Genomic DNA, 112646 nt, shown 5'->3' with positions numbered 1-112646 from the left:
CGCGCTCCTACTCCTGCCCGCCGAGCTCGGTGTAGACGTCGGCGGCGTTGTCCTGCGTGACGAGCTGGGTCTCGAGGATCTGCTCGGTCTCGACCTCCTCGCAGTTGATGAGGATCTGCTCGGCCGTCTCGACGGCCTCGACGCCGCCGGTCGGGTAGACGAACGTGGCCGAGAGACGGCCCTCCTCGACGGCCCGGATACCACCGGACGGGATCGGGAGCCCGTCGATGCCGATGAACTCGATGTCGCCCTCGCGGCCTGCGGCCTGCGCGGCCAGGTAGGCGCCCTCGGCCATCGGGTCGTTGTGGGCGTAGAAGACGTCGATGTCCTCGTTGGCCTGGAGGATGCCCTCGGCCTGGCTCTGGCCGAGCTCGCGCAGCCAGTCGCCGGTGCCCTCGGCGATGATCTCGATGCCGTCCGTGCCCGCGATGCCCTCGCGGAAGCCCTCGGCCCGCTCCTGCGCGGGCGTCGAGCCGGGCAGGCCGGCGAGCTCGGCGACGGTGCCGCCGTCGGGCAGCAGCTCGGACGCCACGTACTCGCCCGCGGCGCGGCCGATCTCGAAGTTGTCGGCGCCGATGTACTGGGTGAAGGCCTCGCCCTCGACCCGGCGGTCGAGCACGATGACCGGGATGCCCTCGTCGTAGGCCCGCTGGACCACGTCGGTCAGCGGCGCGGCCTCGTTGGGGCTGATCATCAGCAGGTCGATGCCCTGGGTGAGGAAGTTCTCGACGTCGGAGACCTGCTGCGCGTTGTCCTGCGCGGCGTCGGCGAAGACGACCTCGAACTGGTCGATCTCCTCGGCGGCCGCGCGGATGTCGTCGTCCATCTGCTGGCGGTAGGGCTCGGCCACGTTGGCCTGGCTCATGCCGATGAGGTACTCGCCGTCGGCGCCGGCGCACTCGCCGCCGCCACCGCCGCCACCTGACCCGGCCTCGCCGCCGTCGTCCACGCCGGGTGCGTCGGACTCGGTGCCGCACGCGGCGGTCAGCATGATCGCGCCGCCCGCGAGGACCGCCGACCAGCGCCGTCGGGCAAGAGTGTTGCGTGTTGTCATGACGTACCTCCTGTTAGGTGCGCGCACGGAAGGTCTGGATGCCCGCCGCGACGATGATGATGAATCCGGTGATGAGGAGCTGGATGTTGGAGTCGATGTTGTTGAGGGCGAGGACGTTCTTGAGGATCCCGATGAGCAGGGCGCCGGCGACCGTGCCCGCGACCGTGCCGACTCCGCCCATGAGGCTCGTGCCGCCGATGACGACCGCCGCGATGGCGTCGAGCTCGTAGCTGATGCCGGCGTTGGGACTGCCCTGGTTGAGCTGGCCGGCCTGGATGATCCCGGCGAGGCCGGCGAGCATGCCGGCGATGGCGAAGACCGCGATCTTCACCCGGCGGACCGGCACGCCCGACAGGCGGGCGGCGCGCTCGTTGCCGCCGATGGCGTAGACGTGCCGGCCGAACACGGTGTTGCGGGCCACGAGGATCGCGATCACCGCGACCGCGAGGAAGATGAGCGCCGGGATCGGCACGGTGCCGTTGAACGTGCGCGAGTTGAGCAGGGCGAACGAGTCCGGGGCCGTGCCGGAGCCCTCGCCGTACGCGATGGGGATGCCCTGGCCGCCCGACCAGATGCGCGCGATGCCGCGGGCGATCTGCAGGCCGGCGAGCGTGACGATGAAGGCCTGTATCCCGAACGTCGCGGTGATCGTCCCCTGCAGCGCGCCGAACGTGGTGGCCAGCGCGAGGATGATGAGGACGGCCGGGACCACGCCCATCTGGTTGACCATGAGCAGGCTCGCCACGCCGGTCGCGGACATGCCGAGCACCGAGCCCACGGACAGGTCGATGCCGCCGATGAGGATGACGAAGGTCATCCCGATCGCGATGATCCCGATCTCGGACGTGGCACGGACAATGTTGAGCAGGTTGTCGCTGCCGAGGAAGACGATCTCCCCGCCGCGCCTGGGCGAGAACGCGATCGCGGCGACGAACACGAGCAGGAGGGCGACGTAGCTCTGGAGGGCGAAGAACTTCTCCGGGATCCGGATCCGCCGGCGCTTCGGGGCCGCCGAGGACCCGGACGTGCCCGACGACGACGGACCCGTCGTCGTCGGCGTCCCGCCGTCCCCGGCCCCGGCCCCCGCCGACGATCCCGTCGCCGTGGCACCCGCGGCGCTCGCCCCCGCGGTCGCCGGACCTGCACCTGTCCTGTCGTTCATCGGTTCTCCCCCGTCTCCTCGACGCTGGTGGTGGCCGCGGCGGCCACGGGCCGGCGGTGCTCCATGCCCGCGGCGGCGAGCAACGACTCCTCGGTGGCCTCGTCGGCGTCGACCACCGAGACCACGCGCCCCTCGCGCAGCACGGCGATGCGGTCGCACGCCCCGATGAGCTCGGGGAGCTCCGAGGAGGCCATGACGACGGCCACGCCGTCGGCCGAGAGCTCCGCGAGGAGGCGGTAGATCTCGGACTTGGCGCCGACGTCGACGCCGCGCGTGGGTTCGTCGAGCAGCAGCACGCGTGGCTCGCGCAGCATGTTGCGGCCGAAGACGACCTTCTGCTGGTTGCCGCCGGACAGCGTGCGCACGATCGTGTCCTGCGAGCGGGTCTTGATCCGCAGCGACTCGACGGCGCGGGTGACGGCCGCGCGCTCCTTCGTCCGCGAGCGCCAGCCGAGGGTGGCGAGGCGCTCGAGGACGCTGATGGCGATGTTGGCGCCGACGGTGGCGTGCATGTTCAGCCCGGCCGCGCGCCGGTCCTCGGGGACGAACCCGATGCCGTGCGCCATGGCGTCGCGCGGGGAGCGGATCGTCACCTTCTCGCCGTCGAGCTCGACGTCCCCGCGCAGCCGTGAGCCGCCGAGGCCGAAGACCGCCTCGAGGAGCTCGCTGCGCCCGGCACCGAGCAGTCCCGCCAGGCCGAGGACCTCGCCGCGGCGGACCTCGAGGCCGATGCCGTTGGGCTCGCTGCGGGAGATGTCGACCCCGCCGTCGAGCCGAAGGTCGCGCAGTCGCAGCCGCACGTCCGGCTCGGGCTGGACGCGGTCGGGGTAGACCTGGTCGAGGGGTTTGCCGATCATCAGGCGGATGACGTCCGAGGGGCTCGTCGTCGCGACGTCGAAGGTGCCGACGTTTTCGCCGTCCCGCATGACCGCGCCGCGGTCCGCGATCTGGGCGATCTCGTCCATGCGGTGGGAGATGAAGATGACGGCGACGCCGCGGCGCCGGAGCCCCGGGACGATCTCGAAGAGGCGGGCCACCTCGGTCTCGGAGAGCGCGGAGGTGGGCTCGTCCATGACGAGGATGCGGGCGTCCTGGCGCAGCGCCTTGGCGATCGCGACCATCTGCTGCTCGCCGACGCGCATCGTGCCGACGTGCCGGGACGGCGAGATGCGGATCCCCACCTCGTCGAGGAGCTCCTTCGTCTCGCGCTCCATGCCGCGGCGGTCGAGCAGGCCGAGGCGGCGCTTCTCCGCTCCGAGGAAGAGGTTGTCGGTGACGCTCGCGCCGGGCACGAGGTCGAGCTCCTGGTGGATCATCGCGACGCCCGCGTCCTGGGCGTCCGACGGCGAGGCGAAGCGGCGCTCGGTCTCCCCGACCACGATCCGGCCGGCGTCCGGCGCGACGACGCCCGCGAGGACGTTCATCAGGGTCGACTTGCCGGCGCCGTTCTCCCCGAGCAGCGCGAGCACCTCGCCGGCGTGGACCTCGAGGTCCACGCCCTTGAGGGCATGGATGCCCCCGAAGCTCTTGGCGATGCCGGTCATCTGGAGGACCGGTGTCCCGTGACCCGGCTGGTCGGTCGACCGCACGCTACCCCCGTTGGTAGTTCGGTATCTGTAATCGATTACTTTCTGGCACGTTACGCGCCCGCCCGGTGCGGCGCAAGCACGTTCCGCCGGAGCGTCGCCTGGCGCCGCCCGGTCATGTCCCCAGGTCGAGGACGTGCCGCTCGGGCTCGCCCGCGGTGCCGCGGATCCGGTCGACGAGTCGCTGCGCGGCGGCCACGCCCATCTCCCTGGGGTTGAGCGGGACCTGGGCCACGTCCGCCACGTCGGAGGTCGCGAAGGGGAGATCGCCGATGATGCCGACCTCGATGCGCCGGCCCGACCAGCCGGCGAGGATCTGGAGCACACCCACGCCGACGAGGTTGTTGGTCGCGAGCACCGCGTCCGGGGGCCGGTCGCCCGCGAGCAGCTCGGTCATCGCCGAGCGTCCGCCGTCGACCCGGAAGTTCGCGTGGACGAGCCGGTCGGCCGGCCGCCCCGTGTCCTCGAGCGCGGCCCGCCAGCCGGCGGCGCGCTCGACCGCCGTCGTGGTCGAGCGCGGCCCGGTGATGCAGGCGATGTCGCGGTGCCCACGCGCGACGAGCTGCTCGGTGGCCTGCCGTCCGAGCGCGACGTTGTCGAACAGCACGTGGTCGACCGCGCACCCCACCTCGCGGTCGATGACGACCACCGCCCGGGAGCGCCGCACGAGTCGCGAGAGGTCGGGGGCCTCGCCCGCGGGCGCGAGGATGATGCCCGCCATGTTCTCGGACTCCGCCACGGCGAGGTAGCGGCGCTCCTTCTCGTCGTCGTCGTCGGTGTTGCACAGGACGAGCGAGAGGCCGGCCGCCTGGGCCACGTCCTCGACGCCGCGGGCGACGGACGTGAAGAACGGGTTCTCGACGTCGGGGATGATGAGCGCGACGACGTCGCTCGACTGCCGACGCAGGGAACGAGCCGTCCGGTTGGCGCTGTAGCCGAGCTCGTCGACCGCCCGGCGAACGGCCTCCGCGAGTTCGTCCCGCACCTTCGCGCCGTTGAGGACGCGGGAGACGGTTGCGGTCGACACACCGGCGCGCTCGGCGACGTCGACGATGCGGGTCATGCCTGGCCGCCCTGGACGTGGTCGACCTGGGCGGGGCCGCCCTGGACGTGGTCGACCTGGGCGGGGCCGCCCTGGACGGGGTCGACCTGGACGGGGTCGACCGCCGCGAGCCGTGCGGTCTCGGCGGCGGTGGGCGCGGACGGCGCGCCGCCGGGACGCGTGACGGACAGTGCGCCGGCGGCGTTGGCGAGGCCGATGGCGGTGTCGAGGTCGTCGCCGAGCGCGAGGCGGGCGGCGAGGTTGCCGCAGAACGCGTCCCCCGCGCCGATCGTGTCGACGACCTCGACGCGGTGGGCGTCGAGCCGGCGGGGGGCGGCGTCGGTGTCGACGACGAGGACACCCGCGCTCCCGCACGTCACGACGACGACGCACCCCGAGGAGCGCCGCAGCGCGAGGGCGGCGTCCGCGAGGTCCGGCTCCCCAGGGACGAGCTGACCGAGCTCGACCTCGTTGGGGACGAGCACGTCGACGAGGTCGAGGACCTCGCGCGGGACGTCGACGAACGGCGCGGGGTTGAGGACGACCCGGGTGCCGGCGCCGCGGGCGATCTCGGCCGCGAGGCGCACCGCGGGGAGCGGGATCTCGAGCTGGAGGAGCAGGACGTCGGCGCCCTCGATGGTCGCCCGGGCCCCCTCGACGTCCTCGGTGGTCACGGCCTCGTTGGCCCTGGGCACGATGATGATCGAGTTCTGGCCACCCTCGACGACCACGGGCAGGCCGACGCCGGTGCCGTTCTCCGCGTCGCTCGCCACCCCGACGGCGTCGATGCCCTCGGCGGACATGAAGTCCCGGAACTCGGTGGCGAAGTGGTCCTCGCCGACCCGGCCGACGGCCGCCGTGCGCGCCCCGGCCCGGGCCGCGGCGACCGCCTGGTTGAATCCCTTGCCGCCGACGAACGTGGCGAAGCCCGTGCCGACGAGGGTCTCGCCCGGCGCGGGGCGGCGCGGCGCGGTCGCCACCATGTCGTACATGAAGGAGGCCACCACGCATACCTGGGCCCGTTCGGTGTGCGTCATCGTCACGTCCGTCGGTCGCTCGGAAATCGATTACTCGCGAACGTTAAGCCGGTGCGCCGCCGCCGGTCAACCCTGGTCGCGCCCCGGCGCGCCGCCTTCTTTCACGCGTGAGGGGATTTCCCACGACGAATGAGGGGACACGCTCCCTGCACTCGTGCACGGGTCCCCGCACTCGTGGTCGGCCGAGCGCGCTCCCTGTCGGTCAGCCGCGCACGCCCCCGAGCGCGCCCTCGTGGGCGAGCAGGGCGTGCTTGACGTCGAGCCCGAAGTAGTAGTTGCCCAGCGTGTGGTCGGCCTTGAGGATCCGGTGGCAGGGCACGACGACCGGCAGCACGTTGCCCGCGCACGCGTTGCCGGCCGCCTGGTAGGCGGTCGGGCTCCCCGCCGCCGCCGCCATCTCGCCGTAGGTCGCCACCCCGCGCACCTCGCGCATGGCCGTCCACACGCGCTGGGTGAACGCGCCGCCGGGCTGGCGCACCTCGAGCGCGTCGAGCGCCTCGATCTCGCCGGCGGCGTACCGGCCGAAGGCCGCGACCACCCGGCCGGTCGCCGCCGTGGTGGGCGTGCCGGACGGGGCGACGTCGTCGGGCCCCAGCCCGAGCCGCCCGAGGATGTCGTCCGCGCCCCAGAAGGACGTGCCCCGCAGGACGCCGGTGGCCGCCTCGACGACGACGGTCAGGTCGCCGGCCGGGCTCGGCACGGTGAGGACGTGCAGCTCTTCGCTCATGATCTCTCCAGGTCGTCGGTCCACAGGTGGGTGGTGGCGTAGGCCCGCCAGGGACGCCAGGCCTCGGCCCGGGCGGTGACGGCGGGCGGGTCCAGGCGCGCGGCAGGCGAGGTCTCCTCGGGCCGCATGTCGGACAGCGCATCGGAGCGTGCATCGAGCGTCGCGTGGAGCCTGCGGGCGAGGGACCGGCGCAGCACGAGGTCGCCGGGCGGCAGCGCGTCGGGGTCCCCGAGGCCGCGCAGCGCGAGGAGGTCGACCGTCCACGGCCCGATCCCCGGGACCTCGAGCAGGCGCGCCCGCGCCTCGTCCCGGTCGGCGCCGGGGCCGAGGTCGAGGCCGCCGGCGACGAGCTCGGCCGCGGCGTGCACGGTGCGGGCGCGCGCGGCGGGGATCCGGACGGCCGTGCGGATCGCCTCGGGACCGGCGGCGGCGAGCGCCTCGGCGGCGGGAAACAGGCGCGGGGGCGCGTCGTCGTCGGCCGGCTCGTCCATGTCCTCCGCACCCGGGACCCGCTCCCCCAGCGCGTCCCCGAGCCGGCTCGAGAACGTCCGGGTCGCGGCGAGGGAGACCTGCTGGCCGAGGATCGCCACGACCAGCGTGCGGAACGGGTCGAGGCTGCCGAGCACGCGCAGCCCCGGCCGCGCGGCGACCAGCGGGGCGAGCATCGGGTCCGTCCGGAGGTGCTCGTCGACGGCGAGGGGTTCGGCGTCGAGGTCGAGCCACCGCCGCACGCGCGCGACGACGAACGGCAGGTCCGCGAGGTCGACCAGCCCGACCCGCAGGGCGACGTGCGCGCGGTCCCCGCCCCACGGCGTCCCGTCCGCGGACGCGGCGAGCGCGGGCAGCGCGACGCGGACACGGGCGGGACCGCCGGGCGCGCGTAGTACCGCCCACGCCGAGGCTCCCGCCCCCTCGACGCCGGCGATCGCGTGCTGCGCGATCGTGCCGGCGAGGCGCGGGCCGTCGAACGGGGGCCGCACGCGCAGGCGGAGGGTGAGGGTCGCGCCGCCGTGCGGCAGGCGGTCGGCTGCGGCTCCGTCGTCAACGCCGCGCGACGACCCCGACATCCGCGGTGCCCGCGCCCGCACATCGGTCGGCGACCCGCCGAGCTCCGCGCGCACGACGTCGTTGAACTGCCGCACGGACGCGAACCCGGCGGCGAACGCCACGTCGGTGACCGCGAGGTCCGTCTGCTCGAGCAGCGTCCGTGCCGTCTGCGCGCGGCGCGTCCGGGCGAGACCGAGCGCGCTCGCCCCGAGCTCGCCGGTCAGCAGCCGGTGGAGCCGGCGCTCCGTCAGCCCGAGCCGCGCGGCGAGGCCGGGGACGCCCGCCTCGTCGACGACCCCCGCGCCGATCATCTCGAGCGCCCGGCCGACGAGCACCGACGTCTCCCCCGGCGCGCGCCGACCGGGGAGCGTGTCCGGCCGGCAGCGGCGGCACGCGCGGAACCCGGCGGTCGCGGCGGAGGACGCGGTGCGGAAGAACCGGCAGTTCTCCGGCCGGGGCATCCGGGCCGGGCACGAGGGCCGGCAGTACACGCCCGTCGACGTCACGCCGAGGTACACGCGGCCGTCCCACCGCGTGTCACGCGAGCGGCACGCCGCGTACGCGGCGGTGTCGTCGATGGGGTCCATGCGGAAAGCATGCCCGACGCCGACACCCTCCACCGGCGGTTTTCGGACAGGGCGGTGGGTGGGCGCCGGTTTGGCGGGCGGGTGGCCCGCCACCCCGCGGGCCGCCACCGGTCAGCGGGCCCGGCGCACGCTCAGTGCGTGTTGTCGTACAGGTGCACGAGCGCGTCGAGGAGCCGCTGCCACGCCTTCTCGACCTCGCTCGGGTCGCTCAGGTGCGTCGTGTGGTGCACCGTGACGGCGGTGCCGAAGCCGTCCGGCTCGAGGGAGATGGTCACCTGGTCGAACTCCGGGTCGGCCGGCGGCGCCTCACCCTCGGGCAGCCACGTGACGACCTGGCGCGCGGGCGGGTCGCTCTCGAGCAGCCATCCGCTGACGGCGATGCCCCAGGAGCGGGACGCGATGCGGTACCGACCGTCCACCCGTTCGGGCAGGTCGAAGGTGACGTCGCCGGCGTCCGCCCACCACCACGGGCGCATCCCGACGTCGACCGTGAACGCGCGCCACACCTCGGGTCGCGGTGCGTCGACGGTGACAGTGACCTCGATGTCGTGCGACATGCCGACCTCGCTTCCGTGCGGGGAGGAATGGCCACCACCGTAGCGCCCGGGCGGTCGGCTCGCCCGTGTTCCGTGAGGAGCGCCGGCGGTCCGGGGCGAGCGCCCGAGCTCCGGGCGAGGTCGACCTGGTCCCGGACGAACCGGGGTCAGGACTCCTCGTCGCCTCGGGCGCCGGGGAGCGCCTCGACCTGGGCCCGCAGCGCCCGCAGCTCGGCCAGGACGTCGGCGAGCTGCGCCCGCTCCTCGTCGTCGGCGTCGTCGGGCTGCTCGTCGTCGTGATCCTCGTCCCGCACCCCGTGCCCGATCGACTGCATCGTGTCGACGATGACGGCGATGAAGAGGTTGAGCATCGTGAACGCCGAGACGAGGATGAAGACGACGAAGAAGACCCACGCCCAGGGCTGGGTCTCCATGATCGGCCGCACGATCACCCCCGCCCAGCTGTCGAGCGTCATGATCTGGAAGAGCGTGAGCAGCGAGTCGCCGAGCTCGCCGAAGTACTCGGGCTGGATCCCACCGAACAGCGAGGTCGCCATCACCGCCGAGACGTAGAAGATGATCCCGAGCAGCAACGCGATCGCCCCGATGCCGGGCAGCGAGTGCATGAGCGCCTCGACGATGAACCGCAGCCTGGGCAGCGCGGAGACGAGCCGCAGGACGCGCAGCACCCGCAGCGAGCGGAGCACCGAGAGCGGGCCGGCCGACGGCACGAGCGCGATCCCGACGACGAGGAGGTCGAAGACGTTCCAGCCGTCCTTGAAGAACCGCGGGCCGAGGGCGACGAGCTTGGCCCCGATCTCGACGACGAAGACCGCGAGACAGAACGTGTCGACCGCGCGGACGACGCCGCCCGCCGCGTCCATCACGATCGAGGAGGTCTCGAGCCCGAGCGTGACCGCGTTGACGATGATGAGCGTGATGACGACGCGCTGCACCGGCCCGGACGTCACCCAGGCGCCGAGACGCTCCCGCCACCCGGATCCACCCTCGGTCGCACCGCCTGCCGTCGTCCTACCGGGAAGAACCCTGCCCGACGCCGGAGCCTCGCCCGAGGGGTCGGCGTCACCCGCGCGGGAGGACAGCTCGGGGACGTCCGTCGTCGTCATGTCGGGGCTCCACGGGGATGGGGGCGCCGGGGCGCCCGGGAGGTGGCGCCGCACGACCACCGCCGCACGGTCAGCAGCATCGTGCCAGCGCACCCGCGCGCGATGCTGTGGTGCACCGGGGAGATCGGACGTGACACGCCCCACTCGATGAAAAGGAATGCAACAACGGGAGGTGTCGTTGTCCGGGGCGAACGACGCACACCGTCACCGCAGATCAGGAGAGAACGCATGAAGATCGGCATCATCATCGGTTCCGTCCGCGAGGGTCGTTCGGCCCAGTCCGTCGCCGAGTGGGTGGACTCCGTGGCGCAGAAGCGTGACGACGCCACCTTCGAGCTCGTCGACCTCAAGGACTTCAACCTGCCGATCCTCACCGACCCGGTCGTGCCCGGGGCGGCCAACCGTCGGTACGGCACCGCCGAGGCCCGCGCCTGGGGCGCCGCCATCGACTCCTACGACGGCTTCATCTTCGTCACGCCCGAGTACAACCACGGCGTGCCCGGCGCGTTCAAGAACGCCGTCGACACCATCGGCCCGGAGTGGGGCCACAAGGCCGTCGGCCTCGTCTCCTACGGCGCCGAGGGCGGCGTGCGCGCCGTCGAGCAGTGGCGCCAGGTCCTCGCCAACCTCCACGTGGTCGCGGTCCGCGGCCAGGTCTCGCTCGGCCTGTTCACCGAGTTCGGCGAGAACGGCGTGCAGCCGAACGAGCGCCGCGAGGACGAGCTGGGCGCCCTCATCGGCTCTGTCGTCGAGATGAGCGCGGCCCTGGCCCCGCTGCGCGGCGCGACCGTCGGCGCCTGACGCTCCCGCACCACCGCTGACCGGCCCGACGCCGTCTCCCTGCGAGGGGGACGGCGCCGGGCCGTTCGCGTGCGTCCGGGGCACCGGTGTGCCGCTCGACCACCGGTGGCCGCACGACATCCACCGTGCGGACACCGCCGGTCCACCGTCCGCGGATATCCATGCCGGTGTGAGCACCCTCGTCTTCGGCCGGTCGGGGACCGCGCCCCGCGGCGGCGGAACGACCCATCCGCACCCGGGCGCCGTCGTCGCGCTCGTGGCGCTCGTCGTCGTGCTCGGTGAGGCGGTGGCCGACGTCCTGCCCGACGACCCGGTCGTCTGGCTCCTCACCCCGCTGCGACTGGTGGTCGGCATCGGCCTGGTCGGCGCGGCCACCGCCGTGCGGCCGGCCCGCTGGCGCACGCCCGCCGACCCGGGGATCGCGCTGCTCGTCGTCGGCGCCACGATCGCGAGCGCGCAAGCCGGCACCTGGTCGGCGTGGCGCTGGCTGCTCACCTACGTGGCCGTCCACTACCTCGTGGTGGCCGTCCGGCGCGCGGGCGCCCTGCCGTGGCGGCTCCTGTCCCCGCTCGCGCTGCTGGCCGTCGTCGCCCCCACCGTGGTCGCGCTGTCGCAGCGGGCCAACGACGTCCCCACCGGCTTCTGCCGCGACGACCTCGGCGCCGGGTCGTTCGACTGCGCGGACCCCGGCACGCTGGTCCGGGTGGTCGGCACGCTGCCCAACCCCAACCTGCTCGCCGCGCTGCTCGTGGTCCTGCTCCCGCTCGCCCTGTGCGCCGCCGCGCGGCCGCCCGGCGCGGGCCCGGTGAGCCGGGAGACCGTGCGCGCCGCGGGGCGGATCGTGCCCGACCGCGGATGGGCCGCCCTCGTCGTCGCGGTCGTCGCCGGCGGCTACCTCGCCGTGTGGCAGACGATGTCCCGCGGCGGTCTCGCGGCCGCCGCCGCGTCGCTCCTCGTGCTCGCGCTGCTGGGCTGGCGGCCCACGCGCCGTCCGCGGGCGCTGCTGGGCTGGCGGCCCACGCGCCGTCCGCGGGCGCTGCTGGTCGTCGCGGCCGCGGGCGCAGCCGCCGCCGGTGCGCTCGCCGTGGCCGGGCTCGGGCTCGGCGTGCGGGCCGACGTGTGGCGCGCCGCCGCCTCGCTCGCCGCGGGCGACCCGATGGGGGTGGGCCTCGGGCGGGGCGGCCCGCTCGTCACGGCGGAGGTGGCCACGGGCGAGCAGCTCGCCCACGCGCACAGCACCGCGCTGCACTGGCTGCTCGAGGGCGGCGTGCTCGCGCTGCTCGGCCTGCTGGCCCTCTGCGCGGCGGTGGTCCTCGTGCTCGTGCGGGCCGACCGCCGCGGGTCGCTCTCGGCCGCACCCCTCGGTGCCGCCGTCGCCGCGCTGGCGATCGTGTCCAGCGTGGACCACCCCACCGCGTCGGCGCGGGTCGCGCTCGCCGCCGCCGCGCTCCTCGCGTGCGCGCTCACCGCCGACGTCGACACCGAGCTCGACGCCGCCGCACCGCCCGCCCACGTGGCCCGTGGCCAGGCGTCCCGGGGCGCCTACCGGCCCCGCCGCCTCCGCCGGCCGGGCGCATCAGGGACGGGCGGCCCGGGCACGGGCGGTCAGCCGGCGACGTCGCCCCGCGCCCGCGCCATCTCCCGGTAGTAGTCGGCGAGCTCGAGCCGCGCGGCGGCCTCCTCGTCCACGACGACCGTCACCGCCGGGTGCAGCTGCAGCACCGATCCGGGCCAACGCGCGCCGACGGGCCCCTCGACCACGGCCGCCACCGCCGCCGCCTTGGCCGCGCCGGTGGCCACGAGGACGACGTTCCGGGCGTCGAGGATCGTGCCCAGGCCCTGGGTGACCGCGCGCCGGGGCACCGCGTCGACCGAGTCGAAGAACCGCGCGTTGGCCTGCCGCGTCTCGTCCGTGAGGATCTCGACCCGGGTCCGTGAGGCGAGCGAGGTCGCCGGCTCGTTGAAGCCGATGTGCGCGTTGACACCGACGCCAACGATCTGGACGTCGACGCCGCCGGCCTCCACGATCGCGCGCTCGTAGTCCCTGCACTCGGCGTCGAGGTCGGAGGCGTTGCCGTCCGGGACCCGGACGCGGGCAGGGTCCATGCCGAGCGGCTCGGTGACCGTGCGGCGCACGACCTCGCGGTAGGACTCCGGGTGCGCGTCCGGCAGCCCGACGTACTCGTCGAGGGCGAACGCCCGGGCGCGGGCCAGGTCGAGCTGCCCGGACCGCACGCGCGCGGCCAGCCCCTGGTACAGGCCCAGCGGGCTCGAACCGGTCGCCACCCCGAGGACGGGCTCCGGGAAGGAGGCGGCGACGAGGCGCGCCGTCACCGCGGCCGCGTGCTCGCCGACCTCGGCGGGTGTGGGGACGATGACGACATCCACTGCGGGGGCCTCCAGGTCCGGGCGTACCCGGTCGCCCCGGGTTCGGGCCGGGTTCCCGCCGCGGGCGGCTCCCGCGGGAGGGCCAGTCTTCCCGACGACGACGCCCGGACGGCGGATCTCACGCCGTGCGTCTCGCGCGCACCCCGGATCCCCCGCACCACGCCGGAACCGCGCACCCGCTCCGCCGCCCGCGCACCGCGCGTCCGCCGCCACCCGCACACCCGTTCCCTGCCTCGTGGAACAACGCGGGCAGGACAGGTGTTGCCCGATATAGATCACTTCGCATCGAAGCGGGCCGTCGCCCGCGCCAGGAGCTCCGCGTGACTCACGACAGCACGACCACCCCGGGCGCCTCGGGCGCTCTGTCCGCCGCCGGTGGGCCCACCGCGCGTCCGACCGTCGGCATCGTCGGCGCCGGTCGCGTCGGCACCGCCCTCGCCCGCGCACTGGTGGCCGTCGGCCACGAGGTCCGCGTCGCCACGCACCGACCGGCCGTGGAGAACTCCCTCCTCGTCGACGTCAGCGCCCCAGGAGCGAGCGCCGTCGACATCCCCGACGCCGCGGCGTGCGACCTCGTCGTCCTCGCCCTGCCGCTCCACCGCGCCGCCACGCTCGACCCGGCGACGTTCGCCGGTCGAACCGTGGTCGACGTGATGAACTACTGGCCGCCCGTCGACGGCACGATCGCCCGGCTCGAGGAGGACCCCCGCTCCTCCAGCGAGGTCCTCGCGGAGCACCTGCCCGGCGCCACCGTCGTGCGCGCCCTCAACCACATCGGCTACCACGAGCTCGAGGAGGACGCCCGCCCCGCGGGCGACCCGGAGCGTCGGGCGCTCGCCGTCGCCTCCGACGACCCGGCCGCGACCGCCCGCGTGGCCGCCCTCGTCGAGGCGCTCGGGTTCGACGCCGTCGACGCCGGTCCGCTCGCCGCCGCCGCCCACCTCCAGCAGGGCACGGAGATCTTCGACGGGAGGCGCCACGACGCCGCGGAGATCCGCGCGATCCTCGCCGAGGCCGGGTACGCCGTGGCGAGCTGACCGCCGACCGACCCACCCGACCCGCGGCGCCGGCACCACGCCTCGCAGCGCCACCACCCCTCAGCAACCCACCGGACGAAGGACCTCCCGTGCCCGCACCCACGATCCAGCTCGGCGCCTACAGCTTCGGCGACGCCCTGCGGAACGACGACCTGTCCCCGCACCCCTCGCACGAGGCGATGACCAAGCTGCTGGGGACGATCCAGCACGCCGACCGCGCGGGCCTGGAGTTCTTCGCCGTCGGGGAGCACCACACGGCGGAGACGCCGGCGTCGTCGCCCGGGACGATCCTCGCCGCCGCGGCGGCGACCACGAGGGACATCGTCCTGTCGTCCGGCGCGAGCATTATCGGGACCGACGACCCGGTGCGCGTGTTCCAGCAGTTCGCCACCGCGGACGCCTTCGCGGGCGGCGGCCGGGTGGAGATCATCGCCGGGCGCGGCTCGTCGGTCGAGACGTTTCCGCTGTTCGGCCACGACCTCCAGGACTACGACGAGCTGTTCGCGGACCGGCTCTCGCTCCTGCTCTCCCTCAACGAGGCGGACGGGCCCCGCGTCACCTGGTCCGGTCGGACGCGCCCCGCGATCGACGACCTCGAGGTCGTGCCCCGACCCGTGCACGGCTCGCTGCCGATCTGGGTGGCCACGGGCGGCAACCCGTCCTCCGCCCTGCGCACGGGGCAGATGGGTCTCCCGCTGTCGTTCGGGATCATCGGCGGCACCTTCGCGCGGTTCGCCCGGCAGGTCGAGCTCTACCGCCGCGCGGCCGCCCAGGCCGGGCACGCCCCGGAGCGGGCGCGCGTCTCCGTGGGATCGTTCGGCCTCGTCGCGCCGACGACGACGGAGGCCCTCGAGCGGTACTACCCCGGCTGGTACGCGATCAACCTCGACATGGGCCGGCTGCGCGGGTGGGCCGAGCCCGACCAGCGGGCCTACCTCGCGCAGGCGCAGGGCGAGGGGGCGTACGTCGTCGGCGACCCGGACTCCGTCGCCGAGCGCATCGTCGACGCCTGGCGCCACCTCGGCCACGAGCGGCACTTCCTGCAGATGGACCTCGGCGGCGTGCCGACCGAGCACGTCCACGAGTCGATCACGCTCATGGCCACCGAGGTGAGGCCGCGCGTCGAGCGGCTGCTCGCGAAGGAGCGCTGACCGGGAGCGAGAGCGGACCGCCGGTCCGCGCCCGCCGGACCCGGGAGCGCTGACCGGGGACCTCTGACCGGGCAGCGCTCCCCCGCCCACGCCCGGCGGCGACCGCCGTGGCCAGGCACGATGCAGCCATGGCCACCCCGCTGCCCGCGCGCCCCCAGGACTCGGACGCCCCCGCCACCGGAATTGCCTCCGCCCCCGACGCCGCCCCCACCCAGAAGTGGCACCAGCGGATCCCCGCCCCCACCTGGGTGACCGCCATCTTCGCCATCCTGCCGTTCGTGCTCAACTTCCACATCGAGAACATGAGCACGGTCAACGGGCAGGTGGTCGAGTACTTCCGTCTCGACGTCTTCCAGGTCGTCGCCGCGGGCTTCCTCCTCGGAGCGTTCATCGCCCTCCTCCTCCGCTTCCGCAGCAGCGAGGACCCCACCCGTCGCCCGCCGATGTGGGCGGTCGCCGTGGGCGTCCTCGGCGTCGTGCTCGGGATCTGGTTCGCCCTCACCGCACACACCGGTCTGGACGACGTCACGGCGGTCCTCGCGGGCAGGTGAGCCTGTCCTGCGTGTCAGGTCAGACATCTCTCCAGGGGCGGAATGATGCGGTTCCGGTGGCCGCCTCAGCACGGCCCCGACTAGCATGGAACCTGTTCGTCCCGCACCGCCGGACGCCGCACGACGCGCCCCGAGCGGGACTCAGAGACAAGCGGCGTCACCCGCCGCGGAAGGGTTGATCATGGCTGACTCCACGAACTCCGGCTACACCGTCCCGGGCCTCTCCCTGACCGAGGGGCGCTCCGTCGCGGACGAGCTGCAGCACCGCCTCCACGCCCTCAACGACCTCCACCTCACGCTCAAGCACGCGCACTGGAACGTGGTGGGCCCGAACTTCATCGCGGTGCACGAGATGCTCGACCCGCAGATCGAGCTCGTGCGCGGCTACGCGGACGAGGTCGCCGAGCGCATCGCCACCCTCGGCGCCGAGCCGATCGGCACCCCCGGCGCGCTCGTCAAGGACCGCACGTGGGAGGACTACGCCGTGGGCCGCGCGAGCACGCAGGAGCACCTCGCCGCGATCGACCACGTCTACACCGGCGTCATCGAGGACCACCGCAAGGCCATCACGGCCACCGGCGAGGTCGACCCGATGACCGAGGACCTCCTCATCGGCCAGACCGCCGAGCTCGAGAAGTTCCAGTGGTTCGTCCGCGCGCACCTCGACAACGGCGCGGGCCAGGTCACCGAGGCCTGACCTCACGAGGCACGTTCGACGGGGCTCGGGCAGCGCTGCTGCCCGGGCCCCGTCGTCGTCGGCCCACGATCACCTGCGGAGCGGGGTCGTCGCGCGACGCCGGCCCACGTCGACCCGCAGCTCGTCGTCGTCCGGCGTCGTCTCTCGTCGCCGTTCGCCGTCGTGCGTGGTCCTACCGCCCGGTCTCCTCGTAGGTGTCGATGCCGCCGGGATGACCCGCCATGAACGCGTCGACCTCGTCCTTCGTGGCCTCGAGCCTCGGGTCGTGACGGAGGTAGTGCCGCGTCTCGCGGGCCACGAGGCCGGACAGGATGACGAGCCCGATGAGGTTGGGCAGGGCCATGAGCCCGTTGGCGGCGTCGGAGAAGTTCCAGACCGCGGCGAGGGGGACGGTGCAGCCCACGTAGACCACGAGCGAGAACACGATCCGGTAGGGCATGACGAGCCGGCGGCCGAAGAGGCGCTCCATGCAGCGCTCGCCGTAGTAGGCCCAGCCCAGCACGGTGGAGAACGCGAACATCGCCAGCGCGATCGTCACGATGTAGTGGCCCCAGTCGCCCGGCAGCCCGTGGCTGAACGCGGCGCCGGTCATCGTGTCGGCGCCGTCCTCGCCCACGTCCCACACGCCGGTGGTGACGATGACCAGACCCGTGCAGGTGACGACGATCATCGTGTCGATGAACGTCTGCGTCATCGAGACGAGCCCCTGGCGCACGGGGTGCGTCGTCCGCGCGGCGGCCGCGGCGATCGCGGCGGACCCCATGCCGGACTCGTTGGAGAAGATGCCGCGAGCCACGCCGAACTGGACGGCGAGCATGATCGTGGACCCGACGAAGCCGCCGGTCGCCGCGGTGCCGGTGAAGGCGTCGGTGAACACCAGGCCGAGCGCAGCCGGCAGGTCGCCCGCGTTGACCGCGAGGATGAACACCGCGCCGAGCACGTAGAAGACGATCATCACCGGGACGAACGCGGCGGTCACGCGGCCGATCGACCTGATCCCGCCGACGAGGACGATCAGCGCGAAGACCGTGAGCACGATGCCGGTGATCCACCGGTCCACGCCGAACGAGCCCTCGATGTTGCCGGCGATCGAGTTGCCCTGCGTCATGTTGCCGATGCCGAACGCGGCGATCGCGGCCGCGATCGTGAAGAACAGGCCGAGGAACTTCCCCAGCGGCCCGCGGATCCCGCGCTCGAGGTAGTACTGCGGGCCGCCGGACTTCTCGCCGGCGGCGTCGGTCGTGCGGAAGCGGACGCCGAGGAACGCCTCGGTGTACTTCGAGGCCATGCCGAACAGGCCGGTGACCCACATCCAGAACAGGGCGCCGGGCCCGCCGATGCCGATCGCGGTGGCGACGCCCACGATGTTGCCGGTCCCGACCGTGGCGGCGAGGGCCGTGGTCAGGGCCTGGAACTGGGACAGGTCACCGTCCTTGGCCCCCTCGTCCCTGCGGCGACCGATGCCGAGCCGGAGCGCCGCGCCGAGGGTCCGGAACTGGATGCCCCGCAGGCGGATCGTGAGCAGGACGCCCGTGAGCCCCAGGAGGGGGATGAGGACCCACGGCCCCCAGATGAATGCGCTGATCTCGCCGAGGACGGTCTCGATCCGTTCCATGCCGTGCTCCCCCACCACGAGCAGCACCCTCGCGGCGCCGCGGTGGGCAGATCCTGCCACGCGCGGCGCCGGAGGTCAGTAGGTCGCGGCCCCGACGTCAGTAGGTCTCGGCGGTCACGGCCCCGAAGCTCGTGTGCAGACGCACCGGGACCGGGTCGCCGTCCCCGTTCTTCTCGAGCCGGTCGCTGGCCTCGCCCAGGTCGGACGTGTGCGAGACGGAGTAGTTCGCGGGCGGCAGGGCCACGGTGACGTCCCCGAAGGAGGACTCGACGTCGACCGCCGCGGGCACCTCGGGCGATCGGAGCTCGACGTCGCCGAAGTCGGCGTAGATCTCGATCGTCCCGGTGACGGCGAGGTCGGTCGCGGTGGCGTCGCCGTAGTCCAGCTCGAGGTCGAGGTTCTCCGCCGACCCCGAGACACGGACGCTTCCGAACGAGGCGGACACCCCGAGGTCGCCGAGCGCCACGTCCTCCGCCTCGAGCTGTCCGAAGTCGTTCGCGACGTCGATGTCGGTGCCTTCAGGCACGGCCAGCGTGACGCGCGCCGTGGGGGTGACCGCGCTGCCCATCCAGCTGACGTCGAACGACGGGCCGACGTCGAGCCAGCTCTCGCGGGCGTCGTCGACCTCGAGCCGGGCGGTGTCGCCGTCCTCGGTCAGCTCGACCCGCGTGGTGGCGCGGCCGCCGGTCACCGACCAGTCGATCTCGTCGCCGTCGGTGCGCACGATGGTGACGTCGGCGCGGTCGGCGTCGATCGCGAAGCTGGTCGCCGCGGTCGTGCCGCTCTCGTCGATCGGCTGCCCGTCGTCGCGGCCCTGGACGTAGCCGAAGGCCGGTCCGACGGCGGACGCGCCGACGAGGAGCGCCGAGATGCCGACGAGGATCGTGCGGCCGGGTCGGCCGGCGCGGGTGGGCTCGCCGGGGCGACCGGGTCGGCCGGGGTCGTCGGTGCGGGTGGTGGGGAGCTCGCGGGTGGTGTCGTCGGTGCTCATCAGGACTCCAGGTAGCGCAGGACCGCCAGGACACGGCGGTTCTCGTCTCGGGTGTTGGGGATGTCGAGCTTGAGGAGGATCGCGGAGACGTGCTTCTCCACGGATCCGGGCGAGACCTTGAGGGCGGCCGCGATCGCGCCGTTCGACCGGCCCTCGGCCATGAGCGCGAGCACCTGCTTCTCGCGCGGGGTGAGGTCGGACAACGGCTGGCTCCTTCGGGTCCGGACGAGGATCTGGGAGACGACCTCCGGGTCGAGGACGGTGCCCCCGGCGGCGATGCGGTCGACGTCCTCGAGGAAGTCGCCGACGTCGGCCACGCGGTCCTTGAGCAGGTAGCCGAGCCCTTGCGGGTGCTGGGCCACGAGGTCCGCCGCGTAGGCGTGCTCGACGTACTGGCTGAGCAGGAGGACCGCGATGCTCGGGTCGCGGCGGCGCAGCTCGACCGCGGCCCGCACGCCCTCGTCCGTGAACGTCGGCGGCATGCGCACGTCGAGGAGCGCGAGGTCGACCCCGGGGCGGACCGCCTCGAGCAGGTCGGTGGTGTCCGGCAGCGAGGCGACGACCTCGTGGCCGGCGGAGGAGAGCAGCCGCTCGAGCCCGGCGCGCAGGAGGACGGAGTCCTCGCAGATCACGATCCGCACGGGAGCTCACCCATGATCGTCGTCGGGCCGCCGTGGGGGCTGGTCACGGTGAGCGAGCCGCCGACCGCGGCGAGCCGGTCGCGGATGCCGCGCAGCCCGGTGTGGGTCTCGTCGGCCTCGAGGGTGGCGCCGCCACCGCCGTCGTCGGAGACGACGACCTGGAGGTGCTCGCCCTCGGGACCGATCGGCCGGACCGTCACGCGTGCGGAGGACGCGTAGGCGTGCTTGGTGACGTTGTTGAGAGCCTCGGCGACGACGAAGTACACGGTGGCCTCCGCCTCGGGACCGGGCCGCCCGTCGAGCTCGACGGCCAGGTCGACCGGCACCGTCGAGCGGGCGGCGAGCGCCGAGAGCGCGGCGTCGAGCCCGCGGTCGGTGAGGACGGCCGGGTGGATGCCCCGCACCGTCTGGCGCAGCGAGGTGATGGCCTCCTTCGACGAGGAGTGCGCCTCGTCGAGCAGCGCCTGCGCCTCGGCCGGGTTCGTGGCGAACGCGCGGCGCGCCATGTCGAGGGTCATCGCCACGTTGACGAGCTGCGGCTGGACGCCGTCGTGCAGGTCGCGCTCGATGCGCTGGCGCTGGTCCTCGGCGGCCGAGACCGCGCCGTGGCGCGCCCCCTCGAGCCGGTCGATGCGCTCGCTGTACTGGGCGCGGGTGACGGCGCCGAGCAGCTCGGCGTCCATCGCACGGGACATGTGGGCGAACAGCAGGCAGGCGAGGACGGCGAGCACGACGACGAGGAGCGTCACCAGCGCGAGCGCCCAGGTCTCGAGCACCCACGGGCCGAACGGGACGCCCGTGTAGCCGCGGGCGAGGGCGGCCACGAGGATGCCGACGCGCTGGGCGGCCCAGACGACGAACGCGAGGACGACGAGACCGAGGATCGCGCCGGCCACCATGCGGCCGAGGCCGCGCCACAGCTCACCGTCCTTGAGGTGGTCCCACTGGCGGGCGAGGTAGCCGCCGAACCCGGGGGCGCGGGCGTGGGGCGGCGGCCGGCGCCAGCCCATCGCGGTCGGGACGCCGTAGAGCGACCGGGCCTTCCAGCGGTGCAGCTCGACGCTCCACCGCAGGAGGTAGAGGGTGCCGAGCAGCAGCGCGAGGCCGACGAGGAGGACGGCGAGCCCGACGCCGGTGGCCCCGAGGGTGACGACGAGGATCGTGAGCGAGAGGCTGACGACGCCGGAGAAGACGAGGTCGGCGAACCCGGAGACCGTGAGGTCCGCGGTGCGGGCGAGGACGCCGCGGCGTCGCTCGGCGGCCGGCGTGCGGTCGGCGGGGCCCACGGCGGCGGCCGGGACCGCGGCCGGGACGGCGCCACCTGCGGCGGGAGAGGTCGTGTTCATGACGGTCACGCTATTGCGCCGCGGGCGCCGCCCGGCAGGGTGCTGCCGGACGTGGTTCCTGGGGGATATCCCCCACGGGGTGGACCCCCGCCGTCGTCGGTGGGAGACCAGCCCCTTCCGGGTGCGACCCAGCCCCGTACGCGGGGCGCGGAGGTCAGCCGAACGGCGGACGACGGCGTCGGGCCCGTTTGCGAGGATGGGGCCATGGCCAGGCGCTCACTTGCTCGCGGCGCGCTGCGCCGCACCCGCCCGATCCTTCGCGCGCTCGACAACGCCGGGTCGTCCGGGGCGCAGATCGCGACCTGGGTGGCCCTGGGCCCCTCCCTCCTGCCGCGGCAGTGGTGGATGACGGCGGTCAACGTCGGGCTCTCGCAGGCCTACGGCTACCTCGTGGGCGAGGGCGTGGTCGGGGTGGCGCGCGGGGCCGGCCGGCTCGCGCGGGTCAGCTCGGACCTGTCGCCGCGCGCGGAGCGCCGGGTCAAGGCCGCGTGGCAGGGGGCGCTCGGCGTGGGCACGGGAGCGGCGTTCCTGCTCTCGCTGCGCCGTCAGCGGGAGATCGCCGCGCTCGCGGACACCGCGCCGGTCTCCGCGGTGGGGCAGGCCGCCGGTCTCGCGGCCGGCACGGCGGGGTTCGGCGCCGTCCTCCTCGCCGCCCGCGCCACGACCGCCGGCGCCCACGCCATCTCGCCGGCCGTGCGACGGGTCGCGCCGAAGGTCCTCGTCCCCGCGCTGTCCACCGGGATCGCGGCGGCCGGCGTCCTCTACGCCTCCGACCGCTTCCTCGTCCGCCGGGTGCTGCGCCGGCTCGCCGTCCAGGCCAAGGACCAGAACGCACGCCGGGCGCCCGGCCGGTCGGAGCCGCTGGAGCCGGAGCGCTCCGGATCGGCGGCGTCGGCGGAGTCCTTCGACACGCTCGGCCGGCACGGGCAGGTGTTCGTCAGCGACGGGCCGCGACGCGCGGACATCGAGCGGGTGACGGGGCGACCTGCGCGCGAGCCGATCCGCGCCTACGCCGGGTTCCTCGAGGACCGGGAGATCGAGGAGACGGCCGAGGCGGCGTGCCGCGAGCTGATCCGGGCCGGCGGGCTCGAGCGGTCGGCGGTGTTCGTGCTGACCGGGACCGGGTCCGGCTGGGTCCAGGAGTGGAACGGCTCGTCGATCGAGTACCTCACGGGCGGGGACTGCGCGATCGTCTCGATGCAGTACTCCTACCTGCCGAGCGGGCTCGCGTTCGTCTACGACCGACAGACCGCCCGGCGCGCCGGGGTCGCGCTCTTCGAGGCCGTCGAGCGTGCGGTGCGGGCGCTCCCGGAGGACAGGCAGCCCAAGCTGTTCGTCGGCGGGGAGTCCCTCGGCACGGACGGGGGGCTCGCCGCGTTCTCGTCGGCCGCCGACATGCTCGCCCGCACCGACGGCGGGGTCTGGATCGGCACGCCCCGGTTCACGCGGATGTGGCGCGAGCTCGTCGCGTCGTCCCGCCGCGGGTCCCCGGAGGTGCTGCCGATCGTCGACCACGGGCGGCACGTGCGGTTCGTGTCACGGCCCAGCGAGCTGACGCACGGGGCGTTCGGCGAGCCGTACGTCGAGTGGGAGTCGCCGAGGTTCGTGTTCCATCAGCACAGCAACGACCCCGTGGTCATGTGGTCGCCGGACCTGCTGTGGCGCGCCCCCCGGTGGATCCGGGAGAAGGCCGGCCGCCAGGTCTCGACGGCCGTCAACTGGTACCCGTGGGTGACGTTCTGGCAGATCGCCGTCGACATGCCGCGGTCCGTCACCCTGCACGGCGGCACCGCGCACAGCTACCACTCCGAGCTGCTGCCCAGCTGGGCCGCCGTCCTCGGCGGCGAGCTCGACGTCGACCACAGCGACCTGCAGGCGGTCGTCCGCGCCGGCCTCGTCCCGGGCCGGTAGCCCCGCTCCCGTCGAGATTGCGGTTGGTGCCCGTCGAGATTGCGGTTGGTGCGCGAGTCCGGTCGAGAGTGCGGCTCAGCACCGCACTCGTCATCGACATTGCGGTTGGTGCACGTCGAGACTGCGGCTCGGAGCCACCGCGCACTTGTCGAGCGTGCGGCTGAGCGCCCCCGGCCGCACGCTCGACGACACTTCCTGAGCCGCACTCTCGACACGGGTGGACACGACGGACCGCCTTGCCCCGCACCACTGGGGGAAAGCGACCGATTCGGAGCACCGAACGCGCCGCTTTCCCCCCAACGGTGGACATCTAGGGGCCAGTGAGGGCCGATCAGAAGTACTGCATGCCCTGGTCGACCGAGAGGTGCTCCGAGGTGATGTTGGCGGCCGCGGGCGAGACGAGGAAGGCGACCGCGTCGGCGATGGCCTCGGGCTCCATCCAGCCCGGTCCGATGAACGGCTGACCCATCTGGTTGACCTTGGGGTTCTCCTTGGTCGACTCCGCGATCGCGTCGGTGACGTCGGGGCTGCCCATCGGCGTGGCGACGCCGCCCGGGTGGACGGAGTTCACGCGGATGTTGTGAAGGCCGAGCTCGACGGCGAAGCCACGGGTCATGCCGACCACCGCGTGCTTCGAGGTCGTGTAGTGGATCATCATCGGCTGCACCTTCTTGCCGGCGTAGCTCGACGTGATGACGATGGCGCCGCCGTTGCCGGCCTCGATCATGTGCGGGGCGGCCGCCGTGATGGTGTTCCAGACACCGGTGACGTTGATGTCGAGGGTGTCCTGCCAGGACTGCGTCGTGATGTCCTCCCACTTCGCAGGCTCGCAGATGCCGGCGTTCGCCACGACGATGTCGAGGCTGCCGAGCTCGGCCACCGCCCGAGCAGCCGCGTCCACGAGGGCCGCCGCGTCACGGACGTCCGCCTTGACCGTGAGGATGCGCCGGTCGAGCTCCTCGACGAGGCGCTGGGTCTCGGCGAGGTCCTCCTCGGTCGGCTACGGATACCTGAGGAACGCCGGCAGCTGGTCGGCGATATCGATCGCGACGATGTCGGCGCCCATCGACGCCAGCTTGACGGCGTGCGCGCGGCCCTGACCGCGCGCCGCTCCGGTGATGAGGGCGACCTTGCCCTGCAGCTCCTTCGACATCTGTGACTCCTTCGTCGTGGTGAACGGATGGTGCTGATGGATCGTGATGGATCTGCCGAGAGTGTGCGGTTGGGCCCCCAGCCGCACACTCTCGACGACCGTGCCGGCGCCGGCTCGGCAGACGTCTCACCATTGGGGGGAAAGCGACGCATCGGGGGCACCGAATGCGCCGCTTTCCCCCCAACGGTGGGTCGGGGCCGTCGAACGGGTCACAGTGCCCCGGCCCGCGGCCCGGTCAGATGGTCGGGCGCTCCCCGCGGCTCTTGGAGTCGATCGCGGACTGCGGCCGCAGCTCCGGCGAGCCCCACACGTTGCCCTCGTCGCCGCCCGCGGTGATCGCGAAGTTCGGCGGGATGACGAGGTCGTCGATCGAGATGTCGGCCAGGGTCTTGTCACCGTTGCCCATCATCGCGGCCTTGAGACCGTCCCGCAGGATGTCGAGGACGTTCTCGACGCCGGCCTGCCCGTTGGCGCTCATGCCCCACAGGTAGGCGCGGCCGATGAGGACGGCCTTCGCGCCGAGGGCGAGCGCCTTGTAGACGTCGGAGCCACGGCGGACGCCGCCGTCCATGAGGACGTCGATCTCGTTCCCCACGGCCCGGGCGATCGCCGGGAGGAGGCGGATGGTGGCGGGTGTCGTGTCGAGGTTGTTGCCGCCGTGGTTCGACACGGAGATGGCGCTCACGCCGGCGTCCCGCGCAGCGCGCGCGTCGTCGACCCGGGTGATGCCCTTGACCATGAAGGGCCCGTCCCACTGCTCGCGGAGCCAGGCGATGTCCTCCCAGCTCGGGATCTCGGTCTGGCGCCAGACACCCATCGCCTCGAAGAAGCCGGGGGCCCGCTCGCCCTTGAGCACCGCGTTGGGCACGGACAGCTCCGGCGGGCGCAGGGTCTTCGCCCAGTCGAGCGCGTAGTCGAACTTGCCGCCAAGGACGATCTCGGGGATGTACCCGAGGATGGTCTTGATGTTCATCTGCTCGGGGATCTTGGGGCTGCCCCAGTCGCGACCGTAGCCGGACGTCCAGTCGAGCGTGACGATGAGGCCCGCGGCGCCGGCGTCCTTCGCGCGCTGCGCGAGCGCGGCCATCTGGTCGCGCCCTCCTGACCAGTACAGCTGGAAGAACGTGCGCCCCGGGTTGGCGTCCATCACGTCCTCCATCGGCTTCGACGAGTACGCCCCCAGGCCCATCGCCGCGGCACGGTTGGCCGCGGCGCGCGCGACGGCCAGCTCTCCGTCCGGGTGGACGGCCTGGACACCGGTCGGCGAGATCATCACGGGAAGGTCGACGGGCGCCCCCATGATCGTCGTCGACGTGTCCGGGTTCATCGCGTTGTTCGTGATCCTCGGGGCGAAGCCGAGCTCGGAGAACGAGTCGATGTTGCTGCGTACGGTCGTACCGCGCTCCGAGCCCGCAACGAGTGCCATGTAGACGGACTTCGGGAGGCGCCTGCGCGCCCGGCGCTGCGCCTCGATGACGCTTTCGAACCACGGGTTGGCCATGGGCTTGCTGTCCTTACTTCTCGGGGCGCGATGCTCGCGCCGGTGTGCCCGACGGCGTGGCGCCGCGGGCCTGGTCTGGGTGGTGCCGGTCGGTCACGGGTCGTCCCACGTCTCTCTCACGAAGCGAGGATCCGGGACAGCGCGGCCGGCAGGTCCCGGTGGGACCGCACGGTCTCCAGTGTCCCGCGCCCGAGCCGGGCGAGGTCCCTGCCGAGGTCGACGTCCTTCTCCCCGGTCGTGTCGAGGAGGACGTCGAGGCGCGGCAGGGTCGAGGCGACACCGCGCGGGTCCGGCCCGGCGTTGTGGACGCAGTCGGAGAGCAGCAGGACCCGTCCCTCCGCGCCCGGGACGGTCGCGAGCTCCTCGCGGGCGAGCCGCAGGGGCAGCTCGACGTTGGTGAGCCCGCGCGCGGGGATCCGCACGAGGAGCTCGAGGATCTCCGACGACGAGACCCCTCTGCCCATCGGGGCGAGGATCGCGGCGTCGGACCAGAAGGCGACCACGGAGAGGTCGTCGCGCCCCAGCTCGCCGACGAGCGCGCCGACCGCTGCGGCCGCCGCCCGCACGCGTTCCCCGCGCATGGAACCGGAGACGTCGACGACGAGCACGACGGCGCGGCGCTGCCGGATCCGTTCACGGACCACGACGTCCCGGGCGTCGGGGACGGGGTTGGCGACGAGGTTGTCGACGGTCGCCTCGAGGTCGATCTCGTCGGCCCCGCCGACGAACGGCAGCGACTCGAGGTCGCCGAGCCCGCGGCGGGCGTTCTCGCGACGGGGTGGCTGGGGGATGGCGAGGGCCGCGGCGATCTCGCGGGCGCGGCGCAGCGCCTCGGCGTCGGCGTCCTCCTCGAGGTCCTCCAGCGCGACGACGACGCCGTCCTCGCCGGTCTCGCCGGGCGCGGCGGAACCGCGCATCTGGGCGCCGGGCCCGGTGCCCTCGCCGCGGGCGACGAGGACCTGTCCGCCGCCCTCACCCGTGGCCGGCTCGAAGACGGTGGGGTCCTCGTCGAGGACCTTCGGCCGACGACGACGCCCCGCGGACTTCTCGCTCCGGCGACGGATCGGGGAGTCGGCCTCGATCTCTCTTCAACCACCGGCGGCCGCCGCGGGGTGCAGGAGGTAGTGGTCCTCCCAGATCTCCTGGACGACGCGCTCCGGGGTGGTCGCGCTCGCGGCGTCGACGTGGAGGCGGCCGGACAGGGCGACCATCGCGGCGTCCCGCATCGACTCGGCGTACCGGCGGCGCGGGGTGTCCTCGTCGGTCAGGCGCCCCTCGCCGGGAGTCTCGATCCCCCGCATCGCGAGCAGCTGGGCGCCGACGAGGGCGAGGTCGATCGCCCCGCGCACCGAGCTGCCCTGGCGGGTGTCCTCGTGGTCACGGGTGGCGCGCGTGAGTGCCACGGAGTCGGCCACGATCTCGGCTGCGAGATCCGCGGGGAGCTGGTCGTCGTCGTCGCGGGTGGTGATCGTGCCGGCCGGTTCCGACGGGCCGAGGCCGGTGCGCAGGGCGACGATCGCCCGTTCGTCGTCGGCCCCCTGGTAGTCGACCACGAGCCGGTTGAACCGGTCGTGGACCGACGAGGACAGGCGCGTCGTGCCGACGTTGTCGTAGGGGTTCATCGAGGCGATGATCCGGAAGGTCGGCTGCGCGGTGACCGAGCCGACGCGCGGCACCGTGACCTCGCGCTCCGCCATCGCGGTGAGCAGGGTGTTGAGGGTGTCGTCGGGGGCGCGGTTGAACTCCTCGATGTAGAGGAACCCGCCCTCGCGCATGGCGCGCACGAGCGGCCCGTCGACGAAGTTCTCGTCCTTGTAGCCCTCGCGCAGCACGCGGGACGGGTCGTGCCCGCCGATGAGCTTGCTCGGCGTGAGGTCCGCGTTGCCCTCGACGAGGACGAACGGGATGCCCCACTCCTCCGCGATCGCCCGCAGAAGGGTCGACTTCGACGTGCCCGGCGGGCCCTCGAGCAGGATGTCCCTGCCCGCGGCGACCGCGGCGAGCACGAGGTCGAGCTCGTGCTCGCGCCCGACGACGCGTTGCCCGACGTGGTCCCGCATGCGGGTGACGTAGCCGGTGTCTCGGGTCCCGGTGGACTGTGTGGTCATGTCTCGCCTTCGGTGGAAGTTCTGTTCGTCGAGATTGCGGTTCGTGCTCGTCGAGATTGCGGTTGGTGGTCGCTGATCTGTCGAGAGTGCGGCTGAGGGCCGGACCTCGCTTCGGTGGTGCCGCCCGATCCGGGCGACACCACCGAGGCAGGTGGATCAGGTCTGCGACATGCCGCCGTCGACGTGCATCGCAAGCCCGGTGGTCCACGTGGACTCGTCGGAGAGGAGGTACAGCACCGCGTTCGAAATCTCACGCGGGGACATGAGCGGGATGCCGTCCTCGCCCCGCGGGAACCCGTTGAGCATCGACAGCAGCCCGGGGTTCTCGCTCTCGAGCTGCATGATCCTGTCGACGCCCTCGGCCATGTGCGTGTCGACCGGCCCCGGGTGGATGGTGTTCACCCGGACCTTGTCCTTGGACATCTCCTGGGCGAACGACTTGCCCAGCGCGGTCACGCCGAACTTGGCCGCGTTGTACGGGGCGTTGAACGGTCCCGGCTTGATGCCGTTCGCGGAGGAGATCAGCACGATCGAACCCCCGTTCCCGGCATCGATCATCACCGGCGCGGCAGCCTGCACGGTGTTCCAGACGCCGGTGAGGTTGATGTCGATCGTGGTCTGCCAGTCCTCCTGGGAGAACCCGTTCCAGTGGTTGAAGATGTCAATCCCGGCGTTCGCGACGATGCCGTCGAGGCGGCCACCAAGCTCGGCCACCCCCTTGTCGACGATCTCCTTGAGGCGGGCGGGGTCCCGCACGTCGCCCTGCTCGGCGATGATGCGGCGGTCGAGCGCCTCGACCTGCTTGACCGTCTCGCCCAGGTCCTCGGGCTTCGCGCCGGCGTACTCGGTGACTCCTAGGATCGGCTCGCCGATGTCGACGGCGATGATGTCGGCCCCCTCCTCCGCCAGGCGCAGCGCGTGGCTGCGCCCCTGGCCGCGAGCGGCGCCGGTGATGAAGACGACCTTGCCTTCCATACGTCCTGCCATGATTCGTGACTCCTTCGTCGTGAGTGTGGTGGTCGAGGTCGATTACTTGATGAGGGTGCCCGCGTCGACAGGCAGCGGGACGCCGGTGATGTACCGCGCCTCGTCGGACGCGAGGAACAGCACCGCGTTGGAGATGTCGACCGCCTCGACCCACGGGATCGGGAGTGCCTGCATCGCCTGCGAGATCTCGGCGAACTGCTCGCGGGTCGGCGACTCACTACCCGGCATGAAGAGCTTGAAGATCGCGTCGTTCATGATCATCGGCGTGTCCACCTGGGTCGGGTGGATCGAGTTGACCCGGATGCGGTCGGGGCCGAACTCGAGGGCCATCGCCTTCATGAGACCGACGAGTCCGTGCTTCGCCGAGACGTAGTGCGCCTGGTTCTCGTACGGCTGCAGACCGGCGGCCGAGCTCGTGATGATGATCGACCCACCCTCGCCACCTGCCTTGATGTGCGGAACGGCAGCCTTTGCGGTGTACCACACACCGGTGAGGTTGACGTCGATCATCGTGTTCCAGCCGTCGGACGAGATCACGTCGGCCTTGCCGAGCTCACCCGCCATCCCGGCGTTCGCCGCGACGATGTCGAGCCTTCCCAGCTCGGCCACGCCCTCGTCGGCGAGCGCCTTCACGGCATCGAAGTCACGCACGTCGACCTGTCGGGCCACGATGCGCCTGTCCAACGCCTCGACCGCGCGCACCGTCTCCTCGAGGTCCTCCGGCGTTGCGCCGGGGATCGAGCTGGTCTCGACATCCCGGCAGATGTCGAACGCGATGATGTCCGCACCCTCCTCCGCGAGTCGAACCGCGTGCGAGCGTCCCTGCCCGCGCGCCGCCCCGGAGATGAACGCAACCTTGCCCTCTACTCGTCCTGCCATGATTCCTGACTCCTTCGTCGTGATCAGTGGTGAACCGTTCGCGACCTGTCAACTAGGGGCGGCGCCCCGGCGCGGCCGCGTGCGCCGGGGCACCGATGGGTCAGAGCGTGAAGCCGGCGTCGATCTTCAGCTGCGTACCCGTGACGTAGCGACCCTCGTCCGAGGAGAGGAAGAGGATGGCGTTCGAGAGATCCACGGGGTCGATCGCCGAGATCGGCAGGGCGTGCAGCGCCTGCAGCCGCTCGCGGAAGACCTCCTCGGTCGGGTTCTCCAGGTCCGGGGCGAACAGCTCGTAGAGCGCCTGGTTGAGCACCATCGGGGTGTTGACCGAGGTCGGGTGGATCGTGTTGACGCGGATCCGGTGCGGGCCGAGCTCCTTGGCGAGCGTCTTCATCAGCCCGACGACGCCGTGCTTGGCCGCCGTGTAGGAGCCGACGTTCGGCGTGCCGAGGATCCCCGCGGTCGACGACGTGAGCACGACCGACCCACCGTTGCCGGCCTCGATCATGTGCTTGGCGGCGGCCTTGACCGTGTGCCAGACACCCTTGAGGTTGATGTCGAGCATCGTGTCCCAGTCCTCCTCGGACTCCTCGATCGCCGGGGAGCCGAAGGTGAAGATGCCGGCGTTGGCCGACACGATGTCGAGGCGCCCGCCGAGCTCAGCGACGCCCTCGTCGACGACGGCGGACACAGCCGCGAAGTCGCGCGCGTCGGCGACCCGGGCGACGATCCGGCGGTCCAGGGCCTCGACCTGGCGCACCGTCTCCGCGAGGTCCTCCTCGGTCGGCGCCGGGTACTTGACGCCCTCGACCGGCGCGGCGATGTCGAACGTGATGATGTCCGCGCCCTCCTCGGCGAGACGCACCGCGTGCGAGCGCCCCTGCCCGCGTGCACCTCCCGAGATCAGCGCAACCTTGCCCTCGAGACGGCCAGCCATATCGATCAACTCCTTCGTGTCGTGATGCTCAAACGGATCTCTCGGTCATGACGGACGTGGGGCGGGCGGTCCGCGCCGGTCGCCGGGCGCCACCTGCGGCTCGCCGCCTGTCCTCGTCGTCACCGGCTCCAACTCATGCATCCGGATGGATATTCCGGGCTGAGTCCGTCCGCTACAGCTTCCCGGCCACACGTCACCCGATGTGGTTCCCGGCGTCGACCGGGAACTCGATGCCCGTGACGTACCGCGCCTCGTCCGACGCGAGGAACAGCAGCGCGTTGGACAGGTCGATCGACTCGATGAGGTCGACCGGGTACGGGTTGAGCGTGTGCGTCACCTCGAGGAAGTCCTCCTTGGTCGGGTTCTCGAGGTCGGGCCGGAACAGGTCGTACATCGGCTGCATGAACGTCATGTCCGTCGCCACCGTCGTCGGGTGGATGGTGTTGACGCGGATCTTGTCCTTCGCGAGCTCGAGCGCGAGCACCCGCATGACCCCGATGACACCCATCTTCGCGGCGACGTAGTGCACGACGTTCTGGGCCGGCTTGAGCGCGACGACAGAGCTCGTGATGGTTATCGACCCGCCGCCGGAGGCACGCAGGTGCGGGATCGCCGCGTTGCACGTCTTCCACACACCGGTGAGGTTGATGTCGATCATGTCCTGCCAGGTCTGCTCGTCAATCTCCTCCGACGGCCGGAAGCCCGAGACGATCCCGGCACCGGCGGAGACGATGTCGAGCCGCCCGAGCTCGGCCACACCCTCGTCGAGCACCTCGGTCAGGCGGGCGGAGTCCCGGACGTCGGCCTGCCGCGCGACGATGCGCCGGTCGAGCGCCTCGACGGCCCGGACCGTCTCGTCCATCTCCTCCTGGGTCCCCATCGCGTAGGGCGCCGTGGCGATGTCCTCGAGGATGTCGACGGCGATGATGTCGGCCCCCTCCTGCGCGAGCCGAATCGCGTGACTCCTGCCCTGGCTCTTGGCCGCGCCGGTGATGAAGGCGACCTTGCCCTCGAGTCGTCCTGCCATGGTTGTGCTCCTCACGTCGGTGTGGTGGTGCGCGCGACCGAGGAGGGCACCCGCCTCTCGGTCGTTCGCCGGGTCCCGCGCGCACGAGGCCGCGGGCGGCGGATCAGGCCGAGGACGGTGCCGTGGTGGACTGGGTCATGCGTTCCTCCTCGAACGGTCGCCAGGGCCTCGTCCTGATGTGTGGGCCAGCCCACACGATCCTCATGGGAGCGTATATGACACTGGGTGCCACTGCAATGGATTCCTGAAGGGGACGGAGCGATGCAGGACGACGTCAGCGACGACGGGGCGGGCGGCGGCCCGCGCGCCCCGGCACGGCCCACCGGAGACGACGACACGACGACGAGCGGTCCCGACGACCGGGCCGCGACCGGTTCCGACCGACCCCCCGGCCGCCCTCGCGCGACGACGCACCACGAGCTCGCCACGATCGGCGTCGAGCTCTTCACCGAGCACGGGTACGCCAACGTCTCGGTCGAGCAGATCGCCGCCGCGGCCGGCGTCTCCCGGCGCACCTTCTTCCGCTACTTCGAGACAAAGGCGGACGTGGTGTGGGGCGACTTCGAGGCGGAGGTCGAGCGTCTGCGTGCCGCCCTCGCCGAGGTCGACGACGACGTCCCGATGATGGCGGCGCTGCGGACCGCCGTGGTCGACTTCAACCGCGTCCCGCCGGAGGGCATGGCGCAGCACCGCGCACGCCTCCGCCTCATCCTCACCGAGCCCGACCTCATCGCCCGATCCCTGCTCAAGTTCCAGGGCTGGCGACGCGCGATCGCCGAGTTCGCGGCCCGCCGCCTCCAGGCCGAGGCCTCCGCCTTCGGCCCCCAGCTCGTCGGCGAGGTCGCACTGTCCGTCGCCGTCGCCGCCTACCGCCAGTGGATCCCGAGGCGTTCAGCCGACCTCGCCACCTGCATCGACGCCGCATTCGACGCGGTCACGGACCTTGAGCTGCTCGACGCCGACGTCTCCGCCGCCCTCACCGCGCGCCTCGACCCACCCCGTTAGCACGTCGCCCCCAGGACCATCACCGACGACGACGAACCCCGCGTCACCCCTCCGCCGGAAACAACGACCCTGGCCGGAGGGCCGGCCACAGCAGTTCCGTCGCCCACCGCGCCGTCAACGGTGCGCCTCGCGGCCAGCCACACCGTCCTCGCCGATCCACCCGCCGGCCAGGTGCCCGAGAGCCATCGCCACCGACTGCGTCCCGCCCGAGGTGTGCGAGGGCAAGGCGGACAGGTCGGCGACCCGCAGCCCGCCGACACCCCGCACGCGCAGCCGCTCGTCGAGCACCGCGCCCGTCCCGCCGGCCGCCGCCGTGCCCACCGAGTGGAAGATCGCGCCGCCGGTGTCCCGCACGTACCGCGCCGCAGCCGCGACGTCGCCGGACGGCACGAGACGTCCCGGCACCAGCTCCTCGGCATCGATCGCGGCAACCGCGTCCGACCCGACGACGGCGCGCGCGGCCTCGAGCGCCCGGGCGGCCATCTCCCGGTCCGCGGGGTCGCCGAGCAGCGGGCCGCGAACCTCGGGTGGCGCGTCGACGTCCGCCCCGGTCACATGGACGGACCCGGTGGCGCGCGGGACCAGCGGGAACGCCTGCACCATGAGACCGGCGTGCCCGCTGGGGGTCAGCCCGTCGTCGTCGGTGGAGACCTCGGTGAGGAGAAGCTGCAGGTCAGGGTGTTGACCGCCGCGAGAATCGACGGACGCCACGAGGTCGTAGGGCCCGCGCGCGAGGCGTCCGGAGCCGGTGAGGAGGTACTCGAGGACCGAGCGGCGCAGGCCCCGCCCCCGCAGAGCGGCGTTCATCCCGAGGCCGTCACGGACGCGCACCTTGACCGTCGCGCCCCGTTGCTCCCTGAGCCCCTCTCCCACCTGCGGTGACGCGACCTGCAGCTCGATGCCGAGCGACGCGAGCCGGTCGGGGTCCCCGACTCCCGACCGCTCGAGCAGCTGCGGGGTCTCCAGGGCACCGGCCGTGAGCACGACCTCCCGGCCGCGGTGCAGCAGGCGCCGACCCTTCGCGTCGACAACCTCGACCCCGACCGCCCGGCCGCGCTCGAGGACCACCCGCACCGCGCGCTCCCGCTGCACCAGCCGCACCCGCCCCGTCGCGAGGTGCCGAGCTACGAGGCGCCACGCGGCGGCGCGACGGCCTCGCACGATCGACGCGGGCGTCCGTCCGGCACGGGGCCCGACGGCGGCACGCACGTCGGGTACGAACGGCACCCCCGTCGAGGCGAGCCCGCCGGCGAGTGCCCGAAGCACCTCCGAGTCCCCCGGGTCGCTCGCGGGCGGCGGCACGGGGAGGCGGCGCTCGATCGCCTCGAACGCCGGCTCGAACTCGCGCCATGACCAGTGCGCGCCCAGGTCGGCCGCGAGCGCGTCGTAGAGATGCGGCTCGCCGCGGAGGTACATCGTGCCGTTGACGAGGGTGGAGCCGCCGGGGCCGCGGCCGCGCAGCCACGTCTCGGAGGAGCCGTGGGCGTTCCCGCCGGTGTCGTCACCAGCCGGGTCAGGTTCCTCACCAGCCGGCTCGGGACAGACACCACCCGGCTCCGGCGCGACCCCCTCCTGCGCCGGACGCACCTCGTACTGCGACGACAGGCCCGGCCGCGTCATCGTGCGCACGAACCCCATAGGGACCGTGACCACGGGGTCGAAGGTGAACGCGCCCGCCTCGACGAGAATCACGCGACGGCCGAGGTCCGCGAGCCGGGCCGCGAGCGCGCACCCGGCGGCCCCGGCCCCGACCACCACGACGTCCGCCGCCCGCCCCGTCTCGCTCACGTCGCTCGCACCCATGGGGCGACCGTAGGCACGTCCGCCACCCGACGGCACACGGTGCCCGTCAGGCCTCCCGTGACTCCCGCCCCAGCGTCTCCGGCGCGGTCCGCCACGGCATCGCGCCGACGAGCAGCATCACCCCGGCGAGGCCGAACGCCCACGCGTACCCGAGCTCGTCGACGAGCAGGCCCGAGACGATCGGGCCGAGGATCGTGCCGGCGTCCATCGCCATCTGGCTCCGCGCCACGACGGACCCCCCGCTGCGCTCGCGCCCCACGACGTCGGCGAGCACGGCCTGCTGCGCGGGCTGGATCGCCGCGGCGGACAGCCCACCGAGGACGGACATCCCGAGCACCATGACCACGTGCGGCGAGAGGCCCATGAGCACGGACGTCACCGCGGACACGACGAGCCCGCCGAGCAGCAGCGGCCGCCGCCCCACCCGGTCGATCGCGCTCCCCGTCCAGCGCAGCGCCACGAGCGTGCCGATCGTGTAGCTCGCGAGCGCCACGCCGGGCGACCACTGCCCGGAGCCCGCCACGGTCAGTGCGAACAGCGGGACGATCGCCATCCGCACGCCGAGGTTGGCCCAGCCGTGCACGAACCCCGAGACGAGCGAGGCCCGGTAGGCGGGATCGCGCATGGCCTCGGCCACCCGCATGGGCGGCTGCGCGGGCTCGGCGACCACGCGGGCCTTCGCGGCCTCGCGCTCGGCCCGCGACGGCCGCACGAAGACGGCCACCACCGCGGCCGCGACGAGCAGCCCCACACCGTAGATGACGAACGGCGCCCGCAGCCCGAGCCCGGAGAGGGCTGCGCCGAGCACCGGCCCGAAGACGTTGCCGAGAAGGAAGCCCGACCCGAACAGCGCCGACGCCCGTCCACGTTTCGCCACCGGGGCGAGCGCGATGACCAGCGACGCGGCGGAGATGGTGAACATCGTCGACCCGATGCCGCCGAGCCCGCGGAACACGAGCAGCTGCCAGTAGTCGCCGGCGAACGCGCTCGCGCCGGTCGAGAGCGCGACGATGACGAGGCCCGCCACGTAGACGATCCGGGGACCGAGCCGGCCCACCAGTCCTCCGCCGACCGGCGCGAACACGAGCCGCATGAGGGCGAACGCCGAGACGACGACGGTCGCCGCCGTCACCCCGACCCCGAACGACCGCGCGTACGTCGGCAGCACGGGCGCGACGAGGCCGTACCCCATGGCCACGATGAACGAGGCGACGACGAGGACCCAGATCTCCCGCGGCATCGGCTCGTCCCCCGGTGCGGGCGCGGCCCCTGGTGGTGTCGTCATGTCCTCGCCATTGTCGCCCACCCGTCGCACCGCCGACGGCGGCACCCACGCACCCCCGTCCACACCCACCACCTGCCGTTCCGGCCAGTTCTCCCCCGTCCACACCGTTGCCCGCCGTACCCGGCCCGCGGCTAGTGTCGGGACGTGGACGACGTCAACGGCTGGACCGCGATGCTCGCGGAGAATCCCGGCCACTCCCGCTGGTACATCGAGCGGTTCCGACGCATGGCGGACAACGAGGCGGACCTGGCGGGCGAGGCGCGGCTCGTCGACGCGCTGGTCCCCCGCGGCGCACGGATCCTCGACGCCGGTGCCGGCACGGGCCGGGTCGGCGGGCACCTCGCGGCCGCCGGCCACGTGGTGGTCGGCGTCGACCTGGACCCCGAGCTCGTCGAGGAGGCCCGCGCGCTCCACCCGGGCCCGCAGTGGCTGGTCGGGGACATCGCGGACCTGGACTCCGCGCTCGCCGACCGCGCCGGCGCCGCCGAGCCGTTCGACGCGATCGTCTGCGCCGGCAACGTCATGACGTTCCTCGCCCGCTCCGAGCGCCGTCCCGCCCTCGAGGGCTTCGCACGGCACCTGGCCGCCGACGGCCGCGCGGCGATCGGCTTCGGGCCCGACCGCGGGTACCCGGTCGACGACTTCCTCTCCGACGCCGGAGCCGCCGGGCTCGCCCCCGACCTCCTCCTCGGCACCTGGGATCTGCGCGCCCTGCGCCCGTCGTCGGACTTCCTCGTCGCCGTCCTCACGCACGCCTGAGCCGCCCCGTGGATCTCGTCGGCTGGTCGCTCGCCGTCGTCGACGCCCTCGGGGGCGCCGGCATCGCGCTCGTCCTCGCCCTCGAGAACCTCGTCGCGATGATCCCCGGCGAGATCCTCCTGCCGTTCGTCGGGATGCTCGCCGAGCAGAACGGGTACGGGATCTGGTGGGCGCTCGGCTGGACGACGCTCGGCTCGGTGGTCGGCGCCTACGTCATCTACGCGGGCGGCCGCCTCCTCGGCCCGGACCGCGCACGGCGGCTCCTGCTCAAGGTCCCGCTGACCGAGTCGGCGGACATCGACCGGGCGACCGCGTTCTTCGACCGGTACGGGGCGTGGGCGGTGATCTTCGTGCGCTGGATCCCCATGCTCCGCGCGTTCATCTCGCTGCCCGCCGGCACGCAACGCATGAACCCGCTGACCTTCGGGCTGGCCACGGCGGTCGGCTCCGGCACGTGGAACGCCGTGTTCGTCGTCGCGGGCTACTACCTCGGCCAGCGCGGCTCGGAGCTCATCAACGAGGTCGTCACCACGTACTCGCTCGTGCTGGGGATCATCGGCGCGATCGTCGTCGTCGTGCTCGTCGTGCGACGCCTCCGCCGCCGACGCCGCACCCGTGCCGTCGGCCTCGCGGTCCGGCACGTGGCCGAGCGGCCCGCCGTGCCCGAGGACACCCGCCCCGCCGACGACGCACACCCCTCCACCGACGACGACGAACCCCCGGCGCCCCGCCCGACCAGCCCGGACGGCCCCGAGAGCGACCTCGTGGCAACCCCTCGACGACACCCGGGCGGCGGCTCGGTGAACAGTTCATGATCGTGAGCCGCGCCACGGCCGATCCGGCCGGCACCGTCCCAGGATGGAGCCGTGGCCATCCTCGTGGACCCCGGTACGTCGTTCGAGGCTTCCTCGTCCGCTGACCTCGCCGCACCCTCGGCCCCCGCGCGCACGCTCCCACCGGCGCGCACCGCCGCCCCGCCGGCGCACCCTCTCCCGCCGGCCCCCGCAGTCGCCGGGGCCCGCACCGCACCGGCCCCGGCCCCCCGCGCGGTCTCCCCCACGCACACGGTCGACCTCCCGCCGTGGCACCCCTCGGCCCCGTCGCCGGCATGGGCCCCGGTCGACGTCGAGCCGCTCCCGGCGCCGCAGGCCCCCCGCTCGCTCCCCTACGGCGCGCACCGCGGCCCGTGGGCGATCGCCCACCGCGGCGGGCTCGCGAACGCGCCGGAGAACACCGCCGAGGCCTTCGCCCGCGCGTCGGCCGCCGGCCTGACCTACCTCGAGACGGACGTCCGCGTCACCGCCGACGGGGTGGCCGTGGCCTTCCACGACGCCACGCTCGACCGCGTCACCGACCTCACCGGCCCGGTCTGCGGCCGCACCTGGGCCGAGCTCGCGGCCACCCCCGTGCTCGGCGGCGGCCCGGTCGCCCGCATCGAGGACCTGCTGGCCTGGTTCCCCGACGCCCGGTTCATCATCGACATCAAGGAGGCGGCCGCGATCGGCCCGCTCGTGGCCGCCGTCCGCCGCACGCGCGCGGCCGACCGGGTGTGCGTCGCCGGCGGCTTCGACGGCTGGCTCGCCGAGCTCCGCGACCGCGCGGGCGTGACCTCCGCGCTCGGCTGGCAGTCCCTGTTCCGCCTCTACGTCGCCGCGATGACCGGCACCCGCCCGCCCCGCCGGCTCGCCGGGGCCGGCGCGTTCGCCCACGCAGCGTGGCGCCTCAACCAGCTCGTCATCATGGGCAACCCGCGGGTCGCCGACCGCCTCGTCGGCATGGCCCACGACCTCGGCCTGCGCGTCGTCGCCTGGACCGTCGACACCCCCGCCGACGTGCGTCGCCTGCTCGACCAGGGCGTGGACGGCATCATCGCCGACGACGCCGCGCAGCTCGTACGGACCTTCCGCTCCGGCGGCCTCGCGCCCACCGGGGCCTGACGACCCGCACCGTCGTCCGCGGCCCGCGAGCCGCCGCGGACCGCTGTGAGATCCTGGCCCTCCCGACGGGCGGAGGACCCCCATGGACACCTGGGACCGGAACCGGCTCTGGCAGGCGATCCGGACCGAGCGCATGCGCCTCGCCGACGACCTCGCCGACCTCACCGCCGAGCAGTGGCAGACCCGCTCCCTGAGCAGCGACTGGACGGTGGAGGAGACGCTCGCGCACCTCACGGCCGCCGGCAGCACGGGCACGCTGGCCTGGCTGCGGAGCATGGTCGGCGCCCGCTTCCGCACGAACGTCCACAACCAGCGCCTCCTCGACCGGCACAAGGGGGCCACCCCGGCCGAGACGCTGCTCCTGTTCCGCACGACGATCCCCAGCCAGGTCGAGCCCACCCCCACCACGTGGGCGTGGCTCGGCGAGGTGGTCGTGCACGGCATGGACATCCGTCACCCGCTCGGCATCGCCTCCGAGCCGGACCACGACGCCGTCGAGCAGGTGGCCCTCAGCTACGTCGCCAAGGACTGGGCGGTCAACTCGAGCTCCGCCGTCGAGGGGCTCGAGCTCGTCGCCACCGACGGGGTCTTCCGGTACGGCGAGGGGCCCGAGGTCACCGGCCGCACGCTCGAGCTCGTCATGGCGATGGCCGGGCGCTCCGCGTACGTCGAGCGCCTCGAGGGACCCGGCGTGGAGACGCTGAAGCAGCGCTTCACCCGCGCGGCCTGAGGCCCTGGGGACACCCCCGCACGACGACGCACCCCCGGCGGTCGCACCCGTTCTCCGTCACCGTCCCCACGGCCCGCACCCGCACGCCGTCTCCGATGCCCCGAGCAGGACCACTCCCTCCCTCAGCACGGCGACCTCCCGGACGTCGGCCGGCTCGGGAACGGACCCCTGCCCGACGACGAGCGCCCGCGCGCGCACGCCTCCCTCGATGACGACGTCGACCCACGTGCGCCCGCGCAGCTGCCGCACGGCGGTGGCGCGGGCGGGGAGGACGGCCGCGATCTCGGCGTCCGTCGGGCCCACGACGAGCGCCCCCGGGGTCAGTGCCACCTCGCCTGCACCGGCGCCCGGACCGGCCGCACCCGATATCCCGAGCGCCGCCGCCGGCAGGACCGGGCCGTGGCCGAGGAGCTCGGCGACCTCGCGGTCGGCCGGTGCCTCCCACAGCCGTCCCGGCGTCGCGACCTGCCGCAGGCGCCCGTCGCTGAGGACGGCGACGCGGTCGGCGACGGTGGCCGCCTCGTCGAGGTCGTGCGTGACGTACAGGGCGGTGGCGCCGGCGGTGCGCAGGATCGCCGATAGGTCGACGGCGAGCCGCTCCCGCAGGCCGCGGTCGAGGGCCGAGAGCGGCTCGTCGAGCAGGAGGACCCGCGGCCGCGGCGCGAGGGCGCGCGCGAGGGCCACCCGCTGGGCCTGGCCGCCGGAGAGCGTGGTGACCGGCCGGTCGGCCAGCTCCGCGAGCCCGACGAGCTCGAGCAGCTCGGCCACCCGGGCGTCGCGCCGCGCGCGGGTCGCCCGCCGGGCCCGCGGCACCGAGCGCAGCCCATAGGCCACGTTGCCCGCCACGTCGAGGTGGTCGAACAGCTGCCCGTCCTGGAAGACGAGGCCGACGCCGCGGCGGTGCACCGGGACACCGGCGAGGTCGGCGCCGTCGAGGCGCACCGTCCCGGACGCGAGCGGCTCGAGCCCGGCGACCGCGCGCAGGAGCGAGGACTTGCCCGACCCGGACGCGCCGACCACGGCGAGCACCTCGCCGGGGGTCACGCTCACCGACACGTCGTCGACCGCCCGGTGCCCGTCCGGGTAGACGACCGAGACCCCCTCGACGACGAGGCCGCCCCCGTCAACGGTCGCCCGGGCAGCGCCCGTCCCGTCCGCGGGTGTCCGGTCCGCCCCCGTGCGCGCCGTGCCCGTCAGGTCCGCGCCGTCGTCGCTCGTCACCATCCCGCATCTCCTTCCGCCCGCGCGCGCTCCGCGAGCGCCATCACCGTCGCCGTGAGCGCCGCGAGCAGCACCGCCGCGGCCATCGCCGTCCCGTGGGTCTCCGCCCCCGGTCGACCGAGGAGCCGGACGATCGCGACCGGCAGCGTCGGGTCGGTCGAGCGGGCGAGGAAGCTCGTCGCCCCGAACTCTCCCATCGACACCGCGAACGCGAACCCGGTGGCCACGCCGCCGGCCCGCAGGAGCGCCGGCCCGTCGATCGTGCGGAGCACCCGGGCGGGCGAGGCCCCGAGGGTCGCCGCGACCTCCCGCTGCCGCGCCTGGACCGCCCGCAGCACCGGGACCACCGTGCGCACCACCAGCGGCACCGCGACGACGGCCTGGACGATCGGGACGGCGAGCGGCGAGGAGCGCAGGTCGACCGGCAGCCAGGTCGACAGCAGGACCAGGCCGAACCCGACGGTCACCGCCGAGACCCCGATCGGGAGCATGACGAGCGTGTCGAGCAGGGACCGGCCGCGTCCGCGCACCCGCGAGCTCCCCGCGCTGCGCCCCGCCGTGACGAGCGACCCCGCGCCGGGCCGCCCCGCGATGACGACCGCGGCGAGGAGCCCGACCACCAGCGAGAGGACCGTGGCGTCGACGGCGGCCCGCAGGGACAGCTCGGCCGCATCGAGCACGGTTCGCGGCAGGGCACCGTCGCCGTCGCCCGCGAGGGAACGGAAGTGGTCGAGGGTCCACGACCCGTCCTGCGCGCGCAGCGCCCGCTCGAGGAGCCCGAGCATCGGGAGCAGGAGCAGGCCGCCCACGGCGAGAGCGGTCGTCGCGGCGGCCACGAGCTGGCCGGGCACGCGCAGGTCGAGCGGCGGGGTCGGCACCGGCCGCGTCCGCCCGGGCACGCCCCGTGAGCGCGCCACGAGCACGGTCGCGGCCACGACGACGACGATCTGCACGAGCGAGAGCACCGCCGCCCCGCGCAGGTCGAGGTTGCGTGTGCCGAGCCGCCAGATCTCCGTCTCGAGGGTGGACCACCCCAGCGGTGCCATCGTGCGGACGATCCCGAACGAGGTGGCGCAGAAGAGGGCGACGAGCGCACCGGCCGAGACGATCGCGGGGGTCAGCGCGGGCAGCGTGACCGTTCGCATCGCCCGCCACGGGGAGGCGCCGAGCGTGCGGGCGGCCTGCGCTGGGCGCGGGTCGAGCGCCGCCCACGCGGGTCCGACCACCCGGACCACCACCGAGTAGTTGACGAACACGAGGGCAGCGAGCAGCGCCCACGGCGTCCGGTCGAGCCCGAGGCCGCCGAGGATGCCGGACGGCGCGAGCACCGCCCGGAAGGCGACGCCCACCACGACGGTCGGCAGCACGAACGGGACGGCCACGACGACGCGGAGCAGCCTCCGGCCGGGGAAGCTCGTCCGGTAGAGGACGTAGGCGCCGGGCACCCCGAGCAGCACGGCGCACGCCGTGGCCGCGAGGGCCTGCGCGAGGGTGCGCACGAGCGCCCGCCCGGTGCCGGGCCGCGCGAGGATCTCCAGGACCGGGTCGCCCGCGGGGATCCCCGGGATCCGCTCGCCGGGCAGCAGACCGTGGACGACGAGGGCCACGACCGGGGCCACGAAGAACGCCGCGAGGAAGGCGATCGGGACCCCGGCCGCGACCACTCGCGCGGCGCGGCGGGCGGTCAACCGCCGACCACCTCGTCCCACGTGGCGAGCCAGTCCTCGCGGTGCTCGTCGACCTCGGCCGCCGGCATCTCGATCGGGTCCTCCGCGGGCGGGGCGAACTCGGCCCACGCCTCGGGCAGCGCCACGGAGTCGTCGACCGGGTACATGTACATCGCGTCCGGCAGTGCCGACTGGACGTCGTCCGACAGCAGCCAGTCGATGACCGCGCGCGCCCCCTCGGGGTTGTCCGCCCCCTCGACGACGCCCGCGTACTCGACCTGCCGGACGCAGGTCTCGGGCAGCGCCGCCGTCGTCGAGGCCGAGCCGTCCTCGGTGAGCGTCGCCGCCGGCGAGGAGGAGTAGGACAGGACGACCGGTCGGTCCCCGCCCGAGAACGTGAAGTCGACGTAGTAGGCGTCGGACCAGGAGTCGACGACGCGGACCCCGTTGTCGAGGAGCCGCTGCCAGTAGTCGGCGAACCCGTCCTCGCCGCTCTCGGCGACCGTCCCGACGAGCATCGCGAGGCCGGGCGAGGAGACGTTGGGGTCGGTGACGACCGCGAGGTCGGCGAACTCCGGGTCGGCGAGGTCCTCGAAGGTCACGGGCGGGGTGCGGCCCTCGGCCTCGAACCAGGCGGTGTCGACGTTGAGGCAGACATCGCCGAAGTCGATCGGGGTGAGCTCGTCCCCGCCGTCGACGAGGAGCTCCTCGGCGGAGGCGGGCAGCTCGGGGGACGTGTACGGCTCGAGCACGCCGCCGGTGATCGCGCGGCCCGCGTAGGCGTTGTCGATGCCGTACACGACGTCGGCCGACGGGCTGCCCGCGGAGAGCAGCAGGTCGTTGACGACGCTGCCGGCGTCGCCCGGCGAGGTGACGACGAGGGTGTAGCCGGTCTCGGCCTCGAACGCCTCGATCAGCTCGTCCGGGAGCGTGAACGAGTCGTGCGCGACGAGCGCGACCTCACCGCCCGCGCCGGGCCCGGACCCGCCCGACGACGGGCCCTCGGACGCCGAGCCCTCCGTCGTCGTCCCGTCCGACCCGGCCGGCGCGCCGTCGTCGGGCCTCTCGTCGTCCCCGCCGCCGAGCGAGCAGCCGGCGAGGGTGAGGGTGATCGCCGAGGCGAGGCCGAGGACGGCCCCGCCGCGACGGGTGGTCGTGCTGTGCATGTCGAACCTCCTGCGTGGGTGCGCAGGGTTCGTCGCCGCGGCGGGTGCCGCGACGACGGAGAGATGTCCCGACTACCTCCGCCGGTGCTAACCGGATCAGGTTCGAGGGTCTGCGGCTTCCCGCACTCTCAGCGCCGGCTCGGCGCTCCCCTGTCGTTCACCGGCATGCTACCCCGGCGCTCAGGGGTCCGACGTTCGTGTCCCGGCGCGGGTCAGTCGTCGAAGACGTCGTCCGCGACCTTCTGGAGCTCGGCCGGCTTGTACCACTTCGCCGCCTGACGCATGGCGAGCTGGCGCACGAGGCCGACGACGGCGCCCGAGACGGCCGTGAAGATGACGATCTCGACGAGCGAGACCGAGTCGTCGCCGTCGACGACCTCCGGCGGCTCGTGCCCGGTGGCGGCGACCCACCCCTTGGCGAGGATCTTGTTCGCCGCGATGCCGGCGACCACGCCGGCGCCCGTGCTGACGATCTTCCAACCGATGTCCATCTGTGCCCTCCGTGGTCAGGGCCTCTCGCCCTGGTCGTCGTGTGGTGGTCCGCCCGGTCGTCCCGCGCGTCCCCCGGGGACGATCATGCCCCAGTGTGCTGGTGGTTCGTGTCGCCGCCCGCGGCCTCGATGTCCTCGGCCAGCTCGTCGACGACGAGCCGGGACCGGTCCACCCGCCCCGTGCGGTAGCCGGCGCGCCCGGCCATGTGGGCGCTGACGGGCGCCGTGAGGAGCTGGAACGCGACGACGAGGACCAGGGTCCACCCGATCCGCGGGTCGCGCACCTCGAGGGCCACGCCGGCCATGAGGAGCGCGAGGCCGAGGACCTGCGGCTTGGCCGCCGCGTGCATGCGGCTGAACAGGTCGGGGAAGCGGACGAGCGCGAGCGCCGCGACGAGGACGAGCAGCGACCCGGCCACCAGGAGGATCGCCGCGAGCACGGAGACGACGTCGGACCAGCTCATGAGCGCGCCTCCCCCTGCTCGGTGCCCGTCGCCGCGCCGTGGGGCGCACCGTCGGCACGGCCGTCGGCCGCACTCCCGGCCGAACTCCCGGCGGGGGCGTCGGTGCCGGCCGGGACCTCGCCGGCCGGTCCCTCCTCGCCGGCGCCCGCGCCGGTGACGCGCGGGGAGTCGGGGCCGTGCACGGGGGCGTCGTCGTCGTCGAGCTCGCGCTCCCGGGCGATGACCTGCGCGAGCTCCTCCTTGGTGAGGATCCGCGCCTCGTCGGACTTCTCGACGGCGGTGAACCGCGCGACGGTGACCGTCGTGAGGAAGCCGACGAGCGTGAGGACGACGAGCATCGGCAGGTACGCCGCGTCCCCGGTCCAGGCGATGAGCAGGGCGACCAGCGCGACGACGGAGGCGGTGACGACGTCCGTCGAGACCGCGCGGTCGAGCGTCGACGGCCCGCGCTCCATGCGCACGAGCGCGACGAAGACGGCGAGCACGACGATGCCGAGGCAGCCGTAGACCACGACCTCCATCATGAGGCGCCCCCGTCCGTCGTCCGGTCCTCGCTACGGACCCCGTCGGCGGGCCCCTCCTCCGACGGCGCGTCGGCGGCGGCACCCTCGACCGACGGCGCCGGCAGCCGGCCGGCGCGCCGCGACCACCCGGGTCGGAAGCCGGCGTCGACGAGCTGGTCGTCGGTGGCGAAGGCCCGAAGGAGCCGTTCCTCCTGGGCGAGGACGTCGATGTGCGCCTGCTCGAGCCCGCCCGAGATGTCGACGTCGAGGATGTGCATGTAGAGCATGCCGGACAGGCGCATCGCCTCGACGACGAGCGAGCCGGGCACGAGGGAGCACATCCCGCCGGTCGCGGTGAGGATGAGGTCCGAGTGGGAGCGGAGCTGCACGCGGATGACCGCACCGCGCGGGGCGCGACCGCGGACGGTGAGGACGACGATCTGCCAGGAGGCACGCAGTACCTCCTTGACGAAGACGGCGACGAGCACCACCACCGCGAGCGGTCGCACGGTGGTCCGACCCGTGGCGCGCGGCATGGGCATGAGGATCGTGACGAACATGCCCAGGGCGAAGCCGGCCACGACGTTGCCGACCGACAGGTCGCCCCACAGGAGCACCCAGACGACCGTGAGCCAGACGACGAGCTTCCACGACGTGGGCACGAGGCGCGGGGGCGCGCCGCGCGCGCTTCGGCGACGTCCCCAGCGGGCGCGGGCGCCCGGCCGGCCCCGGCGGCTGCCACGGACGGTGGTGCGCGGGTCCGAGGGCGTGGCGGCCCCCGCACGGAAGTGTCCGAGGTCCTCGGTCACGGCACTCCCTCCTCTCCGACGGGCTGGTCCTCGCTCGGCGTCTCCACGGGGACCTCCTCCGAGCGCTCGCCCTCCTCGGCGACCTCGTCGGAGATGCCGTCGCCGCGCTCCCCGCCGGGCAGCACGGCAGCGATGTACGGCGTGCGCAGCATGAGGTCGCGGGCGGCCGTGTCCGCGTAGTCGACGATCGGGCCCGCGGCCACGGTCATGCCGAGCGACATCGCGATGACGGCACCGGCCGACAGCGTCATCGTGGCGGGCGTGGACTGCCCCTGCAGCTCCTCGGGCGCCTCCTGCCAGAACGCCATGTTCCACGCCTTGACCACCGCGTAGAGCGTGAGCAGCGAGGTGACGAGGCCGGCCGCGACGAGTGTCCAGGACATCCAGGAGCCCTCGGTCGCGGCGGCCTGCATGAGCCCGACCTTCCCGAGGAACCCGCTGAACGGCGGGATTCCGGCGAGGTTGAGCGCGGGGACCAGATAGAGGATCGCCAGGAGCGGCGCGAGCCGGGCGAGGGACCCCAACCGGACGAGGGAGGTCGTGCCGCCGCGGCGCTCGATGAGGCCGGCGACGAGGAACAAGGCGGTCTGGACGGTGATGTGGTGGGCCACGTAGAAGATCGCGGCCGAGAGCCCGTCGGTGGTCGCCGTACCGATGCCCCAGATCATGTAGCCGACGTGGCTGATGAGCGTGAAGGACAGCAGTCGCTTGAGGTCCGCCTGCGCGACCGCCCCGAGGATGCCGACGAGCATCGCCGCCGCCGCGACGACCATGAGCACCGTGCTCATCCGGCCGTCGCCGAACAGCGTGACCTGCGACCGGATGATCGCGTAGACGCCGACCTTGGTGAGCAGGCCGGCGAAGACCGCGGTCACCGGCGCGGGCGCGGTCGGGTAGGAGTCGGGTAGCCAGGCGGACAGCGGGAACAGCGCCGCCTTGATGCCGAACGCGATGAGCAGGACCGCCTCGAGGACGATCGTCACGCCGGGGTCGATCTCCGGGAGCCGCTGCGCGAGCTGGGCCATGTTGACCGTCCCCGCGGCGGCGTACACGTAGGCCAGCCCCATGAGGAAGATGAACGAGGAGATGAAGGAGACGATGATGTAGACCGTCCCCGAGCGGATCCGGTCGCGCGTGCCGCCGAGCGTGATGAGCACGAAGCTCGCCACGAGGAGCATCTCGAAGCCGACGTAGAGGTTGAACAGGTCGCCCGCGAGGAACGCGTTCGAGACCCCCGCCGACAGGACGAGGAACGTCGGGTGGTAGATCGTCACCGGTGCGCCCTCGTCGCCGTCGGCCACGTTCTGGGCGAACGAGTAGACGAGGACCGCGAGCGTGACCGCCACGGAGACCACGAGCAGCAGCGCCGAGAGCCGGTCCCCCACGAGGACGATGCCGACGGGCGCCGACCACCCCCCGATGTTGAGGACGAGTGGCCCGGAGTCCACGGCCACGAGCAGCACGATCGCCACCGCGAGGACCGCGGCGAGCACGACCACCGAGATGATGCCCTGCGCCTTGCGGAACCGCGCGAGCACGAGCGAGAGGCCCGCGCCCAGCAGCGGGGCCATGACCGGGACGGCCAGGAGCCAGTCCATGCTCATGCGCGCCCCCCGGAGTCGTCCGTGTCGGTCTCGTCGAAGGTCGTCTCGGCCTCCTGCTCGAGGCTGGCTCCCGAGTCGTCGGTCGAGCGGGCGTCGAGCTCGTCGCGGGCGGCGCGGCGCGCGATGCGGCGGTCCTCGAGGTCGTCCTGCACCTCGTCGTGCCCGTTGAGCTGCCACGAGCGGTAGGCGAGCGCCATGAGGAACGCGGTGATGCCGAGGCTGATGACGATGGCGGTGAGGATCATCGCCTGCGGCAGCGGGTCGGACATGTCCTCCGTGGCGGACCGGCCGATGATCGGCGGCTCTCCGGCCCGACCACCCGCCACGAGGATGAGCAGGTTGATGCCGTGCGTGATGAGGCCCGCGCCGATGACGATGCGCGACAGGGACCGCTCGAGCACGAGGTAGACACCGGACCCGACGAGGACGGCGATCACGACGACGAGGGCGAGGGAGGGGCTGACGTCGATCATGTGCGCCCCCGTCCGGCGGAGCCGTCGAGACCGGGACGCGCGGTCGGTGCGTCGGCGCCCTGGAGCTCGTCCGGCACGTCGTCGCGGTGGTCGACGCCGACCACTCGGTCGTCGGCGGCGCGCGCCGGGTCGTCGTGGGAGAGGTCGGGCGCCTGCTCGCCCTCGAGCTCGCCGTGGCGGTCGACCTCCGCGCCCAGCGAGCGCAGGATGTCGAGCACCAGGCCCACCACGACGAGGAAGACACCCATGTCGAAGAAGAGCGTGGTGACGAGGTGCACGTCCCCGAACGGCCACAGCGTGAAGTCGAAGACCGCGCTCTGCAGGACCGTGCCGCCGAACAGCATGGGGATCGTCGCCGCGGCGACCATGGCGACGAGCCCGCTGCCCAGGAGCTGGCCGGGGTGCAGCGGCATCGCCTCGGCGAGCTCGAACCGGCCGCCCGCGAGGTAGCGGACGATGAGCGCGATGCCCGCCGCGATGCCGCCGGCGAACCCGCCGCCCGGCGCGTTGTGGCCGGAGAACAGCAGGAAGAGCGCGTAGATGATGAGCGTGTGGAAGATCAGCCGGGCGCCGATCTCGAACATCACCGAGCGCCGCACCGGGGCGAGCGTCGCGCTCGCCGCGAGCCAGCGCTGACCCCGCTGCGGGTCTCGCAGCCGCGGGCTCGGGCCGGGGCGGTGGCGCTCCTTGCGGACGACGGCGGCCGGGTCCGGGAACTCCGCCCACACGCCGGGCGACCCCTTCCGCGGCTCGACGCGGCGCTCGACGCGCCCGAACCGGCCGCGGACGAAGACGAGCGAGGCGATGCCGGTGGCTGCGGCCACGATGACCGAGACCTCGCCGAGCGTGTCCCACGCACGCGTGTCGACCAGGGTGACGTTGACGATGTTGCGCCCGTACCCGTACTCGTAGACCTCGGTGGGGAAGTCGACCGTGACCGGCTCGTGGATCCGACCGCCGTTCATGTACAGCGCGAGCACCGCGACGGTGGTGCCCACCGCCGCGGCGATGGCCAACCGCGTCCAGCGCGAGGCGGCGAGCGGCCGGTTGGAGAAGTACGCGGGCAGGCGGCGCAGGACGAGGATGAGCACGACGAGCGTGACGGTCTCGACCACGGCCTGGGTGAGCGCGAGGTCCGGAGCGCCGTGGAGGACGAACAGCAGCGCGACGCCGTAGCCGGCGACGCCGAGCAGGATGACGGCCTTGAGCCGGCGGCGCGCGCGGGCGGCGAGCACGGCGGTGACGCACACGAGGAGCGCGACCGCCGCCTGCAGGGCGGAGTCCGCCAGCCGCAGGTCGGCCGGCACCGCGCCCGGGACGAGCACGAGCGCGCCCAGTGCGGCGAGGACGAACGTGACGAAGATGGTCGAGAGGTAGGCGGGCAGCGAGCCGCGCTGGGTCATCGCGGTGACGTCGGCGGCGAAGTGGTCGAGCGCCACGAGCGAGCGGCGGTACACGCCCTCAGCGCCGGCGTGGTCCGGCAGGAGGTCCTGGGCGCGCTCGACCTGCCTCCGGAACGCGAACAGGACGGCGCCGAGGACGATCACGAGGAGCGTGAGGAGGAACGCCGGCGTGATCCCGGCCCACAGGACGAGGTGCCCGGGCTCGCCGGGGTGCAGATCGGCGTGCGGGGCGAGGATCCGCTCGACCTGGCCGGGCACGAGACCCGCGGCGAGCGAGAGGGCGGCGAGCACGATCGGGGGCGCCATGATGAGCATCGAGCGGCGCGGGACCGGCGTCGGCTCGCCCCCCTTCTTCGTGCCGAACGCGCCCCACCACAGGCGCAGCCCGTAGGCGAGCGTGAGGACCGAGCCGGCGACGACGCCGATGAGCGTGACGGTGTCGACCCAGCCGGTGCCGTGGACGAGCGCCTCGAGGGCCGCCTCCTTGCCGAGGTAGCCGAGCGTGGGTGGCAGTCCGGCCATCGAGGCGGTGGCGATGCCCATGACGACGGCGAGGACCGGCATCTGCTTGCCGAGCCCCGAGAGCTTGCGCAGGTCCCGGGTGCCGACCGCCCAGTCGATGATGCCGACGGAGAGGAAGAGACAGGACTTGAACAGTGCGTGGGCGAGCAGGAGCGTGAGGCCCGCGAGCGCGACGGCCCGCTGCCCGTGGCCGACCAGGGCGATGAGGAAGCCGAGCTGGGACACGGTGCCGAACGCGAGGACGAGCTTGAGGTCGTGCTGCCGCAGCGCCCGGTACCCCCCGATGAGGAGGGTGCCGAGACCGAACCCGAGGACCATGACCTGCCACGCCGTCTGGTCGGCGAGGCCCGGTGCGAGCCGCGCGACCAGGTAGACGCCCGCCTTGACCATCGCCGCGGCGTGCAGGTACGCGGAGACCGGGGTCGGGGCGGCCATCGCGGCCGGCAGCCAGAAGTGGAACGGCACGAGCGCCGACTTGCTCAGCGCGCCCAGGAGCACGAGCACGATCGCCCATGTGAGCAGCGGCCCCTCGGCCAGGCGCCCGTTCGCCCCGGCCTCGACCAGGCCGGAGAGGCGGTACGAGCCACCCTCCATCTCGCCGAGCGCGATGACGCCGGCGAGCATGGCGAGGCCGCCGAGGGTCGTGACGAGGATGGCCTGCACGGCGGCACGACGGGCGGACTGGCGCTCGAACGAGTGCCCGATGAGCAGGAAGGAGAAGACGGTCGTCAGCTCCCAGAACACATACAGCAGCAGCGTGCTGTCCGTGGTGACGAGGCCGAGCATGGCGCCCGCGAAGGCGACGAAGACGCCCGCGAAGCGGGGCAGCCCCTTCGCGGTCCGGGAGAAGTAGGCGGCGCAGAACGCGAGGACGAGCGCGCCGACTCCGCCGACCACGATCGTCATCAGCCACGCGAGCGTGTCGAGGCGGAAGTCCAGGTGCAGGTCGTACCCGGGCACCCACGTGACGAGCTGCGTGGGTCCGTCCCCGGCGAGGACCTCGCTCGTGTGCGCCAGCGCCCAGGCGGCGGCCGAGGCCGGCGCGAGCGCGAGGAGCAGGAAGATCCGGCGTCCGAAGCGGGAGACGAGTGGCGGAGCTGCGACGGCCACGAGCGCGTGGAGGGTCAGCAGCTCGATCACGGGCTGACTCCCATCCGGTCGCGGTCCGTCGTGTCCCCGGTCCGTTGGACGCCGGTCCGTCCCAGGGCACGGGCGACGGCTCGGGCCGGAGCGACCGGCCGACGGGGGTTGACCACAGTGTAAAGGCCGGACCACGTGCGGACCGCGCCCATCCGGGTGGCGATGCTCTCGTCGCCGGACCGGCGGCTAGGTTGTCCCGGTGCCACGCCCCGACGACCGAGCGACGACGTCACCCGCGCTGCCGTCCGAGCTGGAGGTCCGGGGCACCCGACACCGGACGCTCGCCACGCTCTCGCTCGGCCAGGTGCTCGGGAACCTCGGGGCCGGCGCCGCCCCGAGCATCGGCGTGCTGCTCGCGAGCGCCGTCGTCGAGTCGGAGGCGTGGGCGGGCGTCGCCCGGTCCGCGACGACGATCGGCGCCGCGATCGCCGCCGTCCCCCTCGGCACCCTCGCGCTGCGGTGGGGCCGGCGCGGCGCGCTCGCCTCCGCCTACGCCGCGGCCGCCGTCGGGGCCGGCCTGCTCGTCCTCGCCGCGGTGGTCTCGAGCACGGCGCTCCTCGTCGTCGGGATGATGCTCGTCGGCTGCGGCACGGCGGCCAACTTCCAGATGCGGTTCGCGGCCGCGGACCTCGCCGAGCCCGACCGTCGCGGGCGGTCGATCGCCCTGGTGGTGTGGGTCGGGACCATCGGGTCCGTGCTCGGGCCCAACCTCGGCCTGCCCGGGGAGGCGCTCGAGGCGCGCTGGGGCCTGCCGGAGTACACCGGGGCGTTCGTCATCGGGGGCGGGCTCGTCGCCCTCGCTGCACTCGCACTGCTCGTGCTGCTGCGCCCCGACCCCCTCCTCCTCTCGATCCGGCTGCGCGACGCGCGCACGGCGACCACCCGGTCGGCGGCCGGCGCACCCTCGACCGACCCGCGCCAGATCGACACACGCCCGGTCGACGAGCACGACGACGACGCCCCGCACGGCGACGCGCCCGCCGAGCTCCCCGCCGACGAGCCGGCGCCGGCCCCGCCCGCGGACCCCGCCCGCCGGACGACCGTGCGCGCGGCGCTGCGCCTCGTCCGAGACGTCCCTCGCGCCCGCTTCGCGCTCACGGCCCAGGTGCTCGCGCACCTCGTTATGGTCTCGATCATGACGATGACGCCGATCCACCTCGACCACCACGGCGCGGACATCGGGGTGGTCGGGCTCGTCATCTCGATCCACGTGCTGGGGATGTTCGGGCTCGCCCCGCTCGTCGGCCGCGCGTCCGACCGCCTCGGCCCGGTGCCGGTGATCCTCGGCGGCCTGGCCGTCCTCGGGGTCGGCGCGGTCGTCGGGGCCGTCGCCGGGCCCTCGCGCGAGGTCGTCGGCGTCGCGCTGTTCCTCGTGGGGCTCGGCTGGTCGGTCGTCACCGTGCCCGCCGCCGCGATGCTCACCGGCGCCGTCTCGGCCGCGCAGCGGCCCGTCGTCCAGGGGGCGGGCGACATGGCGATGAACGCCGTCGCCGCGGCGGGCGCGATCCTGTCCGGCCCGGTCGTGGCGATCTGGGGGTTCGGCGCGCTGTGCCTGGTCACCCTTCCGGCGCTCGTGGTCGTCGTCGTCGCGGCCGCGCGGCTGCGGCGCGCCGGCGGGTGACCGGTCCGGGCCCGGTGCAGGCGACCCGGTCTACTCCTCGTACAGGTGGCCCGGCCTACGCCCCGTAGTACAGGTGGCCCGGCCTACGCCCCGTAGTACAGGTGGCCCGGCCTACGCCCCGTAGTAGTCGTTGCCGCGTGAGAACTCGACGAACGTCACGGCGGTGTCGCCGACGGTCCACGCGTCGTGCCCGGGCGGGAGGAGCATGACGTCGCCCGCCGCGTAGTCGACCTCCGTTCCGTCGGCGGCGACGATCCTGAGCACGCCGGCCGTCACGTAGGCGACGTGCGGGAGCTCGCACAGCTCCGTGCCGGCGTCGGGCTTGAGGTCCTCGGACCACTTCGCACCGACGTCGAACGTCACCTCGGTGACGGACACGCCGTCGAGCTCGGCCGTGCGCTTCGAGATCCGACCATGGACGTCGGGCGCGACGTCGGCGAGCGTGGCCTTCTGCAGCTCGGGGCTGTAGGTCGACATGGTGGTCCTCTCCAGGTGCCGGAAGTGTCGGAACGGACGCTAGGCAGGTCGGGCACTCCGCGGGTCGGGGATCCGCCCCGTCTCAGTCGTCGGACGCCGGGCCGGTGCTGCGGTGGAACCCGTCGTCGTCGATGACGTGCCCGCCGATGAGCCGGACGAGGTCGGCTGACACGCCGTCGACCACGCGCCGGCCCTCCCGCCGCGAGCGCCGCCCCGCGCGGGTGGGGTGCGTCCCGAGGACGTCCATCGGGCGGCCGGGCCGGAACCGCACCTCGTAGGTGAGCACCGGGCGGGACCCGGGGACCGCGTCCGGGGTCGCCCCCTCGTCCCCGCGCTCGGCGAGCGAGGACCGGCCGGAGCCGGGTCGTCCGAGCACCGGCGCCTCGAGGAGCGGCACCAGCAGGGAGCCGTCGTCGGTCGGGCGCGGCGGACGGATCGCCGGCAGCTCGGTCACCGGCGCGACCGTCGTCACCTCGATCGAGACCATGTCGCGTGCCCACTCCGGGCCGTCGCCGACCATGCGTCCGCCGACGGACGACGAGCCTCCGCCCCAGATGTCGTCGGACAGGACGACGACGTCGTCGAGGAAGCGGTCGAGGAGCACGGCCAGCTCGGTGGCGCCGAGCTCGACCTCGCTGCGCACGAGCCGATCGATGACCGAGGCGGGGTCCGGGACGACGACCGCGCCGGTGCCGGTCACCCGGATCGCGCCGCCCAGGCGCCGGGCGAGGGCGTGGACGTTCTCGAGGGCCGCGAGCTCGTCCCCCTGCGGGGAGCCGTCCGGGAAGGCGTCGTCGAGCGGGGAGAGGCCGCGCAGCTCCGGGGGCGTCGGGTCCCCGCGGTCGGGGCGCACGCGCAGGACGAACGCGCAGGCCCCGGGCAGGTCGAGCTCGGCGGCCAGCTCGGGCGTGACCTCCCACGGGCCGGTGAGCACGGCGCCCGGCGCGAGGATGATCTCGTCGTCCCGGCGGGTGCGCAGGTCCGGGAGCCGCTCGACGAGGACGCCCGCGAGGGCGGCGGCCGTCGTCGGGCGCTCGAGCACGAGCAGGTGGTGGTTCGCGGCGACGGAGCGGTCGAGGCGTCGCGTCCGCGCACCGGCCGCCCGGGCGGGTGCAGCCGTGTCCGTGTCCGGGGCGGGGGCCGGCTCGTCCGTGCCGTGCGGGCGAAGATCCCGCCGTCGCGTCTGCGTGGCCGCAGCCTGCGCGCGCTCTCGCTCGCGTTCCGCCTCGCGGCGGGCCCGGCGCGTGGTCATGGGACGTCGACGCGGTTGAAGCGCAGGTGGGAGCGGGACGCCGTCGGCCCGCGCTGGCCCTGGTACCGCGAGCCGTCCGCGCCCTGCCCGTAGGGGTGCTCGGCGGCGGAGCTGAGCCGGAAGAAGCACAGCTGGCCGATCTTCATCCCCGGCCACAGCCGGATCGGCATGGTCGCCGTGTTGGACAGCTCGAGCGTCACGTGCCCCGTGAAGCCGGGGTCGATGAAGCCCGCCGTCGAGTGGGTGAGCAGCCCGAGGCGCCCGAGCGAGGACTTGCCCTCGAGGCGGGCGGCGACGTCGTCGGGCAGGGTGACCTGCTCGAAGGTCGCGCCGAGGACGAACTCTCCGGGGTGGAGCACGAGCGGCTCGTCGGGGCCGACCTCGACGAGCCGGGTGAGCTCGGGCTGGTCGGCGGACGGGTCGATGACGTCGTACCGGTGGTTGTCGAACAGCCGGAAGCGGCGGTCGAGGCGGACGTCGATGCTGGCCGGCTGCACGGCGGACGGGTCGAAAGGCTCCAGGCCCACGCGTCCGGCGTCGATCTGCGCGCGGATGTCGCGGTCGGAGAGCAGCACGGACCGATTGTGCCATCGAGGGCAGGAGGCCGGGGACGCCCCTCGGCGGGCAGCCGTCGAGGCGCCGCGCGCCACCCTCGGTGCCTACTCCGCGGCGGGCCGGTGACGCGCCACCACGCGACGCCACTGCTGCTGCGGCGGCCGTCCGCCCCGGTCACGGACCATGACGCCGCGGCGCGCGAGCTGGCGGCGCAGGAGCTCGGCGTCGCCGGGCTGGCCGTCCTGGACCGCGGCCGCGCGGGCCGCGAGCAGCCGGGTGGTCGCGTCGTCGAGGCCGTCGTCCTCGCCCCACGGGCGGAAGTCGTCCTCGTGCGGGTCGTCGGCCCGCGGCTCGGGGTAGTCGTGCTCGGCGAGGGCGGCCCGCAGGGGCTCCTCCGCGAGGCGCATGGGGACCCGGGCGAGCTCGACGCCGCCGCGGCCGAGCACCACGAGGTCGTCGGCGAGCACGATCTGCCCGACCAGGGCGCGCGGGACGCAGACGCGTGCGTCGTCCCAGACCACGAGGAGCGACCGCTCGGAGATCTCGGCGCGCATCGTCTCGCGCAGCGCGGCACCGGCGACGATCGCGCCGAGCACGAGCCCGAGGCCCGTGCCGATCATCAGGCCCACCGGCTCGCCGAGCGAGTCCGCGTATCCGAGCACGCCGTCGAAGACGGTCAGGTGGGCGACGATCTCGACGACGAGGGCGACGGCCAGCCCGACGACGACGCCCGCGCCCGGGAGCCCGAGCATGAGGGCGAGGCGGTGGCGGGTGCGGGCCCGGACGCGGGTCGTGGCCGGAGCGCGGCGCGGCTGCTCGTCCGCGGGCTCCGGGACGACGGGGAGGGAGGCCGAGCCGGCGGCAGGCTCTGCGGCGGGCGGCCGGGGGTTGCCGTCCTGCGGTGCGGTGGTCTTCGCCGCGGGGTGCTCCCCCGCGGGGTCGGTGCGCTTCACGTCGGCTCGCTCGGGCTCGGTCGGCTCCTGGGCGACCTTCGCCGGACGCAGCTGCGGGAGTCGAGGCGCTCGGTGCCTGCTCCGGGTCCGCTCGTCGACGGTCATGACGCGCCCCCTCCGGTCGACGACGCACACGTCCGCCGCAGCGCGGCGGACGGCGTCGAGGTCATGGCACGAGCATGGCCCTGTCGGGCGCGCCGGGGCATCAGTCCTGCGGGTAGAAGTGCCCGCCTGCGCTACGACCGGAGGATGACCGCGGTCAACCGTTCGTCGCAGGCGCGGCCGCCCGCAGGAGCCTCAGCGCCTTCGGCCCCACCCCGTGCAGGTCGAGCAGCTCGGCGTCGCTGCGCGCGGCCACCTCGGCGAGCGAGGTGATGCCCGCCCCGGCGAGCGCGCGCGTGGCCGGGCGCCCGATCTCGCGCGGGAGGTCGCCGACCTCGCCCGGCTCGGCCGACGACGCACCCTCGGCCTCCCGCACGAGCCCGGCCGGTGCACGCGACGCCCAGGCGCGGCGCACCCAGTGGTTGAGCGCCATACCACCGATGTCGGCGAGCGGGACACGCACGACGACGCCGCCCGCCTCCTCGGCCCGCGCCGCCGACGGGTGGTCGCGCAGCACCTCGTCGGCGTCGGCGGTTGGGAGGTGCAGCACGGCCTGGCCGTCCTCGACCGCGGCGAAGCGGGTGCCCGCGACCAGGAACTCGGCGGCGGCCCGGGTGCCGCTCTCCTCGGTCTCCGGCTGCGCGAGGGCGGCCTTCCTCAGCTGGGCGCGCGTCGTCATGGCGCCAGCCTGGCACGCGCATGCGCATGCGCATGCGCCACGGTCCGGACGGGACGTGCGGCGGCCCCGCCCCGCCTCTAGGGTGCCGTGTCCCGCCGTCCCGCCCGAGAGGCCTCCCACCATGTCCGAGCCCACCGACGAGCCCCGACGCACGGAGGTCCGCACCGTCGCCGTGCTGGGCAGCAGCGGAGGCAACCTGCGCAGCCACGGCGGGGACGACCCCGCGCGGATGCTGCGTGACGTGGCCCGGCAGATCGGGGCGGCCGGGCTCCAGGTCGGGCCGGTGCAGCTCGTGGCGGCGTCGTCGTCGATGGACGGGATCGCACCGGACGCGCCCGCCGAGCTGTGGGGGTTCGTCGAGGGCGAGCCGTCGCTCCTCGCGACCGGCACGCTCGAGGAGGTCAATACCGCGGCGCGCGAGCAGGACGAGCGCACGGCCGCGCTCGTGCGCGAGGGGCGGGTCGACGCGCTCGTCCTCATGAGCGCCGACCCCGGTGACACGAACCGCCGCACCGTCGAGGCCGCGGTGGAACGCGGCCTGCCTGCGGCGGGCACCGGCGGCACCTCGATCGCCACGGCGCAGCGGATGGGTCTCGACCTCGTCTCCGCCTCGGGAACCACCGGCACCACGAGCTCGACCCGCGCCGTGGCGTACGTGTCCGGGCTCGCCCGCCACTGGCGAATCCCGTACCGCCCCTCCCTCGGCGGCTCTGCGGCCACGGGAGTCGCGGACGGGACGTCCGAGCCGGCGTGGCGGCGGATCAGCCTGCGCGGCATCATGGTCGGCTCGATCCCGGCGTTCATCGCCCTCGCGCTCGTGCTCGCCGTCAGCCGGATCCCGGGCGCCGACGGCCTCACCCCGGTGTTCGACCTGCTCGTCGCCGCGCTGCCGATCATCGTGGCCACCGTCGCCGCCCGGCGCATCAGTGCCCTCGACGAGGTCGGCCTGGTCGCCGGTGCGATCGCCGGGACCCTCTCGGCGCCCGGCGGCATCCTCGGCGGGCTGGTCGGCGGGATCCTCGCCGGTCTCGCGGCGTCGTTCCTCCTGCGCTGGACGCTCGCCCACCGGTTCCCCGCGACCACCGCCAACATCGTCACCGGCGCGTTCGCCGGCCTGCTGCCGGGCCTGCTCGTGCACTTCGCGCTCGCCCCGCTGACCAGCTATCTCGGCGAGTGGGTGCAGACCTCGATCGAGTGGGCGGTCGACGTCAACCCGTTGCTCGCCGGTGCCCTCGCCGGGCTGGCGATGTGGCCGGCCATCGTCGCCGGGGTCTACCACTCGGTGATCCTGCCGCTCGTGCTGCTGGAGATGGGGCAGAAGGGGCACAGCTTCTTCGGCGCCGTCGACATGGTCGCGCTCGTCATGGTCTCGTTCGGCATCACCCTGGCGAACGTCGTGCGGCCCCGGACGTCGGGCGAACGGGCGCTCGCGGGTTCCGGGTCGGCGGTCAACTTCTTCTTCGGGACCTTCGTCGAGGCCTCCTACCCGTTCATGTTCGGCGATCGGCGCATCCTCGGCGTCGCCCTCCTCTCCGCGACCGTCGGCGGCGCGCTCGTCGGCGTGTTCGGTGCCGAGGCGACCGCCTACCTGCCCGCGTTCGTCGTGCCGACCGTCGCCACCGACGCGGTCGGCATGGTCGTGGCGATGCTCGCGTCAGCCGGGCTCGCCTTCACGCTCACCCTGCTCGTCAACCTGTCCGCGATCCGCGGTGCGCGAGTCCCGGCAAAGGCCGTGGCCGCCGACTGAGGTCCGGCCCGCTCGGACGGTCAGCGACCGCGCCGGTGCACGGCGAGCTCCTTCTCCAGCTTGCGCGCCCGGCGCGCGGACCTCACGAGCAGCACCGATCCGAACAACGCCATGACGAGCAGGCCGGCGATCGTCGCGAACAGCATCGCGATGCCGAGCGGCAGCTCGAAGCTCCAGCCGAGGAAGCTGAAGTCCGCCGGGACGTTGTTCTGCAGGATGAAGACCAGCACGAGAACGAGGATCACGGCGCCGAGGATGAGCGCGACCCAGGTGCTGACGGCGATGCCAGGGCCCTGGCGCGGGGGCGCCTGGACCGGGGAGGAACCCGTCGCAGGTCGCGGACCGGTCGAGGAGGTCGCGGGCGGCTGCGCGGACGTCCCGCCCGGGTGGTCACGGTCGCCGGGCACGTACTCGCCCAGGCTCTCCGGGGCTCGAGCGTCGTCGGCTGCCCGCCCGGGGACGGTGGGATCGCCGGCGGAGGGGTCGGGTGCGCGATTCATGACGGACGCCTTCCGTGGTCACGAGGGTGCTCGGAACCTCAGCGTAGGCGGGCGGGGCCTCGGCTGCCGGACGTCGCGGCGCGCCCCGCGCCCGTCCGGTACGTCCCTGGAACGACCGAGCCGCGGCACCTGATGATCGGTGCCGCGGCTCGGTCCGTGCGGAGCGGGTGACGGGAATCGAACCCGCGCTGTCAGCTTGGGAAGCTGAAGTTCTACCATTGAACTACACCCGCGTCGCGCCGAAGCGCCCGACCACTGTACCCGGACCGGGGCCGTTCGCGCGCCACGGCAGCCGGACTGTGAGCAGACCCTCCGACCGGGCGGGTAGCCTCGTGGCGAGCCTGGTCCGGGCGGGAGTCGAGCGACAGGAGGACCGTGAGCCACCTCGTCGACGACTACCGCGCCCGGGCGACCGCGCACGACGAGATGCTCGGCTCGCACCCCGACCACCGGCGCGCGTGGACGCGCATCCTCACCCGCCCGTTCGGATCGGACCCCGCAGCGCTCGACGCCGTGGCCGAGGAGGTCGTCGACCTTCTTCAGGACCAGTCGGTCACGTACGGGGAGCCGGACTCCACGGAGACGTGGAACCTCGACCCGGTCCCGGTCCTCGTCGACGACGACGGCTGGCAGCCGCTCGAGTCCGGCCTCGCCCAGCGCGCCCAGCTGCTCGACCTCGTGCTCGACGACCTCTACGGCGAGCGCCGCCTGCTGACCTCCGGGACGATCCCGCCGGAGGTCGTCCTCGCCCACCCCGGCTACTCGCGGCACGCGCACTCCCTCCCGCAGCACGGGGAGCACCGGCTCTTCCACCTGGCGGTCGACGTCGCGCGCAACGCGGACCGCACGTGGACCGTGCTCATGGACCGCACCGGCACGCCGGTCGGCGCGGGGTACGCGATGGCCGACCGCCGGGTCGTCTCCGAGGTCCTGTCCGGCGTCTATCGCCGCTCCCGGGTGCGCCGCGTGGGCCCGTACTTCCAGGCGCTGCTCCGCTCGCTCCAGGAGGCCGCCCCGCCGGGCGCCGGCGACGAGCCGCACATCGCCGTCCTCACCCCCGGCCCCGAGCACCCCACGTACTTCGACCAGGCCTACCTCGCGGGGATGCTCGGCCTCCAGCTCGTGCACGGCTCCGACCTGCGGGTCGAGGACGGCCGGCTCACCATGCGCTCGCTCGGCCGCGAGGAGCCGGTCGACGTCCTCCTGCGGCACGTCCCGGCCGGCGACGTCGACCCGCTCGAGATCCGCTCGACCGCCGGCACGGGCACCCCTGGGCTCCTGCACGCCCTGCGCTCCGGCTCGGTCGCGGTGGTCAACCCCATCGGCTCCGGCGTCCTCGAGTCCCCCGCCCTGCGCGCCCACCTCCCGCGCGCCGCCCGCTACCTCGGGCTCGGCGACCTCGAGCTCCCCTCCGCGGTCACGTACTGGTGCGGCGACCGGTCGATGTGCAACCACGTCATCGCCAACCTCCACCGCCTCGTCGTCCGCCCCGTCGCCGGCCCCGAGGGCGCCGTGCGGGGCTGGGAGCTGACCGTCACCCAGCGCGCTGCCCTCGCGGCGCGCATCTCCGAGCGCCCGGGCTGGTGGGTCGGCGAGGAGCCGGTCGACGCCTCGACCACCCCCACCGTGGACTCCGGGACGCTGCACCCGCGCCCCACCTCCCTGCGCCTGTTCGCCGCGGTCGACGGCCCCGACTACCAGGTGATGTCCGGAGCGGTCGGGATCTCCTCCGACGACGACGCGGCCACCCCGCTCGGGGGGACCCTCGCGGGCCGTGCCAAGGACGTCTGGGTCATCACGCACCGCTCGCAGCCGGTGACGGCGTCGGGCGCGACGGGGCGCGACGTCCTGCCGGGTCGCTTCCCCGACACCGCCGTGTCGCCCCGCGCCGCCGAGGACCTGTTCTGGCTCGGGCGCTACACCGAGCGGGCCGAGGGCATGGTCCGCATGCTGTCCGTGGCCACCGACCGCTGGGACGACTTCCGCTCGCGCCCCGACGACGAGACCGACGAGACGGAGAGCTCCGACGACGGCGTCGAGGGGGACGGCAGCGAGGGTCCGGCCGCTGCGGACGGCACCGCCACCGGGTCCGACACCACGACCGGGTCCGACACCACGACCGGGTCCGACTCCGCCGACGAACCGGCCGACGACTCCACGGTCGGCGGCTCCGGCCGCCAGGCCCTCGACGTCCTCGTCCGCGCCCTCGGCCTCGCGCCGGACGACCCGGCGTTCGGGGCGCTCGTCACCGACCGGTCCCTCGCGGGCTCGGTCGCGTGGTGCGTGGCCCGGATGCAGCGCGACGCGCGCGGGGTCCGGGACAACCTCCCGCCGGAGGTCCTGACGGTGATGGCGAGCCTCGACCGCGTGATCGGTCGCGAGCGCCGCCGCCGCGCCACCGACGAGCTCACCGGTGTGCAGAGCACCCTGAGCCGGCTGCTCGAGTCGCTCATGGCGCTGCACGGCGTCTTCACCGAGTCCCTCGTGCGGGACATCGGCTGGCGGCTGCTCGACGTGGGGCGCCGCCTCGAGCGCGCCCAGGGGGTGGTCGGCGCCCTCGAGCCGCTCAGCACCCGCCGCGACGCCGGCACGGAGGAGCTCGTCCTCGAGTCGGTCCTCACTGCGCACGACTCCGTCATCACGTTCCGTCGCCGCTACCCGACCGGCGGCCTCGGGGCCGCGCTCGAGCTGCTCCTGCTCGACGAGTCCAACCCCCGCTCGCTCGCGTTCCAGGTCGCCACCCTCACCCAGCACCTCGAGCACCTGCCCGCCCTGGCGCGGACCACGGGCCACCGCGACGAGCTCCTCGGGCAGGTCCGCGAGCTCCTCGACGAGCTGCGCACCGAGCGTGCCGACGAGGTCCGCGACGACGGCACCCGCACCCACCTCGCGGAGATCCTCACCTCGATCTCGTGGCGGCTGCGCGAGCTGACCGGCGAGATCACCGCGGTCCACTTCCGCCGCACCCCGGCCGCCCGGTGGACCGAGGGCAGGTGGGAGATGTGACCCCCTCGGCCACGTCCGGCACCTCGTACTACCGCCTCGAGCACCGCACCACCTACACGTACGACACCACGGTGACGAGCTCCTACGGCCGCGCGCTCATCCTGCCCAGGCAGGTCGGCGGGCAGCACGTGCACGCCACGTCCCTCGACGTCTCCCCCACCCCCGGCGAGCTCGCCGAGCACCTCGACGTGCACGGCAACCGGGTCACCTACTTCCACGTCACCGAGGACCACACCGAGCTCGAGGTCGTCGCCCGGTCGCTGCTCACCATCGACCGCCGGACCGACCCCGCCCGGCTGCCGACCGTGTCCTGGGAGGACACCGCCGGCCAGGTCGCGGTCATGCGCTCGACCGGGCACGCCGAGCACGGTGAGGGCGCGAGCGCGGTGATGTCGATCGTCGACCACGCCCTGCCCTCGGAGCACGCGAGCCCCGGCGAGAACGTCCTCTCCTACGCGGCGGAGTCGTTCGCGCCCGACCGGCCGGTCGTCGCCGCGGCCTGGGACCTGTGCCACCGGATCTACACCGACCTCGACTACGCGCCGGGCACCACCACGGTGCGGACCACGCTCGACGAGATCCTCGACCATCGCCGGGGCGTGTGCCAGGACTACGCCCACCTCATGGTGGCCGGCCTGCGGTCGATCGGCCTGTCCGCCCGCTACGTCTCGGGGTACATCGAGACGCGGCCGCCGCCCGGGCGGGAGAAGCTCCGGGGGGTCGACGCCACGCACGCGTGGGTGGCGGTGTGGGTTCCCGGCGGCGGCTGGGTCCACCTCGACCCCACGAACGACCAGTTCGTCGACTCCCGCTACGTGATCCTCGGGTGGGGCCGCGACTTCCGGGACGTCTCGCCGCTGTCCGGCATCGTCTACCGGGACGAGGGTGCCTCGACCCTCGACGTCGGGGTCGACCTGTGGCCCGTCGAGGAGCCCGAGCTCACCGACCTCGTGGCCCGCGCCGAGGCGGGCGAGGACTGGTGAGCCCTCGCCTCGTCGTCGCCGCGGCGATCCTCGACGACGACGCCGAGCCCCGCGTGCTGTGCGCCCGCCGCTCGGCGCCCGCGCACCTCGCGGGCCGCTGGGAGCTGCCGGGCGGCAAGGTCGAGCCCGGCGAGGACCCCGCCGACGCCCTCCACCGCGAGCTCGCGGAGGAGCTGGGGGTGAGCGTCGCGCTCGGCGACCTCCTGCCCGGCCCGTCCGGTGGGTACTGGCCGATCGTCGAGGGCATGGTCATGCGCGTGTGGTGGTCGCGGCTCACTGCCGGCGCCCCCGAGCCGCTGCAGGACCACGACGAGCTGCGCTGGGTCGGCCCGGGCGACCTCACCGGCCTCGACTGGCTCGACGGCGACGTCCCGATCGCCCGCCTCATGCGGGCGAGCCTCCTGGCCGGCAGCCGGTCTACCGCTGCCGTTCGTCCTGGCGGTTCTCCATGAGGTCGACGCACGCCCGCGTGGCCCCGGGGAACCGGTCCCCGCACGAGCTGCCGAACCGCTCGTAGTCCGACTGCATCGGGGACTCGACGAACAGCTCGTCGCAGGCCGCCCCGTCCCCGGCCGCGCAGTCGTCCCAGAGGCGATCCAGCGGCAGCCAGTCGCCGTACTCCGCCGGGCTCCGCGGGCCCACGAGCAGGGCCGCGCCGACCGTCATGACGAGCACGAGCAGGAGGCAGACCCCCGCGACGACCGCGGTCGTGCGGCGCCGACGCCGGCGGTCCTCGTCGGGGGCATCGCCGTCGTCCGGCCCGGAGCCGCCGGCGGGTCCGCCGTGCCGACCACGCCGCTCCTCGTCGTCGTCGAGGGTCGCGCCGGGCGCCGCAGCAGTCGCGGGCATGCCCGACGTGCCGGGTCGTGCGTCGTCGTGCATGGCGGTCCCCTCTCCGCGGATCAACCTACCGGCCCCGGCGGGCGCGGCGCCCGGCGCGCCACCCGCGTCCTGCCTCGGGCGCCACGGGTCCGGCCGGGCATCGCCGCCGACCACGGATCAGACGGATTCCCCGGATGCGTCAGAACATGGCATCATCGCTCCATGCCACGGATCATCGGCGGCTCCCTCGCGGAGCACCGCGAGCTCACGCGCCGCGCCCTGTTCGCCTCCCTCGACCGCCTCATGCGCGAGCGCGGCTTCGACGCGGTGTCGCTCGCGGAGATCGCCCAGGACGCCGGCGTCGGCCGCACGTCGGTGTACAACCACTTCGCCGACAAGGAGTCCCTGCTGCTCGGGTTCATCGAGCAGGAGACGGCCGACTTCACCGAGTCGCTCACGGCCCGGCTCGAGGCGATCGACGACCCGGTCGAGCAGCTGCGGACCTACGTGCGCGAACAGCTCCAGCTCGACCGCTCATATCACTCGGCGCCCGGCCCGGCGCTCAAGGAGATCATCTCGCGCGACGCGGCGGAGAGACTGCGCGCGCACGTCGGCCGGGTCGAGCTGCTCCTGCGGCAGATCCTCGCCGACGCCCACGCCCAGGGCCTGGTCGGCGAGAGCGACTTCGACGTCACGGTCCAGCTCGTCCACGCGTGCCTGTCCGGCCGCCGCCTGCCCACCGGCGAGGTCGAGCGCGAGGACTTCATCGGCGCGACCCAGGAGTTCGTCCTGCGCGCCGTCGGCGTGCGGGTGCCGGCGCCGGTCGGCTGACCGCCGCCGCGGCTACCAGTTCTGGCCGCCGCCGTACCCGCCGCCCTCGCGCTGCTCCTGCTGGCGCTGGTCCTCCTGGGCCTCGCGGTTGCGGTCCTGGAGCTCCTGCTCCTGCGGGGACAGGGAGGACGACTCCTCCTCGCCCTCGCCGCCCTCGCCGCTCGAGGACTCCTCCTCGTCGCCGGAGGATCCCTCCTCCTCCTGGCGCTGGGCCTCGCGGTTCTCCTCGCGGCTCTCGTCCTGGCGGCGCTGGATCTCGTCGTTCGGGTTGCCCTGCTCGCCCGGCTCCTGGGACTCCTCCCCCTCGTCGCCGGGATCCTGGGACTCCTCCTCGCCCTCGGACGGCTCGTCGGACTCCTCCCCGCCGTCGGACGGGTCGTCCGACTCGCTCTCGGACGGGCTCTCCGACGGGTCGTCCGACCCGCTCTCCGACGGACTCTCGGAGGGGTCGTCCGACCCGCTCTCCGACGGACTCTCGGACTGCTCGTCCTCGGGCGGGTCGGTCGTGCACGGCCCGAGCGCCTCGAGCGCGTCGGTGAGGTGCTCCTCGACCATCGGCCGGTCCTCGTCGGCGAGCGCCTCGCTCGCGAGCAGCTCGTAGGACAGCGACAGGTTGCGCCGCACGAGGCACTCCGGCAGCTCGGGGTCGACCTCGCCGTCGTCCCCCTCGGTCCCCTCCGGGACGAGCTCGAGGGCCTCGGTCAGCTCGGTCACCGCGGTCGCGGCCTGGTCGGCCATGAGCGCGGATGTGCCGGTGTTGTAGACGGCGATCCAGGGCCGCGGGCCGAACCGGGTGTCGTCGGCCAGTGCGGCGTACCCGTCGATCGCGCCCGCGGGGTCCTCCTCGGCGGTGGACCGGTGGCCGTCGTCGGCCAGCGACACCCCGATGAGGAACGGCCCGGCGGTCAGGGCGATCCCCAGCAGCGGCGCCGACCACGCGAGCATCCGGCGCCGCCGGCGCAGCCGGTCCGGCAGGCCCGCCGCGGGCTTCCCGTCCTTCGGCCCACCCGTGGCGACGTCGTCGTTCGTCGTCGTGCTCATGCCCTACCTCCCGAGGCTCCCGTGCCGCCGGACCCGCGCCCCGGCCCCGCACCCGACCCCGCACGCGCGGCGAGGGCCGCCCGGCGGACCGAGCCGGAGTCGAACGTGCCGCGCATCCGCCGGGCGATCTCGAACGCCTCCCAGGCCAGCAGCAGGACGAGGACGTACATCGCGGGCCACCACACGTCGCGGTAGACGTCGACGTTCTGGCGGCCGTCGGCGCGCGCGATGGCCTCGACGTCGATGCCCTCGACGACGGCGTCCAGCCCGCCCGGCTCCGTGCGGTGCAGGTACTCCACGCCGAGCTCCTCGGCCACGGCCCGCAGGTTCGTCTCGTCGATGGTGGAGATCGCGGGCTCGCCGGTGGAGTCGTCGGTGATGTACGGCGAGGTGGTGCCCGGGCCGGTGCGCTCGGTCCCGTCGTAGCTGCGCATCTGGCCGCCGTCGGTGGTGCCGTAGCCGAGGACCGCTCCGCCGTCGACGTAGCCGGCCGAGTCGGACCACGCGCCCGGGAGCTGCTGCTGCGAGGTGTCGCCGGCGGTGTTCTCGCCGTCGGACAGGACGAAGACGAGCCGCACGTTGCCGGGGTTGTTCTCCGCCGCGCGGGCGAGCGCCTCGGACAGGTTCTGGCGGGGACGGTCCATCGAGGAACCGCCCGAGTAGTAGGTGACCTCCTGGCGCAGCGTGTCCACCCACGTGCCCACGGCGCGCGCGTCGCTGGTCAGCGGCAGCTCGCGCGTGGCCTGCGAGTCGAACGCGACGATCGAGAACCGCGCACCCGGCATCGAGGAGACGATCTCCGCCATGTCCGCGCGCACGCCCGCGAGGCGCGGCTCCTCGCCGTCGTAGTCCTCCGCCGCCATCGACCCCGTCCGGTCGACGACGAAGAACACGTCCGCGTTCGTGCCCACCTCCGTCTCCTCGGCGGGGACGGCGGGAGCGAGGGCGACGACGACGAGGCACAGCACCATGGCCGCGCGGCGCACCCACGACCACTGCGTGTTCTCCTGGCTGCCGCGCGCCCGCAGCAGCCCGTGCACGCAGATCGCGAGCAGGGGCAGCGCGACGAGCGCGACCACCCACCAGTCCCAGGCCCAGCGCAGGATCATGTGCGCACCCGCCAGACGAGGACGAGGAAGCCGGCGAGCCCGGCCGTGAGCCAGGGAAGCCAGCGGTCGGGGCGGTCGGTGACGACGACCGTGGGGTCGGCGTCGAGCTCGGCCTCCTGCTGGGCCTGCACCTGCTCGACGATCGCGGGGACGGCGCCGGGGTCGCCGAGCTCGTAGAACTGGCCGCCGTGCTCGGTGATCGTGGCCTCGTACTCGTCGCGGGTCGGGCCGGCGTCGGGACCGAGCGTGGAGGCGTACAGGCCGTGCACGGTCACGCCACGCTCCTGGGCCAGCGCCGCCGCCTCCTCGAGCTCGTAGACCGGGTCGCCGGCCACCTCGTTGTCGGTGGCGAGGATGACCGAGCGGGAGCGCTCGTCGTCCTCGAGGTCGAAGCTGTTGACGCAGTTCGCGAGGCCGTCGCCGATGAGGGAGGAGGACATCGAGGAGGTCGACGTGGTGCCCCGCATGTACTCGTCGATCGACTCCCAGTCGGTGTTGCTCCAGTCGAGGTACGAGCCCAGGACCTCGGCGCCGTGCTCGAGCTCCTCGTTGACGAGCGCGTAGTCGTCGGTGAGCGGGAAGACGACCCTCGTCGTCGAGTTCCAGATGTTGAGGGCGATCCGCTCGCCGTCGAAGGACTCGACCAGCTGCTGGAACTCGGCCATGATCTCGGCGTCGAACTCGATCATCGAGCCGGAGACGTCGAGGCACAGGACGATGTCGCGGTTGGTCAGCTCCTCGTGGCGGACGTCCCGGTCGATCGGCCGCGCGGCGAGGGCGGACCCCGCGACGGACGTGAGCACGAGCAGGACGCCGGCGCCGCCGAGCAGGAGGCGCATGAGCCGCATCCGCTGCTGGTAGCGCGGCAGGGAGCGGATGAAGGTCGAGTTCGCCACCCACGTGACGTCGTCGGGGCGGCGCGCGCCGCGGGTCGCCGTCAGCCAGCCGGCGAGCGCGGCGGCCGCGATGATCACGAGCGCGACCGGCCAGAGCCAGGGGGTCACCATCGCCGGATCACCTCCACGGCGCCGTCCCGGGCGGCGCGCGCCTCGGCGTCGGAGCGGTGGGCGAAGCTCGGCTCCTCCCACACGCTGAGCAGGCCGCCGGCCCGCGCGGTCGGGTCGTGGCTCGAGATGTCCCTGACCGTCCACGAGCGCACGTCGCGCCCGACCCGCTCGGAGACGAACGCCCGCATCGTGCGCGCGAGCTTGAGGTGGAGGGCCCGCAGGTCGAGCGCCCCGGCCTCGTAGGCGGCGTAGTGCTCCTCGACCTCGGCGATGAACCGCTCCCGCTCGGCGTCGGCCATGCGCAGCGGCACGTCGGCCCGTGACCGCTCGCGCCGGGCGGACGTGAGCACGAGGACGAGGACGATCCACGCGACCGCGGCGAGCACGAGGACCACGCCGAGGACGAGGACCCACCAGGGGTAGTCCTGCAGCGCGGCGAGGTCGGTGCCGATCTCATCGACGGACACGGCGCGACCTCCCCAGCAGGTCGAGCAGCGCGCCGACGACCTCGTCCTCGGAGGAGGCGACGACGTGGTGGACGCCGCGGCGGTCGAGGAGGCGCGTGGCGGCGGTGGCGCGGGAGGCCGCGGCGTGGTCGACCTGCGCGGCGAGGATCCTGTCCTCGCGCACGAACGCGGGCAGGCGCTCCCAGCCGTCGACGTCGGCCGTGGGGCCGATCCCCGCGGCCGTGGGCAGTGCGTCCCCGACGCGCACGACGAGCACCTCGTGCCGCGTGCGCAGCCGGCGCAGGGAGTCCTCGTGCTCCGGCCCGGGCCGGGCCTCGTCCGTGATGAGGACGACCAGCGAGCGCTGCGGGAACCCGGTGAGGACACGATCCATCACCCGCCCGACGTCGGACGGCGGGGCCTCGAGGGTGAGCGCCTCCTCGACCAGGGAGAGGACCGACTCGAGGTGGGCGGTCCCGTGGCGGGCGGGGCGCTGGACCATGCGCTCGGAGTCCCCGGCGACGAGCGCGACGAGGTCGCCGCGGGCGCGCGCGACGTAGGCGATGATGTCCGCCGCGAACATCGCGACGTTCTTCTTCGACAGTCCCGAGGCGCTCGTGGCGGCCATCGAGACGCCGGTGTCGAACGCGAGGACCGTGGACAGGTTCGACTCGCGCACGAACCGGCGGATGATCGGGTGGCCAGCCCGCGCCGAGGACTTCCAGTCGATGTCCTTGACGTCGTCCCCGGGGTGGTACTCGACCTGGTCGTCGAAGTCCTGGCCGTGCCCCGAGAAGATCGAGCGGTGCCGGCCGTCGAGGAGGCCGCTCGCGCGGCGCACCGTCGGCAGCTCGAGCCGCGCCCGGATCTGCTCCAGCCTGGAGCTCGACCGATCCACCGCGCCCCCTACGGCGTCGGGACCGCGGCGAAGACCGCGTCGACGAGCGCCTCGGGCGCGACGTTCTTCGCCAGCGCGTCGTACGTCCGCACGAGGCGGTGGCGCAGGACCGCGTGCCGCAGCAGCTTGACGTCGTCCGGCACCACGTACGTGCGGCCCTCCTGGAGGGCGACGGCCTGGGCCACGCGCAGGAGCGCGATGCCGCCTCGGGGCGAGGCGCCGACCCGGACGTGGTCGGAGAAGCCGGGCAGCGGGCGCGGTCCGCCGCCGCGCGTGGTGTTGATGAGCGCCACGATGTACTGCTTGATCGACATGTCGACGTAGACGCGCGACGTGAGGTCCTGGAGGAGCGTGACGTCCTCGAGCGAGATCGGCTGCGTGTCGATCGGGGTGTTGAGGGAGCCCGACGCGATCCCGGAGAGGATCTCGACCTCCTGGGTCGGGGTCGGGTAGGTGAGGACCTCCTTGAGGAGGAACCGGTCCATCTGCGCCTCGGGGAGGACGTACGTTCCCTCCTCCTCGATGGGGTTCTGCGTGGCGAGGACCATGAACGGGCTCGGCAGCGGGTAGACCTCGCCGCCGATCGAGGTCTGGCGCTCCTGCATCGCCTCGAGCATCGCCGACTGGGTCTTCGCGGACGAGCGGTTGATCTCGTCGAGGAGGACGAGGTTCGCGTGCACCGGGCCGAGCTGGGTGGTGAACTCGCCGGTCGCGTAGTTGTAGATCTGCGTGCCGACGATGTCGTTCGGCATGAGGTCCGGCGTGCACTGGATGCGGTGGAACGAGCCCGAAACCGCGGAGGCGAGCGTCTGCGCCGCGGTCGTCTTGGCGAGGCCCGGCACGGACTCCAGCAGGATGTGCCCGCCCGCCATGAGCGTGGAGAGCAGTGCGCGCCGCAGGTCGTCCTGGCCGACGACCCGCGTGTTGAACACCTCGGTGACCTGCCGCACGAGGTCGGTGGCGCGCCAGACCTCGTCGTCCTTGATCCGCTTGACGCGGGCCCTCGCCTGCTGCTCGGGCTGGGCGGTCCACTCAGGCACGGGTGCTCCCTCACGATGCTCGACGCCGCCCCGGCGGGGTGGCCCGTGCAGACTACCGACGCGCGGGCCGGTCCACGGGCCGGAGCACAGGGCAGTGCTTCCCACCTGGTGCGGGGGCCGGGACGTGGGCGGGACGGGACGAACGTCCGACGACGACGAACGACGGCGACGTCGAACCGCCCGCTCCCCTCGCGCGCCGCGTGAGACCGCGCACGCACCCCGGGCCGCGTGACGCCGCCGACGTACCCTGACGAGGTGCCGCAGCCCCCGTCCTCCGATGCCCGCCGGTCGGCGACGGCCGGCGCCAGCTCGTTGACGACCGAGCAGGCCGGGACGCAGCGGGGCGCGACGGGACGACAGGTGCCGAGCGGGACCGGCCCGGCAGAGCAGCCGTCGACCGGGCGGACGCCGTCGACCGGGCGGACGCCGACCGTGCAGGCGTCGACCGAGCAGGCGTCGGCCATGCGGACGCCGTCGACGGGTCGCGCGGTCGCGGTATGGGTCGGCGCGCTCGGCGCCGCCCTCGTGGCGCTCGTCCTCGGCCTGCTCTCCACCGGCGCCGCGGACGCCCCCCTGCTCGCCGACCCCGGCGTGCTCGTCCGCTGGGGCCTGCCGCTGGTGACGGTCGGGAGCCACCTCGCCGCGACGCTGGCCGTCGGCTGCTTCGCCGTGGCCGCGATCGTGCTCGTGGGGCCGGCCAAGGCCCACACCGTGCGCGTCTCCGCGCGCGAGCGCGCCGCCCGCGCGGCCGCCGGCGGACGGTCGACGGACGCGCCGGCGACGACGACGCCCGTCCTCGGCCCCGACGGCGGTTCCGACGCCGAGCCCTCGCCGGCATCCGCCGACCCCGCCGCCCTCCCGGCACCAACCAGCCGTCCGGCGACCGACACGGCGGGCGAGGAGGCGGCACGTTCGTCGTCGTCGGCAGCCGAGAGGCGGCGTGCGGCGAGGCCGCCGACGCGGGCCTGGACCCGCGTGGTGCGCGCGGGGATGATCGCGGCCGCACTGTGGGGCCCGCTGCAGGTGGCGCACCTGCTGCTCACGCACGCGTCCGTGGTCGGGGAGCCGCTGACGGGCGAGCTGTACTCCGCGTCGCTGTGGCAGTTCGTCACCGAGCTCGACCTCGGCGTCACGCTCGTGTGGGCCTCGGCGCTCGCGCTGCTGACGGGGCTGCTCGCCGTCTCGACGTCGGGCACGGCCGGGGCGGCGTGGACCGCCGTCGTGGGCGTGGTGGCGCTCGCGCCGATCGGGTTCACGGGGCACGCCAACGGCGCCGCCAACCACGAGATCGCGATGACCGGCATGTGGCTGCACCTCGCCGGCGTCGTGCTGTGGATGGGCGGGCTCGCCGGGCTGCTCGTCGCCGCGCAGCACCTGAGGTCGCGCGAGCTGGCGCCGGCGGCCCAGCGGTACTCGTCGACGGCGGCGTGGTCGGCGATCCTCGTCGTCCTGTCGGGTGCGGCGAGTGCGATGCTGCGGATCAACGACCTCGGCGAGCTCGTCACCACGGGCTGGGGGCGGCTGCTGCTGGTGAAGGTCGTCGCGAGCGCCGCCCTGCTCGCGGCGGGCGCGTGGCACCGGCGCTCGACCCTGCCGGCGCTCGGGCAGGGGCGGCGCGGGGCGTTCCTCCGCCTCGCGATCGGCGAGGTCGCGCTCATGGCCGCGGTCATCGGCGTGGCCGTGGCGCTCGGGTCGTCCGAGACGCCGGTGCCGATCGCGCCGCCGCCGGACCCGACGCCTACCTACGCGATCACCAGCTCACCCGTCCCACCGTTCCCTGACCTGGTCGCCTACCTCACCGTGTGGCGGCTCGACCCGCTGTTCGTGCTCATGGTCGTCGCGGGCGCGCTGGTCTACGGGCGCTGGGCGCTGCGGCTGCGGCGGCGCGGCATCGCCTGGCCGGTGGGCCGGACGGTCTGCTGGTACGTCGGGCTCGCGGCGTTCGCCTACCTCACCCTCGGCGCGCCGGCGGTGTACGGCGACATCCTGTTCAGCGTGCACATGGCGATGCACATGGCGCTGACGATGCTCGTGCCGCTGTTCGTGGTCCTCGCCGCGCCGGTCACGCTCGCGCTGCGGGCCCTGCCCGTGCGGCAGGACGGCTCGCGCGGGCCCCGGGAGTGGCTGCTCGCCCTGCTCGGGTCGCGGTGGGCGCAGGCGTGGGCGCACCCGATCGTCGCGGGGATCAACTTCGCCGGGTCGCTCATCGTCTTCTACTTCACGCCGCTGTTCGACCTGGCGCTCGGGAGCCACGTGGGCCACATCCTCATGGTCGTCCACTTCACCCTCGCCGGGTACATGTTCGCCAACGCGCTCATCGGCATCGACCCCGGCCCGACCCGCCCCCCGTACCCGCTGCGACTCGTCCTGCTCATCGCGACGATGGGGTTCCACGCCTTCTTCGGCGTGGCCGTCATGCAGTCGACGGCGCTGCTCGGGGCCGACCACTTCGGCTGGCTCGGGCTGCCGTGGGGCGTCGACGCGATGGCCGACCAGGGGGTGGGCGGCGCGATCACCTGGGGCGTCGGCGAGTTCCCGACCCTCGCGCTCGCGGTCGGCGTGGCCGTCCAGTGGGCCCGGTCGGAGCGGAAGGAGGCCCGGCGGATCGACCGACGGGCCGACGCCGACGGCGACGCCGAGCTCGCCGCCTACAACGAGATGCTCGCGGCCCGGGCGAGGGCGTCGCAGGAGCGGTAGGGGTGTGTGTCGACGCCGCACCGCGTCCCCCACGCCGAAAGTCGGTAGCCGCGCCGAAGAGTCGGTGGCCGCGCCGAAGAGTCGGTAGCCGCGCCGAAGAGTCGGTCAACGCGCCGAGGAGTCGGTAGCCGCGCCGAAGAGTCGGTCAACGCGTCGAAGGTACAGACGGCGGCCCTCCTCTCGACACGTCAACCTGAGTCTCGACACGGACACCCCCGTCTCGACGCCGCACCGCGTCCCCCACGCCGAAAGTCGGTAGCCGCGCCGAAGAGTCGGTGGCCGCGCCGAAGAGTCGGTGGCCGCGCCGAGCAGTCAGCAGTCAGCAGTCAGCAGTCAGCGCTGACCGATGAGCAGTGATCGACGATCGGCGATCGGTCAGAACCGGACGTCGTCCCCCTCGACCACGACTGCGATGCCGTCGCCGACCACGGTCGTGTCGGTGAGGATCAGTCCCTCGGGGAGGCCCTCGAGCTCGACGTAGTGGTCGAGCGGCAGGCGGCTGCCCACGAGCGGGATCTCCGACAGGCGCGTGCTCACACCGGCGAGCGTGCCCTGGTCGAGGTGAAGGTGGATGCCGCGGCCGTCCTCGGTGGGTGCGACCTCGGCGGTCACGTGGATGTCGCCGCCGAGCACGCTGGTGGTGAGGACCAGGTCGTTGCCGTCGATGTCGGCCTCGAAGCTGCGCTCACCGAGGACGGGGACGTCGAAGGTCGCCTCCGCCACCTGCTCCTGCACCAGCTCGAGCGGAACGGTGCCGCTGGCCTCGAGGTGCGCCACCTCGACCGGCTGCCGGTAACCGACGCCCGTCATGAATCCCTCGACGTCGAGCAGCTCGACGTCCGGGAGGACCATCCGGTCGGCCTCGAAGTCGATCCGGTCGATGCGGCCGGAGACCACCTGCGGGAGGAAGGGGAAGCCGTCGAGGCGGACGTCGGGGTTCTCGAGCTCCTCGGTGAACGACTCGAACGCGTCCTCCGCCTCGGCGCGCGCCCGCATGAGCGCCCACCGGTCGGCCACGAGCAGCCCGACGACGATGACCAGCGATGCGATGACCAGCGAGAGCACCCACCGCTGGACCACGCCGGAGCCGGCCCGCCGCCACCACCGGCGCACTGACATCGCTGCGCCCTGGACCGCGGCGAGAGCCGCCGGGGTCTCGTCGTCCGTGTCCGGCCGGCGCTCGCGCGACCGGTCCGTCCCGTCAGCGCCCACCGCCGCGGAGCCGTCCGCCCCGCCGTCGCCGTCCGGGGCGGCGCCCGCGCCACCCTCGTCGACGTACGTCGGGGCCGAGCCTGCCGGCACGGAGGCGGGTTCGTCGGGGAGGGCCGAGCCGGCGGAGGCCCGGTCGGCGGCACCGGCGGCGGTCGCCTGATCGAGCGGTACCGCGGCCGTGCGTCCTGCGGCGTCGAGCTCGGCGGTGTCTGCCTCGCCGGCGTCGGGAGCGGGTCGCGAGTCGAGGCCATCTGCCTCGCCGGCGTCGGGAGCGGGTCGCGAGTCGGGGGCGGATCGCGAGTCGGGGCCGTCTGCCTGGTGGCCACCTGCCCCCGCGCCTCGGACGACCACCTGGTCGCCGGGCACCGGGCCGCCCGAGGTCGTGTCGTTCACCGGCAGCGCGACCGGCGGGAGGTCCGGGACCTCCGACGGCGGTTCGCTCACGCGCGGGGCCGTGCTCGCGGTCGGCGGCTCGGGGTGTCCGGCGTCGTCGTCGGTGGGCGTCACGTCAGGTCGCTCAGCCGCACTCTCGACCACGTTCGGCCCGGCATCCGACCCCTCACCCGCACTCTCGACCACATGTGGGCCAGCGCCCGACCCCTCACCCGAACTCTCGACCACATGCGGACCGGCGCCCGACCCCTCACCCGAACTCTCGACCACGTGCGGGCCGGCGTCCGGCTCCGCATCAGGTCCGGCAGCAGCCGCTCCGTCGGGGGTCTCCGGGTCGACGTCGGACGAGCGGTCCACGTCGTCGTCGTTGGAGGTCCCCGGCTGCACGCGACAACCCTAGGGTGCTCGGCGGCCCCTCGAGGTGGTCAGACGTGCCCGTTCAGGACGTCCCCGCCAGCGGTCGGCGACCGTGGGCGACACCACCGCCACCGCCGGCACGACCCTCTGCGCCGCGCGCCACACCTGGGAGGCGGCGGGCACGGCTGCCCGTACACTCCCGGGCAGACGCGCGATGGAGGACACGGCCGTGACCGGCACTGACGACACGAACGACCTGGCGAACGAGGCCGCCGACCCGGCGACCCCGCTCACCCGGCTGCAGGAACTGGCCGAGCACCACCCCGAGCTGCGCCCGGCGATCGCCGGCAACCCCTCGACCTACCCCGGTCTGCTCGAGTGGCTCGGGAACCTCGGAGACGACGACGTCGACGACGCGATCGCCCAGCGCCGCGCGCGCACCGCGGGCATCGACCCGGACGAGCCCGCCACGGCGCCCGTGCGCCGCCCCACCGCCGAGCGCTTCGGCGCTGCGGGGGCCGCCGGCGCAGCCGCGACCGGGTCCGCCAAGCGGCCGACCACCGAGTCCCCCGCGGTCGAGGGCGAGCAGCTCGCGCGCCCCACGACCCCGCCGGACGGCTCACCGGTCACCACCCGCACGCCCGACGCACCGCCGCGACAGATCGAGGAGCCGCGCCGCGCCGTGCCGTGGGCCGGGATCCTCGCCGTCGCCGCCGCGCTCGCCGTCATCGTCCTCGGCGCCCTGTGGATCTTCAACCTGCCCGGGAACGACGACCAGCAGACCACCTCGGCGGGCGAGCCCGACCCCGACTTCCCGCCGGCCACCGACGAGGCGCCGAGCGAGGGCGAGGAGGAGAGCCCCGCGACCGACGAGATCGCGGACGCGCTCGCCGCCCTCGAGGCGCTCCCGTCGAGCTCCGGCTGCTCCGACCCGGGTCCTGATGCCGAGGTGGTCCAGGCCTTCGCGGCCTCCGCGGCGCCCGACGGCACGTGGGGCGACCCCGCGCACGGCGACCGGGTCGTCGACTCCCTCGAGGCGCTGATGGACGAGTGCGGGCGCGAGCACACCCAGGAGGTCGTCGACATGATCCTCGGCGACTCCGACACCAACCCCGCGCTGCGCACGGCCATCGAGGCCGACATGAGCTGGCTCGAGGTCCCCGAGATCCCGGCCGACGCCCAGCAGATGCCCGGGTTCTGGGTCCAGGGCGCGAACATGGCGTGCAACCTCAGCGGCAGCGACGTCGTCTGCACGATCGTCGACCACTCGCTCGACACCCCCGAGGGGTGCCTGCCCGGCGGCATCAGCGTGGAGATCAGCTCCGAGGGTGAGGCCGGCGTCAACTGCAACCGGTCCGCGAACGCCGACCCGCTGCTCTCCGACGGCCAGTCCGCCTACAACGGCGACCTCGCGTGCACGGTGACAGGGGTCGACGTCGAGTGCTGGTCGACCGAGTCCGGCAGCGGCTTCCGCCTCGGCCCGTCGGTGCTCGAGACCTACTGACCCGGCGGGGCCGCCGCGGCTGTCCGCGCGTCGCGAACACCTCCGAATCAGGCGGACACGGGCGGCGTGCCCGTGGTCGGATACGAGGGTGACCGATGACGACACGCCCCGCACCCCATTCCACGACCTCGACACCTACGTCGCGCTCGGGCGCGTCTCCGGGCTCGCGCTGAGCCCGGACGGCGGGCGGCTCGTCACGTCGGTCGCCACGCTCGACGACAAGGCGACGGCCTACCGGAGCGCGGTCTGGGAGATCGACCCCGACGCCGAGCGCCCGGCGCGCCGCCTCACCCGCGGCGGCACCGGCGAGTCCGCCCCGGCCTTCACCGCGTCCGGCGACCTCGTCTTCACCGCCGCGCGGCCCGACCCGGCGGACGAGGAGGGCTCGCGCGCCCGCGCCTGGGTCCTGCCCGCGGGCGGCGGCGAGGCGCGCGTGCTCGCCGACCACCCCGGCGGCGTCGAGGGCGTCCTCACGGCGCGCGCCGCGGACACGGTGGTCGTCGTCGGCTCCCCGCTCCCGGGCTCGACCGACCTCAAGGACGACACCGAGCGACGCAAGGCGCGCACGGACAAGAAGGTGGCGGCGATCCTCCACTCGGGCTACCCGGTCCGCTACTGGGACCACGACCTCGGTCCCGGTCACCCGCACCTCTACCGGGTCGACCCGCCGTCGGCCGGTTCGGCGACGGACGGCGCGAACGCCGCCACGACCGGGCACGACGACGAACGGCCCGACGCCGATGCCCCCGGCACGCTCGTCGACCTCACCCCGGACGCCGGGACCGCCCTGTTCGAGGGCACCCACGTCCTGTCCGACGACGGCACGACGATCCTCGCGGCCTGGTCCGTCCCCGCGGCGCGCGGGGAGCTACGCACCGGCGTCGTGACGATCGACGTCGCGACCGGCGCTCGCCGCTGGGTGGCCGAGCCGTCGGCGGAGCACGAGTTCTCGCCCGTGGCCCTCACGCCGGACGGGGCGCGCGCCGTCGTCACCGTCGAGCAGCCCTCGACCCCGGAGCGGCCCCCGATCGTCACCCTCGCGCTCCTCGACCTCGCCACCGGCCGGCGCGCGACGATCGCCGAGGGCTGGGACCGCTGGATCAGCGAGGCCACGGTCCTCCCGGACGGCTCCGGCATGCTCGCCGTGGCCGACGACCGCGGCCGGGCGCCGGTCTTCCACGTGCCGTTCGACGGCTCGGAGGTCACCCGCCTCACCGCCGACGGCGCGTTTTCGAACGTGCGGATCTCCCCCGACGGGACGCGCGCCTACGCCCTGCGCGCGAGCTACGGGGCGCCGGCCGCACCCGTGCGCCTCGACCTGTCCGTGCTGCGCGAGCCCGCGCTCGGCGGCGCCGAGGTCACCGACGTCCCCTCCCCCGTGCCGGCGCCGACCCTGCCGGGCACGCTCACGGAGATCGAGGCGTTCGCACCCGACGGCCACCCGCTGCGGGGCTGGCTCGCGGTCCCGGACGGCGCCACCGCCGAGAAGCCCGCGCCGCTCCTGCTGTGGGTGCACGGCGGCCCGGTCTCCTCGTGGAACACCTGGTCGTGGCGGTGGAACCCGTGGATCGCCGTCGCGCAGGGGTATGCCGTCGTCCTGCCCGACCCGGCGCTCTCGACCGGGTACGGCTGGGAGTTCATCGAGCGCGGCTGGGGCGCGTGGGGCGGCCACCCGTTCACCGACGTCCTCGCGGTCACCGACGCGGCCGCGTCGCTGCCCGAGATCGACGACGCCCGCACCGCCGCGATGGGCGGGTCGTTCGGCGGGTACATGGCCAACTGGATCGCCGGCCACACCGACCGGTTCGACGCGGTCGTCACGCACGCCTCCTTGTGGAACATCGAGACCTTCTCCGGCACCACCGACGTCGGCTGGTTCTGGGAGCGCGAGATGACGCCGGAGATGCGTGCCGCGCACTCCCCGCACCACGCGGTGGCCGACATCTCGACCCCGATGCTCGTCATCCACGGCGACAAGGACTACCGCGTCCCGATCGGCGAGGGCCTCGCGCTGTGGCGCTCGCTCGTCTCCCGGTCCGCCCTCGCGATGGACGACGCCGGGCACACGCCCCACCGGTTCCTCTACTTCCCCGACGAGAACCACTGGATCCTCACGCCCCAGCACGCCAAGCTCTGGTACCAGGTGGTCCTCGGCTTCCTGTCCGAGCACGTCCTCGGCGAGGAGCCGCCGGCGGCGCCCGACCTGCTCGGGTGAAGCGCCCCGATCTGCTCGGCCGAGCCTGCACGGCAGGCGCGGCGGTCGCGGGCCTTCCGGTCCCGCCCGCGCGGCCGTAGCGTGACGGGATGTTCGGGGAACCTCCGACGTCGCGCACCCGGGAGGCGATGGCTCGGGTGGACCGTGCCCGGTTCCTCCCGCGCGCGACCCGGCCCTACGCGTCCACCGACGCCCCGCTGACGATCGGCCATGGCGCAACGTGCTCCCAGCCCTCGACCGTGCGCGCGATGCTCGAGCTCCTCGACGTGCCCGCGGGTGCGCGGGTCCTCGACGTCGGCAGCGGATCGGGCTGGACCACGGCGATCCTCGCGGAGCTCGTCGGCCGGGGCGGCAGCGTCCTCGGCGTCGAGCTGGTCCCCGAGCTCGTGCGGCGCAGCCGCGCGGCGCTGGAGGGCGCGGCATCGGTGGGGCAGGCGGCGGAGGACGTCGAGACGGCCGCACCCCACGGCCGCACGGGCACCGGCACGGGCACGGACACGGACACGGACACGGAGAAGCCTGCCTCTCCCCGCACCGGCCGTCCGCGGATCGAGTTCCGCGTCGCCGAGGCGGGCGTGCTCGGCGCCCCCGACGACGGGCCGTTCGACCGCATACTCGTGTCAGCCATGTCGGACGCGGTGCCGGAGCCGTTGGTCGCGCAGCTCGCGGTCGGGGGCGTCATGGTCGTGCCGGCGGGCGGGCACCTGGTGAGGGTGCGCAGGACGCCGGACGGCCGCGACGAGGAGCGAGCACCGGGCAGCTACGCGTTCGTCCCGCTGCGCTGACGCGCCGGGCGGGCGCCCCGGATCACGCCCAGACGAGCGCCATCGAGGGGTCCTCGAGGATCGTCGCGATGTCCTTGAGCACGAACGAGCCGAGGGCCCCGTCGACGAGCCGGTGGTCGAAGCTCAGCGCGAGCTGCGTGACCCACCGGACGGCGATCTCGCCGTCGTGCACCCACGGCTGCTGCCGCACGGCGCCGAGCGCGAGGATCGCGGCCTCACCGGGGTTGAGGATCGGCGTGCCGGTGTCGATGCCGAAGGCGCCGACGTTCGTGATCGTGATCGTGCCGTCGGCCATGTCCGCGGGCTGCGTGCGACCGGCCCGCGCGGTCGAGGTCAGCTCGCCGAGCGCCTGCGCGAGCTCCTTGAGGTTGAGCCGGTGCGCGTCCTTGACGTTGGGCACGACGAGCCCCCGGGGCGTCGCCGCGGCGATGCCGAGGTTGACGTAGTGCTTGTAGACGATCTCCTGGGTGTCGTCGTCCCAGGACGCGTTGATCTCGGGGTGCCGGTTGACCGCGAGCAGCAGGGCGCGCATGGCGATGAGCAGCGGCGTCACGTGCAGGCCCTCGAACTCGCGGTCGGCCTTGAGCCGGGCGACGAGCTCCATCGTCCGCGTGACGTCGATCGTGTGGAACTCGCTGACGTGCGGGGCGGTGAACGCCGACTGGACCATCGCCTCCGCGGTCCGGCGGCGCACCGACCGCGCCGGGACGCGCGTGCGCCGGCCGTCGGGCGAGACGGAACCACCCTCGAGCCACGGCTCCTCGTCCGACCACGTGGCGAGCTGCTGGACGTCCGAGCGCTGGTGGAGCGCCACGACGTCCTCGCGCGTGACGATGCCGCCGGGCCCCGTGCCGTGCACGGAGTCGATGTCGACGCCGAGGTCCTTCGCGAGGCGTCGCACCGGGGGCTTGGCCCGGGTCGGACCGCCCGACGCCGGCACGAACCTCGTGCTCGAGCCGCCACCCTCGCGGGTGGCGCGGCCGGGGACGCCGGGGCCCGCGGCGCCGGGAGCCTCGCCGCCCGGGGCCGTGCGCGGGCGGCCGGGGGCCACGCGGGTGCCGGCCGGGCTCGGGCGTGAGACGAGAGGGGCGGGGGCCGGGGACGCGCTCGCCGCGGCGGACGGCCGAGCGGCGCCCGCCGCTGATCCGCCCTGCTGCGCCGCAGCCGGCTCGCGCCGCGGACGGCGTCGGGCGGCGCCCGGCCGGGTCCCGTAGCCGACGAGGACGGCGCCCGACCCGCCGGCGTCGTCGTCGGCCTCGTCCCCCTCCGCGGTGCCGGCAGCCGGCTCGGGGGCGGCGGGCTCATCGGGGCGGGTGTCGAGCTCGACGATCGGGGCGCCGACCTCGACGGTCGTGCCCTCCTCGACGAGCAGCGCGCGGATCTCGCCGGCGAACGGGCTGGGCAGCTCGACGACCGACTTCTCGGTCTCGATCTCGCACAGGGTCTGGTTGACCTCGACCCGCTGGCCGACGGCCACCTCCCAGCTGACGATCTCGGCGTCGGTCAGGCCCTCGCCGACGTCGGGCAGGCGGAAGGTCTGGTGTCGCTGGTCGCTCATCTCGGCTCCTCGGGTGGCGTCTCAGGCGGCGAGCGAACGCTCGACGGCGTCGAGGATCCGGTCGAGGGAGGGCAGGTAGACGGACTCGTGGGCGGAGGCCGGGAACGGCGTGTGGTAGCCGCCGACCCGCAGCACCGGGGCCTCGAGTTCGTAGAAGCACCGCTCCTGGACGGCGGCGGCGAGCTCGGCGCCGGGACCGAAGAAGGTGGGGGCCTCGTGGACGACGACCAGGCGCCCCGTACGGTGGACGGAGGCGGCGACGGCGTCGACGTCGAGCGGGGAGATCGAGCGCAGGTCGATGACCTCGAGGCTCGACCCCTCATCCTGGGCGACCTCGGCCGCCTGCAGCGCCACCTTCACACCCGGACCATAGGACGCGATCGTCAGGTCGGTGCCGGGACGCACCACGCGGGCGGCGTGCAGGTCGCGCGTGAGGGCGTCGGCGGACAGGTCGACGGGGGCGTCGAGCTCGACCGGCCCCTTCTCCCAGTAGCGCGACTTCGGCTCGAGGAAGAGCACGGGGTCCGGGGAGGCGATGGCCTGCTGGATCATCGCGTAGCCGTCGGCGGCGTTGGCCGGGCTGACGATGCGCAGGCCGGCCGTGTGGGCGAACAGCGCCTCGGGCGACTCGCTGTGGTGCTCGATCGCGCCGATGTGGCCGCCGTAGGGCACGCGGACGACGACCGGCATGCTGAGCGCGCCCGACGTGCGGTAGGTGAGCTTCGCGAGCTGCGTGGTGATCTGGTTGTACGCCGGGAAGATGAAGCCGTCGAACTGGATCTCGACGACCGGGCGGTATCCGGCCATCGCCAGGCCGATCGCGGTGCCGACGATCCCGGACTCCGCGAGCGGGGTGTCGACCACGCGGTCCGCACCGAACTCGGCGTGCAGGCCGTCGGTCACGCGGAAGACGCCGCCGAGGGGGCCGACGTCCTCGCCCATGACGAGCACCCGGTCGTCGCGGGTCATCGCGGCGCGCAGGCCCGCGTTGATCGCGCGGGCGAGCGGGAGGGTGGTCGCCGTCGCCGGCGGGGCGGGGTGCATCAGCGGGCCTCCTCGGCGGTCGTGCCGGTGTCGGTGCCGGTGGCGTTGTCGGTGTCCGTGCTCGTGCCGGTCTCCGTGTCGGCGAAGCCGGCCTCGAACGCGAGCATCGCCTCCCGGTCGGCCTCGACCTGCGCGTGCGGGAGCGAGTGGACGTGGTCGAACATCGACCCCGGTGCGTCGGCGCGCTCGGCGAGGCAGGCGGTGCGGGCGTCCCGGGCGAGCGCCTCGGCCTCGGACTCGACGGCGGCGAGGAAGGCGTCGTCCGCGTGCCCGGCGGCGAGCAGGTGGGCACGCATCCGGTCGATCGGGTCCTTCGCGCGCCAGGCCTCCTCCTCGGAACGAGGGCGGTAGCGCGTGGGGTCGTCCGACGTCGTGTGGGCGCCCATCCGGTACGTGACCGCCTCGATGAGGGTCGGCCCCCCGCCGGAGCGCGCGCGGCGCAGCGCCTCGGCGGTGACGGCGTAGGAGGCGAGGACGTCGTTGCCGTCCACGCGGACCGCCGGGATACCGACGCCGGGGCCGCGCCGGGCGATCGGGACGCGCGACTGGACACGGGTGGGGACCGAGATCGCCCACGAGTTGTTCTGGCACAGGAGGACGACGGGCGCCTGGGCGGAGGCGGCGAAGACGAGGGACTCGTTGAAGTCGCCCTCGGAGGCGGCGCCGTCGCCGTGGTAGACGACGACGGCGCGGTCGGCGTCCGTGCCGGTGCCGACGTGCCCGTCGCGCTGGATGCCCATCGCGTACCCGACGGCGTGCAGGGTCTGCGCGGCGAGCACGAAGGTCTGGACCTGGAAGTTGTGCGCGCGGGGGTCCCAACCGCCGTGCCGGGTGCTGCGCATGACGGGCAGCAGGTCGGTGAGCGGCAGGCCGCGGACGAGCGCGACGCCGTGCTCGCGGTAGCTGGGGAAGATCATGTCGGCGGGCCGCTGGGCGTGGGCCGAGCCGATCTGGACGCCTTCCTGCCCGAGGCTCGGCGCCCACAGGCCGAGCTCGCCCTGGCGCTGGAGGCGGGTGGCCTCGGTGTCGAAGGCCCGCGTGAGGACCATGTCGCGGTACATCGCGCGCAGCGTGTCCTCGTCGAGCTCGTCGACGAGCGGCCCGTAGACCGGGTGGTCGATGCGCTCGCCGGCCGGGGTGAGGAGCTGGACCAGGGCGTCCTCCGGGTCGAGCGAGGCGCCGCGCGGGGCGGGGACGGAGGAGGTCGCGTCGGGGGTGCCGGAGGCGGGGGCGTGACCGGCGCCGTTCGGGGCGTGGTTCGCACCGTTCGGACCCTGGGCCGTGGTGGCCGACTCGTGCGTGGAGCTGGTGGTGGGCACGGACACGTGGTCCTCCTTCGGTCGTCCGACGCTGCGGTGCGGGAGCGGATCCGGTGGGGCCCCATCCTGCACCTCCCGTGGCCCGGGGTCCGGCCGGCCGCGCGATCGGCGCGGCCGGCCGGAGGACTCCGTACGCGATCGGCGCACCTCGTCCGAGCCGTCGGACACCGCGTGGGGATCGCCCGCGGGTGCCCGGAAAGCTACCTACGGTCATGTAGGCTACACATGTGTAGGTTGCGGCGCGAGCGCCGCGCCCGGTGGCCTGTCCCACACGCCCGGCCCGTCGTCGAGATTGCGGTTGGTGCACGTCGAGATTGCGGTTGGGAGAACCACGACCGGTCGAGAGTGCGGCTCAGCGCCCCGCTGGTCGCCGAGATTACGGTTGGTGCACGTCGAGATTGCGGTTCGTCGTCGTTCGGGGCCGTACGCGCCCGGGGCCTCGCCCCCTAAGGTCGCGGCATGAGCGGACTCGTCCCGTACCTGCTGTTCCCCGGCACCGCCCGCGAGGCGATGGAGCACTACCGGTCGGTGTTCGGCGGTGAGCTGCAACTGATGGACTACGCCTCCGCCGGCCGCCACGACGGGCCGCCCGACTCGGTGGCGCACGCGATGCTGCTGGGCGAGGTCGAGATCGCGGGCGCGGACGCCGGCGCCGACGAGGACGGCGTGGCCATGACCGGCATGTTCCTCTCGCTGCTCGGCACGGCGGAGCCCGCGACCCTCGCCGCCTGGTTCGAGGCGCTCGCCGACGGCGGCCGCGTCATCGACCCGCTGCAGCGGCGGCCGTGGGGCGACCACGACGGCACGCTGATCGACCGCTACGGCGTGCGCTGGCTCATCGGCCACGAGGGCTGACGCGCCGCGGCAGGCTCACCCAGCACGGGCCGCGCTCACCCAGCACGGTCCGTGCCTCCCCGGCACGGCCTGTCGCTCCCCCGTGCACGGGCCTCACCCCAGCTGCGCCGCCACGAGCGCGAGGACGGCGTCGGTGTTCTCACGCGTCCCGATGCTGATGCGCACGCCGTCGCCGGCGAAGGGCCGCACGAGGAGGTCGACCTCGCGGGCGGCGTCCGCGAACGACGCCGCACCGTCGCCGAGCCGGAGCCACACGAAGTTCGCCTGCGTCTCCGGGATCTCGAGGCCGAGCCCGCGCAGCCCCGCTACGAGGCGCTCGCGCTCGGCCACCACCTCGGCGACGCGCCGGCGGATCTCAGGGTCCGCGTCGAGGGCGGCGAGCGCCGCGGCCTGCGCCGGGCTCGAGACGCCGAACGGGGTCGACGCCGAACGGATGCCCGCCACGATCTCGGGATGCCCGAGGGCGTACCCGACGCGCAGGCCGGCGAGCGAGGCCGCCTTGGAGAACGTCCGCAGGACCACGAGGTTCGGGTGCGCCGGGAGCAGTGAGGGTCCGTCGGTCGGGTCGGCGGCGGTGACGAAGTCGATGTAGGCCTCGTCGAGCAGGACGAGCACCGTGGGCGGCACGGCCTCGAGGAACGCGGCCACCTCGGTGCGCGTGAGCGCGGTCCCGGTCGGGTTGTTCGGCGAGCAGAGCAGGATGACGCGGGTGCGGTCGGTGACGGCGTCGGCCATCGCGTCGAGGCGGTGCCGGCCCTCGGGGTCGAGCGGGACGCGCACCATCGACGCCCCCGTGACCTGCACGGCGATCGGGTAGGCCTCGAAGCTTCGCCAGGGCGCGACGACCTCGTCGCCCGGGCCGCACGTCGCGCGCAGGATCGTCTCGAGCACCGCGGTCGACCCGCCGCCCACCACGACCTGGTCGGGCGCGACGCCGTGCCGCCCGGCGAGCGCCTCGGTCAGCTCGACCGCCGCCATGTCCGGGTAGCGGCCGGAGTCCTCGACCGCCGCCTGGACCGCCTCGACCACCCCGGGCAGCGGCGGGAAGGGCATCTCGTTGGACGAGAGCTTGGCGACCGGCCGGTCGTGCGCGGGCCGCTCCCCCGGCACATAGGCCGGGAGCGAGGCGATGTCGGCCCGCAGGAGGTCGGCGGGACGGGCGGGGGTGGGCGGGAACGTGCTGGACATCGGTCCAGCATGCCCCGCGCGCCCCTCCGAGGTGGTGGAGCGCCACGGGTCGGGCGCGCGTGACGCGGAGTCGGTGTCGGTGTCGGTGTCGGAGTCACGAGGGCGAGCCTCACCCGCACTCTCGACACACGAAGGCCCGACGACGAACAACGCGCCCGCCCTCACCCGCACTCTCGACGAACGGGGGCCCGACGACGAACCGCAATCTCGACGTGCACCAACCGCAGTCTCGACGAACGAGGGTCAGGCCTTGCGCGGCCACCAGGGGATGCGCGGGCGCGGCGTGACGACCTCGGGGACGCCCTCCTTGACGGCGTTGGTGATGACGCCGGTGCCGTAGGAGGCGTCGTCGAGCAGCCGCATGGCCAGGCTCGTGACGGGCCCGAGGCGCGTGGGGCGCAGGAGGTGGTCGCGCACCGGCTCCCACGCCATGGCGGCGGCGAAGCCACGGGCGAGCCCGGACCGCGGCGTCGAGGCGAGCACCGCCCAGCCGATCGGCCACCAGTCGCGCCGCAGCAGGTGCCCGGTCCAGAACCCGTCGGACCAGATCTGCCGGCCGGCCATCTCGGCGACCACCGTGTGCGGGACCTCGTCGGGCAGGACCGCGCGCTGGCGGGCGACCTCGTAGGCGGCGACCCCGGCGGCGAGCCACCTGTGCCCCGTGGCGGCGAGCCCGATGAACGCGAGGCCGGACAGGCTCGGCGACGCGGGCGTGAGCCGGCCCGGGTGGCGCTTCTCGAGGTGCGCGGCCGAACCGCCGTAGTCGGCGCGGCGGCCGACGAACGCCCGCCACGTGGTCCGGACCTCGTGGTGGACGACCACGTCCGGGGCGTACAGCACGTTCCAGCCGGCCTCGTCCATGCGCCAGAACAGGTCGACGTCCTCGCCGACCCGCATACCGGGCTCGAACGGCGGGTCGGTGACGGCTGAGCGGCGCACGAGGACGGCCGCGCTCGGCAGCCAGCCGACCATCACCCCGTGGACGACCCGGCTGGGGATCGGCCCCATGTCGATCTCCGAGCGCGTCTCCTCGTAGAGCTCGATCGAGCTCTCGCCGTCGAAGCGGGGTCGGACGCGGGGCCCGACGGCGCCGAGCCGCTCGTCGTCGAGCATCGGCCGCAGGCGCGCGATCCAGTCGTCGCTCGCGCGGGCGTCGGAGTCGATGAACGCGACGAACGGGGCGCTCGTCGCGGCGAACCCCGTGTTGCGGGCGCCGCCCGGGCCGGTGTTGACCTCCTGGCGGATGAGCCGGGCGCCGTGCCGGGCGGTGATCTCCTCGATGCGGGCCGCGTGCTCGGGGTCGGGGGTGGCGTCGTCGACGACCGTGACCGGGTGCCCCTCGACCGCGAGCGACTCGAGCAGCGGGTCGAGCAGGGTCGGGTCGCCGTACATCGGGATGACGACCTCGACGTCCGTCACCTCGCCGTACGCGACGGGCTTGGGGTGGACGATGCCGAGGTCGAGGAGGAACCGGGCGGCGGCCCGCTCGGTGCCGTCGGCCGCCTCGGCGCCCCATCTGTCGGCGTCCCGCACCCGGGCCGCGAAGTCGCGGAACTCCTCGGGCACGACGGTGACCGAGAACGGCGAGCCACCGAGGACCACGCGCCCCGCCCGCAGGACCGTCTCGGGCGCCCAGACCACGGTCCGGCCGGCGACCACGTCCACCTCCCCGCGCTCCGGGGGCTCCGGGAAGGGAGGCGGTCCCCAGGGGGTGGTCGTCGCGTCGGTCGTCGTCACGTCGTCTCCTGTCCTACCGGCTGCCGGTGCGGTGCCGACGCGGGGACGACGACACTCGTCCCATTCTCCCAGTCCGCCGAACCGCTCGTGCCCCGCCGATCGACGTTCGCTCCCGGCGGAGCAACGGACACGGCCCGACGACGAACCGCAATCTCGACGGACCTGAGCCACACTCTCGACACCACGGCCCGACGACGAACCCCACCCGACGACGAACCCCGCCCGTCGCCGTCGTCCGTCCCTCGCCGTCGTCCGTCCGTCGCAGTCATTCCTCCCGCTCGAGCTCGACGACGACCGAGGTGGTCACGGCCCCCTCCTCCCCCGCGCCGAGCAGGTAGGCGAACTCCTCCTGCACCGCGACGACGCCGGGCTCGTGCCCCCGGTGCTCGACGACGCCCGCCCACGCGGCCGCCGAGTGCTCGGGGTAGTGCCCCTCGAACGGGAACACCTCGGACAGATCCCGGTCCCGGGTCGAGGTGTCCACCGTGTAGGCGCTCCGGCTGCCGGTCGCGGCGTTCGGGTCGATGTGCGGGACCGGGGCGCCGTCGAGGCCGGACACGGCATCGTCGGCGACGTCGACGCTCATGTGGTGCCCCGCCACGGGCGCGCGGGCGTGGGCGATCGGCGCGTTGAGCGCCACGCTCGTGCGCAGGTCGTACCGGCGCGCGTCCTCCCCGGCCGCCCAGTGCGCGACCCCCAGCCCGCCCTGGCTGTGCCCGATCATCCCCACCGCGTCCCCGTCCCGCGCGCCCGCCAGCTCGAGCGCCTCCGAGATGCCCTCCATGAGCGCCGAGCTGCCGGTGGCGGCGAGCTCGATGTTCGAGGCGTTGTCCATGAGGTTGTCGGGGTCGGCCACCGTCGCGTCCCCGCTCGTCCCCGGGATGACGACGACGAACGACGTCGACCCGTCGGCGTGCTCCGTCCGCAGGACCTCGAGGTGGGGACGGTTCTCGCGCCCGGACTCGGCGTGCAGCGGGTCGACCCGCCGGACGAGGTCGGCCACCGAACCGGGCCGGGCGGCGTCGAGCACCGCCGACGTCCGGCCCGGCGCCGGTCGGCGCGAGAGCAAGGAGCCCGGCGCGCCCGGACCTCCCGACGCGCCAGGGCCTCCTCGGGCACCCGCGACGACCGAGCCCGGGGGCGCGCCGACCCGCAGGCCGGTCGCCCCAGCAAGCACCGGCAGGAGGCCGGGCACCGGCTCGTCGTCGAGCACGGCTCGCGCGCCGCCGGGCGACCCGGTGCTGAGGGCCCGGGCCAGGGGAAGCGCCGCGAGCGCGGCCGTCTCGCCGGCCGCCGGGTCACCCTGCACACCGGTCAGCAGCGGCGAGGTCCCGGTGGCGTCGGCCGCGAGACCGATCGCCCCGCCGGCCGCAGCCACCTCCGCGTCGAGCGCCGCGGCGATGCCCGGGCCGCCGGGGCGAGCCGCCCACCCCGGGTTCGTCAGGACGCCGTAGCCCGGGAGGAACCAGCCGGCGGGGTTCCGAGTCGCCAGCACCCGCCCCGTGATCACGCGCGGGAGCCCCATGGCGTTGGACAGCGCCCCGAGCACCCGGAACCGGGCACCCGCACCCCCGTCCGCGCGCTCCGCCAGCGCCGCCCACCCCCGCAGGCCGCTCGCGAGGTCGGCCACCCGCCGGGCCACGGTGTCGATCGTGTCCGCCGCCCCCTGCGCCGACGCCCCGACGGCCACGAGGTCGGCGGCGAGCAGCGGGTCATGCCCGGGGTTCGGGACCGGGACGAGGATCCGCCCGCCGTGCTGCGGGGTCGATCCGACGAGGCGGAGCGGCGCCGCGGCCGCCCGCAGGCCCTCCGCCACCTCGTCGAGCTCGTCCGCGAGACCGCGCACCTCGTCCGGGTCGACGTCCAAGCCGTCCCTGGACGAGGTGACGTGCTCGGCCTCGACGGGGTCGGGCGGGACCAGAGGGTCCGGCCGGTCGCCGGCGACCGGCCGGGTCAGCCCACCCATCGCAGCGCTCCCACGCCCGGAGCACCCTCGAGGTCGATCCGCACCGTGAGGCCGATCAGCCGTCCCTCGATCCCGCGCAACGTGGTGAGCGCGGACTCGACCTCCCCGCGCAGCTCCTCGCGCCGGTTCGTGGCGATCGTGCCCGCCTCGCCGGTCCACGCGGTCGGCGCGCAGGCCGACAGCCTGTCCCGCACGCCCTCCAGCGCCGTGGCCTGCGCGCGCACCCGCTGCAGGTCCGCCTCGATCTGCTCGAGCATGCCGTCCCCCCTCTCGTCACCGGCACGCTAGGCGTGCTTCCGGACGACGCACCGGGGGTGGCGGGGCGGCCTGTGGGCGGGGGCGCGGCAGGGCGGCCTGTGGGGACGGCGACAACGCCGCGCCGACGACGCCGGTTCGGCCCGGCCGCACCGAGCGATCAGCCCGGCCGACCGATCAGCCCGGCCGGCCGGGCAGCCGAGAGACCCTCTCGGGCTCAGTCCGCGGCGAGCGGCTGCCGCGCGGCCCAGTCGGTGAGCTCGACCCGCGGCCCGGTGTAGAACGGCGTCTCCTCGCGGACGTGGAGGCGGGCGTCGACGCCGCGCAGCTCGCGCATCACGTCGACGATCCGGTGCAGCTCGGGCGCCTCGAAGGCGAGGATCCACTCGTAGTCGCCGAGGGCGAACGCAGAGACGGTGTTGGCGCGCACGTCCGCGTAGTCGCGCGCGGCCATGCCGTGCTCGCGCAGCATCCGGGAGCGCTCCTCGGCGGGCAGGACGTACCAGTCGAGGGACCGCACGAACGGGTAGACGCAGATGTAGTCGCCCGCGGGCTCGCCGGCGAGGAAGGCCGGGACGTGGCGCCTGTTGAACTCCGCCGCCCGGTGCAGGCCCACGACCGACCAGACGGGCTCGAGGGCCGCACCCAGGTCGGACGCCCGCAGCGCGTGGTACGCCGCCTGGACCTCCTCGATCGTCTCGGCGTGCCACCAGACCATGAGGTCGGCGTCGGCCCGCAGGCCGGCCACGTCGTACCAGCCGCGCACCTCGACGCCGGTGCCGCGCACCGCACGCTCGGCGTCGGCCACGAGGGCGTCCCGCTCGGTGGAGTCGGCCGGCAGCGGCTGCGTGGTCGCGAACACCGACCACATCGTGTAGCGCACCGTCTCGTTGAGCGCCTCCGCCTCGTGCTCGCTCAGGTCGTTCGCGCTGGCGCTCATGCCGTCTCCTCGATCGGTGTCACCACGTCGTTCGGCTGCCCGCACAGCGCGAGCCTGCCGTCGTCGAACCCGTCCCGGACGGCGCAGCACCCCACGCCGCACACCGAGTCCCACGCGGGCAGGTCGCCGACGACCCCGCGCCGCCCCGGACCACCCGACTCGACACCCCGCGCCTCGGCGGCGCGGTCGAGCAGAAGGTCGACAAGCCCGGCCACGAACTGGGCATACGTCCCGGCGGTCGCCGCACGGGCGAATGAGAGTCCGAGCTCCTCGGCGGTCTCGGCGGCCTCGGTGTCGAGGTCGTAGACGACCTCCATGTGGTCGGAGACGAACCCGATCGGGCTGAGCACCACGGAGTCCATGCCGCCAGCGGCGCGCTCCCGCAGGGCGTCGTTGACGTCGGGCTCGAGCCACGGCGTGCGCGGGTCGCCGGAGCGGGAGCAGTAGGTGAGCGACCAGTCGAGCTCCCGCCCGAGCCGCTCCCCGACCTCGGTGGCGACGAGCCGCGCGACCTCCTCGTGCTGCTCGGCGTAGGTCGCGGCCGCCCCCCGCCCGGAGGCGATCTCCATCGTCGTCGGGATGGAGTGGGTGACGAACATGAGGTGCGGCTCACCGTCGAGCTCGCGCATCGAGGCCTCGACCGCGTCGGCGTTGGCCGAGACGAAGCCCGGGTCGTTGAAGTACGGCCGCACCTTGTCGACCACGAGCGGGCGCCCCTCGGCCACGAGCTGCGGGACGTATCGACCCACGTCCTGGCGGTACTGCCGGCAGCTCGAGTACGAGCCGTACGCCGAGGTCGCGACCATGGCCACGCGGCGGGCGCCGGCGTCGTAGAGCTCGCGCAGGACGTCGACGCCGTCCGGGTCCCAGTTCCGGTTGCCCCACGCCACGGGCACGTCGAGCCCGCGCGCGGCGACCTCGGCGCGCAGCGCCTCGAGGAGCGCGCGGTTGAGGTCGTTGATCGGGCTGCGGCCGCCGAACGCGTAGTAGTGCTCGCCGACCTCCTCGAGCCGCTCGTCCGGGATCCCGCGGCCGGCGGTGACGCGGCGCAGGAACGGCACGACCTCCTCGGGCTTCTCGGGGCCGCCGAAGGACATGAGCAGGACGGCGTCGTAGGGCGCGAGCGCGCCGACCGTCACGGGGGGCGCGGCCTGCGGCGCGGCGCCGAGGTCGTCCTGCTCCTCGGCCGTCGGTCGGTCGGTCGTCACGGTCACGTCGTGGTCCTCCTCGTGGGTCGGCGGCCCGGTCCGGCGTCCGCGGTCTCGTCGGTCACCGAGATGCCGGTGACGAGCTCGAGCGCGCGGACGAACTCCTCGCCCCTGCCGTCGCGGCCGGCCGCCCGGGCCGCGACCGTGGGTGGGTGGGCGAGGCGGGCGGCGAGGCGCCTGAGGGCCTGGGCCGCCTGGTCGGCGGGGACGGTGCCCGCCATCGGAAGTCGGGTGAGCTCGTCCTCCAGCGCGGAGCCGACGCGGTCGCGCACGGCGACCACCACGTCGTCCATCTCGCGCTCGGCGCGGGTGTCGAGCACGGCGCGCACCTCCTCGGCGAGCACCTGCTGGGCGCGTCGCACCTGCCCGTCGGTCGCCGCGGGCGCGTGAGCCTTGACGGTGTCGAGATCGACGACGACGACGCCCGGCAGCGCCGCGGCCTCCGTCGTCACGTCGTGCCGGAGGGCGAGGTCGACGACGACGAGCGGCGCCGCGCGTCCTGCCGACCGCCGTGCCGCGAGTGCGGCCGACACCACGTCGGCGTCGAGGACCGCCGAGCCGGTGCCGCGGCACGCGACGACGACGTCGGCCGCCGCGAGCTCGTCCGCGAGGTCGCCGGCCTCCCGCACCTCCTGGGTCTCGGCGAACCGGCGAGCGCGTCCGCTGGCGGACCACACGGCGATGTCGGTGCACTCGCGGCGGCGCAGCGCGGCGACGGTCGCGCCGGCATAGGCGCCGGTGCCCACCACGAGGGCGCGCCCGCCGGACCACGAGCTGCGGGGCAGCTCGCCGGACTCGGGCGACCAGGCCTCGCCGCCCCGCGGGCAGGACGGGCGGGCCGCCACCACGCCGGCCAGGTCGAGCGCGACGGCCACGACGGAGCGGCCGGCGGCGGCGAGATCGGTGTCCACCGCGATGCGGCGCGAGGCCCTCGACGCCCGCTGGAGCGCGTCCTCGAGCGCCGGCGTGGTCGACCCGGCGGCGCGGGCGTCCTCGAGCGCACGGCGGACCTGGCCGACGATCTCGCGCTCGCCCACCACCATGGCGTCGAGCCCGCTGGCGACCTCGAAGAGGTGGCGCAGGGCGTCGTGGCCGTCGGTGCGGCCGGTGAGGTCGTCGACCTCGGCAGCGTCGACCCCGGAGGCGGTGGCGAGGGCGGCGCGGGCGGCGTCGAGCGCGGCGTCGGGGTCCTCGGCCTCGAGGTAGAGCTCGACCCGGTTGCAGGTGGCCAGCACGACCGCGCCGTCGACCGCCGGGTGCCCGGCGAGCCGGGACGGCAGGGACTCGACGCCCACGCTGAGGCGCTCGAGGTCCCGGAGCGTCACCGAGTGGTGATCGGCGGAAAGCAGGGTGAGCGGCACCGCTGCAGGCTAGCAATTCCGCTGCCTGGGCATTTCCTGGTCCGTGCACAATGGCGGGGTGACGAATTCCGTGGCTGCCCCCGACGGCGCCGAGACCCCCGCCGCGCCCGCCCTCCTGACGGCCTATTCCGGACGGAAGCCGGACCGGCTGCCGGTCTGGTTCATGCGCCAGGCCGGCCGGTCGCTGCCCGAGTACAAGGAGGTCCGCGCGGGCACAGAGATGCTCGAGGCCTGCCTCACCCCGGACCTCGCCGCGGAGATCACGTGCCAGCCGGTGCGGCGCCACGGCGTGGATGCGGCGATCCTCTTCTCGGACATCGTCGTGCCGCTGCGGCTCGCGGGGGTCGAGGTCGAGATCGTCCCCGGCACCGGCCCGGTCATCGCCGAGCCGGTCCGCACGCGGTCCGACGTCGCCCGCCTCACGGACCACGAGCCCGGCGACCACGCCCCGATCGCCGCCGCGGTCCGCGCCGTCACCGATGAGCTCGGCACCGGCGAGCGCCCCGGCGACACCCCGCTCATCGGCTTCGGCGGCGCGCCGTTCACCCTCGCCGCCTACCTGGTCGAGGGCCGCCCGTCGCGCGACCACCTCGCGGCGCGCGCGCTCATGCACGCGGACCCGGAGGCGTGGGACGAGCTCCTCACCTGGACCGCGGACCTCACCGGGGCCTTCCTCGCCGCCCAGGTCGACGCCGGGGTCCGCGCCGTCCAGCTCTTCGACTCCTGGGCCGGCTCGCTGTCCGTCGACGACTACACCGAGCGGGCCGCCCCGTACTCCGCCCGTGCGCTCGACCACGTCGCCGGCCGGGTCCCGCGCGTCTCGTTCGGCACCGGCACGTCCGAGCTGCTCACCGTCATGGCCGGGCACGCGGAGGTCGTCGGGGTCGACCACCGCATCCGCCTCGACGTGGCGAACGACCGCCTCGGCGGCCGCGTCCCGCTCCAGGGCAACATCGACCCCGCCCTGCTCACCGCACCGTGGGAGGTCCTCGAGCGCCACGTCCGCGCCGTCGTCGAGGCCGGCCGAGCCGCGCCCGCGCACGTCGTCAACCTCGGCCACGGCGTCCCGCCGACCACCGACCCGGGCGTCCTCACGCGCGTCGTCGAGCTCGTCCACTCCCTGTGACCGGAGCCGGCCCGTCCTGGGACGTCGCCGTCGTCGGGGCGGGCATCGCGGGCCTGACGATCGCCCACGACGTCGCCCGGTCCGGCCGGTCGGTCCTCCTCGTCGAGGCGTCGGGCCGGGTCGGGGGGCTCGTCTCGCCGCTCGCCCTCGACCTCACCACCCCGTCCGACGGCGAACCCCCCGCCGACCCGGACCCGCTCGACGGCGGGACGCGCGGGGGTCCGGTCGTCCTCGACGGCGGCGCAGAGGCCATGGGCACGCGCCGGCCGGCGGCGATCGAGCTGGCCGAGGACCTGGGACTCGCGATCGAACGACCCGCGGCCGGCTCGTGGGTGCAGCCGGCAGCCGGCCCCGCGAGGCCCGTGCCCCCGCGGTCGCTGCTCGGGATCCCCTCGGACCTCACCCACCCGCTCGTCGTCGGCATCCTCGGCGAGCGCCGGGCGCGGCTGGCGGCGGAGGCGGACGCCGCGCACCGGGTCGGGGCCCTGCCCGGTCCGGCCTCCCTCGCCGACCTCGTGCGGGACGCGCTGGGCGAGGACGTCCTCGAGCTCCTCGTCCGCCCGATCGCCGGCGCCCTGCACGCCGCCGACCCGGCGCAGCTCTCGATCGACGTCGTGGCACCCGGCCTGCGCGCAGCCCTGGCCGCGCACGGGACGCTGACCGGCGCCGTCGGGTCGCTGGTCGACGAGGGGCCCGCCGTCGCCACCGTCCGCGGCGGGATGCACCTGCTCCCCGCCGCGCTCACCCGCGCGGCCGGGGCTGCCGGCGCCGAGATCCGCACGGCGGTCCGCGCCGAGCGCCTCGCACGGGACGGCGACGCCTGGCTCGTCGGGATCGCGGAGGGCGCCGCGGACGCCGGCGCGACCGGCGGCAGCAACCGGACCACCCTGCGCGTGCGGGAGGTGGTGCTCGCCGCGCCCGGACCGGAGGCCCTGCGGCTCGCCCATCCTGAGCTTCCCGCAGCACAGGGGATCCGGCTCGCGCCCGGCGCACCGGTGGAGCACCGCACCCTCGTCCTCGACGCGCCGGAGCTCGACGGGGCGCCCCGCGGGTCGGGCGTCATCGTCGGGGAGGGGGCGGCGCCGGGCGGACGCCTCGTACGGGCGAAGGCGCTCACCCACTCGAGCGCGAAGTGGCCGTGGGTGGCGGCGGCGCTCGGCGGCCGGCACGCCGTGCGGCTCTCCTACGGGCGACCGGGCGAGGAGCCGTTCGTGCCGGGCGTCGACGAGGCCCTCGCCGACGCCGCCGCCCTGCTGGGCGTCGACCTCGATCCCGGTCGGCTGCTCGCCTCGGCACCGATCTCCCACGGCGGTGCCCTCGCGCCGCAGACCCCGGACACCCGCGAGGCCGTCGCGGACCTCGCGGCGACGGCGGCGGAGCGCGACCTCCACCTCGCCGGGGCCTGGGTCGCCGGGACGGGCCTCCCGGCGGTCGTCGCCCACGCCCGACGGCTGGCCTCGCGTCTCGTCTGAGCCGCGTCGCACCACGCGCGACCCGCGCCACGCACGAGCCCCGTCACGCGCGGCCCACGCCGCACCGCACCGCACTGCGCCGCACCGCACCCCGCGCTGTTGCGCACATCATGTGACCTACCTCCGTTACGCAACGACGGAACATGCGCTTCCCCACAAACGACATGACGACTTGTCGTCATATTCGACAAATGGTCGTGACGCGTTGTCAGGTCGATTTCACAGATGTCCGATTCATGCATTTGTGTCATGCCTCGCTTGCATATTCGAATCGTTCTCGACGGCGGTCGGTGCGAGAATGTCGGCATGACCTCCGCCACCACCGGCCACCTCTGGCGCCTGGGCACGCGTGGCTCCGACCTCGCCCGCACGCAGTCCCGTCAGGTCGCCGACGCGCTGACGGCCGCGGGCGCCGGCGAGCTCGATCTCGTCGTCGTGCGCACCGAGGGTGACGTCTCCACCGCCCCGCTGTCCTCCCTCGGCGGCACGGGCGTCTTCGCCGGCGCCCTGAGGGCGGCGCTCCTCGACGGCGAGGTCGACGTGGTCGTCCACTCCCTCAAGGACCTGCCGACCGCCCCGCACCCCGGACTGACGATCGCCGCCGTCCCTCCGCGCGAGGACCCCCGGGACGCCCTGTGCGCGCGCGACGGCCACACCCTCGCCACGCTGCCCCCGGGAGCCCGCGTCGGCACCGGGTCGCCGCGCCGGGCCGCCCTCCTCCTCATCGCCCGCCCGGACCTGACGATCGTCGACATCCGCGGCAACGTGCCCACCCGCCTCGCCCGCACTGAGAACGACCTCGACGCGGTGGTGCTCGCGCTGTCCGGGCTCCGGCGGCTCGGCCTCGAGGACCGGGCGACGGACATCCTCGGCCCCCCGACATTCCTCCCGGCGCCCGGGCAGGGGGCCCTCGCCGTCGAGACCCGGGACGACGTCGACTCCGAGCTGCCCGGACTGGCCGCCGCCCTGCGGGCCGTCCACCACGCGCCCTCGGCCGCGGCGGTCGTCGCCGAGCGCACCCTGCTTGGCCGGCTCGAGGCCGGGTGCGCCGCGCCCGTCGGCGCTCTCGCCACGCTCGACGGCGACCGGCTCGCCCTCGACGCCCTCGTCTCCCGCCCCGACGGCGCGCTCCACCTGCGGCGCTCAGGCGGCCGCTCGCTCGACCCGGCGGACACCGAGCTCGCCGCCGGCCTCGGCCGCGACCTCGCCGACGAGCTCCTCATCGCCGGCGCCGGCGACCTCATGGACACCGCGTGACAGGTCCCGCAGCTGACCCGCCCGGCGCTCCCCGCACCGACCTTCCCGACCACGGGGCACTCGTGGGGCTCCGCGTGCTCGTCCCCCGGATCGGCGACGACCCGATCGCCGAGGCACTCCGGTCGGCGGGCGCCGACGTCGCAGCGGTGCGCGTCACGCGCTCCGAGCCCCTCGACGCCGACCCCACCCTGCTCGACCCCGCCGGTGCCGACTGGGTCCTCGTCACCTCTGCGCGGACTGTGGCGCGGCTCGCGGACGTCCGGCTCGGCGCAGTCGGCGCGGTCGACGCGGTCGACGCGGTCGACACGGTCGACACGGTCGACGGTCTCATCGGGGTCGACAGCTTCGGCGGCTCCGACCACGGTCCCGGTGCCGACGACGGTCCGGGCCCCCGCACGTGGCCGACAGCCGTCGCCACCGCGCGCGCGACCGGCACCCGGGTCGGCTCCGTCGGTCCCGCGACGACTGCCGCGCTCGCCCGGGCGGGTATCCCGGTCGACCTCGAGTCGCCGGACGGCACGGCGGCCGCGCTCGTCGGGGCCATCGGTCCCGCGCCGACCCCGACCGGCTCCGCGCCCGACGCGCCCAACCCACCCGGCGAGCCGAACGCGCCCGACGCGGTGGTCACGGCGGTCGCGCCCGACGCGCCGGACGCGTCTCCCGCCCAGCCCCGTGTCCTTCTGCCGGCGAGCGCGCTGGCCGACCCGTCGACCGCCGACCGGCTGCGCGCCGCCGGGTGGGCCGTCGACGCGGTCCCCGTCTACACGACCGTTCCCGCCGATCCCGCCGCGACGACGGCCGCAGCCACCCCGTGGCCGGACGCGGTCGTCGTCACCTCACCGTCCACCCTGCGCGCGCTCGTCGACGCCGCGGGCACGCCTCCCGCCACGACACGCCTCGTCGCGATCGGCCCGACGACGGCCGCGGCGATCGACGCAGCCGGCCTCGTCAACGCCGCGACTGCCCCCTCCCCCACGCCCGACGGGATCGTCGACGCCGTCACGTCCGCGCTCGCGATCCGCGCGACCCCGAACCTCACCGCACCACCACGGAGGACACGATGACCAGCTTCCCGAGCACCCGGCCCCGCCGGCTGCGCACCTCGCCCGCGCTGCGGCGCCTGGTCGCCGAGACCCGCATGGACCCGGCCGACCTCGTCCTGCCCGTGTTCCTGCGCGAGGGCCTGACCGAGCCGCAGCAGATCGGCTCGATGCCGGGCGTCCTCCAGCACACGCCCGACTCCCTCCGACGGGCGGCGGCGGAGGCGGCGGAGGCCGGCGTCGGGGGCGTCATGCTCTTCGGCGTGCCGGCCACCCACGACGCGACCGGCACGGCGGCGACCGACCCGGACGGCATCGCCAACGTCGGGTTGCGGCTCCTGCGCGAGGAGGTCGGGGAGTCGATGGTCGTCGTCTCCGACCTGTGCCTCGACGAGTTCACGGACCACGGGCACTGCGGCGTCCTCGCGTCCGACGGGACGGTCGACAACGACGCCACGCTCGAGCGCTACGCCGAGATGGCCCTCGCGCAGGCCGAGGCCGGCGCCACCCTGCTCGGGCTGTCCGGGATGATGGACGGCCAGGTCCAGGCGGTGCGCGAGGCGCTCGACGACGCCGGGCACCACGCCACCGGCACCCTCGCCTACGCGGCGAAGTACGCCTCCGCGATGTACGGGCCGTTCCGCGAGGCCGTCGACTCGCAGCTGACGGGCGACCGGACGACCTACCAGATGGATCCGGCCAACCGCCGGGAGGGGCTGCGCGAGACGCTGCTCGACGTCGAGGAGGGGGCCGACGTCGTCATGGTCAAGCCGGCCACCCTCTACCTCGACGTGCTGGGCGACGTGACCGAGGCCGTCGACGTCCCCGTCGCGGCGTACCACGTGTCCGGCGAGATGGCGATGGTCGAGGCGGCCGCCGAGCGCGGCTGGATCGACCGGCGCAGGACGATCCTCGAGACCCTGCTGTCGATCCGGCGCGCGGGCGCGGGGATCGTGGCGACGTACTGGGCGACCGAGGCGGCCGGCTGGCTGCGAGAGAGGTGAACGAGGCGATGACGCAGGTGACAGGTTCGACCAACGACGATTCGTCGACGCCACACGTGCCCGTCGCGGGTACGGGCACGGCTATCGGCTCGACGCCCTCCACGTCGGCCGCCTGGTCCGCCGGCCCCGCGAGCGAGGCCGCTTTCGCGGCGGCGCGCGTGGCGATCCCCGGCGGCGTCGACTCCCCCGTCCGCGCGTACGGCTCGGTGGGCGGGACGCCCCGCTTCCTCGCCTCGGCGCGCGGCGCGTACGTCACCGACGTCGACGGACGCGAGTACGTCGACCTCGTCGCGTCGTGGGGCCCGGCACTGCTCGGCCACGCGCACCCGGAGGTGGTCGAGGCCGTGCGGGAGGCGGCGTCGTCGGGACTCTCCTTCGGCGCGCCGACCGTCGCCGAGACCGAGCTCGCCGAGGCCGTGACCGGGCGGGTCGCGCCCGCCGAGCGCGTCCGGTTCGTCAGCTCCGGCACCGAGGCCACGATGACCGCCGTCCGACTCGCCCGCGGCGTCACCGGCCGGCCGCTGATCGTCAAGGTGGCCGGGCACTACCACGGGCACTCCGACTCCCTCCTCGTCGACGCCGGCTCCGGGGTGGCCACGCTCGGCATCCCCGGAACGCCCGGCGTGCCGGACGAGATCGCCGCACGCACGGTGGTCGTCCCCTACAACGACCTCGCTGCTGCGGAGGCGGTGTTCGCCGAGCACGGCGAACGCATCGCAGCCGTCATCGTCGAGGGCGCGGCGGCGAACATGGGCGTCGTCGCCCCAGGGCCCGGGTACAACCGCGCGCTGCGGGAGCTCACCACCCGCCACGGCGTACTACTCATCCTCGACGAGGTGCTCACCGGCTTCCGCGTGGGCCCCGCCGGCTGGTGGGGGCTCGAGGGTGCGAGCGAGGGATGGGCGCCGGACCTGCTCACCTTCGGAAAGGTCCTCGGCGGCGGGATGCCGCTGGCGGCGCTCGGCGGGCCGGCCGCGATCATGGACGAGCTCGCACCGAGCGGCCCCGTCTACCAGGCGGGCACGCTGTCCGGGAACCCGCTCGCCACCGCCGCGGGCCTGGCCACCTTGCGCCTCGCGGACGCCGACGTCTACGCCGCGGTCGACGCCGCCGCCGAGACGGTCGCGCGCGCGGCGGGCGAGGCGCTCGATGCCGCCGGACTGCCCCACCTGGTCAGCCGTGCCGGCAACCTCTTCTCCGTGTTCCTCGGGGAGGACGCGGCGGGCGGCGTGCGGGACTACGCGGGCGCCAAGGCCTCCGAGACGTGGCGGTACCCGGCCTTCTTCCGCTCGATGGCCGCCTCCGGCGTCCTCCTGCCGCCGAGCGCGTTCGAGGCGTGGTTCCTCACCGCCGCCCACGACGACGACGCCCTCGCCCGGATCCTCGACGCCCTGCCCGCCGCGGCCCGCGCGGCGGCGGACGCCGACCCCCCGGCCTGACGCACGGACCCGACCACCCGCCTCACGGCAGCGACGCGCTCGCGCCCAGCCCCTTCTCCGAGGCGGCCGTCCGCACCGCGTCGATGACGAGCTCGAGGGAGGGGCGGCGCGTCGTCGTCGTGCGGTAGGCGATCGACACGGTGCGCATGACGGGCTCGGTCAGCGGCACGATGTCGACGCCGTCCGGGACCTGGAAGGTCGCGAGGTCCGACACCAGAGTGACACCAAGCCCGCCCGCGACCATGGCCAACGCCGTTGCCTGCTCCTCCACCTCGTGCCGGGCCGCGGGCTCGAAGCCGCTGCGGTGGCAGGCGATGCGCACCGCGCTGCCGAAGTGCGAGCGACGGCCGGCGAGGATCCACGGCTGGTCGGCCAGCGCGGCGAGCGCCACCGTCGGGGCGGTGAACGTCCCCGCCGGCACCGCGGCCTGGAGCCGCTCGACCGCCACCGGGACCACCGTGAGCCCCGGGTCGCGCGCCATCGGGTAGTCCGAGTAGTCGATGACGAACGAGAGGTCGAGCGAGCCGTCGCTCACCGCGCCGGCCGTGTCCTCCGGGACGAGCTCGACCGAACGCACCTCGATCCCCGGGTGGGCCGCGGCGAGGGCCGCGAGCGCCGACGGCAGCAGCCCCGCGGCCACCGACGCCCACACGCCGACCGTCAGCCGCGCCGTCACGCCGCCCTGGGCGCCCTCGAGAGCGGTCGTCGCGCGCTCGACCGCGTCGAGGATGTCGTCGGCGTGGTCGGTGAGCAGGAGGCCCAGCTCGGTCAGCTGGACGCGCCGCCCGTGCCGCTCGACGAGCGTGGCCCCCACCTCCCGCTCGAGCTGCGCGAGCTGCTGCGAGACCCCGGACGCGCTGTAGTGCAGGGCATCGGCGACCGCCGTGACCGTGCCGCGTCGGCGCAGCTCACGGAGCATCCGCAGTCGTCGCAGAGAGACCTCCACGCTCGCCAGCGTAGGGCGCCCACCCCGAGACGCGCCCGACGACGCACGTCCCCGTCACCCGCCGCGTTCGTCCACGGGTGCCCGTGCCGGTCCGCGGAACCCCGACGACGCACAGATGGCCCGCACAGTCCCACGGCCCCGCCCGCGAACCGGGGAGGTGACCATGCAGGAAACCTGCACGCCACCGTGCACGAACCGTTGATGGACGCCCGATCGGCCGCGGACTCACTCTGGGCGGACAGTCACGGACGGACGAAGGAGGCGGATCAGGATGACGACCATCGACGACCCTCGGCAGGGATTGACCCATGCCGGACAGGCGGTGCCGACGGCCGCGCCGCCCGCCGTCACCCGCGAGCCGTACCAGAGCCTGACCTGGGTGGACCCGGTGACCGGCGTCCACGGCTACCTCGTCGTCGACACGCTCCTGTCGGGCCTCGCCACCGGCGGCACCCGCATGCGCGCCGGCTGCACGATGCGCGAGGTCGGGGACCTGGCCCGCGGCATGTCGCTCAAGACGTCGACGTTCGGGATCCCCGTCGGCGGCGCGAAGGGCGGCATCGACCTCGACCCGAAGGACCCGCGCGCCGAGGGCGTGCTCGAGCGCTTCTACGACGCGATGCGGCCCTGGCTCGACTCGCACTGGGTCACGGCCGACGACCTCGGCGTGGACCAGCACCGGCTCGACGCCGTGTTCGACCGCCTCGGCCTCATCCACTCCTACGGCGCCGCGATCCGCCGCGCGGCGGACCCGGATGCGACCTACCGCCGCGTCCGCGCGGCCATCGACGCCCCGGTCTCCGAGGGCCTGCACCTCGGCGACATGATCGGCGGCTACGGCGTGGCGCAGGCCTGCCTCGCGGCCGTCCGCGCGCTCGGCCCTGGGCCGGGCGGGACCACGACGGTGGCCGTCCAGGGCGTCGGCACGATGGGCGGCGGCACGGCCTGGTACCTGCACGAGGCCGGCGCGCACGTCGTGGCGCTGGCCGACGCCGCCGGGACGCTCTACCACCCCGGCGGCCTCGACGTCCCGGCGCTGCTCGCGCTCCGCGACGCCTACGGCGAGATCGACCGCACCCGCGTGCCGGACGACGTCGAGCAGCTCCCGCGCGACGCCGTGCTCCGCATGCACGTCGACGTCCTCGTCCCGGCGGCCGTCTCCTACGCGATCGGCCCGCAGAACGCGGACGAGGTCAACGCCCGCGTCGTCGTCGAGGCCGCGAATGCCGCCGTGGTGCCGGAGGCGGAGCCGATGCTCGCCGCGCGGCACGTCCCGGTGGTCCCCGACTTCGTGGCCAACGCCGGCGCGGCCACCTGCGCGTGGTGGCTGCTGCTCGGGATGGTCGGGCCGGACCCCGCCGACTCGCTCGAGCGGCTGCGCCGCGAGATGCGCACCCTCGTGGGCACCCTGCTCGAGCAGTCGCGCCGCACCGGCGCCACGCCCCGCGAGGTCGCCCTGGTGATCGCCGAGGAGCACCGGATCGCGGTCGGCGACTCGGCGCAGGTCGTCATCCCGTAGCCCGCGGTCCGCACGCCACGACGACGAAGTCCGGTCGAGCCGGCTCCGACGCTCCGGTCCCACGTGAGGCCGCCGCGGCGGGGCCGGCTCGTCGTCGTGCCCGCGGCCCGCGCCGCGCCCCTCACGAGGGGCGCGGCGCACCGACCTACCGCGTGACCGGAATCCCGGTGTACTTGGTCTCGAGGAACTCGTCGATCCCGACGAGCCCGCCCTCGCGGCCGAGCCCGGACTCCTTGATCCCGCCGAACGGCGCCGCGGGGTTGGAGACCACACCCTGGTTGATCCCGACCATCCCGGCCTCGAGGGCGTCGCTCACCCGCAGCCCCCGGTCGAGGTCACGCGTGTAGGCGTAGGAGACGAGGCCGAAGGGCGTGTCGTTGGCGAGCGCCACCGCCTCGGCCTCGGTGTCGAACTCGGTGATCGCCGCGACCGGACCGAAGATCTCGGTGCTCCCCATCTCGGCGTCGGCCGGCACGCCCGTGAGCACGGTCGCGGGGTAGAAGTAGCCCTCGCGCCCGTCCGGCTCGCCGCCGGTGCGGACGGTGGCGCCGCGGCGCACGGCGTCATCGACGAGGGTGCCGACCTTGTCGACGGCCCGCTGGTCCACGAGCGGCCCGACGACGACACCCTCGTCCACGCCCCGCCCCATCGGCAGCGCCGCCATCCGCTCGGCGAGCCGCCGCGAGAACTCCTCGGCGACCGAGCGGTGGACGTAGAACCGGTTGGCCGCGGTGCAGGCCTGGCCGATGTTGCGCATCTTGGCGGCCATCGCGCCCTCGACGGCGGCGTCGAGGTCCGCATCCTCGAACACGAGGAACGGCGCGTTGCCGCCGAGCTCCATCGACGTGCGCATGACGGTCTGCGCGGCGAGGCCGAGCAGGTGCTTGCCCACCGGGGTCGACCCGGTGAAGGAGAGCTTGCGCGAGCGGGGGTCGAGGATGAGCGGCGTCATCACGTCGTCGGAGGCGCTCGTGGTGACGACGTTGACGACGCCGGCGGGCAGCCCGGCCTCCACGAGGATCTCGACGAGCGCGAGCGTGGACAGCGGCGTCTGCGCGGCAGGCTTGATGATGCTCGTGCACCCGGCGGCGATGGCGGGGGCGATCTTGCGGGTGCCCATGGCCATCGGGAAGTTCCACGGCGTGATGAGGATGCTCGGCCCCACCGGCTGGCGGCTGACGAGGAACCGCGCCTGCCCGTTGGGTGAGGTCATGTAGCCGCCGTCGATGCGGACGGCCTCCTCGGCGAACCAGCGCAGGAACTCCGCCGCGTAGGCGATCTCGCCGCGGGCCTCGGCGAGCGGCTTGCCCATCTCGAGGGTCATCACCAGGGCGAGCCGGTCGGTCTGCTCGATGAGCAGCGCGTAGGCGCGGGAGAGGATCTCGCTGCGCTCGCGGGGCGGCGTCGCGGCCCAGGCGGCCTGCGCGTCGGCGGCGGCGTCGAGGGCGGCCATCGCCTCCTCCGGGCTCGCGTCGGCCACCTCGCAGAGCACCTTCCCGGTGGAGGGGTCGTCGACCGGCATCGTGCGGGCGGTCTCGCGCCACTCGCCTCCGATGAACAGTCCGGTGGGGACGGACGCGATGGCCGCGGCCTCGTCGTGGGTGGTCACTGGTGCCTCCCGTGCTCCTGGGTGGATGGTGCGGACGACCTGGCGAGCGAGCCGCGCATGCCGGCCCGACGACGAACGACGTGCCGCCCGGTGCGCCACCCGCGATCGGGCACCGCGCCAGCCGGCGCGCCCGTCGAGTCTGCTCCCGCGCGCTCCTTGCCGTCGACCCAGCATAGAAGTATTGTCGACAATCCGACAATAATTCGACGGAGGTCCTCCATGACGACGCTGTCACCGCACCTGCGCCAGGCGACCCCGGTCGTCGTCGACCACGGCCGCGGGAGCGAGCTGTTCGACTCCGACGGCCGCCGCTACCTCGACTTCACCGCCGGCATCGGCGTGACGAGCACGGGGCACTGCCACCCGCGCGTCGTCGCCGCGGCGCAGGAGCAGGTGGGCTCGCTCATCCACGGCCAGTACACGACCGTCATGCACCGCCCCCTGCTCGAGCTGACCGAGCGGCTCGGCGAGGTCCTGCCCGAGGGCCTCGACTCCCTGTTCTTCGCGAACTCCGGCAGCGAGGCCGTCGAGGCCTCGCTCCGCCTCGCGCGGCAGGCCACGGGGCGGCCGAACGTCGTCGTGTTCCACGGAGGCTTCCACGGGCGGACGGTCGCGGCGGCGTCGATGACGACCTCGGGCACCCGGTTCTCCGCCGGTTTCAGCCCGCTCATGGCCGGCGTGCACATCGCCCCGTTCCCCACCGCCTACCGGTGGGGGTGGACCGAGGAGGAGGCGACCGACTTCGCGCTGCGGGAGCTCGACTACCTGTTCGCGACCGTCACGTCGCCCCGCGAGACGGCGGCGTTCGTCGTCGAGCCCGTGCTCGGCGAGGGCGGGTACATCCCCGGGAACACGCGGTTCTTCCAGGGGCTGCGCGAGCGGGCGGACGAGCACGGCATCCTCCTCGTGCTCGACGAGATCCAGACCGGCTTCGGCCGCACGGGCAGGTTCTTCGGGCACGAGCACTTCGACGTGCGCCCGGACGTCATGACGATCGCCAAGGGCCTCGCCTCCGGCTTCCCGCTCTCGGGCATCGCGGCGTCGACCGAGCTGATGTCGAAGGCGTGGCCGGGCTCGCAGGGCGGCACGTACGGCGGGAACGCGGTGGCGTGCGCGGCGGCGGTCGCGACACTCGACGTCATCCAGGACGAGGGGCTCGTGGCCAACGCCGCCGAGCGCGGGACGCAGCTGCTGGACGGCGTGCGCGCGGCCGCGACGGACGCGGTCGGGGACGTGCGCGGGCTCGGCCTGCTCGTCGGCTCGGAGTTCGTCACGGCCGACGGCGGGCCCGACACCGCGAAGGCGGCCGCCGCGCAGAAGCTGGCCGCGACCAAGGGGCTGCTCATGCTCACCTGCGGCGCCCACATGAACGTGGTCCGGATGATCCCGCCGCTCGTCGTCACCGAGGCACAGGTGGACGAGGCGCTCGGCATCTGGGCCGAGGTCCTCGCGGAGGTCTGACACCGTGGCCCGGCACGTCACCATCACGCTCGAGTCGCGCGGGGTCGCGTGCCGGGCACGGCTCCTCGACGACGACGCACCCGCCACGTGCGCCGCCGTGTGGGACGCGCTGCCACTGACCGGCGACGCCTTCCACGCCAAGTTCGCGCGCAACGAGGTCTACGCCCTGCTGCCGCGGATCGCCGCCGCCCCGCGCCGCGAGAACCCGACCGTCACCCCGATCCCGGGGGACGTGTGCCTGTTCGACTTCGAACCCTGGGAGATCGGTAACCCCGCCTACGGGTACGAGCCGGGCTCGGCCGCCCACGCCGAGCTCGGCGCCACCGACCTCGCGCTCTTCTACGACCGCAACAACCTGCTGCTCAACGGCGACGTCGGGTGGGTGCCGGGCAACGTCTTCGCCACCGTCGTCGAGGGGCTGGAGGAGATGGCGGCCGCGTGCAACGACCTGTGGCGGCACGGGTTCGTCGGCGAGCGCCTGTCGTTCGCGCGGTCATAGGCGCCGCCACGTCCCGAACACCCGTGCACGAGCCGACGACGACGCACACCCCGACGCGCCGGCGCCCCGGGGCGCCGGCGCGCACACCGGCGCCCCGCTACTGCCGGAGCACCGCCGCTACTTCCCGAGCACCCGCTCGACGAACCGCCCCGCGGCGAGCACGAGGTCGTCGGAGTGGCGCGGCCCCACGATCTGCAGGCCGACGGGCAGCCCGGCCGCGGTCTCACCCGCGGGCACGCTCAGCGCCGGCTGCCCGGTCATGTTGAACGGGTAGGTGAACGGGGTCCACTGCGGCCAGCTGGTCAGCCCGCTGCCCGGCGGCACGTCGTGGCCGGCCTCGAACGCGGCGATCGGCATCGTCGGGGTGAGCAGGAGGTTGTGCGTCTCGTGGAACTCGCCCATGGCGATGCCGACGGCGGCGGCGACGCCTCGCGCCTGGAGGAGCTGGACGGCGCTGAGGGTCTCGCCGTGGTCCCACACCTTTCCCAGCCCGGGGTCGACCGTCTCGCGGGCGCCGGGCATCGTCCGCAGGAGGGTCGCGGCGCCGGCGGCCCACAGGTCCTCGAACGCGTCGATCGGGTCGGGGAACCCGGGGTCGGCGGCGGTCACGTGCAGGCCGGCGCGGCCGAGCGCCGCCACGGCCTCGTCGACGACCCGCGCGACCTCGGGGTCCACGTCGGCGAAGCCCAGGTCGCGCGAGTACGCCACGTGGAGCCCTGCCACGTCGCGGTCGAGCTCGCCGCGGAAGGTGCGCACGGGCGGGGCGAGGGAGGTGGGGTCCCGGTGGTCGGGCAGCGACAGGATGTCCATGAGCAGCGCCGTGTCCTCGACCGTGCGCGTGATCGGCCCGGCGTGCGCGAGGGGCGCGAACGGGCTGGCCGGGTACATCGGCACCCGCCCGTGGGTGGGCTTGAGGGCCACGACGCCGCAGAACGAGGCGGGGATGCGGACCGATCCGCCGCCGTCCGTCCCGAGCGAGCACGGGCCCATGCCGGCGGCGACCGCGGCGGCCGCACCGCCCGAGGAGCCGCCCGCCGTCGTGCGGGGGTCCACGGGGTTGCGCGTGATGCCGCGCAGGGGGCTGTCCGTCACGGCCTTCCACGCGATCTCCGGGGAGGTCGTCTGGCCCACGAGCACCATGCCGTCGGCCCGAACCCGCTTGACGGCCGGCGCGTCGACGGTCCACTCGCGGTCCGGGTCCACCGCGCGCGAGCCGCGCAGGGTGGGCCAGCCGGCGGTGAGGAAGATGTCCTTGATCGAGACGGGCACGCCGTCGAGCAGGCCCTGGGTGTGCCCGGAGCGCCAGCGCTCCTCGGAGGCGGCGGCCTGCTCGAGGGCGGCGTCGGCGTCGACGAGGCTGAAGGCGTTCAGCTCGCCGTCGCGCTCCTCGATCCGGGCGAGCACGGCGCGCGTGGCCTCGACGGGGGAGAGCTCGCCGGACCCGTAGGCCGTCACGAGCTCCGCCGCCGTCATCTCGGTGGGTTCCACGTCAGCTCCCCTCGCCGGGCACGTACCCCCGGGACTTGTCGACCACGCCCGGCAGCGGCTCGCCCGCCGTCCACCGGAGGAAGTTGTCCGCGAACAGGTGGGTCAGCGCGTCGCGCCAGCCGCGGAAGTCCCCGCTGTTGTGCGGGGTGATGATCGCCCCGGGCAGGTCCCACAGGGGGTGCCCGGCGGGCAGGGGCTCGGGGTCGACGACGTCGAGCGCGGCCCCGGCGATCGTCCCCTCCCGCAGGGCTGTCACCAGGTCGTCGGTGCGGACGAGCTCGCCGCGCCCCACGTTGATGAGCCGTGCGGTGGGTCGCATGGAGGACAGGGCCGCGGCATCGATCATCCCGCGGGTGGCCGGAGTCAGCGGTGCGGCGAGGACGACCCAGTCGGCGGCGGCGAGGGCGGCGGGCAGCCCGTCGGCGTCGGTGACGTCCCCGAGGTCGGGATCGCCGGTGCGCGCGCGGCGGCCGGAGCCGGAGACCTCGACGCCGGCGGCGCGCAGGAGTCGCGCGATCGACCGGCCGATGGGCCCGGTGCCGATGACCAGTGCGCGGCTGCCGGCGACCATGTCGCTCTCGCGGTGCTCCCAGGTGTGGGCGTCCTGGCGGCGCACCGAGCCGGGGAGGTCCTTGGCGAAGGCGAGGACCTGGCCGAGGACGTACTCGGCGATCGACGCGTCGAAGATGCCGCGGGAGTTGGTGACGACCACGTCGCTCGCCGCCACCTCGGGCGTGAGCAGGGCGTCCACCCCGGCGGCGGCCACGTGCAGCCACCGCAGCGACCCGGCCGCGTGCCACACCTCGGGCATGACGCGGCTGAGGAAGTGGTAGGCGTACATCACCTCGGCGCCGTCGAGGGCGGCGGCCAGGCCGGCCTCGTCGGCCATGCGCACCTCGGCGCGCTCGAGGACCGGGGCGAGGGCGTCCTGCGACGGCGGATCGCCGTCGTGCAGGACGGCGACGACGGGGCGGGTGGGCACGTTGACAACCTAGGAACGCCACCTATTGTTGTCAACAATCTGACGATCTGCGTCGGTGCGAGAGCGAGGCACGATGGCGGAGCTGCCCGACATCGAGGGTCCGCTCGCCCAGCGCGGCATCGGCGTCATCGCGCCGTTCGACCTCGCCCTCGAGCGCGAGCTGTGGCGGTGGGTGCCGCTCGAGGTCAGCCTCCACCTGGCCCGCACGCCCTACGAGCCGGTCCCCGTCAGCCTCGAGATGGCCGAGCTCGTGTCCGAGGAGCGGCACCTGCGCGCGGCCACCCGGGACGTCCTCGGCGTCGAGCCGGAGGTCGTCGCCTACCTGTGCATGTCCGGCAGCTTCATCCACGGGCTCGCCCACGAGGCCCGGCTGCGCGCGGCCGTCCTCGAGGCCGGGGCGCCCGACGCCGTCACCACCTCCGGCGCGCTCGCCACCGCCGTCCGCGCGCTCGACCTCCGCCGGGTCTCGGTCCTCACCCCGTACGACGCCGCGCTCACCGACCGGCTGCACGACTTCCTCGGCGAGCTGGGCGTCGCGGTGGTGCGCTCCGACCACCTGGGGCTCGGCGGCGGCATCTGGAAGGTCAACTACCGCACGGTCGCCGAGCGGATCACGGGGGCGGACCACGACGACGCGGACGCCGTCGTCGTGGCCTGCACCAACCTGCCGACCTACGACATCGTCGACCCGCTCGAGGAGCGACTCGGCAAGCCCGTGCTCACGGCGAACCAGCTGACGATGTGGGCGTGCCTGGGCCGGATGGGCCTGCAGATGACGGGGCCGGGCCGGTGGCTGCGCGGCGTGTTCGACGACGAGGTATCGGGCGAGGAGGCGCCGGCCGGCGAGGTCGCGTCAGGCCTTGCGACGGCGGGCGGCGGGGCGGGGAGCACCGGCGCGACAGGCCGGACAGCGCCGGGCAGCGAGGTCCCGGCATGAGCGCCCCATCGACACCACACGGGTCACCGACCGTCGGGATCATCTACCCGGGCCACGCCGCCGAGGACGAGTACCCGCGCGCGGCCGAGCTGCTCGGCGCCTCGTTCCCCGTGGCCCACGTCCACGGCACCGACCTCCACGCCGTCCCCGAGCTGCTCGACCTCGGCCGCCCCGACCTCCTCGCCACCGGCGCCGCCGCGCTCGCCCCGCACCGGCCCGCATCGGTGATGTGGGCGTGCACGTCGGGGAGCTTCGTGCGCGGGCGGGCCGGCGCCCAGCGGCAGGTCGACGAGCTGGCCGCCGTCACGGGGGTTCCGACGTCGAGCACGTCCCTCGCCTTCGTCGCCGCCCTGCGGGACCTGGGGATCCGGCGGGTGGCGGTGGCGGCCACCTACCCGGCCGACGTCGCCGACCTGTTCACCGCCTACCTGCGCGACGCGGGGATCGAGGTCGTCGCGGCCGCGCACGCCGGGATCGCCACCGCCGCCGAGGTGGGCACCCTGGCGGCCGACGCGGTCGAGGACCTCGCCGCCGCCCACGACCACCCGGGGGCCGAGGCGCTCCTCGTCCCCGACACCGCGATGCGGACCCTGGAGGTCCTCCCGCGGCTCGAGTCCCGCCTGGGCAAGCCGGTGCTCACGGCCAACCAGGTGACAATCTGGCTGGGGCTGCGCCTGGCCGGCCACCCGGGCACCGGCCCGTCGCTCGGTGCCCTGCTCGACGAACGGAGGCCCCGTGCCGCTGACTGACCTGCGCCCGTCCCGACCGCCGTCCACGGTCGACTACCTCGCCGAGGAGCTGCGCGCCGCGATCATGCGCGGCGAGCTCGCGCCCGGCGAGCAGCTCGGCGAGGCGGAGCTCGCCACGCGGTTCGAGGTCTCGCGCGGCCCGGTCCGCGAGGCCCTCCAGCGGCTCGTGTCCGAGGGGATCCTCCACGCCGTGCGCAACCGCGGCGTCTTCGTCACCGAGCTCACGCTGGACGACGTCCTCGACGTCTACCGCACCCGGTCGGTCATCGAGCGCGGGGCGGTCGAGCTCATCCTCGACGACGAGACCCCGGCGTCCGACACCCGCCCCGCCGCCTCCGGCGCCGACACCCCCGCGCCCGACGACGAGACCCCCGTCGCCTCCGGCCGCGAGGAGACGTACCGGGCACTGGGCCCGAGCGTGGCGGCGATGCGCGCGGCCGCCGAGCGGGGCGACGCCTCCGCGGTGTCCGACGCCGACCAGGAGTTCCACGAGGTCCTCGTCGAGTGCTCCGGGAGCCCGCGGCTCATCCGCGCGATGCGCACGCTGCTCGTCGAGACCCGCATGTGCCTCGGCGAGCTCGTCACGACGTACGCGGACCTGCGCACGCAGGCGAGCGAGCACGAGACCCTGCGCGAGGCGATCCGCTCCGGTGACGCCGCCCGGACGAAGGCCCTCATGCTCGAGCACATGGCCGACGCGGTCTCCCGACTCGTGGACAAGCGCGCCCCGGCCTGAGGGAGAATCGCCCCATGACGGCGCGCACCGACCTCTCGACGATCACCCCGCCCATCGCCCTCGGGGCGCTCGACGGGAGGTACCGGTCGGTCGTCGCGCCGCTCGTCGACCACCTGAGCGAGGCCGCGCTCAACCGGGCCCGCCTGCACGTCGAGGTCGAGTGGCTCGTCCACCTGTGCGACACCGGCGCCCTGCCCGGCGCCCCCGCGCTCACCGACGCCGAGCGCGCCTACCTGCGCGGCCTCGTGGACTCCTTCGGCGCCGACGAGATCGCGGAGCACGCCGCCATCGAGGCCGAGACGCGGCACGACGTCAAGGCCGTGGAGTACCTGCTCAAGCGCCGGCTCGACGAGGCGGCCGACGCCCTCGGCGCGGAGACCTCGCTGCCGGGCGCGCACGAGATCGTCCACATCTTCTGCACGTCGGAGGACGTCAACAACCTGTCCTACGCGCTGACGGTGCGCGCCGCGATCGTCGACGTGTGGCTGCCCGCCGCGACCGCGGTGACCGACCAGCTCGCCGAGATGGCGCTCGCCCAGGCCGACGTCCCCATGCTCGCCCGCACGCACGGGCAGACGGCCACGCCGGTGACGCTCGGCAAGGAGCTGGCCGTGACGGTCGCGCGCCTGCGCCGCCAGCTCGACCGGGTCGCCTCGACCGAGTACCGCGGCAAGATCAACGGCGCGACGGGGACCTACGGCGCGCACAGCGTCGCGGTCCCGGACACGGACTGGGCGGCGGTCGCGGAGCGCTTCGTCACCGGGCTCGGCCTGTCGTTCAACCCGTTGACCACGCAGATCGAGGCGCACGACTGGCAGGCGGAGCTCTACTCCGACGTCGCCCGGTTCAACCGGATCCTGCACAACCTCGCCACCGACGTGTGGACGTACATCTCGCTCGGATACTTCACGCAGCGCCTGTCCGCGCAGGGCTCGACGGGCTCGTCGACGATGCCGCACAAGGTCAACCCGATCCGGTTCGAGAACGCCGAGGCCAACCTCGAGATCAGCTGCGCCCTGCTCGACACCCTCGCCTCGACGCTCGTCACCTCGCGCCTGCAGCGCGACCTCACGGACTCGACGACGCAGCGCAACATCGGCACGGCGCTCGGCCACTCGCTGCTCGCCATCGACAACGTTCGTCGCGGGCTCGCGGGTCTCGACGTCGACGCCGAGGCGATGGCCCGCGACCTCGACGGCGCGTGGGAGGTCCTCGGCGAGGCGGTCCAGCAGGCGATGCGCGCAGCGTCGATCGCCGGTGCGACCGGCATGGAGGACCCCTACGAGCGGCTCAAGGAGCTCACGCGGGGCCGGAAGGTCGACGGCCCCGCGATGCGCAAGTTCATCGGGTCGCTCGGCCTGCCCGCCGACGTCGAGGCGCGCCTCGCGGACCTCACGCCGGCCACGTACACGGGCCTGTCCGCGCAGCTCGCGCGCACGGTCGACGACGAGGGCTGAGGCGGTCGACCGCCGCGTGTGCACGGCGCAGCCGCTTATGGCGAGTGTGCATCTTGATGCATGATCCACATGCAGTCATGATGAGCACATGCGCACCACGCTCACTCTCGACGACGACGTCGCCCGCCTCGTCGACGAGGCCGTGCACCGTGACCGGCGCTCGATGAAGGAGGTCGTCAACGACGCGCTGCGCGCCGCCCTCGCTCCGACGCCAGTGGCCCGGCCCTACACGGTGGACGTCCACCATTCCGCGATCCGCACCGGCATCGACGCCGGGCGGCTCAATCAGCTCGTCGACGAGATCGACACCGATGACGCGCACTCCCCGGAGCCCGCCCGGTGATCGTCCCCGACCTCAACCTGCTGCTCTACGCGCACATCGACGGGTTCGATCGCCACGCCGAGGCGCGGGGCTGGTGGGAGAACGTCCTGTCGGGCGACGAGATGGTGGGCATCGCGCCCGTCGTGGCGATGGGGTTCGTCCGCCTCGCGACGTCGTCGCGCCTGGCGGAGCGCCCGATGCGCGTCCCGGCGGCGAGCGCGGTCGTCCGGTCGTGGCTCGACCAGCCCCACGTCCGACTCCTCAGCTCGGACCGTCGCCACGTCGAGGAGAGTCTCGACCTGCTCGCCGGGTCCGGCGCGGGCGGGAACCTC

The 112646-nt window shown here is 74.4% G+C and carries 98 protein-coding genes, 1 tRNA gene, 2 pseudogenes and 1 riboswitch (1 of these 102 only partly in view); of the genes and pseudogenes, 38 read left to right on the top strand and 63 right to left on the bottom strand.

Annotated elements, in window-relative coordinates; genetic code table 11:
• Window positions 1-7: 7 nt before the first annotated feature.
• The 9 genes from ACZLMO_RS07175 to ACZLMO_RS07135 all read right to left on the bottom strand — a co-directional run bounded on the left by ACZLMO_RS07175 (window position 8) and on the right by ACZLMO_RS07135 (window position 9905).
• Complete coding sequence (locus tag ACZLMO_RS07175; RefSeq protein WP_463653319.1) at window positions 8-1054, bottom strand: substrate-binding domain-containing protein; 1047 nt, start codon at window positions 1052-1054, stop codon at window positions 8-10.
• A 13-nt stretch (window positions 1055-1067) separates the two neighbouring features.
• Window positions 1068-2216, bottom strand: a complete 1149-nt coding sequence (locus ACZLMO_RS07170; RefSeq protein ID WP_425715274.1) for an ABC transporter permease — start codon at window positions 2214-2216, stop codon at window positions 1068-1070.
• Complete coding sequence (locus ACZLMO_RS07165) at window positions 2213-3760, bottom strand: sugar ABC transporter ATP-binding protein (protein ID WP_463653318.1); 1548 nt, start codon at window positions 3758-3760, stop codon at window positions 2213-2215. The genes ACZLMO_RS07170 and ACZLMO_RS07165 overlap by 4 nt, the downstream gene beginning before the upstream one ends.
• A 157-nt stretch (window positions 3761-3917) precedes the next feature.
• A complete protein-coding gene (locus tag ACZLMO_RS07160) occupies window positions 3918-4865 on the bottom strand; it encodes a LacI family DNA-binding transcriptional regulator (RefSeq protein ID WP_463653317.1) in 948 nt (315 codons plus the stop codon).
• The gene (locus tag ACZLMO_RS07155) at window positions 4862-5881 is read right to left on the bottom strand and encodes a ribokinase (RefSeq protein WP_463653316.1); all 1020 of its coding nucleotides are present in this window, start codon (window positions 5879-5881) and stop codon (window positions 4862-4864) included. The genes ACZLMO_RS07160 and ACZLMO_RS07155 overlap by 4 nt, the downstream gene beginning before the upstream one ends.
• Window positions 5882-6083: 202 nt before the next feature.
• Window positions 6084-6608, bottom strand: a complete 525-nt coding sequence (locus ACZLMO_RS07150) for a methylated-DNA--[protein]-cysteine S-methyltransferase (RefSeq protein WP_463653315.1) — start codon at window positions 6606-6608, stop codon at window positions 6084-6086.
• On the bottom strand, window positions 6605-8242 hold the full coding sequence (locus ACZLMO_RS07145) for a DNA-3-methyladenine glycosylase 2 family protein (RefSeq protein WP_463653314.1): 1638 nt from the start codon (window positions 8240-8242) through the stop codon (window positions 6605-6607). Before ACZLMO_RS07145 ends, ACZLMO_RS07150 begins: the two co-directional genes overlap by 4 nt.
• 131 nt (window positions 8243-8373) lie before the next feature.
• Window positions 8374-8799: an SRPBCC family protein gene (locus ACZLMO_RS07140; protein ID WP_463653313.1), complete on the bottom strand. Its 426-nt coding sequence runs from the start codon at window positions 8797-8799 to the stop codon at window positions 8374-8376.
• A 146-nt stretch (window positions 8800-8945) separates the two neighbouring features.
• Window positions 8946-9905, bottom strand: a complete 960-nt coding sequence (locus ACZLMO_RS07135) for an ion transporter (protein WP_463653312.1) — start codon at window positions 9903-9905, stop codon at window positions 8946-8948.
• A 228-nt stretch (window positions 9906-10133) separates the two neighbouring features.
• Between ACZLMO_RS07135 and ACZLMO_RS07130 the strand changes: the two genes are divergently transcribed.
• Window positions 10134-10706 (top strand): NADPH-dependent FMN reductase, encoded by a 573-nt coding sequence (locus tag ACZLMO_RS07130; RefSeq protein WP_463653311.1) that lies wholly within the window; start codon window positions 10134-10136, stop codon window positions 10704-10706.
• Window positions 10707-10875: 169 nt separating this feature from the next.
• A complete protein-coding gene (locus ACZLMO_RS07125) occupies window positions 10876-12354 on the top strand; it encodes an O-antigen ligase family protein (protein ID WP_463653310.1) in 1479 nt (492 codons plus the stop codon).
• Here the strand turns inward: ACZLMO_RS07125 and nagB are convergent.
• A complete protein-coding gene (gene nagB, locus ACZLMO_RS07120) occupies window positions 12312-13094 on the bottom strand; it encodes a glucosamine-6-phosphate deaminase (RefSeq protein WP_463653309.1) in 783 nt (260 codons plus the stop codon). The genes ACZLMO_RS07125 and nagB overlap by 43 nt on opposite strands.
• A gap of 320 nt (window positions 13095-13414) precedes the next feature.
• On the opposite strand from nagB, the gene ACZLMO_RS07115 reads away from it, so the two are divergent.
• The 4 genes from ACZLMO_RS07115 to ACZLMO_RS07100 all read left to right on the top strand — a co-directional run bounded on the left by ACZLMO_RS07115 (window position 13415) and on the right by ACZLMO_RS07100 (window position 16530).
• Window positions 13415-14131, top strand: a complete 717-nt coding sequence (locus tag ACZLMO_RS07115) for an NADPH-dependent F420 reductase (RefSeq protein ID WP_463653308.1) — start codon at window positions 13415-13417, stop codon at window positions 14129-14131.
• 89 nt (window positions 14132-14220) lie between these two features.
• Window positions 14221-15282, top strand: a complete 1062-nt coding sequence (locus ACZLMO_RS07110) for an LLM class flavin-dependent oxidoreductase (protein ID WP_463653307.1) — start codon at window positions 14221-14223, stop codon at window positions 15280-15282.
• Between the two features lie 128 nt (window positions 15283-15410).
• Window positions 15411-15833 carry a hypothetical protein gene (locus tag ACZLMO_RS07105; RefSeq protein WP_463653306.1) on the top strand — a complete coding sequence of 141 codons (423 nt, stop codon included), beginning with the start codon at window positions 15411-15413 and terminating at the stop codon, window positions 15831-15833.
• 181 nt (window positions 15834-16014) lie between these two features.
• Window positions 16015-16530, top strand: coding sequence for a Dps family protein (locus ACZLMO_RS07100; RefSeq protein WP_425715259.1), 516 nt, complete (start codon window positions 16015-16017; stop codon window positions 16528-16530).
• 172 nt (window positions 16531-16702) lie between these two features.
• On the opposite strand, the gene ACZLMO_RS07095 is transcribed toward ACZLMO_RS07100, so the two are convergent.
• From ACZLMO_RS07095 to ACZLMO_RS07080, 4 genes are all read right to left on the bottom strand, one after another.
• Window positions 16703-18145: an alanine/glycine:cation symporter family protein gene (locus ACZLMO_RS07095; RefSeq protein ID WP_463653326.1), complete on the bottom strand. Its 1443-nt coding sequence runs from the start codon at window positions 18143-18145 to the stop codon at window positions 16703-16705.
• Window positions 18146-18242: 97 nt separating this feature from the next.
• Window positions 18243-19136, bottom strand: a complete 894-nt coding sequence (locus ACZLMO_RS07090; protein WP_463653305.1) for a DUF4097 family beta strand repeat-containing protein — start codon at window positions 19134-19136, stop codon at window positions 18243-18245.
• On the bottom strand, window positions 19136-19777 hold the full coding sequence (locus ACZLMO_RS07085) for a response regulator transcription factor (protein WP_425715255.1): 642 nt from the start codon (window positions 19775-19777) through the stop codon (window positions 19136-19138). The genes ACZLMO_RS07090 and ACZLMO_RS07085 overlap by 1 nt, the downstream gene beginning before the upstream one ends.
• Window positions 19765-21123: a sensor histidine kinase gene (locus tag ACZLMO_RS07080; protein WP_425715254.1), complete on the bottom strand. Its 1359-nt coding sequence runs from the start codon at window positions 21121-21123 to the stop codon at window positions 19765-19767. Before ACZLMO_RS07080 ends, ACZLMO_RS07085 begins: the two co-directional genes overlap by 13 nt.
• Window positions 21124-21327: 204 nt before the next feature.
• Here ACZLMO_RS07080 and ACZLMO_RS07075 point away from each other — a divergent pair, with 204 nt between their 5' ends.
• Window positions 21328-23034 carry an alpha/beta-hydrolase family protein gene (locus ACZLMO_RS07075; protein ID WP_463653304.1) on the top strand — a complete coding sequence of 569 codons (1707 nt, stop codon included), beginning with the start codon at window positions 21328-21330 and terminating at the stop codon, window positions 23032-23034.
• Window positions 23035-23365: 331 nt separating this feature from the next.
• Here the strand turns inward: ACZLMO_RS07075 and ACZLMO_RS07070 are convergent.
• The 8 genes and pseudogenes from ACZLMO_RS07070 to ACZLMO_RS07035 form a co-directional block, all read right to left on the bottom strand.
• Window positions 23366-24187 (bottom strand): annotated as a pseudogene (locus ACZLMO_RS07070) (mycofactocin-coupled SDR family oxidoreductase).
• 235 nt (window positions 24188-24422) lie between these two features.
• On the bottom strand, window positions 24423-25688 hold the full coding sequence (gene mftD, locus ACZLMO_RS07065) for a pre-mycofactocin synthase MftD (RefSeq protein ID WP_463653303.1): 1266 nt from the start codon (window positions 25686-25688) through the stop codon (window positions 24423-24425).
• Between the two features lie 116 nt (window positions 25689-25804).
• Entirely contained in the window at window positions 25805-26605 is an 801-nt protein-coding gene (locus tag ACZLMO_RS07060; RefSeq protein WP_463653302.1) for a vWA domain-containing protein, read from the bottom strand.
• A 171-nt stretch (window positions 26606-26776) separates the two neighbouring features.
• Entirely contained in the window at window positions 26777-27796 is a 1020-nt protein-coding gene (locus ACZLMO_RS07055) for an AAA family ATPase (RefSeq protein ID WP_463653301.1), read from the bottom strand.
• 156 nt (window positions 27797-27952) lie between these two features.
• On the bottom strand, window positions 27953-28783 hold the full coding sequence (locus ACZLMO_RS07050; RefSeq protein WP_463653300.1) for a mycofactocin-coupled SDR family oxidoreductase: 831 nt from the start codon (window positions 28781-28783) through the stop codon (window positions 27953-27955).
• 42 nt (window positions 28784-28825) lie between these two features.
• Window positions 28826-29662 carry a mycofactocin-coupled SDR family oxidoreductase gene (locus ACZLMO_RS07045; protein ID WP_463653299.1) on the bottom strand — a complete coding sequence of 279 codons (837 nt, stop codon included), beginning with the start codon at window positions 29660-29662 and terminating at the stop codon, window positions 28826-28828.
• Window positions 29663-29762: 100 nt separating this feature from the next.
• A complete protein-coding gene (locus ACZLMO_RS07040; RefSeq protein WP_425713793.1) occupies window positions 29763-30599 on the bottom strand; it encodes a mycofactocin-coupled SDR family oxidoreductase in 837 nt (278 codons plus the stop codon).
• Between the two features lie 193 nt (window positions 30600-30792).
• Window positions 30793-31626 carry a mycofactocin-coupled SDR family oxidoreductase gene (locus ACZLMO_RS07035; protein WP_425713794.1) on the bottom strand — a complete coding sequence of 278 codons (834 nt, stop codon included), beginning with the start codon at window positions 31624-31626 and terminating at the stop codon, window positions 30793-30795.
• A gap of 261 nt (window positions 31627-31887) precedes the next feature.
• Here ACZLMO_RS07035 and mftR point away from each other — a divergent pair, with 261 nt between their 5' ends.
• A complete protein-coding gene (gene mftR / locus ACZLMO_RS07030; RefSeq protein ID WP_425713795.1) occupies window positions 31888-32631 on the top strand; it encodes a mycofactocin system transcriptional regulator in 744 nt (247 codons plus the stop codon).
• Between the two features lie 114 nt (window positions 32632-32745).
• Here the strand turns inward: mftR and ACZLMO_RS07025 are convergent, their stop codons facing one another.
• Together ACZLMO_RS07025 and ACZLMO_RS07020 are read right to left on the bottom strand one after the other, a co-directional pair.
• Window positions 32746-34434: a GMC family oxidoreductase gene (locus ACZLMO_RS07025; RefSeq protein WP_463653298.1), complete on the bottom strand. Its 1689-nt coding sequence runs from the start codon at window positions 34432-34434 to the stop codon at window positions 32746-32748.
• Between the two features lie 46 nt (window positions 34435-34480).
• The gene (locus tag ACZLMO_RS07020) at window positions 34481-35719 is read right to left on the bottom strand and encodes an MFS transporter (RefSeq protein WP_463653297.1); all 1239 of its coding nucleotides are present in this window, start codon (window positions 35717-35719) and stop codon (window positions 34481-34483) included.
• A gap of 171 nt (window positions 35720-35890) precedes the next feature.
• Here ACZLMO_RS07020 and ACZLMO_RS07015 point away from each other — a divergent pair, with 171 nt between their 5' ends.
• The 4 genes from ACZLMO_RS07015 (at window position 35891) to ACZLMO_RS07000 (ending at window position 39145) form a co-directional block, all read left to right on the top strand.
• On the top strand, window positions 35891-36478 hold the full coding sequence (locus ACZLMO_RS07015) for a class I SAM-dependent methyltransferase (protein ID WP_463653325.1): 588 nt from the start codon (window positions 35891-35893) through the stop codon (window positions 36476-36478).
• An 8-nt stretch (window positions 36479-36486) separates the two neighbouring features.
• Complete coding sequence (locus ACZLMO_RS07010; protein WP_463653296.1) at window positions 36487-37293, top strand: DedA family protein; 807 nt, start codon at window positions 36487-36489, stop codon at window positions 37291-37293.
• A 51-nt stretch (window positions 37294-37344) separates the two neighbouring features.
• The gene (locus ACZLMO_RS07005; RefSeq protein ID WP_463653295.1) at window positions 37345-38415 is read left to right on the top strand and encodes a glycerophosphodiester phosphodiesterase family protein; all 1071 of its coding nucleotides are present in this window, start codon (window positions 37345-37347) and stop codon (window positions 38413-38415) included.
• An 82-nt stretch (window positions 38416-38497) separates the two neighbouring features.
• Window positions 38498-39145, top strand: coding sequence for a maleylpyruvate isomerase family mycothiol-dependent enzyme (locus tag ACZLMO_RS07000; protein WP_463653294.1), 648 nt, complete (start codon window positions 38498-38500; stop codon window positions 39143-39145).
• Window positions 39146-39202: 57 nt separating this feature from the next.
• On the opposite strand, the gene ACZLMO_RS06995 is transcribed toward ACZLMO_RS07000, so the two are convergent.
• The 10 genes from ACZLMO_RS06995 to ACZLMO_RS06950 all read right to left on the bottom strand — a co-directional run bounded on the left by ACZLMO_RS06995 (window position 39203) and on the right by ACZLMO_RS06950 (window position 50608).
• On the bottom strand, window positions 39203-40369 hold the full coding sequence (locus ACZLMO_RS06995; RefSeq protein WP_463653293.1) for an ABC transporter ATP-binding protein: 1167 nt from the start codon (window positions 40367-40369) through the stop codon (window positions 39203-39205).
• Window positions 40363-42054: an ABC transporter permease gene (locus ACZLMO_RS06990; protein ID WP_463653292.1), complete on the bottom strand. Its 1692-nt coding sequence runs from the start codon at window positions 42052-42054 to the stop codon at window positions 40363-40365. Before ACZLMO_RS06990 ends, ACZLMO_RS06995 begins: the two co-directional genes overlap by 7 nt.
• Complete coding sequence (locus tag ACZLMO_RS06985; RefSeq protein ID WP_463653291.1) at window positions 42051-43199, bottom strand: thiamine ABC transporter substrate-binding protein; 1149 nt, start codon at window positions 43197-43199, stop codon at window positions 42051-42053. The genes ACZLMO_RS06990 and ACZLMO_RS06985 overlap by 4 nt, the downstream gene beginning before the upstream one ends.
• A gap of 56 nt (window positions 43200-43255) precedes the next feature.
• A riboswitch (TPP riboswitch) is annotated at window positions 43256-43361 on the bottom strand.
• Window positions 43362-43411: 50 nt separating this feature from the next.
• Window positions 43412-43690, bottom strand: a complete 279-nt coding sequence (locus ACZLMO_RS06980) for a DUF4235 domain-containing protein (protein WP_425713805.1) — start codon at window positions 43688-43690, stop codon at window positions 43412-43414.
• A gap of 83 nt (window positions 43691-43773) precedes the next feature.
• Complete coding sequence (gene mnhG, locus ACZLMO_RS06975) at window positions 43774-44154, bottom strand: monovalent cation/H(+) antiporter subunit G (protein WP_463653290.1); 381 nt, start codon at window positions 44152-44154, stop codon at window positions 43774-43776.
• Window positions 44151-44678, bottom strand: coding sequence for a monovalent cation/H+ antiporter complex subunit F (locus ACZLMO_RS06970; protein WP_463653289.1), 528 nt, complete (start codon window positions 44676-44678; stop codon window positions 44151-44153). Before ACZLMO_RS06970 ends, mnhG begins: the two co-directional genes overlap by 4 nt.
• Window positions 44675-45466 (bottom strand): Na+/H+ antiporter subunit E, encoded by a 792-nt coding sequence (locus tag ACZLMO_RS06965; RefSeq protein WP_463653288.1) that lies wholly within the window; start codon window positions 45464-45466, stop codon window positions 44675-44677. Before ACZLMO_RS06965 ends, ACZLMO_RS06970 begins: the two co-directional genes overlap by 4 nt.
• On the bottom strand, window positions 45463-47070 hold the full coding sequence (locus ACZLMO_RS06960; protein ID WP_463653287.1) for a Na+/H+ antiporter subunit D: 1608 nt from the start codon (window positions 47068-47070) through the stop codon (window positions 45463-45465). Before ACZLMO_RS06960 ends, ACZLMO_RS06965 begins: the two co-directional genes overlap by 4 nt.
• Complete coding sequence (locus tag ACZLMO_RS06955) at window positions 47067-47543, bottom strand: Na(+)/H(+) antiporter subunit C (protein ID WP_463653286.1); 477 nt, start codon at window positions 47541-47543, stop codon at window positions 47067-47069. The genes ACZLMO_RS06960 and ACZLMO_RS06955 overlap by 4 nt, the downstream gene beginning before the upstream one ends.
• Window positions 47540-50608 (bottom strand): Na+/H+ antiporter subunit A, encoded by a 3069-nt coding sequence (locus ACZLMO_RS06950; RefSeq protein WP_463653285.1) that lies wholly within the window; start codon window positions 50606-50608, stop codon window positions 47540-47542. The genes ACZLMO_RS06955 and ACZLMO_RS06950 overlap by 4 nt, the downstream gene beginning before the upstream one ends.
• A gap of 199 nt (window positions 50609-50807) precedes the next feature.
• On the opposite strand from ACZLMO_RS06950, the gene ACZLMO_RS06945 reads away from it, so the two are divergent.
• Window positions 50808-52229, top strand: a complete 1422-nt coding sequence (locus ACZLMO_RS06945; RefSeq protein ID WP_463653284.1) for an MFS transporter — start codon at window positions 50808-50810, stop codon at window positions 52227-52229.
• Between the two features lie 111 nt (window positions 52230-52340).
• Here ACZLMO_RS06945 and ACZLMO_RS06940 read toward each other — a convergent pair whose 3' ends face one another.
• The 5 genes from ACZLMO_RS06940 to ACZLMO_RS06920 all read right to left on the bottom strand — a co-directional run bounded on the left by ACZLMO_RS06940 (window position 52341) and on the right by ACZLMO_RS06920 (window position 56247).
• The gene (locus ACZLMO_RS06940) at window positions 52341-52706 is read right to left on the bottom strand and encodes a cupin domain-containing protein (protein ID WP_425713813.1); all 366 of its coding nucleotides are present in this window, start codon (window positions 52704-52706) and stop codon (window positions 52341-52343) included.
• A gap of 82 nt (window positions 52707-52788) precedes the next feature.
• Window positions 52789-53958 (bottom strand): hypothetical protein, encoded by a 1170-nt coding sequence (locus tag ACZLMO_RS06935; protein WP_425713814.1) that lies wholly within the window; start codon window positions 53956-53958, stop codon window positions 52789-52791.
• Window positions 53955-54533 (bottom strand): dCTP deaminase, encoded by a 579-nt coding sequence (gene dcd / locus ACZLMO_RS06930; protein ID WP_425713815.1) that lies wholly within the window; start codon window positions 54531-54533, stop codon window positions 53955-53957. Before dcd ends, ACZLMO_RS06935 begins: the two co-directional genes overlap by 4 nt.
• Window positions 54534-54617: 84 nt before the next feature.
• Window positions 54618-55571, bottom strand: coding sequence for a YqeB family protein (locus ACZLMO_RS06925; protein ID WP_463653283.1), 954 nt, complete (start codon window positions 55569-55571; stop codon window positions 54618-54620).
• A 154-nt stretch (window positions 55572-55725) separates the two neighbouring features.
• The gene (locus ACZLMO_RS06920; protein ID WP_425713817.1) at window positions 55726-56247 is read right to left on the bottom strand and encodes a hypothetical protein; all 522 of its coding nucleotides are present in this window, start codon (window positions 56245-56247) and stop codon (window positions 55726-55728) included.
• A gap of 121 nt (window positions 56248-56368) precedes the next feature.
• Between ACZLMO_RS06920 and ACZLMO_RS06915 the strand changes: the two genes are divergently transcribed.
• Window positions 56369-57994: a hypothetical protein gene (locus ACZLMO_RS06915; RefSeq protein ID WP_425713818.1), complete on the top strand. Its 1626-nt coding sequence runs from the start codon at window positions 56369-56371 to the stop codon at window positions 57992-57994.
• Window positions 57995-58014: 20 nt separating this feature from the next.
• Here ACZLMO_RS06915 and ACZLMO_RS06910 read toward each other — a convergent pair whose 3' ends face one another.
• Together ACZLMO_RS06910 and ACZLMO_RS06905 are read right to left on the bottom strand one after the other, a co-directional pair.
• Entirely contained in the window at window positions 58015-58494 is a 480-nt protein-coding gene (locus tag ACZLMO_RS06910) for a LapA family protein (RefSeq protein WP_425713819.1), read from the bottom strand.
• 162 nt (window positions 58495-58656) lie between these two features.
• Window positions 58657-58727, bottom strand: a tRNA-Gly gene (locus ACZLMO_RS06905).
• A gap of 142 nt (window positions 58728-58869) precedes the next feature.
• On the opposite strand from ACZLMO_RS06905, the gene ACZLMO_RS06900 reads away from it, so the two are divergent.
• Genes ACZLMO_RS06900 through ACZLMO_RS06890 form a run of 3 tightly spaced genes read left to right on the top strand, consistent with a single transcriptional unit; the run spans window position 58870 to window position 62935 of the window.
• Window positions 58870-61500, top strand: coding sequence for a circularly permuted type 2 ATP-grasp protein (locus ACZLMO_RS06900; protein WP_463653282.1), 2631 nt, complete (start codon window positions 58870-58872; stop codon window positions 61498-61500).
• Window positions 61497-62483 (top strand): transglutaminase family protein, encoded by a 987-nt coding sequence (locus tag ACZLMO_RS06895; protein WP_425713821.1) that lies wholly within the window; start codon window positions 61497-61499, stop codon window positions 62481-62483. The genes ACZLMO_RS06900 and ACZLMO_RS06895 overlap by 4 nt, the downstream gene beginning before the upstream one ends.
• Window positions 62480-62935 carry a (deoxy)nucleoside triphosphate pyrophosphohydrolase gene (locus ACZLMO_RS06890; RefSeq protein ID WP_425713822.1) on the top strand — a complete coding sequence of 152 codons (456 nt, stop codon included), beginning with the start codon at window positions 62480-62482 and terminating at the stop codon, window positions 62933-62935. Before ACZLMO_RS06895 ends, ACZLMO_RS06890 begins: the two co-directional genes overlap by 4 nt.
• Here ACZLMO_RS06890 and ACZLMO_RS06885 read toward each other — a convergent pair.
• Window positions 62901-63365 (bottom strand): hypothetical protein, encoded by a 465-nt coding sequence (locus ACZLMO_RS06885; protein WP_425713823.1) that lies wholly within the window; start codon window positions 63363-63365, stop codon window positions 62901-62903. The genes ACZLMO_RS06890 and ACZLMO_RS06885 overlap by 35 nt on opposite strands.
• Before the next feature lie 162 nt (window positions 63366-63527).
• On the opposite strand from ACZLMO_RS06885, the gene ACZLMO_RS06880 reads away from it, so the two are divergent.
• Window positions 63528-64136, top strand: a complete 609-nt coding sequence (locus ACZLMO_RS06880; RefSeq protein ID WP_425713824.1) for a TetR/AcrR family transcriptional regulator — start codon at window positions 63528-63530, stop codon at window positions 64134-64136.
• 12 nt (window positions 64137-64148) lie between these two features.
• Here the strand turns inward: ACZLMO_RS06880 and ACZLMO_RS06875 are convergent, their stop codons facing one another.
• The 6 genes from ACZLMO_RS06875 to ACZLMO_RS06850 are packed head-to-tail and all read right to left on the bottom strand — an operon-like array spanning window position 64149 to window position 69677.
• Complete coding sequence (locus tag ACZLMO_RS06875; RefSeq protein WP_425713825.1) at window positions 64149-65177, bottom strand: hypothetical protein; 1029 nt, start codon at window positions 65175-65177, stop codon at window positions 64149-64151.
• Complete coding sequence (locus tag ACZLMO_RS06870) at window positions 65174-66286, bottom strand: vWA domain-containing protein (protein ID WP_425713826.1); 1113 nt, start codon at window positions 66284-66286, stop codon at window positions 65174-65176. Before ACZLMO_RS06870 ends, ACZLMO_RS06875 begins: the two co-directional genes overlap by 4 nt.
• Window positions 66283-67293: a vWA domain-containing protein gene (locus ACZLMO_RS06865; RefSeq protein WP_425713827.1), complete on the bottom strand. Its 1011-nt coding sequence runs from the start codon at window positions 67291-67293 to the stop codon at window positions 66283-66285. Before ACZLMO_RS06865 ends, ACZLMO_RS06870 begins: the two co-directional genes overlap by 4 nt.
• On the bottom strand, window positions 67287-67760 hold the full coding sequence (locus ACZLMO_RS06860) for a hypothetical protein (RefSeq protein WP_425713828.1): 474 nt from the start codon (window positions 67758-67760) through the stop codon (window positions 67287-67289). The genes ACZLMO_RS06865 and ACZLMO_RS06860 overlap by 7 nt, the downstream gene beginning before the upstream one ends.
• Window positions 67747-68637, bottom strand: a complete 891-nt coding sequence (locus tag ACZLMO_RS06855) for a DUF58 domain-containing protein (RefSeq protein WP_425713829.1) — start codon at window positions 68635-68637, stop codon at window positions 67747-67749. Before ACZLMO_RS06855 ends, ACZLMO_RS06860 begins: the two co-directional genes overlap by 14 nt.
• Window positions 68638-68645: 8 nt before the next feature.
• Complete coding sequence (locus ACZLMO_RS06850) at window positions 68646-69677, bottom strand: AAA family ATPase (protein ID WP_425713830.1); 1032 nt, start codon at window positions 69675-69677, stop codon at window positions 68646-68648.
• A gap of 255 nt (window positions 69678-69932) precedes the next feature.
• On the opposite strand from ACZLMO_RS06850, the gene ACZLMO_RS06845 reads away from it, so the two are divergent.
• The gene (locus ACZLMO_RS06845) at window positions 69933-72374 is read left to right on the top strand and encodes a bifunctional copper resistance protein CopD/cytochrome c oxidase assembly protein (RefSeq protein ID WP_425713831.1); all 2442 of its coding nucleotides are present in this window, start codon (window positions 69933-69935) and stop codon (window positions 72372-72374) included.
• 375 nt (window positions 72375-72749) lie between these two features.
• On the opposite strand, the gene ACZLMO_RS06840 is transcribed toward ACZLMO_RS06845, so the two are convergent.
• Window positions 72750-74093 carry an LmeA family phospholipid-binding protein gene (locus tag ACZLMO_RS06840; protein ID WP_425713832.1) on the bottom strand — a complete coding sequence of 448 codons (1344 nt, stop codon included), beginning with the start codon at window positions 74091-74093 and terminating at the stop codon, window positions 72750-72752.
• A gap of 472 nt (window positions 74094-74565) precedes the next feature.
• Here ACZLMO_RS06840 and ACZLMO_RS06835 point away from each other — a divergent pair, with 472 nt between their 5' ends.
• The 3 genes from ACZLMO_RS06835 (at window position 74566) to ACZLMO_RS06825 (ending at window position 78840) form a co-directional block, all read left to right on the top strand.
• The gene (locus ACZLMO_RS06835) at window positions 74566-75840 is read left to right on the top strand and encodes a variant leucine-rich repeat-containing protein (protein WP_425713833.1); all 1275 of its coding nucleotides are present in this window, start codon (window positions 74566-74568) and stop codon (window positions 75838-75840) included.
• A gap of 88 nt (window positions 75841-75928) precedes the next feature.
• On the top strand, window positions 75929-78055 hold the full coding sequence (locus ACZLMO_RS06830) for a prolyl oligopeptidase family serine peptidase (RefSeq protein WP_425713834.1): 2127 nt from the start codon (window positions 75929-75931) through the stop codon (window positions 78053-78055).
• Window positions 78056-78183: 128 nt separating this feature from the next.
• Window positions 78184-78840 carry a protein-L-isoaspartate O-methyltransferase family protein gene (locus ACZLMO_RS06825; protein WP_425713835.1) on the top strand — a complete coding sequence of 219 codons (657 nt, stop codon included), beginning with the start codon at window positions 78184-78186 and terminating at the stop codon, window positions 78838-78840.
• A gap of 22 nt (window positions 78841-78862) precedes the next feature.
• On the opposite strand, the gene ACZLMO_RS06820 is transcribed toward ACZLMO_RS06825, so the two are convergent.
• From ACZLMO_RS06820 to pdhA, 3 genes are read right to left on the bottom strand one after another with little or no spacing between them, the layout of a single operon-like run.
• Complete coding sequence (locus ACZLMO_RS06820; RefSeq protein ID WP_425713836.1) at window positions 78863-80398, bottom strand: dihydrolipoamide acetyltransferase family protein; 1536 nt, start codon at window positions 80396-80398, stop codon at window positions 78863-78865.
• Between the two features lie 21 nt (window positions 80399-80419).
• The gene (locus ACZLMO_RS06815) at window positions 80420-81442 is read right to left on the bottom strand and encodes an alpha-ketoacid dehydrogenase subunit beta (RefSeq protein ID WP_425713837.1); all 1023 of its coding nucleotides are present in this window, start codon (window positions 81440-81442) and stop codon (window positions 80420-80422) included.
• Window positions 81442-82767, bottom strand: coding sequence for a pyruvate dehydrogenase (acetyl-transferring) E1 component subunit alpha (pdhA, locus tag ACZLMO_RS06810; protein ID WP_425713838.1), 1326 nt, complete (start codon window positions 82765-82767; stop codon window positions 81442-81444). The genes ACZLMO_RS06815 and pdhA overlap by 1 nt, the downstream gene beginning before the upstream one ends.
• Before the next feature lie 453 nt (window positions 82768-83220).
• Between pdhA and ACZLMO_RS06805 the strand changes: the two genes are divergently transcribed.
• Window positions 83221-83616, top strand: coding sequence for a VOC family protein (locus ACZLMO_RS06805; protein ID WP_425713839.1), 396 nt, complete (start codon window positions 83221-83223; stop codon window positions 83614-83616).
• A 93-nt stretch (window positions 83617-83709) separates the two neighbouring features.
• Here ACZLMO_RS06805 and hisC read toward each other — a convergent pair whose 3' ends face one another.
• The 7 genes from hisC to ACZLMO_RS06770 all read right to left on the bottom strand — a co-directional run bounded on the left by hisC (window position 83710) and on the right by ACZLMO_RS06770 (window position 92271).
• On the bottom strand, window positions 83710-84804 hold the full coding sequence (gene hisC / locus ACZLMO_RS06800) for a histidinol-phosphate transaminase (RefSeq protein ID WP_425713840.1): 1095 nt from the start codon (window positions 84802-84804) through the stop codon (window positions 83710-83712).
• A gap of 243 nt (window positions 84805-85047) precedes the next feature.
• The gene (gene mftF, locus ACZLMO_RS06795; protein ID WP_463653281.1) at window positions 85048-86541 is read right to left on the bottom strand and encodes a mycofactocin biosynthesis glycosyltransferase MftF; all 1494 of its coding nucleotides are present in this window, start codon (window positions 86539-86541) and stop codon (window positions 85048-85050) included.
• A 265-nt stretch (window positions 86542-86806) separates the two neighbouring features.
• Window positions 86807-88507, bottom strand: coding sequence for a hypothetical protein (locus ACZLMO_RS06790; RefSeq protein WP_463653280.1), 1701 nt, complete (start codon window positions 88505-88507; stop codon window positions 86807-86809).
• Window positions 88495-88764, bottom strand: coding sequence for a hypothetical protein (locus ACZLMO_RS06785; RefSeq protein WP_425713843.1), 270 nt, complete (start codon window positions 88762-88764; stop codon window positions 88495-88497). The genes ACZLMO_RS06790 and ACZLMO_RS06785 overlap by 13 nt, the downstream gene beginning before the upstream one ends.
• Before the next feature lie 215 nt (window positions 88765-88979).
• Window positions 88980-89702: a hydrogen peroxide-dependent heme synthase gene (gene hemQ, locus ACZLMO_RS06780; RefSeq protein WP_463653279.1), complete on the bottom strand. Its 723-nt coding sequence runs from the start codon at window positions 89700-89702 to the stop codon at window positions 88980-88982.
• On the bottom strand, window positions 89699-90916 hold the full coding sequence (locus ACZLMO_RS06775) for a ferrochelatase (RefSeq protein WP_463653278.1): 1218 nt from the start codon (window positions 90914-90916) through the stop codon (window positions 89699-89701). Before ACZLMO_RS06775 ends, hemQ begins: the two co-directional genes overlap by 4 nt.
• Window positions 90913-92271 (bottom strand): glutamyl-tRNA reductase, encoded by a 1359-nt coding sequence (locus tag ACZLMO_RS06770; protein ID WP_463653277.1) that lies wholly within the window; start codon window positions 92269-92271, stop codon window positions 90913-90915. Before ACZLMO_RS06770 ends, ACZLMO_RS06775 begins: the two co-directional genes overlap by 4 nt.
• A 58-nt stretch (window positions 92272-92329) precedes the next feature.
• Between ACZLMO_RS06770 and hemE the strand changes: the two genes are divergently transcribed.
• The 6 genes from hemE to hemL all read left to right on the top strand — a co-directional run bounded on the left by hemE (window position 92330) and on the right by hemL (window position 99609).
• Window positions 92330-93397: a uroporphyrinogen decarboxylase gene (gene hemE, locus ACZLMO_RS06765; protein ID WP_463653276.1), complete on the top strand. Its 1068-nt coding sequence runs from the start codon at window positions 92330-92332 to the stop codon at window positions 93395-93397.
• The gene (locus tag ACZLMO_RS06760) at window positions 93394-94869 is read left to right on the top strand and encodes a protoporphyrinogen/coproporphyrinogen oxidase (protein WP_463653275.1); all 1476 of its coding nucleotides are present in this window, start codon (window positions 93394-93396) and stop codon (window positions 94867-94869) included. Before hemE ends, ACZLMO_RS06760 begins: the two co-directional genes overlap by 4 nt.
• A 306-nt stretch (window positions 94870-95175) precedes the next feature.
• Window positions 95176-96126, top strand: a complete 951-nt coding sequence (gene hemC / locus ACZLMO_RS06755; protein ID WP_463653274.1) for a hydroxymethylbilane synthase — start codon at window positions 95176-95178, stop codon at window positions 96124-96126.
• On the top strand, window positions 96123-97190 hold the full coding sequence (locus ACZLMO_RS06750; protein WP_463653273.1) for a uroporphyrinogen-III synthase: 1068 nt from the start codon (window positions 96123-96125) through the stop codon (window positions 97188-97190). The genes hemC and ACZLMO_RS06750 overlap by 4 nt, the downstream gene beginning before the upstream one ends.
• Window positions 97187-98170 (top strand): porphobilinogen synthase, encoded by a 984-nt coding sequence (gene hemB / locus ACZLMO_RS06745; protein ID WP_463653272.1) that lies wholly within the window; start codon window positions 97187-97189, stop codon window positions 98168-98170. The genes ACZLMO_RS06750 and hemB overlap by 4 nt, the downstream gene beginning before the upstream one ends.
• Before the next feature lie 8 nt (window positions 98171-98178).
• On the top strand, window positions 98179-99609 hold the full coding sequence (hemL, locus tag ACZLMO_RS06740; RefSeq protein ID WP_463653271.1) for a glutamate-1-semialdehyde 2,1-aminomutase: 1431 nt from the start codon (window positions 98179-98181) through the stop codon (window positions 99607-99609).
• A 22-nt stretch (window positions 99610-99631) separates the two neighbouring features.
• Here the strand turns inward: hemL and ACZLMO_RS06735 are convergent, their stop codons facing one another.
• Complete coding sequence (locus ACZLMO_RS06735) at window positions 99632-100555, bottom strand: LysR family transcriptional regulator (protein ID WP_463653270.1); 924 nt, start codon at window positions 100553-100555, stop codon at window positions 99632-99634.
• Between the two features lie 271 nt (window positions 100556-100826).
• On the opposite strand from ACZLMO_RS06735, the gene ACZLMO_RS06730 reads away from it, so the two are divergent.
• Window positions 100827-102074 carry a Glu/Leu/Phe/Val dehydrogenase dimerization domain-containing protein gene (locus ACZLMO_RS06730; protein WP_463653269.1) on the top strand — a complete coding sequence of 416 codons (1248 nt, stop codon included), beginning with the start codon at window positions 100827-100829 and terminating at the stop codon, window positions 102072-102074.
• A 145-nt stretch (window positions 102075-102219) separates the two neighbouring features.
• Here ACZLMO_RS06730 and ACZLMO_RS06725 read toward each other — a convergent pair whose 3' ends face one another.
• Window positions 102220-103683, bottom strand: coding sequence for an NAD-dependent succinate-semialdehyde dehydrogenase (locus tag ACZLMO_RS06725; protein WP_463653268.1), 1464 nt, complete (start codon window positions 103681-103683; stop codon window positions 102220-102222).
• Window positions 103684-103902: 219 nt separating this feature from the next.
• Here ACZLMO_RS06725 and ACZLMO_RS06720 point away from each other — a divergent pair, with 219 nt between their 5' ends.
• The gene (locus ACZLMO_RS06720; RefSeq protein ID WP_425713856.1) at window positions 103903-105144 is read left to right on the top strand and encodes an aspartate aminotransferase family protein; all 1242 of its coding nucleotides are present in this window, start codon (window positions 103903-103905) and stop codon (window positions 105142-105144) included.
• 4 nt (window positions 105145-105148) lie between these two features.
• Window positions 105149-105643: a DUF3830 family protein gene (locus ACZLMO_RS06715; RefSeq protein WP_463653267.1), complete on the top strand. Its 495-nt coding sequence runs from the start codon at window positions 105149-105151 to the stop codon at window positions 105641-105643.
• Between the two features lie 117 nt (window positions 105644-105760).
• Here the strand turns inward: ACZLMO_RS06715 and ACZLMO_RS06710 are convergent, their stop codons facing one another.
• Together ACZLMO_RS06710 and ACZLMO_RS06705 are read right to left on the bottom strand one after the other, a co-directional pair.
• On the bottom strand, window positions 105761-107116 hold the full coding sequence (locus tag ACZLMO_RS06710) for an amidase (protein ID WP_463653324.1): 1356 nt from the start codon (window positions 107114-107116) through the stop codon (window positions 105761-105763).
• Between the two features lie 16 nt (window positions 107117-107132).
• Window positions 107133-108113 (bottom strand): D-2-hydroxyacid dehydrogenase, encoded by a 981-nt coding sequence (locus ACZLMO_RS06705; protein WP_463653266.1) that lies wholly within the window; start codon window positions 108111-108113, stop codon window positions 107133-107135.
• 73 nt (window positions 108114-108186) lie between these two features.
• Here ACZLMO_RS06705 and ACZLMO_RS06700 point away from each other — a divergent pair.
• The 6 genes and pseudogenes from ACZLMO_RS06700 to ACZLMO_RS06675 all read left to right on the top strand — a co-directional run.
• A pseudogene (locus ACZLMO_RS06700) lies at window positions 108187-108918 on the top strand (maleate cis-trans isomerase family protein); the annotation flags it as partial.
• A gap of 128 nt (window positions 108919-109046) precedes the next feature.
• The gene (locus ACZLMO_RS06695; RefSeq protein ID WP_463653265.1) at window positions 109047-109799 is read left to right on the top strand and encodes a maleate cis-trans isomerase family protein; all 753 of its coding nucleotides are present in this window, start codon (window positions 109047-109049) and stop codon (window positions 109797-109799) included.
• Window positions 109786-110535 carry a GntR family transcriptional regulator gene (locus tag ACZLMO_RS06690; protein ID WP_463653264.1) on the top strand — a complete coding sequence of 250 codons (750 nt, stop codon included), beginning with the start codon at window positions 109786-109788 and terminating at the stop codon, window positions 110533-110535. The genes ACZLMO_RS06695 and ACZLMO_RS06690 overlap by 14 nt, the downstream gene beginning before the upstream one ends.
• A 14-nt stretch (window positions 110536-110549) precedes the next feature.
• Window positions 110550-111992, top strand: a complete 1443-nt coding sequence (purB, locus tag ACZLMO_RS06685; protein ID WP_463653263.1) for an adenylosuccinate lyase — start codon at window positions 110550-110552, stop codon at window positions 111990-111992.
• Between the two features lie 88 nt (window positions 111993-112080).
• On the top strand, window positions 112081-112335 hold the full coding sequence (locus tag ACZLMO_RS06680; protein WP_463653262.1) for a ribbon-helix-helix domain-containing protein: 255 nt from the start codon (window positions 112081-112083) through the stop codon (window positions 112333-112335).
• Window positions 112332-112646 carry the 5' portion of a TA system VapC family ribonuclease toxin gene (locus ACZLMO_RS06675; protein WP_463653261.1) on the top strand. 135 nt of this gene lie beyond the right edge of the window, so the window shows 315 of its 450 coding nt (coding positions 1-315); it begins with the start codon at window positions 112332-112334; its stop codon lies off the right edge, out of view. Before ACZLMO_RS06680 ends, ACZLMO_RS06675 begins: the two co-directional genes overlap by 4 nt.

This window comes from Georgenia sp. G2120 (assembly GCF_055326485.1).
The sequence above is the reverse complement of the archived record's forward strand: the minus strand, read 5'-3'. Positions and strand labels throughout refer to the sequence as shown.

Excerpts from the sequence above, each read along its gene's own strand:
- ACZLMO_RS07025 (WP_463653298.1), bottom strand. The coding sequence starts at position 34,434 with ATGGGTGCGAGCGACGTGAGCGAGACGGGGCGGGCGGCGGACGTCGTG.
- ACZLMO_RS06825 (WP_425713835.1), top strand. The coding sequence starts at position 78,184 with ATGGCTCGGGTGGACCGTGCCCGGTTCCTCCCGCGCGCGACCCGGCCC.
- ACZLMO_RS06680 (WP_463653262.1), top strand. The coding sequence starts at position 112,081 with ATGCGCACCACGCTCACTCTCGACGACGACGTCGCCCGCCTCGTCGAC.
- ACZLMO_RS06815 (WP_425713837.1), bottom strand. The coding sequence starts at position 81,442 with ATGCACCCCGCCCCGCCGGCGACGGCGACCACCCTCCCGCTCGCCCGC.
- ACZLMO_RS06910 (WP_425713819.1), bottom strand. The coding sequence starts at position 58,494 with ATGAATCGCGCACCCGACCCCTCCGCCGGCGATCCCACCGTCCCCGGG.
- ACZLMO_RS06870 (WP_425713826.1), bottom strand. The coding sequence starts at position 66,286 with ATGATCCTGCGCTGGGCCTGGGACTGGTGGGTGGTCGCGCTCGTCGCG.
- ACZLMO_RS06955 (WP_463653286.1), bottom strand. The coding sequence starts at position 47,543 with ATGATCGACGTCAGCCCCTCCCTCGCCCTCGTCGTCGTGATCGCCGTC.
- ACZLMO_RS07105 (WP_463653306.1), top strand. The coding sequence starts at position 15,411 with ATGGCCACCCCGCTGCCCGCGCGCCCCCAGGACTCGGACGCCCCCGCC.
- ACZLMO_RS06925 (WP_463653283.1), bottom strand. The coding sequence starts at position 55,571 with ATGACCGTCGACGAGCGGACCCGGAGCAGGCACCGAGCGCCTCGACTC.
- hisC (WP_425713840.1), bottom strand. The coding sequence starts at position 84,804 with ATGTCCAGCACGTTCCCGCCCACCCCCGCCCGTCCCGCCGACCTCCTG.
- ACZLMO_RS06880 (WP_425713824.1), top strand. The coding sequence starts at position 63,528 with ATGCCACGGATCATCGGCGGCTCCCTCGCGGAGCACCGCGAGCTCACG.
- ACZLMO_RS07100 (WP_425715259.1), top strand. The coding sequence starts at position 16,015 with ATGGCTGACTCCACGAACTCCGGCTACACCGTCCCGGGCCTCTCCCTG.
- ACZLMO_RS07075 (WP_463653304.1), top strand. The coding sequence starts at position 21,328 with ATGGCCAGGCGCTCACTTGCTCGCGGCGCGCTGCGCCGCACCCGCCCG.
- ACZLMO_RS06820 (WP_425713836.1), bottom strand. The coding sequence starts at position 80,398 with ATGAGCGACCAGCGACACCAGACCTTCCGCCTGCCCGACGTCGGCGAG.
- ACZLMO_RS07090 (WP_463653305.1), bottom strand. The coding sequence starts at position 19,136 with ATGAGCACCGACGACACCACCCGCGAGCTCCCCACCACCCGCACCGAC.
- ACZLMO_RS07140 (WP_463653313.1), bottom strand. The coding sequence starts at position 8,799 with ATGTCGCACGACATCGAGGTCACTGTCACCGTCGACGCACCGCGACCC.
- ACZLMO_RS07000 (WP_463653294.1), top strand. The coding sequence starts at position 38,498 with ATGGACACCTGGGACCGGAACCGGCTCTGGCAGGCGATCCGGACCGAG.
- purB (WP_463653263.1), top strand. The coding sequence starts at position 110,550 with ATGACGGCGCGCACCGACCTCTCGACGATCACCCCGCCCATCGCCCTC.
- ACZLMO_RS06805 (WP_425713839.1), top strand. The coding sequence starts at position 83,221 with ATGAGCGGACTCGTCCCGTACCTGCTGTTCCCCGGCACCGCCCGCGAG.
- ACZLMO_RS06785 (WP_425713843.1), bottom strand. The coding sequence starts at position 88,764 with ATGCTCGAGCAGATCGAGGCGGACCTGCAGCGGGTGCGCGCGCAGGCC.
- ACZLMO_RS07175 (WP_463653319.1), bottom strand. The coding sequence starts at position 1,054 with ATGACAACACGCAACACTCTTGCCCGACGGCGCTGGTCGGCGGTCCTC.
- ACZLMO_RS07050 (WP_463653300.1), bottom strand. The coding sequence starts at position 28,783 with ATGGCAGGACGTATGGAAGGCAAGGTCGTCTTCATCACCGGCGCCGCT.
- ACZLMO_RS06995 (WP_463653293.1), bottom strand. The coding sequence starts at position 40,369 with ATGGTGACGAGCGACGACGGCGCGGACCTGACGGGCACGGCGCGCACG.
- ACZLMO_RS06695 (WP_463653265.1), top strand. The coding sequence starts at position 109,047 with ATGAGCGCCCCATCGACACCACACGGGTCACCGACCGTCGGGATCATC.
- ACZLMO_RS06790 (WP_463653280.1), bottom strand. The coding sequence starts at position 88,507 with ATGGGTGGGCTGACCCGGCCGGTCGCCGGCGACCGGCCGGACCCTCTG.
- ACZLMO_RS07130 (WP_463653311.1), top strand. The coding sequence starts at position 10,134 with ATGAAGATCGGCATCATCATCGGTTCCGTCCGCGAGGGTCGTTCGGCC.
- ACZLMO_RS07155 (WP_463653316.1), bottom strand. The coding sequence starts at position 5,881 with ATGACGCACACCGAACGGGCCCAGGTATGCGTGGTGGCCTCCTTCATG.
- ACZLMO_RS07150 (WP_463653315.1), bottom strand. The coding sequence starts at position 6,608 with ATGAGCGAAGAGCTGCACGTCCTCACCGTGCCGAGCCCGGCCGGCGAC.
- ACZLMO_RS06985 (WP_463653291.1), bottom strand. The coding sequence starts at position 43,199 with ATGCACAGCACGACCACCCGTCGCGGCGGGGCCGTCCTCGGCCTCGCC.
- ACZLMO_RS06720 (WP_425713856.1), top strand. The coding sequence starts at position 103,903 with ATGACGACGCTGTCACCGCACCTGCGCCAGGCGACCCCGGTCGTCGTC.
- ACZLMO_RS06940 (WP_425713813.1), bottom strand. The coding sequence starts at position 52,706 with ATGTCGACCTACAGCCCCGAGCTGCAGAAGGCCACGCTCGCCGACGTC.
- ACZLMO_RS06710 (WP_463653324.1), bottom strand. The coding sequence starts at position 107,116 with ATGACGGCGGCGGAGCTCGTGACGGCCTACGGGTCCGGCGAGCTCTCC.
- hemL (WP_463653271.1), top strand. The coding sequence starts at position 98,179 with ATGACGCAGGTGACAGGTTCGACCAACGACGATTCGTCGACGCCACAC.
- ACZLMO_RS06915 (WP_425713818.1), top strand. The coding sequence starts at position 56,369 with ATGTCCGAGCCCACCGACGAGCCCCGACGCACGGAGGTCCGCACCGTC.
- hemC (WP_463653274.1), top strand. The coding sequence starts at position 95,176 with ATGACCTCCGCCACCACCGGCCACCTCTGGCGCCTGGGCACGCGTGGC.
- hemQ (WP_463653279.1), bottom strand. The coding sequence starts at position 89,702 with ATGAGCGCCAGCGCGAACGACCTGAGCGAGCACGAGGCGGAGGCGCTC.
- ACZLMO_RS07040 (WP_425713793.1), bottom strand. The coding sequence starts at position 30,599 with ATGGCTGGCCGTCTCGAGGGCAAGGTTGCGCTGATCTCGGGAGGTGCA.
- ACZLMO_RS06865 (WP_425713827.1), bottom strand. The coding sequence starts at position 67,293 with ATGGTGACCCCCTGGCTCTGGCCGGTCGCGCTCGTGATCATCGCGGCC.
- ACZLMO_RS07060 (WP_463653302.1), bottom strand. The coding sequence starts at position 26,605 with ATGCGCGGTTCCGCCGCGCCCGGCGAGACCGGCGAGGACGGCGTCGTC.
- ACZLMO_RS07055 (WP_463653301.1), bottom strand. The coding sequence starts at position 27,796 with ATGACCACACAGTCCACCGGGACCCGAGACACCGGCTACGTCACCCGC.
- ACZLMO_RS06970 (WP_463653289.1), bottom strand. The coding sequence starts at position 44,678 with ATGATGGAGGTCGTGGTCTACGGCTGCCTCGGCATCGTCGTGCTCGCC.
- ACZLMO_RS07035 (WP_425713794.1), bottom strand. The coding sequence starts at position 31,626 with ATGGCAGGACGACTCGAGGGCAAGGTCGCCTTCATCACCGGCGCGGCC.
- ACZLMO_RS06885 (WP_425713823.1), bottom strand. The coding sequence starts at position 63,365 with ATGCACGACGACGCACGACCCGGCACGTCGGGCATGCCCGCGACTGCT.
- ACZLMO_RS06875 (WP_425713825.1), bottom strand. The coding sequence starts at position 65,177 with ATGAGCACGACGACGAACGACGACGTCGCCACGGGTGGGCCGAAGGAC.
- ACZLMO_RS06730 (WP_463653269.1), top strand. The coding sequence starts at position 100,827 with ATGACGACCATCGACGACCCTCGGCAGGGATTGACCCATGCCGGACAG.
- ACZLMO_RS07020 (WP_463653297.1), bottom strand. The coding sequence starts at position 35,719 with ATGACGACACCACCAGGGGCCGCGCCCGCACCGGGGGACGAGCCGATG.
- mnhG (WP_463653290.1), bottom strand. The coding sequence starts at position 44,154 with ATGAGCTGGTCCGACGTCGTCTCCGTGCTCGCGGCGATCCTCCTGGTG.
- ACZLMO_RS06920 (WP_425713817.1), bottom strand. The coding sequence starts at position 56,247 with ATGACGACGCGCGCCCAGCTGAGGAAGGCCGCCCTCGCGCAGCCGGAG.
- ACZLMO_RS07080 (WP_425715254.1), bottom strand. The coding sequence starts at position 21,123 with ATGAACACGACCTCTCCCGCCGCAGGTGGCGCCGTCCCGGCCGCGGTC.
- ACZLMO_RS07135 (WP_463653312.1), bottom strand. The coding sequence starts at position 9,905 with ATGACGACGACGGACGTCCCCGAGCTGTCCTCCCGCGCGGGTGACGCC.
- ACZLMO_RS06935 (WP_425713814.1), bottom strand. The coding sequence starts at position 53,958 with ATGACCACGCGCCGGGCCCGCCGCGAGGCGGAACGCGAGCGAGAGCGC.
- hemB (WP_463653272.1), top strand. The coding sequence starts at position 97,187 with ATGACCAGCTTCCCGAGCACCCGGCCCCGCCGGCTGCGCACCTCGCCC.
- ACZLMO_RS07160 (WP_463653317.1), bottom strand. The coding sequence starts at position 4,865 with ATGACCCGCATCGTCGACGTCGCCGAGCGCGCCGGTGTGTCGACCGCA.
- mftR (WP_425713795.1), top strand. The coding sequence starts at position 31,888 with ATGCAGGACGACGTCAGCGACGACGGGGCGGGCGGCGGCCCGCGCGCC.
- mftD (WP_463653303.1), bottom strand. The coding sequence starts at position 25,688 with ATGGCCAACCCGTGGTTCGAAAGCGTCATCGAGGCGCAGCGCCGGGCG.
- ACZLMO_RS07145 (WP_463653314.1), bottom strand. The coding sequence starts at position 8,242 with ATGGACCCCATCGACGACACCGCCGCGTACGCGGCGTGCCGCTCGCGT.
- ACZLMO_RS07165 (WP_463653318.1), bottom strand. The coding sequence starts at position 3,760 with ATGACCGGCATCGCCAAGAGCTTCGGGGGCATCCATGCCCTCAAGGGC.
- ACZLMO_RS07045 (WP_463653299.1), bottom strand. The coding sequence starts at position 29,662 with ATGGCAGGACGAGTAGAGGGCAAGGTTGCGTTCATCTCCGGGGCGGCG.
- ACZLMO_RS07015 (WP_463653325.1), top strand. The coding sequence starts at position 35,891 with ATGCTCGCGGAGAATCCCGGCCACTCCCGCTGGTACATCGAGCGGTTC.
- ACZLMO_RS07095 (WP_463653326.1), bottom strand. The coding sequence starts at position 18,145 with ATGGAACGGATCGAGACCGTCCTCGGCGAGATCAGCGCATTCATCTGG.
- ACZLMO_RS06960 (WP_463653287.1), bottom strand. The coding sequence starts at position 47,070 with ATGAGCATGGACTGGCTCCTGGCCGTCCCGGTCATGGCCCCGCTGCTG.
- ACZLMO_RS06980 (WP_425713805.1), bottom strand. The coding sequence starts at position 43,690 with ATGGACATCGGTTGGAAGATCGTCAGCACGGGCGCCGGCGTGGTCGCC.
- ACZLMO_RS07170 (WP_425715274.1), bottom strand. The coding sequence starts at position 2,216 with ATGAACGACAGGACAGGTGCAGGTCCGGCGACCGCGGGGGCGAGCGCC.